At 64.6% G+C, this 109,933-nt stretch carries 109 protein-coding genes, 6 tRNA genes and 3 rRNA genes (1 of these 118 cut by a window edge); 66 read left to right on the forward strand and 52 right to left on the reverse strand.

Going from position 1 to position 109,933, the window contains the following annotated elements:
* Window positions 1-47: 47 nt before the first annotated feature.
* Both H0O22_RS12100 and H0O22_RS12105 read left to right on the forward strand, forming a co-directional pair.
* Window positions 48-1,232, forward strand: coding sequence for a GNAT family N-acetyltransferase (locus H0O22_RS12100; protein ID WP_185186882.1), 1,185 nt, complete (start codon window positions 48-50; stop codon window positions 1,230-1,232).
* Between the two features lie 9 nt (window positions 1,233-1,241).
* Entirely contained in the window at window positions 1,242-1,628 is a 387-nt protein-coding gene (locus H0O22_RS12105) for a DUF4346 domain-containing protein (protein ID WP_185186883.1), read from the forward strand.
* Here H0O22_RS12105 and H0O22_RS12110 read toward each other — a convergent pair.
* A complete protein-coding gene (locus tag H0O22_RS12110; protein WP_185186884.1) occupies window positions 1,625-3,220 on the reverse strand; it encodes a B12-binding domain-containing radical SAM protein in 1,596 nt (531 codons plus the stop codon). The two genes, H0O22_RS12105 and H0O22_RS12110, sit on opposite strands and share 4 nt — an antisense overlap.
* Before the next feature lie 142 nt (window positions 3,221-3,362).
* Here H0O22_RS12110 and H0O22_RS12115 point away from each other — a divergent pair, with 142 nt between their 5' ends.
* Entirely contained in the window at window positions 3,363-3,455 is a 93-nt protein-coding gene (locus tag H0O22_RS12115) for a cytochrome b6-f complex subunit 6 (protein ID WP_185186885.1), read from the forward strand.
* 4 nt (window positions 3,456-3,459) lie between these two features.
* Here H0O22_RS12115 and H0O22_RS12120 read toward each other — a convergent pair whose 3' ends face one another.
* Both H0O22_RS12120 and rimO read right to left on the reverse strand, forming a co-directional pair.
* The gene (locus tag H0O22_RS12120; protein ID WP_185186886.1) at window positions 3,460-4,698 is read right to left on the reverse strand and encodes an MFS transporter; all 1,239 of its coding nucleotides are present in this window, start codon (window positions 4,696-4,698) and stop codon (window positions 3,460-3,462) included.
* On the reverse strand, window positions 4,695-6,092 hold the full coding sequence (rimO, locus tag H0O22_RS12125; protein WP_185186887.1) for a 30S ribosomal protein S12 methylthiotransferase RimO: 1,398 nt from the start codon (window positions 6,090-6,092) through the stop codon (window positions 4,695-4,697). The genes H0O22_RS12120 and rimO overlap by 4 nt, the downstream gene beginning before the upstream one ends.
* A 96-nt stretch (window positions 6,093-6,188) precedes the next feature.
* On the opposite strand from rimO, the gene H0O22_RS12130 reads away from it, so the two are divergent.
* Window positions 6,189-7,130 carry a vitamin K epoxide reductase family protein gene (locus tag H0O22_RS12130; RefSeq protein WP_185186888.1) on the forward strand — a complete coding sequence of 314 codons (942 nt, stop codon included), beginning with the start codon at window positions 6,189-6,191 and terminating at the stop codon, window positions 7,128-7,130.
* Window positions 7,131-7,133: 3 nt separating this feature from the next.
* Here H0O22_RS12130 and nadB read toward each other — a convergent pair whose 3' ends face one another.
* From nadB to H0O22_RS12145, 3 genes are all read right to left on the reverse strand, one after another.
* Window positions 7,134-8,771, reverse strand: coding sequence for an L-aspartate oxidase (gene nadB, locus H0O22_RS12135; RefSeq protein ID WP_185186889.1), 1,638 nt, complete (start codon window positions 8,769-8,771; stop codon window positions 7,134-7,136).
* 106 nt (window positions 8,772-8,877) lie between these two features.
* Complete coding sequence (psbU, locus tag H0O22_RS12140; RefSeq protein WP_185186890.1) at window positions 8,878-9,255, reverse strand: photosystem II complex extrinsic protein PsbU; 378 nt, start codon at window positions 9,253-9,255, stop codon at window positions 8,878-8,880.
* A gap of 116 nt (window positions 9,256-9,371) precedes the next feature.
* Complete coding sequence (locus tag H0O22_RS12145; protein WP_185186891.1) at window positions 9,372-10,100, reverse strand: DUF3120 domain-containing protein; 729 nt, start codon at window positions 10,098-10,100, stop codon at window positions 9,372-9,374.
* A 97-nt stretch (window positions 10,101-10,197) separates the two neighbouring features.
* On the opposite strand from H0O22_RS12145, the gene H0O22_RS12150 reads away from it, so the two are divergent.
* The 10 genes from H0O22_RS12150 to rrf all read left to right on the forward strand — a co-directional run bounded on the left by H0O22_RS12150 (window position 10,198) and on the right by rrf (window position 22,497).
* A complete protein-coding gene (locus H0O22_RS12150; protein ID WP_185186892.1) occupies window positions 10,198-11,061 on the forward strand; it encodes an undecaprenyl-diphosphate phosphatase in 864 nt (287 codons plus the stop codon).
* Between the two features lie 44 nt (window positions 11,062-11,105).
* Window positions 11,106-12,497 (forward strand): TIGR03279 family radical SAM protein, encoded by a 1,392-nt coding sequence (locus H0O22_RS12155; RefSeq protein ID WP_185186893.1) that lies wholly within the window; start codon window positions 11,106-11,108, stop codon window positions 12,495-12,497.
* 32 nt (window positions 12,498-12,529) lie between these two features.
* The gene (locus H0O22_RS12160) at window positions 12,530-14,242 is read left to right on the forward strand and encodes a TolC family protein (RefSeq protein ID WP_185186894.1); all 1,713 of its coding nucleotides are present in this window, start codon (window positions 12,530-12,532) and stop codon (window positions 14,240-14,242) included.
* Window positions 14,243-14,328: 86 nt separating this feature from the next.
* Window positions 14,329-15,669: a BCD family MFS transporter gene (locus H0O22_RS12165; protein WP_370521450.1), complete on the forward strand. Its 1,341-nt coding sequence runs from the start codon at window positions 14,329-14,331 to the stop codon at window positions 15,667-15,669.
* A 2-nt stretch (window positions 15,670-15,671) separates the two neighbouring features.
* Window positions 15,672-16,475: an inositol monophosphatase family protein gene (locus tag H0O22_RS12170; protein WP_185186895.1), complete on the forward strand. Its 804-nt coding sequence runs from the start codon at window positions 15,672-15,674 to the stop codon at window positions 16,473-16,475.
* Window positions 16,476-17,088: 613 nt separating this feature from the next.
* A 16S ribosomal RNA gene (locus H0O22_RS12175) occupies window positions 17,089-18,573 on the forward strand.
* A 174-nt stretch (window positions 18,574-18,747) separates the two neighbouring features.
* A tRNA-Ile gene (locus H0O22_RS12180) sits at window positions 18,748-18,821 on the forward strand.
* A 26-nt stretch (window positions 18,822-18,847) separates the two neighbouring features.
* Window positions 18,848-18,920, forward strand: a tRNA-Ala gene (locus tag H0O22_RS12185).
* Window positions 18,921-19,357: 437 nt separating this feature from the next.
* Window positions 19,358-22,233: ribosomal RNA gene (locus H0O22_RS12190) — 23S ribosomal RNA — on the forward strand.
* Window positions 22,234-22,380: 147 nt separating this feature from the next.
* Window positions 22,381-22,497: ribosomal RNA gene (gene rrf, locus H0O22_RS12195) — 5S ribosomal RNA — on the forward strand.
* The 16S, 23S and 5S rRNA genes sit together here with 2 tRNA genes alongside, the layout of an rRNA operon.
* Before the next feature lie 306 nt (window positions 22,498-22,803).
* Here rrf and H0O22_RS12200 read toward each other — a convergent pair.
* From H0O22_RS12200 to H0O22_RS12220, 5 genes are all read right to left on the reverse strand, one after another.
* Window positions 22,804-23,199: a nuclear transport factor 2 family protein gene (locus tag H0O22_RS12200; RefSeq protein WP_185186896.1), complete on the reverse strand. Its 396-nt coding sequence runs from the start codon at window positions 23,197-23,199 to the stop codon at window positions 22,804-22,806.
* Complete coding sequence (gene mtnC / locus H0O22_RS12205) at window positions 23,189-23,932, reverse strand: acireductone synthase (RefSeq protein ID WP_185186897.1); 744 nt, start codon at window positions 23,930-23,932, stop codon at window positions 23,189-23,191. Before mtnC ends, H0O22_RS12200 begins: the two co-directional genes overlap by 11 nt.
* Window positions 23,933-23,935: 3 nt before the next feature.
* Entirely contained in the window at window positions 23,936-24,568 is a 633-nt protein-coding gene (mtnB, locus tag H0O22_RS12210; RefSeq protein ID WP_185188433.1) for a methylthioribulose 1-phosphate dehydratase, read from the reverse strand.
* A gap of 13 nt (window positions 24,569-24,581) precedes the next feature.
* Window positions 24,582-25,439, reverse strand: coding sequence for a DNA-formamidopyrimidine glycosylase (locus H0O22_RS12215; protein WP_185186898.1), 858 nt, complete (start codon window positions 25,437-25,439; stop codon window positions 24,582-24,584).
* Between the two features lie 110 nt (window positions 25,440-25,549).
* On the reverse strand, window positions 25,550-25,759 hold the full coding sequence (locus H0O22_RS12220) for a photosystem I reaction center subunit IV (RefSeq protein ID WP_010315087.1): 210 nt from the start codon (window positions 25,757-25,759) through the stop codon (window positions 25,550-25,552).
* Between the two features lie 110 nt (window positions 25,760-25,869).
* On the opposite strand from H0O22_RS12220, the gene H0O22_RS12225 reads away from it, so the two are divergent.
* Entirely contained in the window at window positions 25,870-26,913 is a 1,044-nt protein-coding gene (locus H0O22_RS12225; RefSeq protein ID WP_185186899.1) for a hypothetical protein, read from the forward strand.
* 10 nt (window positions 26,914-26,923) lie between these two features.
* Window positions 26,924-28,408 carry an ATP-dependent DNA helicase RecQ gene (locus H0O22_RS12230; RefSeq protein WP_185186900.1) on the forward strand — a complete coding sequence of 495 codons (1,485 nt, stop codon included), beginning with the start codon at window positions 26,924-26,926 and terminating at the stop codon, window positions 28,406-28,408.
* Here the strand turns inward: H0O22_RS12230 and H0O22_RS12235 are convergent, their stop codons facing one another.
* The 5 genes from H0O22_RS12235 to H0O22_RS12255 form a co-directional block, all read right to left on the reverse strand.
* Window positions 28,409-29,548 (reverse strand): LysM peptidoglycan-binding domain-containing protein, encoded by a 1,140-nt coding sequence (locus H0O22_RS12235; protein WP_185186901.1) that lies wholly within the window; start codon window positions 29,546-29,548, stop codon window positions 28,409-28,411. It lies immediately after the preceding gene.
* A gap of 85 nt (window positions 29,549-29,633) precedes the next feature.
* Entirely contained in the window at window positions 29,634-31,013 is a 1,380-nt protein-coding gene (locus tag H0O22_RS12240; protein WP_370521451.1) for an aldehyde dehydrogenase family protein, read from the reverse strand.
* 52 nt (window positions 31,014-31,065) lie between these two features.
* Entirely contained in the window at window positions 31,066-31,302 is a 237-nt protein-coding gene (locus H0O22_RS12245; RefSeq protein WP_185186902.1) for a hypothetical protein, read from the reverse strand.
* Between the two features lie 330 nt (window positions 31,303-31,632).
* Window positions 31,633-31,704: transfer RNA gene (locus H0O22_RS12250), tRNA-Thr, on the reverse strand.
* Between the two features lie 10 nt (window positions 31,705-31,714).
* Window positions 31,715-31,796 (reverse strand) — tRNA-Tyr (locus tag H0O22_RS12255).
* A 92-nt stretch (window positions 31,797-31,888) separates the two neighbouring features.
* On the opposite strand from H0O22_RS12255, the gene aroQ reads away from it, so the two are divergent.
* Both aroQ and H0O22_RS12265 read left to right on the forward strand, forming a co-directional pair.
* Window positions 31,889-32,329 carry a type II 3-dehydroquinate dehydratase gene (gene aroQ / locus H0O22_RS12260; protein ID WP_185186903.1) on the forward strand — a complete coding sequence of 147 codons (441 nt, stop codon included), beginning with the start codon at window positions 31,889-31,891 and terminating at the stop codon, window positions 32,327-32,329.
* On the forward strand, window positions 32,326-32,958 hold the full coding sequence (locus H0O22_RS12265; RefSeq protein ID WP_185186904.1) for a tRNA-(ms[2]io[6]A)-hydroxylase: 633 nt from the start codon (window positions 32,326-32,328) through the stop codon (window positions 32,956-32,958). Before aroQ ends, H0O22_RS12265 begins: the two co-directional genes overlap by 4 nt.
* On the opposite strand, the gene H0O22_RS12270 is transcribed toward H0O22_RS12265, so the two are convergent.
* Window positions 32,955-33,503, reverse strand: coding sequence for an acireductone dioxygenase (locus H0O22_RS12270; protein WP_185186905.1), 549 nt, complete (start codon window positions 33,501-33,503; stop codon window positions 32,955-32,957). The two genes, H0O22_RS12265 and H0O22_RS12270, sit on opposite strands and share 4 nt — an antisense overlap.
* Window positions 33,504-33,559: 56 nt before the next feature.
* On the opposite strand from H0O22_RS12270, the gene H0O22_RS12275 reads away from it, so the two are divergent.
* Window positions 33,560-34,318, forward strand: coding sequence for a precorrin-2 C(20)-methyltransferase (locus H0O22_RS12275; RefSeq protein WP_185186906.1), 759 nt, complete (start codon window positions 33,560-33,562; stop codon window positions 34,316-34,318).
* 5 nt (window positions 34,319-34,323) lie between these two features.
* On the forward strand, window positions 34,324-34,965 hold the full coding sequence (locus H0O22_RS12280) for a DUF4079 domain-containing protein (protein ID WP_185186907.1): 642 nt from the start codon (window positions 34,324-34,326) through the stop codon (window positions 34,963-34,965).
* Here the strand turns inward: H0O22_RS12280 and dusB are convergent.
* Window positions 34,962-35,969, reverse strand: coding sequence for a tRNA dihydrouridine synthase DusB (dusB, locus tag H0O22_RS12285; RefSeq protein WP_185186908.1), 1,008 nt, complete (start codon window positions 35,967-35,969; stop codon window positions 34,962-34,964). The two genes, H0O22_RS12280 and dusB, sit on opposite strands and share 4 nt — an antisense overlap.
* Window positions 35,970-35,997: 28 nt before the next feature.
* On the opposite strand from dusB, the gene H0O22_RS12290 reads away from it, so the two are divergent.
* Window positions 35,998-36,453 (forward strand): DUF1823 family protein, encoded by a 456-nt coding sequence (locus H0O22_RS12290; RefSeq protein WP_185186909.1) that lies wholly within the window; start codon window positions 35,998-36,000, stop codon window positions 36,451-36,453.
* A 102-nt stretch (window positions 36,454-36,555) separates the two neighbouring features.
* Here the strand turns inward: H0O22_RS12290 and H0O22_RS12295 are convergent, their stop codons facing one another.
* Window positions 36,556-36,939, reverse strand: coding sequence for a L,D-transpeptidase (locus H0O22_RS12295; protein ID WP_185186910.1), 384 nt, complete (start codon window positions 36,937-36,939; stop codon window positions 36,556-36,558).
* 140 nt (window positions 36,940-37,079) lie between these two features.
* Between H0O22_RS12295 and der the strand changes: the two genes are divergently transcribed.
* The 6 genes from der to proC all read left to right on the forward strand — a co-directional run bounded on the left by der (window position 37,080) and on the right by proC (window position 41,777).
* Window positions 37,080-38,444, forward strand: coding sequence for a ribosome biogenesis GTPase Der (der, locus tag H0O22_RS12300; RefSeq protein WP_185186911.1), 1,365 nt, complete (start codon window positions 37,080-37,082; stop codon window positions 38,442-38,444).
* 24 nt (window positions 38,445-38,468) lie between these two features.
* A complete protein-coding gene (locus tag H0O22_RS12305; protein WP_185186912.1) occupies window positions 38,469-39,377 on the forward strand; it encodes an energy-coupling factor transporter transmembrane protein EcfT in 909 nt (302 codons plus the stop codon).
* A 24-nt stretch (window positions 39,378-39,401) separates the two neighbouring features.
* Window positions 39,402-39,668 (forward strand): PipX family protein, encoded by a 267-nt coding sequence (locus tag H0O22_RS12310; RefSeq protein ID WP_185186913.1) that lies wholly within the window; start codon window positions 39,402-39,404, stop codon window positions 39,666-39,668.
* A gap of 3 nt (window positions 39,669-39,671) precedes the next feature.
* Entirely contained in the window at window positions 39,672-40,319 is a 648-nt protein-coding gene (locus H0O22_RS12315) for a YggS family pyridoxal phosphate-dependent enzyme (RefSeq protein WP_185186914.1), read from the forward strand.
* A 94-nt stretch (window positions 40,320-40,413) separates the two neighbouring features.
* Complete coding sequence (locus tag H0O22_RS12320; protein WP_185186915.1) at window positions 40,414-40,971, forward strand: cell division protein SepF; 558 nt, start codon at window positions 40,414-40,416, stop codon at window positions 40,969-40,971.
* Window positions 40,968-41,777 (forward strand): pyrroline-5-carboxylate reductase, encoded by an 810-nt coding sequence (gene proC / locus H0O22_RS12325; RefSeq protein WP_185186916.1) that lies wholly within the window; start codon window positions 40,968-40,970, stop codon window positions 41,775-41,777. The genes H0O22_RS12320 and proC overlap by 4 nt, the downstream gene beginning before the upstream one ends.
* On the opposite strand, the gene plsY is transcribed toward proC, so the two are convergent.
* The 5 genes from plsY to H0O22_RS12350 are packed head-to-tail and all read right to left on the reverse strand — an operon-like array spanning window position 41,774 to window position 45,849.
* The gene (gene plsY, locus H0O22_RS12330) at window positions 41,774-42,412 is read right to left on the reverse strand and encodes a glycerol-3-phosphate 1-O-acyltransferase PlsY (protein WP_185186917.1); all 639 of its coding nucleotides are present in this window, start codon (window positions 42,410-42,412) and stop codon (window positions 41,774-41,776) included. The two genes, proC and plsY, sit on opposite strands and share 4 nt — an antisense overlap.
* A gap of 11 nt (window positions 42,413-42,423) precedes the next feature.
* Window positions 42,424-43,329: a DUF3086 domain-containing protein gene (locus H0O22_RS12335; protein WP_185186918.1), complete on the reverse strand. Its 906-nt coding sequence runs from the start codon at window positions 43,327-43,329 to the stop codon at window positions 42,424-42,426.
* Entirely contained in the window at window positions 43,326-43,727 is a 402-nt protein-coding gene (locus H0O22_RS12340; protein ID WP_255439324.1) for a DUF3119 family protein, read from the reverse strand. Before H0O22_RS12340 ends, H0O22_RS12335 begins: the two co-directional genes overlap by 4 nt.
* Complete coding sequence (locus H0O22_RS12345; RefSeq protein WP_185186919.1) at window positions 43,724-44,497, reverse strand: ABC transporter permease; 774 nt, start codon at window positions 44,495-44,497, stop codon at window positions 43,724-43,726. The genes H0O22_RS12340 and H0O22_RS12345 overlap by 4 nt, the downstream gene beginning before the upstream one ends.
* 11 nt (window positions 44,498-44,508) lie before the next feature.
* On the reverse strand, window positions 44,509-45,849 hold the full coding sequence (locus H0O22_RS12350) for an MFS transporter (protein WP_185188436.1): 1,341 nt from the start codon (window positions 45,847-45,849) through the stop codon (window positions 44,509-44,511).
* Between the two features lie 159 nt (window positions 45,850-46,008).
* On the opposite strand from H0O22_RS12350, the gene H0O22_RS12355 reads away from it, so the two are divergent.
* Window positions 46,009-46,079 (forward strand) — tRNA-Gly (locus H0O22_RS12355).
* 4 nt (window positions 46,080-46,083) lie between these two features.
* Here H0O22_RS12355 and H0O22_RS12360 read toward each other — a convergent pair.
* A complete protein-coding gene (locus H0O22_RS12360) occupies window positions 46,084-48,141 on the reverse strand; it encodes a glycogen-debranching protein (RefSeq protein WP_185186920.1) in 2,058 nt (685 codons plus the stop codon).
* Window positions 48,142-48,197: 56 nt separating this feature from the next.
* Here H0O22_RS12360 and H0O22_RS12365 point away from each other — a divergent pair, with 56 nt between their 5' ends.
* From H0O22_RS12365 to gluQRS, 3 genes are all read left to right on the forward strand, one after another.
* Window positions 48,198-48,932: an MBL fold metallo-hydrolase gene (locus H0O22_RS12365; RefSeq protein WP_185186921.1), complete on the forward strand. Its 735-nt coding sequence runs from the start codon at window positions 48,198-48,200 to the stop codon at window positions 48,930-48,932.
* A gap of 195 nt (window positions 48,933-49,127) precedes the next feature.
* The gene (locus tag H0O22_RS12370) at window positions 49,128-49,403 is read left to right on the forward strand and encodes an HU family DNA-binding protein (protein ID WP_010315164.1); all 276 of its coding nucleotides are present in this window, start codon (window positions 49,128-49,130) and stop codon (window positions 49,401-49,403) included.
* A 73-nt stretch (window positions 49,404-49,476) separates the two neighbouring features.
* The gene (gene gluQRS / locus H0O22_RS12375) at window positions 49,477-50,445 is read left to right on the forward strand and encodes a tRNA glutamyl-Q(34) synthetase GluQRS (RefSeq protein ID WP_185186922.1); all 969 of its coding nucleotides are present in this window, start codon (window positions 49,477-49,479) and stop codon (window positions 50,443-50,445) included.
* A 211-nt stretch (window positions 50,446-50,656) separates the two neighbouring features.
* Here gluQRS and H0O22_RS12380 read toward each other — a convergent pair whose 3' ends face one another.
* Complete coding sequence (locus H0O22_RS12380) at window positions 50,657-50,794, reverse strand: hypothetical protein (protein WP_185188460.1); 138 nt, start codon at window positions 50,792-50,794, stop codon at window positions 50,657-50,659.
* Between the two features lie 40 nt (window positions 50,795-50,834).
* On the opposite strand from H0O22_RS12380, the gene H0O22_RS12385 reads away from it, so the two are divergent.
* From H0O22_RS12385 to H0O22_RS12400, 4 genes are all read left to right on the forward strand, one after another.
* Window positions 50,835-51,041 carry a hypothetical protein gene (locus tag H0O22_RS12385; RefSeq protein ID WP_370521452.1) on the forward strand — a complete coding sequence of 69 codons (207 nt, stop codon included), beginning with the start codon at window positions 50,835-50,837 and terminating at the stop codon, window positions 51,039-51,041.
* A gap of 102 nt (window positions 51,042-51,143) precedes the next feature.
* Window positions 51,144-52,145, forward strand: a complete 1,002-nt coding sequence (gene hemB, locus H0O22_RS12390; RefSeq protein ID WP_185186924.1) for a porphobilinogen synthase — start codon at window positions 51,144-51,146, stop codon at window positions 52,143-52,145.
* A gap of 63 nt (window positions 52,146-52,208) precedes the next feature.
* Complete coding sequence (locus tag H0O22_RS12395) at window positions 52,209-52,613, forward strand: VOC family protein (protein ID WP_185186925.1); 405 nt, start codon at window positions 52,209-52,211, stop codon at window positions 52,611-52,613.
* A complete protein-coding gene (locus tag H0O22_RS12400) occupies window positions 52,610-55,045 on the forward strand; it encodes an endonuclease MutS2 (protein ID WP_185186926.1) in 2,436 nt (811 codons plus the stop codon). The genes H0O22_RS12395 and H0O22_RS12400 overlap by 4 nt, the downstream gene beginning before the upstream one ends.
* Before the next feature lie 4 nt (window positions 55,046-55,049).
* Here the strand turns inward: H0O22_RS12400 and H0O22_RS12405 are convergent, their stop codons facing one another.
* Window positions 55,050-56,303 carry an ABC transporter ATP-binding protein gene (locus H0O22_RS12405; RefSeq protein WP_185186927.1) on the reverse strand — a complete coding sequence of 418 codons (1,254 nt, stop codon included), beginning with the start codon at window positions 56,301-56,303 and terminating at the stop codon, window positions 55,050-55,052.
* 39 nt (window positions 56,304-56,342) lie between these two features.
* Here H0O22_RS12405 and cgtA point away from each other — a divergent pair, with 39 nt between their 5' ends.
* Entirely contained in the window at window positions 56,343-57,332 is a 990-nt protein-coding gene (cgtA, locus tag H0O22_RS12410) for an Obg family GTPase CgtA (protein WP_185186928.1), read from the forward strand.
* A gap of 30 nt (window positions 57,333-57,362) precedes the next feature.
* Here cgtA and H0O22_RS12415 read toward each other — a convergent pair whose 3' ends face one another.
* On the reverse strand, window positions 57,363-57,581 hold the full coding sequence (locus H0O22_RS12415; protein WP_185186929.1) for a CP12 domain-containing protein: 219 nt from the start codon (window positions 57,579-57,581) through the stop codon (window positions 57,363-57,365).
* Between the two features lie 163 nt (window positions 57,582-57,744).
* Here H0O22_RS12415 and H0O22_RS12420 point away from each other — a divergent pair, with 163 nt between their 5' ends.
* Window positions 57,745-58,233, forward strand: a complete 489-nt coding sequence (locus H0O22_RS12420) for a hypothetical protein (RefSeq protein ID WP_185186930.1) — start codon at window positions 57,745-57,747, stop codon at window positions 58,231-58,233.
* On the opposite strand, the gene abc-f is transcribed toward H0O22_RS12420, so the two are convergent.
* Genes abc-f through H0O22_RS12435 form a run of 3 tightly spaced genes read right to left on the reverse strand, consistent with a single transcriptional unit; the run spans window position 58,214 to window position 61,751 of the window.
* Window positions 58,214-60,151, reverse strand: coding sequence for a ribosomal protection-like ABC-F family protein (gene abc-f, locus H0O22_RS12425; RefSeq protein ID WP_185186931.1), 1,938 nt, complete (start codon window positions 60,149-60,151; stop codon window positions 58,214-58,216). The two genes, H0O22_RS12420 and abc-f, sit on opposite strands and share 20 nt — an antisense overlap.
* Window positions 60,148-60,789: a DUF2301 domain-containing membrane protein gene (locus tag H0O22_RS12430; protein ID WP_185186932.1), complete on the reverse strand. Its 642-nt coding sequence runs from the start codon at window positions 60,787-60,789 to the stop codon at window positions 60,148-60,150. Before H0O22_RS12430 ends, abc-f begins: the two co-directional genes overlap by 4 nt.
* 2 nt (window positions 60,790-60,791) lie before the next feature.
* A complete protein-coding gene (locus H0O22_RS12435) occupies window positions 60,792-61,751 on the reverse strand; it encodes a glutathione S-transferase C-terminal domain-containing protein (RefSeq protein ID WP_185186933.1) in 960 nt (319 codons plus the stop codon).
* Between the two features lie 55 nt (window positions 61,752-61,806).
* Here H0O22_RS12435 and H0O22_RS12440 point away from each other — a divergent pair, with 55 nt between their 5' ends.
* Window positions 61,807-62,751: an aspartoacylase gene (locus tag H0O22_RS12440; RefSeq protein ID WP_185186934.1), complete on the forward strand. Its 945-nt coding sequence runs from the start codon at window positions 61,807-61,809 to the stop codon at window positions 62,749-62,751.
* On the opposite strand, the gene H0O22_RS12445 is transcribed toward H0O22_RS12440, so the two are convergent.
* Complete coding sequence (locus H0O22_RS12445; RefSeq protein ID WP_185186935.1) at window positions 62,748-63,062, reverse strand: hypothetical protein; 315 nt, start codon at window positions 63,060-63,062, stop codon at window positions 62,748-62,750. The genes H0O22_RS12440 and H0O22_RS12445 overlap by 4 nt on opposite strands.
* A 190-nt stretch (window positions 63,063-63,252) precedes the next feature.
* Between H0O22_RS12445 and psbA the strand changes: the two genes are divergently transcribed.
* The 3 genes from psbA (at window position 63,253) to budA (ending at window position 67,124) form a co-directional block, all read left to right on the forward strand.
* Window positions 63,253-64,332 carry a photosystem II q(b) protein gene (gene psbA, locus H0O22_RS12450; protein ID WP_185186296.1) on the forward strand — a complete coding sequence of 360 codons (1,080 nt, stop codon included), beginning with the start codon at window positions 63,253-63,255 and terminating at the stop codon, window positions 64,330-64,332.
* 175 nt (window positions 64,333-64,507) lie between these two features.
* Window positions 64,508-66,262 carry an acetolactate synthase AlsS gene (alsS, locus tag H0O22_RS12455; protein ID WP_255439328.1) on the forward strand — a complete coding sequence of 585 codons (1,755 nt, stop codon included), beginning with the start codon at window positions 64,508-64,510 and terminating at the stop codon, window positions 66,260-66,262.
* A 7-nt stretch (window positions 66,263-66,269) separates the two neighbouring features.
* Entirely contained in the window at window positions 66,270-67,124 is an 855-nt protein-coding gene (gene budA / locus H0O22_RS12460; RefSeq protein ID WP_185186936.1) for an acetolactate decarboxylase, read from the forward strand.
* Here budA and H0O22_RS12465 read toward each other — a convergent pair.
* Both H0O22_RS12465 and H0O22_RS12470 read right to left on the reverse strand, forming a co-directional pair.
* Complete coding sequence (locus H0O22_RS12465) at window positions 67,095-67,826, reverse strand: 16S rRNA (uracil(1498)-N(3))-methyltransferase (RefSeq protein WP_185186937.1); 732 nt, start codon at window positions 67,824-67,826, stop codon at window positions 67,095-67,097. The two genes, budA and H0O22_RS12465, sit on opposite strands and share 30 nt — an antisense overlap.
* A 6-nt stretch (window positions 67,827-67,832) precedes the next feature.
* Window positions 67,833-68,267 carry a nucleoside deaminase gene (locus tag H0O22_RS12470; RefSeq protein WP_185186938.1) on the reverse strand — a complete coding sequence of 145 codons (435 nt, stop codon included), beginning with the start codon at window positions 68,265-68,267 and terminating at the stop codon, window positions 67,833-67,835.
* Between the two features lie 72 nt (window positions 68,268-68,339).
* On the opposite strand from H0O22_RS12470, the gene H0O22_RS12475 reads away from it, so the two are divergent.
* Window positions 68,340-68,837 carry a cupin domain-containing protein gene (locus tag H0O22_RS12475; RefSeq protein WP_185186939.1) on the forward strand — a complete coding sequence of 166 codons (498 nt, stop codon included), beginning with the start codon at window positions 68,340-68,342 and terminating at the stop codon, window positions 68,835-68,837.
* Between the two features lie 99 nt (window positions 68,838-68,936).
* Here H0O22_RS12475 and H0O22_RS12480 read toward each other — a convergent pair.
* Window positions 68,937-69,008 (reverse strand) — tRNA-Thr (locus tag H0O22_RS12480).
* Window positions 69,009-69,054: 46 nt separating this feature from the next.
* On the opposite strand from H0O22_RS12480, the gene H0O22_RS12485 reads away from it, so the two are divergent.
* Window positions 69,055-69,315 (forward strand): DUF3493 domain-containing protein, encoded by a 261-nt coding sequence (locus H0O22_RS12485; RefSeq protein ID WP_255439331.1) that lies wholly within the window; start codon window positions 69,055-69,057, stop codon window positions 69,313-69,315.
* Here the strand turns inward: H0O22_RS12485 and H0O22_RS12490 are convergent.
* From H0O22_RS12490 to H0O22_RS12515, 6 genes are all read right to left on the reverse strand, one after another.
* Window positions 69,259-70,281: a low-complexity tail membrane protein gene (locus tag H0O22_RS12490; protein WP_185186940.1), complete on the reverse strand. Its 1,023-nt coding sequence runs from the start codon at window positions 70,279-70,281 to the stop codon at window positions 69,259-69,261. The two genes, H0O22_RS12485 and H0O22_RS12490, sit on opposite strands and share 57 nt — an antisense overlap.
* A gap of 2 nt (window positions 70,282-70,283) precedes the next feature.
* A complete protein-coding gene (gene infB / locus H0O22_RS12495; protein WP_185186941.1) occupies window positions 70,284-73,595 on the reverse strand; it encodes a translation initiation factor IF-2 in 3,312 nt (1,103 codons plus the stop codon).
* Between the two features lie 86 nt (window positions 73,596-73,681).
* Entirely contained in the window at window positions 73,682-73,939 is a 258-nt protein-coding gene (locus H0O22_RS12500; RefSeq protein ID WP_185186942.1) for a YlxR family protein, read from the reverse strand.
* Window positions 73,936-75,387, reverse strand: a complete 1,452-nt coding sequence (gene nusA, locus H0O22_RS12505; RefSeq protein WP_185186943.1) for a transcription termination factor NusA — start codon at window positions 75,385-75,387, stop codon at window positions 73,936-73,938. The genes H0O22_RS12500 and nusA overlap by 4 nt, the downstream gene beginning before the upstream one ends.
* 41 nt (window positions 75,388-75,428) lie before the next feature.
* A complete protein-coding gene (rimP, locus tag H0O22_RS12510) occupies window positions 75,429-75,902 on the reverse strand; it encodes a ribosome maturation factor RimP (RefSeq protein WP_185188439.1) in 474 nt (157 codons plus the stop codon).
* 151 nt (window positions 75,903-76,053) lie between these two features.
* Complete coding sequence (locus tag H0O22_RS12515) at window positions 76,054-76,323, reverse strand: hypothetical protein (RefSeq protein WP_185186944.1); 270 nt, start codon at window positions 76,321-76,323, stop codon at window positions 76,054-76,056.
* 52 nt (window positions 76,324-76,375) lie between these two features.
* On the opposite strand from H0O22_RS12515, the gene H0O22_RS12520 reads away from it, so the two are divergent.
* The 3 genes from H0O22_RS12520 to rpiA are packed head-to-tail and all read left to right on the forward strand — an operon-like array spanning window position 76,376 to window position 79,046.
* Window positions 76,376-77,167, forward strand: coding sequence for a metallophosphoesterase (locus tag H0O22_RS12520; RefSeq protein ID WP_255439333.1), 792 nt, complete (start codon window positions 76,376-76,378; stop codon window positions 77,165-77,167).
* Window positions 77,168-77,184: 17 nt separating this feature from the next.
* The gene (locus H0O22_RS12525) at window positions 77,185-78,294 is read left to right on the forward strand and encodes a trypsin-like peptidase domain-containing protein (protein ID WP_255439334.1); all 1,110 of its coding nucleotides are present in this window, start codon (window positions 77,185-77,187) and stop codon (window positions 78,292-78,294) included.
* 38 nt (window positions 78,295-78,332) lie between these two features.
* Entirely contained in the window at window positions 78,333-79,046 is a 714-nt protein-coding gene (gene rpiA / locus H0O22_RS12530) for a ribose-5-phosphate isomerase RpiA (protein WP_185186946.1), read from the forward strand.
* Here rpiA and H0O22_RS12535 read toward each other — a convergent pair.
* Together H0O22_RS12535 and hisD are read right to left on the reverse strand one after the other, a co-directional pair.
* Window positions 79,036-79,713 carry a type 1 glutamine amidotransferase gene (locus tag H0O22_RS12535; RefSeq protein WP_221625485.1) on the reverse strand — a complete coding sequence of 226 codons (678 nt, stop codon included), beginning with the start codon at window positions 79,711-79,713 and terminating at the stop codon, window positions 79,036-79,038. The two genes, rpiA and H0O22_RS12535, sit on opposite strands and share 11 nt — an antisense overlap.
* A 4-nt stretch (window positions 79,714-79,717) precedes the next feature.
* Entirely contained in the window at window positions 79,718-81,052 is a 1,335-nt protein-coding gene (hisD, locus tag H0O22_RS12540; protein WP_185186947.1) for a histidinol dehydrogenase, read from the reverse strand.
* A gap of 108 nt (window positions 81,053-81,160) precedes the next feature.
* On the opposite strand from hisD, the gene rpsT reads away from it, so the two are divergent.
* The 14 genes from rpsT (at window position 81,161) to H0O22_RS12605 (ending at window position 98,368) form a co-directional block, all read left to right on the forward strand.
* The gene (rpsT, locus tag H0O22_RS12545; protein ID WP_185186948.1) at window positions 81,161-81,463 is read left to right on the forward strand and encodes a 30S ribosomal protein S20; all 303 of its coding nucleotides are present in this window, start codon (window positions 81,161-81,163) and stop codon (window positions 81,461-81,463) included.
* Window positions 81,464-81,498: 35 nt separating this feature from the next.
* Window positions 81,499-82,320, forward strand: coding sequence for a TatD family hydrolase (locus H0O22_RS12550; protein ID WP_185186949.1), 822 nt, complete (start codon window positions 81,499-81,501; stop codon window positions 82,318-82,320).
* Between the two features lie 314 nt (window positions 82,321-82,634).
* Window positions 82,635-85,925 (forward strand): DNA-directed RNA polymerase subunit beta, encoded by a 3,291-nt coding sequence (gene rpoB, locus H0O22_RS12555; RefSeq protein WP_185186950.1) that lies wholly within the window; start codon window positions 82,635-82,637, stop codon window positions 85,923-85,925.
* A gap of 79 nt (window positions 85,926-86,004) precedes the next feature.
* Entirely contained in the window at window positions 86,005-87,909 is a 1,905-nt protein-coding gene (locus H0O22_RS12560) for a DNA-directed RNA polymerase subunit gamma (RefSeq protein ID WP_185186951.1), read from the forward strand.
* A gap of 47 nt (window positions 87,910-87,956) precedes the next feature.
* A complete protein-coding gene (locus tag H0O22_RS12565; RefSeq protein WP_185186952.1) occupies window positions 87,957-92,063 on the forward strand; it encodes a DNA-directed RNA polymerase subunit beta' in 4,107 nt (1,368 codons plus the stop codon).
* A complete protein-coding gene (locus tag H0O22_RS12570; RefSeq protein WP_185186953.1) occupies window positions 92,060-92,215 on the forward strand; it encodes a high light inducible protein in 156 nt (51 codons plus the stop codon). Before H0O22_RS12565 ends, H0O22_RS12570 begins: the two co-directional genes overlap by 4 nt.
* Window positions 92,215-93,312: a 23S rRNA (adenine(2503)-C(2))-methyltransferase RlmN gene (gene rlmN, locus H0O22_RS12575; protein ID WP_185186954.1), complete on the forward strand. Its 1,098-nt coding sequence runs from the start codon at window positions 92,215-92,217 to the stop codon at window positions 93,310-93,312. The genes H0O22_RS12570 and rlmN overlap by 1 nt, the downstream gene beginning before the upstream one ends.
* A 47-nt stretch (window positions 93,313-93,359) precedes the next feature.
* The gene (locus tag H0O22_RS12580; RefSeq protein ID WP_185186955.1) at window positions 93,360-95,102 is read left to right on the forward strand and encodes a sodium:solute symporter family protein; all 1,743 of its coding nucleotides are present in this window, start codon (window positions 93,360-93,362) and stop codon (window positions 95,100-95,102) included.
* A 24-nt stretch (window positions 95,103-95,126) separates the two neighbouring features.
* Window positions 95,127-95,252 (forward strand): hypothetical protein, encoded by a 126-nt coding sequence (locus H0O22_RS13370; RefSeq protein WP_010315253.1) that lies wholly within the window; start codon window positions 95,127-95,129, stop codon window positions 95,250-95,252.
* 38 nt (window positions 95,253-95,290) lie between these two features.
* The gene (locus tag H0O22_RS12585) at window positions 95,291-96,091 is read left to right on the forward strand and encodes a HEAT repeat domain-containing protein (RefSeq protein WP_185186956.1); all 801 of its coding nucleotides are present in this window, start codon (window positions 95,291-95,293) and stop codon (window positions 96,089-96,091) included.
* 64 nt (window positions 96,092-96,155) lie between these two features.
* Window positions 96,156-96,368: a DUF2997 domain-containing protein gene (locus H0O22_RS12590; protein ID WP_185186957.1), complete on the forward strand. Its 213-nt coding sequence runs from the start codon at window positions 96,156-96,158 to the stop codon at window positions 96,366-96,368.
* A complete protein-coding gene (locus H0O22_RS12595) occupies window positions 96,368-96,760 on the forward strand; it encodes a DUF1257 domain-containing protein (RefSeq protein ID WP_185186958.1) in 393 nt (130 codons plus the stop codon). Before H0O22_RS12590 ends, H0O22_RS12595 begins: the two co-directional genes overlap by 1 nt.
* Window positions 96,761-96,773: 13 nt before the next feature.
* Entirely contained in the window at window positions 96,774-97,169 is a 396-nt protein-coding gene (locus H0O22_RS12600; protein WP_185186959.1) for a ferredoxin, read from the forward strand.
* Complete coding sequence (locus tag H0O22_RS12605; protein WP_185186960.1) at window positions 97,169-98,368, forward strand: aldo/keto reductase; 1,200 nt, start codon at window positions 97,169-97,171, stop codon at window positions 98,366-98,368. Before H0O22_RS12600 ends, H0O22_RS12605 begins: the two co-directional genes overlap by 1 nt.
* On the opposite strand, the gene rsmG is transcribed toward H0O22_RS12605, so the two are convergent.
* A complete protein-coding gene (gene rsmG, locus H0O22_RS12610) occupies window positions 98,365-99,093 on the reverse strand; it encodes a 16S rRNA (guanine(527)-N(7))-methyltransferase RsmG (protein ID WP_185186961.1) in 729 nt (242 codons plus the stop codon). The genes H0O22_RS12605 and rsmG overlap by 4 nt on opposite strands.
* Before the next feature lie 55 nt (window positions 99,094-99,148).
* Here rsmG and H0O22_RS12615 point away from each other — a divergent pair, with 55 nt between their 5' ends.
* Both H0O22_RS12615 and H0O22_RS12620 read left to right on the forward strand, forming a co-directional pair.
* Window positions 99,149-99,673: a J domain-containing protein gene (locus H0O22_RS12615; protein WP_185186962.1), complete on the forward strand. Its 525-nt coding sequence runs from the start codon at window positions 99,149-99,151 to the stop codon at window positions 99,671-99,673.
* Window positions 99,600-99,866 (forward strand): DUF3143 domain-containing protein, encoded by a 267-nt coding sequence (locus H0O22_RS12620; RefSeq protein WP_185186963.1) that lies wholly within the window; start codon window positions 99,600-99,602, stop codon window positions 99,864-99,866. Before H0O22_RS12615 ends, H0O22_RS12620 begins: the two co-directional genes overlap by 74 nt.
* Here the strand turns inward: H0O22_RS12620 and H0O22_RS12625 are convergent.
* From H0O22_RS12625 to H0O22_RS12645, 5 genes are read right to left on the reverse strand one after another with little or no spacing between them, the layout of a single operon-like run.
* Window positions 99,863-100,027, reverse strand: coding sequence for a hypothetical protein (locus H0O22_RS12625; RefSeq protein WP_185186964.1), 165 nt, complete (start codon window positions 100,025-100,027; stop codon window positions 99,863-99,865). The genes H0O22_RS12620 and H0O22_RS12625 overlap by 4 nt on opposite strands.
* Window positions 100,024-100,701, reverse strand: a complete 678-nt coding sequence (bioD, locus tag H0O22_RS12630) for a dethiobiotin synthase (RefSeq protein ID WP_185186965.1) — start codon at window positions 100,699-100,701, stop codon at window positions 100,024-100,026. The genes H0O22_RS12625 and bioD overlap by 4 nt, the downstream gene beginning before the upstream one ends.
* Window positions 100,698-101,474 (reverse strand): SAM-dependent methyltransferase, encoded by a 777-nt coding sequence (locus tag H0O22_RS12635; RefSeq protein ID WP_185186966.1) that lies wholly within the window; start codon window positions 101,472-101,474, stop codon window positions 100,698-100,700. Before H0O22_RS12635 ends, bioD begins: the two co-directional genes overlap by 4 nt.
* Entirely contained in the window at window positions 101,461-102,156 is a 696-nt protein-coding gene (locus H0O22_RS12640) for an alpha/beta hydrolase (protein WP_185186967.1), read from the reverse strand. The genes H0O22_RS12635 and H0O22_RS12640 overlap by 14 nt, the downstream gene beginning before the upstream one ends.
* On the reverse strand, window positions 102,153-103,313 hold the full coding sequence (locus H0O22_RS12645) for an aminotransferase class I/II-fold pyridoxal phosphate-dependent enzyme (protein WP_185186968.1): 1,161 nt from the start codon (window positions 103,311-103,313) through the stop codon (window positions 102,153-102,155). Before H0O22_RS12645 ends, H0O22_RS12640 begins: the two co-directional genes overlap by 4 nt.
* A gap of 69 nt (window positions 103,314-103,382) precedes the next feature.
* Here H0O22_RS12645 and H0O22_RS12650 point away from each other — a divergent pair, with 69 nt between their 5' ends.
* Together H0O22_RS12650 and H0O22_RS12655 are read left to right on the forward strand one after the other, a co-directional pair.
* The gene (locus tag H0O22_RS12650; RefSeq protein ID WP_185186969.1) at window positions 103,383-106,178 is read left to right on the forward strand and encodes an RNA helicase; all 2,796 of its coding nucleotides are present in this window, start codon (window positions 103,383-103,385) and stop codon (window positions 106,176-106,178) included.
* A 121-nt stretch (window positions 106,179-106,299) separates the two neighbouring features.
* Window positions 106,300-106,734 carry a 23S rRNA (pseudouridine(1915)-N(3))-methyltransferase RlmH gene (locus H0O22_RS12655; RefSeq protein ID WP_010315285.1) on the forward strand — a complete coding sequence of 145 codons (435 nt, stop codon included), beginning with the start codon at window positions 106,300-106,302 and terminating at the stop codon, window positions 106,732-106,734.
* Between the two features lie 10 nt (window positions 106,735-106,744).
* Here H0O22_RS12655 and purB read toward each other — a convergent pair whose 3' ends face one another.
* Together purB and H0O22_RS12665 are read right to left on the reverse strand one after the other, a co-directional pair.
* Window positions 106,745-108,040: an adenylosuccinate lyase gene (gene purB, locus H0O22_RS12660; RefSeq protein WP_185186970.1), complete on the reverse strand. Its 1,296-nt coding sequence runs from the start codon at window positions 108,038-108,040 to the stop codon at window positions 106,745-106,747.
* Between the two features lie 52 nt (window positions 108,041-108,092).
* The gene (locus tag H0O22_RS12665; RefSeq protein WP_255439337.1) at window positions 108,093-108,299 is read right to left on the reverse strand and encodes a hypothetical protein; all 207 of its coding nucleotides are present in this window, start codon (window positions 108,297-108,299) and stop codon (window positions 108,093-108,095) included.
* A 139-nt stretch (window positions 108,300-108,438) separates the two neighbouring features.
* Here H0O22_RS12665 and H0O22_RS12670 point away from each other — a divergent pair, with 139 nt between their 5' ends.
* Window positions 108,439-109,272, forward strand: coding sequence for a TlyA family RNA methyltransferase (locus tag H0O22_RS12670; RefSeq protein ID WP_185188442.1), 834 nt, complete (start codon window positions 108,439-108,441; stop codon window positions 109,270-109,272).
* Between the two features lies 1 nt (window position 109,273).
* On the opposite strand, the gene H0O22_RS12675 is transcribed toward H0O22_RS12670, so the two are convergent.
* Window positions 109,274-109,612, reverse strand: coding sequence for a P-II family nitrogen regulator (locus H0O22_RS12675; RefSeq protein ID WP_010315293.1), 339 nt, complete (start codon window positions 109,610-109,612; stop codon window positions 109,274-109,276).
* A gap of 171 nt (window positions 109,613-109,783) precedes the next feature.
* Between H0O22_RS12675 and queF the strand changes: the two genes are divergently transcribed.
* Window positions 109,784-109,933, forward strand: partial view of a preQ(1) synthase gene (gene queF, locus H0O22_RS12680; protein WP_185186972.1) — the beginning only. The gene runs 255 nt beyond the window's last position; 150 of the gene's 405 nt are visible here — the first part of the coding sequence; the start codon lies at window positions 109,784-109,786; its stop codon lies beyond the right edge, outside the window.

The following is a 109,933-nucleotide window of genomic DNA, read 5'->3' on the forward strand; positions in this document are numbered from 1 at the left end:
GTAGCCGTTAGCGTTCTGCCCGCTGCCTGCCCCCTGGTCTTGAGCTGATGGCCGAGCTCACTGTTCGCTGGCACCGATCGATTGAAGAGATCCCCGAGGCGCATTGGCAGGCCCTCACGGAGGCGGCTGGGCTCCCCTTCTACTCCTGGCGTTGGCTGGCCGGCCTGGAGCGCTCTGGAAGTGTCGCCCCGCGGCAAGGCTGGCAGCCCTGTCACCTGAGCCTGTGGCGCGAAGACCAGCTCATTGCGGTGGCTCCGCTCTACCTGAAGGGCCACAGCTACGGCGAATTCGTTTTCGACCAGTCCTTTGCGCAATTGGCCGCCCAGCTGGGTCAGCGCTACTACCCGAAGCTGCTCGGGATGAGCCCCCTGAGCCCCGTGGTGGGCTACCGCTTTTTTACCGCGACCGGCGAAGACCCCCAGCAGGTCACGGCGCTGTTGATGCAGTGCATTGATCGCTTCTGCGCGGAGCATCAGATCTTCAGCTGCAACTTCCTCTACGCCGATCCTCAATGGCAGGCCCTGGCGGAGGCGTCGGGATGCGCCACCTGGCTGAACCAGCAGAGCCTGTGGAGCAACCAGAGCTATGGCTGTTTCGACGACTACCTCGCAAGCTTTAACGCCAACCAACGCCGCAACATCAAGCGCGAGCGCAAGTCCGTCGAGCGCGCGGGCATCACGGTGACACCCCTGGCGGGCCAGGACCTGCCGGCGGAGATGTTGGAGCGGATGCACCACTTCTATGCCCAGCACTGCGCCCGTTGGGGGCCCTGGGGCAGCAAGTACCTCACGGAAGCCTTCTTTGATGAGGCGGCGGCCGACTTGCGGGAGCACCTGGTGCTCTTCAGTGCTCACCGCGGCGATCCCTTGGATCCGGTGGCGATGTCGCTTTGCGTGCACGCTGGCGACGAACTCTGGGGCCGTTACTGGGGCAGTGACGAGGAGATCGACAACCTCCATTTCGAGGTCTGCTACTACGCCCCGATCCAGTGGGCGATTGAGCGAGGTATCCAGCGGTTTGACCCCGGTGCTGGCGGCAGCCACAAGCGCCGCCGCGGGTTTGTCGCCCGCTCCCACGCCTCCCTGCACCGTTGGTACTACGAGCCCTTTGATGCCATCGCCCGGCGTTGGTTGCCGGAGGCCAACAGCGAGCAGCTCAGTCAGATTGAGGCGGTCAATGCCGAGCTGCCCTTTACGGGGGCGACGCGATCCCTGACGGATTCAGCTGCGTAGCATCCGCCCATGAGCCCTTTCACCGCTGAGCAGCGCCGCAGCCTCGATGAGGGGCTCTCCCAGCGCTTCATTGCCCTCGATCCCGCTGGCTATTTCCTGATCAAGATCGACCGTGAAACCGGGGAGTTGATCGCGGAGCACTACAGCAATGCCATTGATGATCGGGGCCTCGCCACGGATCCTGATACCGGCGAGGTGATCAGCTGCAAAGGGGCTGGACCGCGCTCAGCTGTCGCGATCTACCGCGGGCGGAGCGCCAAGGAGCTGGGCATGGCCCTCACCGAAGGGGATGGTCCCCATCCGCTGAGTTGCTTGGATCACGCCCTCTACCTGGGCCGTGAACTGCAGAAGGCAGAGCAGGCCCTGGAGACCGGCTCTCCCTACATCCAGGACTAGACCGGCTGCAGTTCGCGGGCGGCCATCGGGGGCTCCGGGGGCAGGGCCGCGAGTTGTTCCTCGATCTCCTGGGTCACCACGGAGCGGTATTCCATGAAGTGCTCGTTGTGGGCGAGCACAACCAGGAATTGCTCCAGGACAGCGGGGTTCTTCCGCGCGACCTCCAACAGGGAGAGCCAGAAGCGAACACGGGTGTTGCGCTTGAAGCCCTGACGCCAGAGCACGATCAGCAGTGCACGCACATCGGTCCAGGCAGGTAGGGATGCCTTGCCGAAGGTCGCCGGCACGAACTCCTGCCAGCGGGGTTTGCCCATCTTCAGGTAGTAGTGCTTGACCCGATCGATGTAGGCGTTGGGTTCGTAGAGGCGACAGAAGGCGTCGACGTACTCGTTGGCGATGTCTTGAATCGGCCGGGTCGGCACGAAGTTGAGCAGGTTGGTCTGGTTGACCCCCTTCGCATCCGCCTTCTCTTGGATGAGGCGGCCTTCTTTCTCCAACCGGTGCCAGAGGCCCGTGTTCGGCAGCGCCTGGAGCATCCCCATCATCGCGGCGGGGATCCCGGTGCGGGTCACGAATTCGACGATGCGATCGCCCGCTCCCGTCTTTTCGCCATCGAAACCGATGATGAAGCCGGCCATCACCCGGAGCCCGTAGGAGTTGATCCGATCGACGGCTTCTTCGAGGGAGCTGCGGGTGTTCTGGTGCTTGCCGGCGACCGAAAGGCTGGCCTCGTCGGGGGTCTCAATGCCGAGGAAGACCGAATCAAAACGGCACTCGGCCATCATCTGCATCAGTTCCTCATCGGCGGCCAAGTCCACGGAGGCTTCCGTGGCGAAGCTGAAGGGATAACCCCTTTCGATCTGCCACTGCTTCAGGGCCGGCAGCAGCAATTTCGCGTTGCGCTTGTTGCCGATGAAGTTGTCATCCACCAGGAAGATCGAGCGCCGCCAGCCCAAGTCGTAGAGGTACTGGAGCTCGGCGATCAGCTGCTCAGGCGTCTTGGTCCTGGGCTTGCGGCCGTAGAGAACGATGATGTCGCAGAACTCGCACTGGAACGGGCAGCCCCTGGAGAACTGCACGCTCATGGAGTCGTAGGCGTCGAGCTTGAGTAGGTCAAAGCGGGGCACCGGTGTGGTGGTCACGTCAGGCTTCTCACCGTTGGAGCTGAAGCGACCGCCGTCCTCTCCCTTTTCGATCGCCTCGATGAACATCGGCAGGGTGATTTCACCCTCATCGAGCACCTTGAAGTCCGCCAGGCCCAATTCCGGGGCATCGGGGGTGGAACTGGCGAAGGGGCCGCCGACCGCCACGGGTAGACCGCGCTCTTTGGCCTTGGCGATCTGCACGGCCATGTCGGCCTTCTGCACGATCATCCCGGAGATGACGACCAGCTCAGCCCAGTCCCAATCGGCTTCGCTGACCTCTTCGACGTTGCGATCCACCAGCTTCATCGGCCAGTGCTGGGGCAGCAGCGCGGCCACGGTCACCATTCCCAAAGGGGGGAGGAGCACCTTGCGATTGACGAGCTCGAGAATTTTCTCGTAGCTCCAAAAGGTCTTCGGAAACTCGGGGTAGATGAACAGAGTGTTCATGCCGTTCGGTGGTCTCCAGTGAGATGCGTGGAACGGCTGTCCCGAGCAGGGACATCCGAGTTGATGGCGTCCAGCCTAGGCCGAGTGACCGGGGGGCGGGCTGGTTTCTGCTCTAATAGCGCTGAGTTTCAACCACCGAACCATGGGCCCCGTGATCTATCTCGCACTGGTCTGCGGTGGTTTGGTGGCCGCGGCTGCCATCTCCTTCGTTCTGCGCGGCATCAAGCTGATCTGAACGTCTAGCTGAGCCGCATCGTGCGGTGTCGCAAGAGTTCCCAGATCCCAAGGGCGGCCCCCAGGCTTCCCAGGACAGCCAAACAGCTCCAGAGACCCCCCGGCAGCGTTTCAGTCAGGAATGCTGCCGCGAGGCCACTGAGACCACCCCCGCCCAAGAAGGCGATCTGACCAAGGCCTGCCATTCGTCCCCGGAGCACCTGGGGTGCATGCACTTGGATGATCAGATTGGTGCCCGCCAACAGGCTGGCGGTGCCAGCTCCGATCAGAAAAGCCATGGCCAAGCTCCAGGCCAGTCCGGCTTGGCTGGATAACCCGAGTTGGGCGAGAGCGGTCAGCAGGGTCGTGCTGCCCAGTAGCCAGCCCGGGCGGCGGCTGACGGCCGCGGCGTTGCGCTGCAAGAGCACGCCACCGCAGATGCTGCCGCAGGCGAGAACACTCGTGAAGAGCCCGAGGGCCATCGGACTGGGGCCGAGGAGCTCCAGGGCCATCAGCGGGGCCAGCCCCGGGTGGAAGAAGCCCACGAGGCAGGCTGCGGCGGTGAAGCTGAGGACGTGCCGGAGCCGCTCGCCGCAGTCGCGCCACGCGGTGAAGAGGTTGGAGGCTTGCCCTTTCTCGCTGCGGCGCTCCCGCTCGCGATGGGGAGCCATCAGCCAGAGCAAGGTGAGGATCGGGAAGAGATAGGTGGTGGCATCCAAGCTGAGGGCCAGGGTTGGGCCGGTGGCCGCCAACAGGAGTCCCCCCAGGGGAGGTCCCACTAATTTGCCCACGTTGAAGATCACGGAGAAGCTGGCCAGATAGGGGCCGAGCTGCTCGGGCTCATCCACCAGCAGGGCGACGTATTTGTTGCGGGCCGTCAGTTCGTAGGTGCTGGCGACGCCGATGCCCAAGGTGCTGAGTAGCAGCAGGACGTCTTGCTGCGGTCCCACCGTCAAGGGAATGGCGATCGCCCCGAGCACGGCGGCCACCAGCAGGGCCCATTGGGCGCGAATGAGGACTCGCTCACTGCCCAGGCGATCGGTGAGCACCCCCGCCGGACCGCTGACGACCAGGGTCGGCAGGGTGAGCATGGCGAAGTTGAGCGCCAGCAGGAACGGGTTTTCGGCCCCCTCCATCAGCAGCCAGCCCTTGGCGGTCAGCCCGGCAAAGGATCCGGCGGTGCTCACCCCGGAGGCCAGAAGAAAGGTGGTGCGTTGATGACGCGTGAGGCGCCCCTGGAGGCGCTTCAGTCCCCGCTGGATCAAGAGGGGCCCCGGTGCGCGGAGAGGGCGTCACTGACCATGGCCTTGGCGCCCACCACCTCGCCAATCAGGTCGTAGGTGTCAGCGGCGGTGATGCGGACGGGCACCATCGTTCCGGGGGCCGCGCAGAGTCCGCCCTCGCCGGGCATGACCCGCACTTCGCCGTCCACCTCCGGGGCAAAGCGAGCGCAGCGGCCGATCATTTCGCCGCTGCTGGGGTTCTCCTGCTCGATGAGCACGTCCACGATGCGTCCCACCCAGGCGGCATTGCGCTCGGCGGCGATCGGTTGTTGCAGCGCCATTAGGCGGTCCTTGCGCTCCGCGGCGATCTCCGCGGGCACCTGGTTGGGCAGCTCAGCGGCGGGAGTCCCCTCCTCGGGCGAGAAGGTGAAGACTCCGACGTGGTCAAAGCGTTGCTCGGCGACGAAATCCAGAAGGTGCTGGAACTGCTCCTCGGTTTCGCCGGGATAACCCACGATGAAGGTCGTGCGCAGCACGGCCTCGGGGAGTTGCTCGCGAATGCGCGCCAGAACGCCGTTGGTGACATCGGCCTGCCAGGGGCGATTCATCGCCCGCAGGACGTCTGGGTGGCTGTGTTGGAGCGGGAGATCCAGATAGGGCAGCACGTTCGGCACGTCCCGGTAGGCCGCAAGGACATCCGGTGTCAGGCCCGTCGGGTAGGCGTAGTGGACGCGAATCCAGGGGATCTCGACCTCTCCGAGGGCCCGCAGCAGCTCCGCCAATTGAGGCTTGCCCGCCAGGTCAAGGCCGTAGTTGGTGGTGATCTGACTGATCAGGACCAGCTCTTGCACGCCCTGGGCCGCCAGCTGCTGTGCCTCGGCGACGATGCTCTCGATCGTGCGGGAACGTTGGTCCCCGCGCAGGTGGGGAATGATGCAGAACGCGCAGCGGTAATCGCAGCCCTCAGCGACCTTCAGGTAGGCGACGGCCTCGCTGGTGGTGCGGTAGCGGGGCAGGTTCTCGTCGCCGACAAAGGTGGGATTTGCGCTGACTTGGTTCACCCGCTCGCCGGCTTCGACGCGCTCGAGGACGCTGACGATGTGTTGATAGTCGCCCGTTCCAACAATCGCCTTGGCCTCCGGCAGGCTCTCCAGCAGTTCCTCTTGGAAGTGCTGGGCCAGGCAGCCGGCAATGATCAGCTCCTTGCCTTGCTCGGCCAGCTCCACCAGGGTGCGCACGGACTCTTCCCGGGCGTCCTGGATGAAGCTGCAGGTGTTGACCACGACGACAGTCGCGTCGGTTTCATCGGCGCTGACCCCATAGCCCGCCTCCGCGAGCAGCCCGAGCATGTGCTCGGTATCGACTCGGTTTTTTTCGCAGCCGAGATGCGCGAACGCCACGGTTTTGCCAGTGCTCTTGCGGGCGCTATCGGTCATGGATGAACTCAAGGGGTACGGCCGCGCGCTGGCCAATCCCTAACCCTACTAATCAGGATCCCTGCCACAATCCGTGCAGATTCAAGGACCTTTGCCGTGAGCTCATCACGCCTGAGTGAGCGTCTTGGAAGCCAGCGCCGAAGGGGCGATAGCGGTCGCCGCTGGGTGCGGGTGGTGATGGCCGTTTTGGCCACCATCGGCGTGATTGACACCGGCTCGATCACCCTGAGCAAGTGGGGCTGGATTGGGGACCTGAGCTGCAGCTCCACCGGTCTGTTCGGCTGCAATGGCTGCGAAAAAGTCCTCTCCAGCGCCTGGGGATCGCTGCTGGGGCAACCCCTGGCGCTGTTTGGCCTGCTGGGTTACGGCGCGGTGCTGTTGATGGCCGTCGTCCCTCTGGTGCTGCAGGGAGATCTGCGGGTCAGCCTCGGACAGAAGAGCTGGTGGGGCTTGTTTCTGCTCAGCACCGGCATGGCGGTCTTCAGCGGCGTGCTGCTGGGGGTGATGGCCTTTGGGATCCGCGATTGCTGCCCCTTCTGCATCCTCTCGGCGGGTCTGAGTACAGCTCTGTTTGTCCTCAGCCTGATTGGTGGCGATTGGGAGGATCGCGGACAGCTCATCTTCAGCGGAGTGATCACGGCCCTGTTGGTGGGAGTGATCGGTTTGGGCTGGGCCGCTTCCGTGGGCCGTCCTGTGGTCGACAGCGCTCCTGGCGTCGCCCCGCCTGTCCGCAGCCAGAGCAATGCCGGCCAGATCGCCCTGGCGGAGCACCTGACGGCCTCCGGCGCCAAGCTCTACACCGCCTATTGGTGCCCCCACTGCCACGACCAGAAGGAGCTGTTTGGTCGTCAGGCCACCGAGAAGCTGACGGTGATCGAATGCGCGCCCGATGGCCGCAACAGCCAGCGCGAGCTCTGTGAGGCCAAAAAGATCGAGGGCTATCCCAGCTGGGAGATCAAAGGACAGCTCGATTCCGGTGTGAAACCCCTGGCCAAGTTGGCCGAGGCCAGTGGCTACCAGGGCCCAGCCCTGAAGTAGCCCTTAGTCCGCCAGCGCCTCGGTACTGATGCTGAGGCCCTGGCGCTGAAGGCTGTGGCGCCTCCAGAAGGGTTGCTGGGCGGGGACGTCGACGCGGAAGTGACCGCCGCGGCTCTCGGCCCGGAACAGCGCTGACTCCATCAATAGGGCGGCCACCGTCGCCCGCTGTTGCAGGTCGTGGGCTCTGCCCAGCCAACGGGCCTGATCCTGGGGCAGCTTGACCGCCCGGACCTTGTCCAGCGATTGCAGCACCTGGAGCAGGGGCTGCCCGCTGAGTTCCCCCTCGAGCTGCCGGCAGGCGCGGTATCCGGCTAGCAGGGCATGACCATCCCGCTCGACGCCGGCGACCTGCCAGCAGAGTTGGCGCAGTTGCTCGGTTTGCCGCGCGATCGTCTCCAGGCTGCTGCTCGGCTCGGCGGCGCTCAACGCCGTAACCGTTGGTTCATCCCTGGTGGGCCCGGCCGGGGAAAGCTCGATCTCCCGCAATTGCCGCGCATAGACGAGGCACTCCATCAGGGAATTGCTCGCCAGGCGGTTGGCCCCATGGACGCCGCTGCTGGCGACCTCCCCGACGGCATACAGACCGGGGATGGTGGTGGCTGAGTGCCCATCGGTGCGGACGCCGCCCATGCAGTAGTGGGCGGCGGGTGCCACCGGGATGGGGGCTTGCGTGGGCTCGAGTCCCAGTTCGCGGCAGCGCCCCAGGATCGTGGGGAATTGCCGCTCGAGCTTGCTGCTGCCCACGGGCCTGAGGTCGAGCCAGAGATGGGGAATTTGGCGCTCCCGCATGCGCTGGACGAGGGCCCGACTGACGGCGTCACGGGGTGCCAGGTCAGCGCCGCTGAGCTGGCTGACGGGGCTGTCCCCTTGGTCATCGATCAGGCGGGCCCCTTCTCCGCGCACCGCTTCGGAGATCAGGAAGTGGGGGGCCCCCGGCAGCATCAAGGCCGTGGGGTGGAACTGGATGAACTCCAGGTCCCGCACCGCAGCACCGGCGCGATAGGCCATGGCGATGCCGTCACCGCTGGCCTGTTTCGGGTTGGTCGTGTTCGCAAACAGGTGGCCGGCGCCGCCGGTGGCCAGCACGACCGCCCGGGACTGGAGCCAACGCACCGTTCCGTCCAAGAGAACCTGGAGGCCGCGGCAGTGGCCGTCCTGCATCCAAAGCTGAAGGGCCAGACCCCCTTGGAGGCGCTGCAGGCCTGGACGTTGCAGCACCTTGCGCTCCAGGGCGTCGACCAGGGCTCCACCGGTGCGGTCCTGGGCGTGGAGAACACGGCGATGGCTGTGGGCGGCTTCCAGGGTGGTGCTGAGCCCGCCGTCTTGGCGGTCAAAGTCCATCCCCAGCTCCAGCAGCCGTTCGACGCAGGCCGGGGCCTCACGCACGAGCAACTCCACTGCGGGGCGATCGCAGAGATCGGCGCCGGCCTTGAGGGTGTCCTCGAGATGGCTCTCGAAACTGTCTTCCGGCCGGGTCACCGCCGCGATGCCGCCTTGGGCCCAGCGGCTGGCGGAGCGGGGTGCACGGTCTTTGCTCAGCAAGAGGACGCTGAGGCCCGCGGGTAGCTCGAGGGCGGCCATCAAGCCTGCGGCACCCCCGCCCACCACGATGACGTCCCAATTGGAGGGAATGGAGGGCATCAGGCCTGGGCTGACTGAGGCAACAAAAAAGCCGTCGGGATGGCCCGACGGCGGTCACCGGCTGCGGAATCTAGACCTCAGCTGTGCGCTTGAAGCGCTTGAGCAATCAACGGTATTGGCCGTCGTTGATGCGATCGAAGCCTTCGTTGAGGGCGATGGACGCGGGGGTCACGGTGAAGTTGCCCTTGAACTTCTCGACCAGCTCTTTCTGGCGATCGGTCAGATCGAGGTTGAAGAGGTCATCAACACTGTTGTAAGGACCACCCAGCACGATCTTGCCGGCCAGGGTGGGGTACATCCCAGGGAAGGCCTGGAAGCGACGGACAGAGCAGTTGTTGAGGTCGATCTTGTCGCCGCGCTCGCTGATCTTGTCGTCAGCGATGTTGCGCATGGAATCGGCCTGAGCTGCGGGCGCGATGATCAGGCTGAGGAGCAGGCCGGCCATCAGCACTCCACTCATGAGCCACGAAACCAGCCGTTTCATTGATAACTCCGTCTGAACGGGAACCACAGGGAGAGGGCTGCCTTGCAGCCAGCCCTGCAAACCTACAGGGAGCAGTCCTTGGGGCTGTTGGCTTTTAAAGAGGCTTTTGCAGTTCTTCAGATGAGGCCACTCCAGTGGGGTGACCAGAGGGCTGCGGCGAGAAAAAGTCCATCCACAGCCAGGGTTGTCGCCATGGCGGCTGCGGCGACTCTCCAGGCCCCATCGGGATGGTGCCAATAGCGCCGGCAGAGGTTCACGAGGACCGCTCCCGCCAACACGGTGACGCCGAGGGGAATGGGCTCCAGGACTCCGATCGCGGCTTGCTGCAGCAGGAGGGTGGCTTGATCGATGGGTGCGTTGAGCACCTCGGTCCAATGGCGCATCACGCCGGTGATGGCCATCACACCATCGGTGGCGGCGGTGCCTACAAGAGACGCCAGATAGAAGCTGGCTGCCAGGCGCCAGCGGGTGCGCAGACCGCAGAGCGCCAACGGCAGGGCAAAGGCCTCAATCGGCAAATGCCAGAGGGGGTGCAGGCGGCACCAACCCCAGAAGAGACAGCCGCCCAGCCAGCTGCCGCTGAAGCCGACCAGCAAGGTGCCGGTGGTGCTCCAGCGCTGCTGGGGGTGCTGAGAGAGGGCGATGCCCAGGAAAAGCAGGGGGGCGGTGAACAGGGCCGCACTAAAGGGGGCCAGACGCACCCAGGGGGCCTGCAGAAAGACCGGAAGGGCCACCAGCAGGCAGCCTGAGAGCCAGAGCCCCCACCCCTTGGACTCGGCGGCGCGGCTCTGCGGTGCTGCTGGGGTCAGCGTCCGGGTGGTGAGGCTGGGCTGCACCCCGAGCACAACGCCTGTAACGAAAGGTATCCAACCTTAAAGGGTGTGCGGCTTCTCAATCCCCACCCCTGCGCATAAGGTCTGGCCTGATCCTTGTTGCCCCGCCGTGACCACCCTTCCCCCCCCTGAGTCGCTGGGGGTCTTGGAGGCCTGCTGGCGCTTCTGCGTGTTGGGGGTGGTTCAGGGGCTGACCGAGTTCCTGCCCATCAGCAGCACGGCGCACCTCAAGGTGGTGCCCGTCCTGTTGGGCTGGGGAGATCCCGGAGTGGCGGTCACGGCGGTGATCCAGCTCGGCAGCATTGCCGCGGTGATTGGGTTTTTCCGCGAGGACCTCAAGCAGGTCATGGGTGCCTCGTGGCAGGCCTGGCGCAGCGGCCAGTGGACGACCCCTGAAGCGCGTCTCGGGCAGGCGATCCTCTGGGGCACCTTGCCGATCCTGGTGGCGGGCTTGGGCATCAAGCTGTTTGTGCCCAACTTCGATGAATCCCCCCTGCGCAGCCTGAGGTCGATCGGGGTGGTCTCCATCGTGATGGGCCTCCTGCTCGGGCTGGCTGAGCGCTGGGGCAGCCGGCGCCGGGTGCTCTCGGATGTGGTGGTGCGGGATGGCTGGCTGGTGGGCGTGGCGCAAACCCTGGCCTTGATCCCCGGGGTCTCCCGATCAGGCAGCACCCTGACGGCCGCCCTCTTCGATGGCTGGAAACGCTCGGAGGCGGCCCGCTTTTCGTTTCTCTTGGGGATCCCCGCCATCAGCCTGGCCGGCTTGGTGGAGCTGAAGGACGCGTTTTCGGCCCCAGCCGCCGGTGGCGCGTTGCCGTTGCTGGTCGGGATCGTCTCGTCGGCCCTGGTCTCCTGGCTGGCGATTGCCTGGCTACTGCGCTTTTTGCAGAACCACAGCACCTGGTGGTTTGTGGGGTACCGGGTCTTTTTTGGCTTGGGCGTGATTCTGTGGGCGGCCCGCAGCGTCGCTTGATCCGCCTGCGACGCAAACTGAAGACAGTGAAGCCGTAGCGGTCGGTGTGGAATGAGCCTTCGGCTGGGGTCGTCCTTGCCGATACAGAAGGAGAGGTCCGGTTGCCCGCACCGGCTGTCGTCGATCGGGTGGAAGCGGATTCGATCGGGGATGAGTTGGGCATTCAGCCGGGGGATCGCCTGCTGAGCGTCAATGGGGTGCGCCCGAGGGATCTGATCGACCTTCAGTTCTTGGTTGGGGAGGAGGAGCTCTGCCTGGAGGTCCAGGACCCCGATGGCACGGTGCATCAAGTGGAGCTGGAAAAAGATGCCGATGAAGGTCTTGGTCTGGCCTTCACCGAAGCGCTCTTCGATGGCCTGAAGCAGTGCAATAACCATTGCCCGTTCTGCTTTATCGATCAGCAGCCTCCGGGGCACCGCCGCAGCTTGTACGTCAAAGACGACGACTACCGCCTGAGTTTTTTGTATGGCTCCTATCTCACCCTGACCAACCTCTCGGCAGCGGACTGGGAGCGCATCGAGCAGCAGCGCCTCTCCCCTCTATTTGTCTCGGTCCATGCCACCAACCCGGATCTGCGCTCCCGGTTGTTGGTGAATCCCCGGGCGGCATTGCTGCTGGAGCAGTTGGCCTGGTTCCAGGAACGTCAGCTGCAGATTCATGCCCAGGTGGTGGTTTGCCCTGGCCTGAATGACGGTGAGGCCCTGGAGCAGACCCTGAAGGACCTCTCGGGGTTTGCTGGTGGGGACTGGCCTGCGGTGCTCTCCGCCGCGGTGGTGCCGGTGGGCTTGACCCGCTATCGCCCCGATGGGGATGGCTTGGTGCCGGTGGATCGGGCCTGCGCCCAGCGGGTGATTGCCCAGGTGGAGCCCTTGCAGGACGGCTTCCGCGAGCAGTTCGGCAGCCGTTTCGCTTGGCTCTCAGATGAGTGGTATCTGATGGCCGGCTATCCGCTGCCGGATCGGGCGGAGTACGAGGACCTGCCCCAGGAGGGCAATGGTGTGGGGAGTATCCGCTCCTTCCTGGAGGCGATGGATGAGGCCACCTCGGATCTCCCTGCTGCGCTGGCCACGCCTCGGCGGGTGAGTTGGGTCGTGGGGCTGTTGGTGGCGGAGGCCCTGCAGCCAGCGGTGGATCGCCTGAACCAGGTGGACGGCTTGGAGGTGCTGCTGCATGGTTTGCCCAGTCCCTATTGGGGGCAAGACCAGGTGGTGACCGGCCTGCTGACGGGCTCCGATCTGCTCGAAGGCTTGGCGGGCGCTGACTTGGGGGATGAATTGCTGCTGCCGGCGGTGATGTTGCGCCAGGGGGAACCGGTTTTCTTGGACGACCAACCCTTCGATGCCGTTGCAGCGCAACTGAAGGCTCCGGTGCGCCTCGTTCATGGGGCGGATGACATCGTGGCAGCGTGCTTGGGCGAATCAACATTCGGTCATTAAGGTTTGGTCAGCATTTATTCGTAGAGAGCTCGGTGGGTCGCCTCGTTCACGCAGTTGTTGCGGCCACTGGAGTTGCGCTGTCTGGTTTTCCGGCTGTCGTCGTTGCCGCGGAACCGCAAGCCGCGCCCAAACCCAAGCTCGAGCTGATTGATCCACCGCCGGTTCCGCTGCCGTCGGCCTTCAGCACCAAGGGCCAGCGCCCCAAGTCCAACCCCAAGGTGTTGCCTCCGGCCGCCACGAAGCTGGATCCGGCCCTGCAGCGCCTGGCAGCTCCGGCGACCTTGGCCCTGCCGGACAAGACCGACCAGATCAAGATCGTCGAATTCCGTCCGCTCTCCTTGCTGGACGTCGAGAACCTCGCTGAAGTCAATAACCCCAACCTCAAGGCGGTCGCCAGCCGGGTGGATCAGGCCCAGAGCAACTTGAGGGCCACGATTGCGGCTTGGTACCCGAGCTTTGATTTCACGACGGGCAATCAGTTCCCGTCTTGGACCTACGGCCGTCAGTACAACTATTTGAACTCCATCGGTTCAACGACGGAAGGCGGCAACACCCAGACCAACCGTTGGGCGGCGACAGCCAACCTCGGCTTCAACTGGGATCTGATCAATCCCCAGCGGGTCCCCCAGGTCAGCGCGGCCCGTGATGCCTTCGAGCAGGCCAAGAACACCTATCTGATCGCGCTGCGAGACCTGCGCCTGCAGGCCTCGCAGGCCTATTTCTCGCTCCAACTCAGCGATGACAATGTGCGCGTTGGTCAGACCTCTGTGCAGGCCTCGTTGGTCAGCCTGAGGGATGCCCGCGCCCGCTACCAGGCCGGTGTGGCCACCAAGCTGGAAGTCCTCGAGGCGGAGACCCAGCTCGCCCGTGACCAAAACATCCTGACGGAGGCCCTCGCCGAGCAGGCAAATGCAAGGCGGGATCTGGCCCGACTGCTGGATCTTCCCCAGAACATCACACCGACGGCCAAGCAGCCCTTGCGCCCCCTTGGCGTTTGGCTCCCTTCGCTTGAGGAGAGCATCTTGGGGGCCTATGCCTTTCGCGAAGAGCTGGACAACGCGCTGCTGGATATCTCGGTCTCCAACAGCAACGCCAATGCCTCCTTGGGTGCGGTTCAGCCGTTCTTGAGCATCATCAACAACTTCGTGACGGGCCGAACCTTTGGTTACGCCGGTCTGAATGCCAATACAGAGGCAGGCTTCGGCATTAGCTCCGGTCAAACCTGGGCGACGGACAACACGGTCGGCTTGAACCTGCGCTGGTCGATCTTTGATGGCGGCCGGGCCCGGGCGCAGTACCGCCAGTCCAAGCAGCAGGCTCAAGAGAACGCCTTCCGCTTTGCCGACACCCGTGATCAGGTGCGCTTCCAGGTGGAGCAGAGCTTCAACAACCTGCGGGCCGATACCCGCACGATCCAGACGACATCGCGGGAGGTGCTCTCCGCTCGTGAATCGCTTCGCCTGGCCCGCCTGCGTTTCCAGGCCGGTGTGACCACCCAGCGGGAAGTTGTGGACAACCAGCGGGACTTGACCCAGGCCCAGCTGCGCTACGCCCGAGCTCTTGCTGACTACAACAACGGTCTGTCGGAGTTGCGCCGCCGTACCGGTCTCGATCAGATCGCGGTCTGCGAGCCGCCGAAGATGACGGCTATTAAGCCCCTGCAGGACGAGAACTACAACGTGCCCGTTCCCCCGGAGCCCCTGCCTCCGGCCTGCAGTGCGCCCATTCCGTCCACGAAGAGCTAGGTCTCGAGTCCGACTAACGTCAGCGACCAGCTGAGCGACTGCAGCTGTCTCTTCCTCTTCCTCTTCCTCGTCTGATCCGTCTGGGGTTGTTCCAGGGGTGCCTGGGCTGTCTGGCGGTGATCTTTGTCGGGATGCTGAACCGGGTGATGCTCACGGAGTTGGGCTTCCCGGGTTTGCTCGTCGGTGGGGCCCTGGCCCTGGAACAAGTCGTGGCCCCGGCCCGGATCCTGTTCGGTCAAATATCCGATAGCCGTCCCTGGGTGGGGCGCCACCGGACGCCCTACATCTGGCTGGGCTCGGCCCTCTTTTGCAGCCTGGCGGTGCTTCTGATTCCGCTGATCTTCCGGCTGCATGCGGCCTTTGGCTCCGGAGACGCCGGCGCGATCACGGCCGGCATTGCCGCCATCTGTGGGGTGGTGGCTTGCTATGGCCTGGCGGTCTCCTTGGCCACGACCCCCTATTTGGCGCTGGTGATTGACCTGACCAGCGAGGAGGAGCGCCCCCGAGCGGTGGGCCTGATCTGGTGCTTGCTCACGGTCGGCATCGTGGTGGGGGCGATTGCCACCAGCATTTGCCTCAAGGGTCTGGACGGGGTGAGCGATCCAGCCCTGCTGGAGCCCGCGCTGTTCCAGTTCTTGGCGCGTGTGGCCGTGGTGGTTTTTGCCCTAACCGTTTTCGCCACGTGGGGCATCGAGCCCCACGCCAGCGAACGCGCCATTAGCCGCTCGGAGGACCGGGAAGACGCGATCACCCTTGGGGATGCCTGGCGCTTGATCACCTGCAGCCGTCAGGTGCTGGTGTTTTTCTGCTTCCTGCTGGCCTTCACCCTGGCGGTGTTCCTGCAGGACCCGATCCTGGAGAGTTACGGCGCCGAGGTCTTCGGCCTGCCGATTGCGGCGACGGCTTCGTTGAGCGCCGTTTGGGGGGTGGGAACCCTGCTCGGTCTTCTGGTTGCGGGCCTCTGGTTGGTTCCCAAGCTTGGGAAGTTCACGGCAGCACGCTTGGGCTGTCAGTTGATCCTGTTGTCCTTGCTGCTCTTGGCGGCGGTGGGGGTCTTGGCCGATCCCAATGCATTGCGGATCGTGCTGTTTCTGTTTGGACTGGCGACAGGGATCGGAACCAATGCCACCTTGGTTTTGATGCTGGACCTCACCCTTCCTGCCGTCGCTGGCACCTTCGTTGGTGTCTGGGGGCTCGCCCAGGCCTACTCAAGGGCGTTGGGCAAGGTCATGGGTGGTGGATTGCTGGATGCCGCGCGTTGGCTGCTGCCCGATGCGCCAGCCCATGCGGCCTATGGCCTGGTGTTGGTGTTTGAGGCGGCCATTGCGGTCCTGGCTCTGGTGCTCTTGACCCGGGTCAGCCTGAAGCAATTCCGGGCGGATACAGCCAGCAATCTCGATCGTGTTCTCGCCGCGGAGCTGGGGTGACGATGCTTTCTCTTGCAATGCCCGAAGGGTTGGAGCGGCTCGGTGCGCTGCTCGATGAGGTGGCCGAGCGGCAACGCCAGGACTTTGGTCAGCTCGATTCCGAGGCGAAGGCGGACGGCAGTTTGATTACCGCCTGTGACCGTTGGAGCGACGCCACCTTGGTCAAGGGGCTGGCTGAGCTCTACCCCGGAGAAGGGGTTTTGAGTGAAGAAGGCAGCCAGCGGGTTCCGACCACCGAGGCCTATTGGGTGGTGGATCCCCTGGATGGGACGACGAACTTCGCGGCGGGGATTCCCTATTGGGCGATTTCCCTGGCTCGCTTTGAGAATGGCGTGCCAGTGCTGGCGGTTTTAGATGTTCCGCCGTTGCGTCAACGGATCGTGGCCATCAGAGGCGGTGGTGCCTGGCGGAAGGACAAAAAATTGGGAGCTCCGTCGGCTCGCAACCAAGTGGCGGGCTGCGCGTCGCTCTGTAGTCGCTCGATCGGGGTGCTGCAGAAGCTTCCGAATCAGCGCTTCCCCGGAAAGATTCGTCTGCTGGGGGTGGCCAGCTTGAACCTGGTGAGTGTGGGGATGGGCCAGACCATCTCCGCTTTGGAGGCCACACCGAAGATTTGGGACTTGGCGGCGGCCTGGCTGGTGCTCCAGGAACTGAACTGCCCGATGGATTGGTTGGTGCGCGATCCGGGGCAGTTGGAGCCGGGTGAGGACCTCAGTGAGGCCAACTTCCCAGTGTTGGCAGCTCGCAACGAGGAGACCCTGGCGCGCTTTAAGCCCTGGGCGGACGCGTTGGTCGGCCGAGCTTGACCCCAGAGGGGCCGATGGTGTTATGGTTATGTGCTGCGAGCAAACCGAAAGGCGAGTGAGCAGCGAACTGGAACCCGAGGTGACTTGGTGATGTAGGTTCGATCGGCGGCAGCGATGCCGCTGGTGAACTGAAAGCCGAGGGAACTCGGTGATGTAAGTTCAACAAGCGGTCGCGAGGCCGCGGACCGAGAGCCCGAAAGACCTGAGAGGGTCGAGCTGAGAAGCGTGTGGCGATCGGAGCACCTGGACAACTGAACGTTTAGGAACTGACGCTTTCACTGCGTTAGTCGCGAGCTGAGGCTGAGAGGCTGAGGTGAGTGGTTAACGAAGATGCAGTGAGGGTGTGAGGTCCCGTCAAAAGTTTTTTAGTTGTGGAAGCTTGTTGCTTGCACGATCTGTCGACTCTCACGGTTGACGGTTGTGTCGGTGTGCAGCAAGTGGAGCAACGACCGGATCTGAGATCCTGGAAAGTCTGAACGAAAGAGATTTTGTTTTGCACTCTTTGAACGCTTCTGTCAGAGGAAGTGGCATCAACTGCGACCGTGCGCCAGCGCGAGTTGTGGGTGAGGCAAGTCAAATTGAGATCACGAAAGTGATCAATAGGATTTGATCTACAACGGAGAGTTTGATCCTGGCTCAGGATGAACGCTGGCGGCGTGCTTAACACATGCAAGTCGAACGAACCTTCGGGTTAGTGGCGGACGGGTGAGTAACGCGTGAGAATCTGCCCTCAGGAGGGGGATAACGGTTGGAAACGACCGCTAATACCCCATATGCCGAGAGGTGAAATGAATTTCGCCTGAGGATGAGCTCGCGTCTGATTAGTTAGTTGGTGGGGTAATGGCCTACCAAGACATCGATCAGTAGCTGGTCTGAGAGGATGATCAGCCACACTGGGACTGAGACACGGCCCAGACTCCTACGGGAGGCAGCAGTGGGGAATTTTCCGCAATGGGCGAAAGCCTGACGGAGCAACGCCGCGTGAGGGATGAAGGCCTCTGGGCTGTAAACCTCTTTTATCAAGGAAGAAGATCTGACGGTACTTGATGAATAAGCCACGGCTAATTCCGTGCCAGCAGCCGCGGTAATACGGGAGTGGCAAGCGTTATCCGGAATTATTGGGCGTAAAGCGTCCGCAGGCGGTCTGTCAAGTCTGCTGTTAAAGCGTGGAGCTTAACTCCATTTCGGCAGTGGAAACTGACAGACTAGAGTGTGGTAGGGGCAGAGGGAATTCCCGGTGTAGCGGTGAAATGCGTAGATATCGGGAAGAACACCAGTGGCGAAGGCGCTCTGCTGGGCCATAACTGACGCTCATGGACGAAAGCCAGGGGAGCGAAAGGGATTAGATACCCCTGTAGTCCTGGCCGTAAACGATGAACACTAGGTGTCGGGGGAATCGACCCCCTCGGTGTCGTAGCCAACGCGTTAAGTGTTCCGCCTGGGGAGTACGCACGCAAGTGTGAAACTCAAAGGAATTGACGGGGGCCCGCACAAGCGGTGGAGTATGTGGTTTAATTCGATGCAACGCGAAGAACCTTACCAGGGTTTGACATCCTGCGAATCTCTTGGAAACGAGAGAGTGCCTTCGGGAACGCAGTGACAGGTGGTGCATGGCTGTCGTCAGCTCGTGTCGTGAGATGTTGGGTTAAGTCCCGCAACGAGCGCAACCCACGTCGTTAGTTGCCAGCATTTAGTTGGGCACTCTAGCGAGACCGCCGGTGATAAACCGGAGGAAGGTGTGGATGACGTCAAGTCATCATGCCCCTTACATCCTGGGCTACACACGTACTACAATGCTACGGACAAAGGGCAGCAAACTCGCGAGAGCTAGCAAATCCCATAAACCGTGGCTCAGTTCAGATCGTAGGCTGCAACTCGCCTACGTGAAGGAGGAATCGCTAGTAATCGCAGGTCAGCATACTGCGGTGAATACGTTCCCGGGCCTTGTACACACCGCCCGTCACACCATGGAAGTTGGCCACGCCCGAAGCCGTTACTCCAACCCTTGTGGAGGAGGACGTCGAAGGTGGGGCTGATGACTGGGGTGAAGTCGTAACAAGGTAGCCGTACCGGAAGGTGCGGCTGGATCACCTCCTAACAGGGAGACAAACAACGATTTTGATGCCTGAGTACTTTTATTCTTAGGCCGAAATCCTGTCACCTTAGGTCGATCGGTACCTCAACTTCAATCCTGTGAGTCGTAAGGCTGCACAACGATTGATTTTTAGTTCCTAAACGTTGTCTAGGTCACCCCATAGAGGGTTCACTTCCTGGGCCATTAGCTCAGGTGGTTAGAGCGCACCCCTGATAAGGGTGAGGTCCCTGGTTCAAGTCCAGGATGGCCCATTCCAAAATCCAGTTTTGGATCATTTGGGGGTTTAGCTCAGTTGGTAGAGCGCCTGCTTTGCAAGCAGGATGTCAGCGGTTCGAGTCCGCTAACCTCCACTAACATATCTGAACTCCTAAGCCAGGAAGAGCTTCTGAGTTGGTGACTAGACGTTGTTCGCAGAGAATCCACTGGTTGAACCAGATGTATTCAGCCTCAGCTCATTGCTGATTCATGATTGAGTCAAGATTGAGCTGATGCTGAATTCACTCTCGAAAGAGAGAGGATTTAGCAGAACCTTGACAACTGCATAGGTGAGTCTGGAAAGACAAAAGCATCTCATAGAGATCAGAGCATTGTTCACCGCAAGGTGAATGGTGACCTGATAATTCTATTTTTGAGAGCCGAGACCTTCTAGCGTTCTTCCCAATCCGCCGAGGAGCGGGGAGTTTGATCCTTTTTTCTAACTGATCGAGAAGCAGAGCAATCTGATCTTTGGTTAAGAGAAAACTGAGAGAATGGGCCTCAACAGCCTGAAGCGTTAGGAGGATTAATTGGTCAAGCTACAAAGGGCTCACGGTGGATACCTTGGCACACAGAGGCGATGAAGGACGTGTTTACCTGCGATAAGTCTCGGGGAGCTGGAAAAACGCTTTGATCCGGGAATTTCCGAATGGGGCAACCCCTAGAACGGCCAGCTGAATCTATAGGCTGGCGCGAGCCAACCCAGCGAACTGAAACATCTTAGTAGCTGGAGGAAAGGAAAGTAAAAACGACTCCCTAAGTAGCGGCGAGCGAACGGGGAAGAGCCTAAACCGATAGTTTCGACTATCGGGGTTGTGGGACAGCAACGTGTATCAGGGAGGTTAGAAGAAGCGTTTGAATGGCGCGCCACAGAGGGTGAAAGCCCCGTATTCGAAAACTGAACTGAGCTAGCTGTATCCCGAGTAGCACGGAGCACGTGGAATTCCGTGTGAATCAGCGAGGACCACCTCGTAAGGCTAAGTACTCCTGTGTGACCGATAGCGCAACAGTACCGCGAGGGAAAGGTGAAAAGAACCCCGGGAGGGGAGTGAAATAGAACATGAAACCGTGAGCTTACAAGCAATGGGAGCCCTACTCATAGGGTGACCGTGTGCCTGTTGAAGAATGAGCCGGCGACTTATAGGCACTGGCAGGTTAAACCGGAAATGGTGGAGCCATAGCGAAAGCGAGTCTGAATAGGGCGATTGTCGGTGTTTATAGACCCGAACCCGGGTGATCTAACCATGGCCAGGATGAAGCTTGGGTGATACCAAGTGGAGGTCCGAACCGACTGATGTTGAAAAATCAGCGGATGAGCTGTGGTTAGGGGTGAAATGCCAATCGAACCCGGAGCTAGCTGGTTCTCCCCGAAATACGTTGAGGCGTAGCGTCTAGTGCTCCAGCAGGGGGGTAAAGCCACCGTTTCGGTGCGGGCTGCGAGAGCGGTACCAAATCGAGACGAACTCTGAATACCCTGTGTGTAACTAGGCAGTCAGACTGTGGGGGATAAGCTCCATGGTCGAAAGGGAAACAGCCCAGACCGCCAGCTAAGGTCCCCAAATCAACACTAAGTGATAAAGGAGGTGGGATTGCCGAGACAACCAGGAGGTTTGCCTAGAAGCAGCCATCCTCAAAGGAGTGCGTAATAGCTCACTGGTCGAGCGATCCTGCGCCGAAAATGAACGGGGCTAAGTGTTGTACCGAAGCTGCGGATTAAACTTGTTTAATGGTAGGGGAGCGTTCTATGTGGGGTGAAGCGTTAGCGTAAGCGGGCGTGGACTGCATAGAAGTGAGAATGTCGGCTTGAGTAGCGAAAAAATGGGTGAGAATCCCATTCCCCGAAACCCTAAGGGTTCCTCCGGCAGGCTCGTCCGCGGAGGGTTAGTCAGGACCTAAGGCGAGGCCGAAAGGCGTAGTCGATGGATAACAGGTCAACATTCCTGTACTGATCATGTTTTGGGAAGGAGGACGGAGAAGGCTAGCCAATCCGGATGTTGGTTACCGGTCCAAGCGTTCGAGGCGTTGAGAGCTGGCGAAAACAGCTTGAGCTGAGGCGTGAGTGCGAGCTGCTACGGCAGCGAAGTTGGTGACGTCAAGCTTCCAAGAAAAGCCCTATACCCGTTAAGGCATGATTACCTGTACCCGAAACCGACACAGGTGGGGTGGTAGAGAATACCGAGGGGCGCGAGGTAACTCTCTCTAAGGAACTCGGCAAAATGACCCCGTAACTTCGGGAGAAGGGGTGCCAGCGCGAGCTGGTCGCAGTGAATAGGCCCAGGCGACTGTTTACCAAAAACACAGGTCTCCGCTAAGTCGCAAGACGATGTATGGGGGCTGACGCCTGCCCAGTGCCGGAAGGTTAAAGAAGTTGGTCAGCGCAAGCGAAGCTAACGACTGAAGCCCCGGTGAACGGCGGCCGTAACTATAACGGTCCTAAGGTAGCGAAATTCCTTGTCGGGTAAGTTCCGACCCGCACGAAAGGCGTAACGATCTGGGCGCTGTCTCGGAGAGAGGCTCGGCGAAATAGAATTGTCTGTGAAGATGCGGACTACGTGCACCCGGACAGAAAGACCCTATGAAGCTTTACTGTAGCTTGGTATTGTGCTCGGGCTCGCAATGCGCAGGATAGGTGGGAGGCTTTGATCCATTGCTTGTGGGTGATGGTGAGCCACTGGTGAGATACCACTCTTTGCGAGCTAGGGTTCTAACGGTTACCCGTTATCCGGGAACCGGACAGTATCTGGTGGGCAGTTTGACTGGGGCGGTCGCCTCCTAAAAGGTAACGGAGGCGCGCAAAGGTTCCCTCAGGCTGGTTGGAAATCAGCCGACGAGTGCAAAAGCAGAAGGGAGCTTGACTGTGAGACCTACAAGTCGAACAGGTACGAAAGTAGGCTTTAGTGATCCGACGGTTCTGAGTGGAAGGGCCGTCGCTCAACGGATAAAAGTTACTCTAGGGATAACAGGCTGATCTCCCCCAAGAGTTCACATCGACGGGGAGGTTTGGCACCTCGATGTCGGCTCATCGCAACCTGGGGCTGAAGTCGGTCCCAAGGGTTGGGCTGTTCGCCCATTAAAGCGGTACGCGAGCTGGGTTCAGAACGTCGTGAGACAGTTCGGTCCATATCCGGTGCATGCGCAGGAATATTGAGAGGATTTCTCCCTAGTACGAGAGGACCGGGAGGAACGCACCTCTGGTGTACCAGTTATCGTGCCAACGGTAAACGCTGGGTAGCCATGTGCGGAGTGGATAACCGCTGAAAGCATCTAAGTGGGAAGCCCACCTCAAGATGAGTATTCCCATGGCTTAAGCCAGTAAGGTCACGGGCAGAACACCCGTTGATAGGCTCTATGTGGAAGCGCAGTAATGCGTGAAGCAGAGGAGTACTAATAGACCGAGGGCTTGACCAAATCTCATCTCTCAAAACACAATGATCGCAAGGTCAATGTGGAGAGCTTTTGAATTACAGAGCGACAACCTCAAGCAAGCGAAAGCAAGCATGAGAGTTGTTCGTAACCTATGCAGTTCTCAGGGTTCACCTGAGAGCGAATATCTATCCTGGTGTCCATGGCGCAGTGGAACCACTCCGATCCATCTCGAACTCGGCTGTGAAACGCTGTAGCGCCGACGATATTTGGGGGGTAGCCCCCTGAGAAAATAGGTCGATGCCAGGTAAAACATTCGCTCCACTAACTCAATCCATGCCGCTCTCTTCTGAAGATGAGAGCCATGGGTTGAGGCGAGAAAGCCACCCCTTAAGGGTGGCTTTTTTGTTGGCTTGAAATAACCAGGTGAGTATCCAAGCTGAGCCCCCTCGCCTCAAGACTTTGATCCCTTAGTGCTGCGGTTGTGCGGCTCGAGGAAGAGCCGCTCACCCCAAGATCTCAACCTCGGCGCATCCACCAAGAAAGAGAAAGCCGCTGGAGCACGGGACCCAGCGGCTTTTTGACTCCAATCAGGACATTCAGATTGCCGCGTAATCAGGAGCGATGCACGTGCACCTGCTTCCAGTTGCCATCCAGCTTTTGCCAGATGCGTGTTTCGCAGCAGCGGGCCGTCACGGGATCTCCGTTTACCAGCTTTTGCGTGAGGCGCGTATAGCTCACCACGACGGAATCGTCACTCAGCCAACGCAGGTGTGGACGCGCCATGGTCACGTTGACCGCAGGTGCCGGCTGGCTGGAGTCTCCGGGAAGTTCGAAGTAGTAGCGATGGAAGGGAAGACCTTCAACGAGGTGGCCTTCGCTCTCGGCTTCAAAGCAGCTGACATCGTGCGCGCAGACGGCCGAGTAGGCCTGCCAATCCCCGGAGGCCACGCTGCTGAGCATGGCCTGATTGAGTTTCAGGATCTCTAGATCGCGCTCGCTAAAAGCCATCTCGAGGATTCAGGCTGCTGTAATCGCTAATCTTCGCAAAGCGTCCGGCTTCGCGGGCTGGGTTGCCTTCTCGATCGCTGAACAGGGTCTTCATCCCGGCTATATCCGCCGCTTCCAGTTCCTGGAGGGAGTCACTGATGAAGAGCACATTCGCTGGAGTTGTCTGCATCTCCGTGGCGATCGTCAGATAACTCTCCTCTGCTTGTTTGGGGCCCGTCTTGGTGTCAAACCAGTGGGTAAAGAGCCCGGTTAAATCTCCCTCGTGGCAGTGGCCATATAGCAATTGCTGGGCTGGAACAGACCCTGATGAATACACCGCCAATGTGAATCCATCGTCACGCCACCGCCGTAGGGCTCTTGGAACATCGGTAAATAAGGGTGCGATTAATTCCCCTGAGGCGTAGCCGGATCGCCAAATGCGTCCTTGGAGATCTTTCAGGGGCGTCAACTTGATGTCCCGTCCAATCAGTTGCCTGAGGTAAGCGCTCAGAGCTTGCACGGAGAGCGTCGAAGCGGCGTCCTGTTGCTGCAGTAGTCCTTTCGCCTCTGGATGGGAGTCCTCTCGCCACGCGACCTCCACATCCCGCATCAGCTTCGCGATGTCGACGTTCCCCTGATGCGCTTCCAGGTAAGGCTCAAGCGATGCGCGCGCATAGGGGAAGAGCACCTCAGAGACAAAGCTCACCGGGCACGTTGTTCCCTCGATGTCCAGCAGGACGTGGGTAATGCTCATCGCTTATTTGGCCTGGATGGACTCCAGCAGAAGTTGGCGCCAGCGTTGCTCGAGGAGGAACTCCAGGATTTCCAGGTGACGCATCGCGCTGCCCAGGTTGCGGCCCCAGGCGTACAGGCCATGGCCGGCGATCAGCAGACCATGGGGAGCATCCCTCAAGAGCGGTCTGGCTTGGGCGGAGAGTTCTGCGAGGTTCTGGTTGTTGGCCAGAACGGGCACATTCACGGAGCAGTCGTGGGTCTTGATGCCGTCGAGGCCCTTCAACATCTCTAGGCCGCTCAACTCCAGGCCTCCCTGACGGCAGGCCCACTGGGATAACAGCGTCCCGGCCTGGGAATGGGTGTGCAGGACTGCGCCGGCTCCGCAGGTTTTCACGATTTCCAGGTGCAGGGCCGTCTCGGCGCTGGCCTTCCCGTTGCCCAAGACCACGTGGCCTTCCCGGTTCACCTGTATCAGGTCGATGGTGGCGACTGATCCCTTATGGACGCCGCTTGGGGCCATCAACAGCCGGATCGGGTCGGCCTCGAGAACGCAGCTGAAATTGCCTCCGGTCCCGTCACACCAGCCCCGGCGATGGATCTCCCCCATGGCCCCGCATAACGCCTTCGCGAGGGCCGTCGTGTTGGCATCGGGTATCGGCACGTCCAACTCAGGGGGTCTTCCCACCCTGGCAGGAGGGGCACCAGTGGCTGCTGCGGCCGCCCAACTTGTCACGTCGGATGGGTGTCCCGCAGATCCGGCAGGGGTCACCCGTGCGCCGGTAGACCCAGGCCGCATTGCCGTAGTTCCCGTTTGTGCCGGTCAAGTCCCGGAAATCACTGAAGGTGGTCCCGCCGGCACCGATGCTCGTCGTCAGCACCTCCACGAGGGCCTCATGGAGGCGCTCGAGTTGCTTTGGCTTCAGGGCTCCAGCCCGTTCTTCGGGAGCAATGCGGCTCATGAAGAGGGATTCATCCGCGTAGATGTTCCCCACGCCGGCCACCAGGGCTTGATCGAGCAGCGCCGTCTTGATCGCACGGCTCGATCCCTTGAGCTTCCCGTGCAGGTATTGGGGGGTGAACGCCGCGCTGAACGGTTCCGGTCCCAGGCGCTTCAGGCCGGTCATCACCGACTCCAGCGGTTCCCCGGGGGGGACCCACCACATCTCACCGAAGCTGCGCAGGTCGACAAAGCGCAGCTCCTGGCCCTGGGGATTCCAGAACCGCACCCGCGTGTGGCTGCAGGGATCCTTCGGGCTCTCCATCCAAAGGAATTGCCCGGTCATCCGCAGATGGACGCCCCAATGGCCGGCCTCTGCCCCGGATCGCGTCAGCCGGGCCATCAAATATTTGCCCCGGCGCATCCACTGCTCCACGCTGCAGCCCTCCAGGGCCGAGCAGAACTGCTCCGGGACGGGCGGTGAGGCAATGGCCCGAGCCCGCAAGACCTCAACCCGCTCGATTGTGAAGCCCTGGGTCTGGCGTTCCAGGCCCCGCCGCACCGTTTCCACTTCGGGGAGCTCTGGCACCCGTCGCCCCTGGAGAGATCAGGGCCACAGACTGCCATGGAGCCCGAGACAGCAAAAATCCCCGACCTGCTGCCAGGCCGGGGATCGCTTGGAGAACGTGATCCGTTGGATCAGGCCTTCTCGAGTTCGCTCTCGGCGAAGTTATTGGTGTTGATGCCGCCTTCGGAGCCGCTGACGCCGTTGTAGTTCACCTTCTCGAAGCGCACCACGACGGGGTAACGGATGCCGGAGGTGTCGATGGAGGCAACGGTGCCCACATCGTTGAACCAGTAGGACTCAGGACGCTTAATGCGCACCTTGTCACCGCGGGAGATGGCCATCGCTGCGCTGTAAAGGGGTGGCTGTCATTGGGAATTTACCCGTAGCGGGAGTCCTGGAAGCTGGCCCGTCACGAAACGTGGCACCATCGATCTCCATCGAGCGTTTCCCTATGGCCGAGGCCCCCTCCTTCAGCCTCGACTTGCCAGATCCCGAGAGCGAAAGCATCAGCTCGATGGAGTTCATGGCTCGGATCGAGGAGGCCTGGGCGGTCTGCGACCGGTTCGACCTGCAGACCGAGATCTGGCGCGGCCGGATCCTCGGCAGCGTCCGGGACCGCGAACGCCGCGGTGGCGATGCCCGCGGCGGCGGTTTCCTGCAGTGGTTGCGCGAGCAGGAGATCAGTAAGACCCGGGCCTATGCCCTGATCCAATTGGCGGAATCCGCTGATCAGATGCTTGGCGAGGGGGTTCTGGAGGAGACCAGCGTCAACAACTTCTCCAAGCGGGCCTTCATGGAGACAGCCCAGTCGGACCCCGAGGTGCAGCTCATGATCGGCGAGGCCGCCAATGACGGTCAGCAGATCACCCGCAAACAGGTTCGCCAGCTCACCGACGAGTTCACCGCCGCCACGAGTCCCCTTCTGCCGGAGGAGATTCGGCAACGCACCGCCGAGAACCTGCTGCCGCCGAAGGCCGTCGCGCCTCTCGTGAAGGAGCTCGCCAAGCTCCCCGACGAGCAGCAGGAGGATCTCCGCAAAGTCCTGCGGGATGAACCCGAGCTTGAGCGGGTCAAGGACGTCACCAGCACGGCCCGTTGGCTCAGCAAAGCCTCCGAAGCCGGTCTGGCCGTTCGCGCCTTCCAGCAGGGTGAGCTGGATCTGGACAAGGCCATGCAGGAGGCCCTCCGCCTGGACGCCTTGGGGCTGCTTTCAGATGCCGTCGGCCAAGCCCAAGCTTTGGAATCGGCCGTCCTCAAGCTCCATACCAGCTGGCGCCGACTCAATGGCTTGCAGGAGCGTCTCTGGGTGGAGAGCGGCAGCAGTACGCCCCACCTGCGGGAGCTACTGACGGCTCTGCAAACCCTCAGTGGCAACACCATGCGGGTCTCCCTCGGTGAGCTCGCAGGCGGCAAGCGGGTGCGGCTCCAGTTGGTTGAGGAAGCCCCCGATCAGCTCGATGCTCCGACCATTGCGGTGATGGCCCAGGCCGGCTGAGATCCGGTTGATGAGCGATCCCCTCGACTCCGCCCTGCAGGAGCACTTCGGTTGGTCGGCCTTTCGTCCCGGCCAACGTCCCGTCATCGAAGCGATGCTCGGTGGCCAGGACTGCCTCGCCGTGCTCCCGACGGGGGCGGGGAAATCGCTTTGCTATCAGCTGCCCGCCTTGGTCCGTGAGGGCCTCGTGCTGGTCATCTCACCGCTGGTGGCCTTGATGGAGGACCAGGTGCAGCACCTCCAGCGCCGCGGGATTCCGGCGGCCTGCCTGCACCGGGGCTTGGATGCCGAGCGCCGGCGGGACCTGCTGAAGCGAGTCCGCAGTAACCGGCTGCGCCTGCTCTACCTGGCCCCGGAGCGCCTCCAGGTCGAGGCCACCCGGCGCTTGCTCGAAGAGATCCACGAGGAGGGGAAGTTGGTCGGACTGGCCATCGACGAGGCCCATTGCATCAGCGCCTGGGGCCATGACTTCCGTCCGGACTACCGCCGCTTGGGGCAGTTGCGCCGTCTCTGTCCTGGGGTGCCCGTCGTGGCTCTCAGTGCCACAGCGGCGCCTCGGGTCCGCGCCGATCTGATCCGTCTCTTGGAGCTTCGGCGCCCGCTCATTCAGGTGCGCTCCGCCCGGCGGGACAACCTCTCCTATGTGATGCGCCGCCGTCCCAAGGACCCCTTGCCCCAGGTCCTCAAGGCGGTCGAGGAGGCCCGCGGGGCCGTCTTGATCTATGCCCGTACTCGGCGCTCCGTGGAGAGCTGGGCTAAGCGCTTGAGCGACAACGGGGTTGAGGCCATCGCTTATCACGCCGGCATGGATCCGGAGAGTCGTGCCTTGGCTCTGACCCATTTCCAGGAGCACGAGATGCCGGTCCTGGTGGCCACGGTGGCCTTTGGCATGGGGGTGGATCGACCCGATGTGGGTCTCGTCTTGCACCTCGATCTCCCCTCCAGCGCCGAGGGCTATCTCCAGGAGTCGGGCCGCGCTGGGCGGGATGGTCTCCCGGCCCGCTGCCTGGTCCTCTTCCATCCCGATGACCGCTCCAGCCTGGCTTGGGCCATCCGCTCCTCAGCCGAGGAATCCGGTGACCCCCAGGACCGCACACGGGCGGAACTCTCCCAGCAGCAGCTGCGGCGGATGGAGGCGGTTGCCGAGGGTGCCGGTTGCCGCGAGCAGGCCCTCTTGCTTTCTGTGGGTGAGCTCGTGTCCCCCTGCGGTCGTTGCGATCGCTGTAGCCAGAGCCCCCGCTGGACGGACTGGTCCGATCAAGCGTCCCAAGTGCTCGAACAGCTGGATCAGCGCAGTGGCGTTGACCTGCGCAGCTTGGGTGAGGACCTGGCCAAGGCGGAAGGGGATGAGGTGGACCAGTGGCGTTGGTTGGCGCGGCGTCTGGTGCAGGAGGACCTCATCAGCGAGAGCGATGACGGCAGTCAGCGCCTCTGGCTCAGACCCGCGGGCCGCCGTTTTCTGCGGCAGCCCTGGACGTTGAAGTTGGCGGCCTGATCAGCCGGGCTTGGCCCGGCAGAGATCGGTGATCAGCTTCTGCTCAAAGTCGCTCTGGGGGGCATCCCAGGTCTTCCAGGCCCCGGACTGGCCGGTGGCGTTCAGGCGCTTGGCGTTGCAGTTGATTGCCAGGTACAGGGGTTGCCCTTCGCTGTTCAGGCTCGGCGCCACGTAGCTGCCGCCCATGGACTGCCAATTGGCCCAATCCACCTGAAGGGGGCCATAGCTGCGCCAGTCCGGAGTGCTGCCGGCTGCGGTGTTGCTCGAGGGCTCCGCTTTCGCCACGACTGCCTTCGTGACGGCGGGCTTGGGATCCTCTCGCTTGGCGACTTCCGCCTTGGCGGGCTCAGGCTTCTTCTCAGGCTGGACAGTCGCGGTCGTGGAGGTCGTCGTTGCCGCGACCGTGGTGGCCACGGAGGGCTTGATGGCGACTTCGGTCTTCGTAATTGTGGGCTCCGCTTGTTTCACGGGAGTCGTGGCGGCCACCACGGCGGGCTTGGGCTTTGGCTTCGGTTTGGCCGCCACGGTCACCGCCGGCTTGGGCTTGGGCTTCGCCGCGACGGGTTGGGGCTTCGGCTTGGGCTTGCTGGTGCTGCGCAGGACCAGGGTGCTGCCGGCCATGACCTGGTTGGGGTTGCTGATGCCATTGATGGCAATCAGGCGCTGCATCGAAACGCCGTAGCGGTCGGAGATTGTCGAGAGGCTTTCACCCGGCTGGACCTGGTGGGTCTTGGCGTTCTTGTTCACGGCCACCCGTGGGCGGGCGCTGGCACCCGGCACTTGGATGCGGCTGCCGGCCCAGAGGTCATTGGCGTCCCGAAGGCCATTCAGGCGAACGAGGCGATCGACGCTCGTGCCATAGCGGTCCGCGATTTCCGAGAGGGTCTCACCCGCTTTGACGGTGTAGTTGCCCGAGCCGCTACCGCTGTAGACGTTGCCGGGCACCTTGATGCGGCTGCCCGCCAAGAGGTCATTGGCATCTCGCAGACCGTTCATCTCCATCAGCCGATTGACCGACGTCCCGTAGCGATCGGCGATTTCGGAGAGGGTCTCACCGCGCTTGACCACCACCTCGCCGGCAACCCCCGGAAGGGGGAGCAGAAGGGCCAGGGCTAAGGCAGCTGCAGTGCGGCGGCGCATTGGGTTAAACAACGGTCGACTGGGCGCACCATACGGGGCCTGGAGGCGGGCGCCAGTCCCTCTCCCATAAGGCATGGAAATAGCTTCAGCCCAGCAGTCGACGCATCAAGGGGAGACGTCCGGCGTAGGGGGGGTAGCGGAAGGGCAAATCCAGGGCAAAGGGGCGTCGCAGAACGCTGCGGCGGTGGGAAAAGGTTTCGAATCCCGCTTGGCCGTGATAAGCCCCCATGCCGCTGGCACCGACCCCTCCGAAGGGGAGTTCGGGAACCCCGACCTGCATCACGACATCGTTGAAGCAGACCCCACCGGAGCTGGTCTGCCGGAGCACGGTTTCCTGGTGCTGCATTGAGCGGCTGAAGAGATAGAGCGCGAGGGGTTTGGGACGTTGGTTGATCCACTGGATCGCCTGCTGCACGTCATCCACCTCCAGCACCGGCAGCAGCGGCCCGAAGAGCTCCTCCTGCATCAGTGGGTCCTCGGGATCACGGACCGCGATCACGGTCGGGGCGATGCGCCTCCGCTCTGGGTCGCAGCTTCCCCCCAGCAGGATCTGACCCCGCTCTCGGGCTTGCTCCAGGAGTCCACTGAGCCGCTGGTATTGGGCGGCATTGACGATGGAGGCCAGGTCGCTGGAGTGCAGAGGCTCCTCCCCAAAGCACGCCGTGATGCGCTCCCCCAGGGCCTGGACCAAGGCCGCGCGGATGCTGCGCTCCACCAGGAGATAGTCCGGGGCGATGCAGGTCTGACCGGCATTGAGGCACTTGCCCCAGACCAGTCGGCGGCTGGTGACCTCAAGGTCCGCATCGCTGAGGACCACCGCCGGGCTCTTGCCGCCGAGCTCCAGGGTCACCGGGGTCAGGTGCTGCGCGGCGGCAGCCATCACGACCTTGCCGATGCGCTCACCACCGGTGAAAAAGATGTGGTCAAACCGCTCAGCCAGCAGGGCTTGGGCGGTGTTCCCATCCCCTTGCACGACTTGGACGATCTCCGGCGGGAAGGCCTGCGTGATCAACGCGCTGATCAACGCGGCCGTAGCTAGGGCGTGCTCAGAGGGTTTGAGGATCGCGGTATTCCCGGCTGCCAGAGCGCTCACGAGGGGCTGAAGTGCCAGGTGGAACGGGTAATTCCAGGGGCCAATGATCAGGACACAGCCCAAGGGCTCGGCGATGACCTCAGCCCGTCCCGGCCGTTGGCTCACGGGCACGCTGACCGTCTTGGGGGCCATCCAGCGCCGCAGTCGCTTGCGGCAGAGGTTGATCTCCTGGCGCACCGCGACGACCTCGAAGTAGGCCTCCACATCGGGCTTGCCCAGGTCGCTGGCCAGGGCGGCTAGCACGGCATCACTGTTGGCGCTGAGGGCGGCTTCGAGCCGATCGAGCTGCTCCAGGCGCCATTGCAGGGGTCGGCTCGTGCCGTCGCTGATCAGCTGACGCATCGCGGCGATGGGGGCACTCAGCTGGAGCACGGGACAAGAGAAGCGCTTGGTCACCCTATGGACCGCAGCGGAACCCCCGTGGTCAGGACTTCTCCAGGAAGCCCTTGCTTGGGGTCTTCTCTGCGGTGGTTGTGGTCACCGGAGGGCCTGAAACCTTGGCTTCGATCCAGCGGGAGAAGACATAGATGCCGATGAACATCGGCACGTAAATCACGCCAGCGCTGCGCTGGTCCAAATCCAACTGGCTGACCACGGCGACGCCAGCGCTGCTCAGCGCGAAGTAGATCAAGACTCGGCGCAGAGCGAGCGACTTCAGCATCCGTTGGAGGGCTGTGGGGTCTTCAGCATTTCACGCGCGCGGATTGCTAGGGCTCCCCTGGTCCACAAAACCCGTGTGTTTTCTTCCCTGTGCTCCCTCTGATTGCAAGAGGATTTCACTCAATCAAGGCTTTGTGATTACTAGGCGCAAAAACTGCCGTCTTCTCGGGAAGACGGCAGGTGAGTCAACGGAGGACCAAGACGATTTGGGAGCCGGAAGATGTAGCCCTGAGCGATGAATCCATTTGTCCCCTTAACAGGCACAAAAAAACCGGCTCGAAAGCCGGTGGGATGACAAGTCTGGTGCCGCTTGACTTGTCGGTGTTTTGGAAGCCCTTGACGAGACTTGAACTCGTGACCTCTCCCTTACCAAGGGAGTGCTCTACCGCTGAGCTACAAGGGCATGTGGAAGGTGGGCCGGGTTGGATTTGAACCAACGTAGGCAGAGCCAGCGGATTTACAGTCCGCCCCCATTAACCACTCGGGCACCGACCCGAACCACACCTCAAGAACTTACCAGCCGGTGGGGCCCCTCTAGGCACTCTCCCTACGATCGCCGCAGTGGACCTTGACCTTGGCCGGCTCCGATGCACCTGCTGTTGCTGAACGGCCCCAACCTCAACCTGTTGGGGCAGCGCGAGCCGGGGCTCTACGGCGCCGACACCTTGGAGGCCATCGAGCAGCGCCTGAGCGCTGAAGCCGGCGATCTGGGCGTTGCGCTCACCTGCTTCCAGAGCAACCACGAAGGGGCCCTTGTCGACCGGATCCATCAGGCCCGCGGCCAGGTGGATGGAATCTTGATCAACGCCGGGGCCTTCACCCACACCTCCGTTGCCCTGCGGGACGCTCTGCTGGGGGTCGCGATTCCCTATGTGGAGCTTCACCTGAGCAACGTCCATGCCCGCGAGGCCTTCCGGCATCACTCCTATCTGGCGGATCAGGCGCTAGGGGTGATCAGCGGCTTTGGTCCCGCCAGCTACTCCTTGGCGCTGCAGGGTTTGGTGACCAAGTTGCGGACCGTGTCATGACGGTGGTCCTTCAGAGCCAGACGGCACGGGTGAAATGGTTGGCGGCCCCGAGTTCCCAGGCTTGGTTGGAGCAGGCCGTGGCACGCCCGGATTTGGTCTTGATCGATCACGCCCACTGCGAGCGCAAGGCGGCCGGGGTGGCCGTGCAGTTGATGTTTCGCTACCCCTCCGATGAGCAATTGGGGGAGCAGCTCAGCGCCCTGGCCCGCGAAGAGTTGGAGCACTTTGAGCAGGTCCTGGCCCTGTTGCAGCGCCGCGGCATTCCCTTGAAGACGCTGCCGGCCCCCGCCTATGGCTCCAGCCTGATGGCGCAGGTCCGCAAGGCCGAACCGCAACGGATGCTCGACACCTTCTTGGTGGCGGGCTTGATCGAGGCCCGCAGCCATGAGCGCATGGCCCTGTTGGCGGCCCAGAGCCCGGACCCCGAACTTCAGGCGCTGTACGGCGAGCTGCTCGCCAGTGAGGCGCGGCACTTCGGCCTGTATTGGGTGCTGTGCGAGCAGCGTTTCGGTCGCGAGGTCACCGTGGAGCGGCTTCAGGAGTTGGCGGCTGTCGAAGCCGAGGCCCTGAGTGGCAGCTTGGAGCGTCCCGACCTGGTGCGGATGCACTCGGTGGGAATCGGGATCTAGCTCAGGCGGGGGAAGCGATCCGCGATTGGGTCGCCGCTGAATTGCGCGACCCAACCTTCGGGGTTGTCGAAGAAGCGAATGGCGCAGAAGGAGGGTTCGGCGCCCATGTCGAACCAGTGCTTGGTGCCGGCGGGAACGCTGATCCAGTCATCGGCTTCGCAGAGCACCTGCAGGACTTCCTCGCCGAGATGCAGGCAGAACAGCCCGCGACCTTCGACGAAAAAGCGCACCTCGTCTTCGGCGTGGGTGTGCTCTGAGAGGAACTTCTGGCGGAGTGCTTCGCGATCGGGGTGATCCGGGGTCATCCGGATGGCATCGACGGTGGGATAGCTGCCGCGCGCTTGCACCGCCTGGATCTCTTGGGCATAGGCGGCGAGGACCGCATCGGGGCCGGCTCCGGCGGGGATCTCGGCGCGGGCTGGCCAGCGCTCAAAGCCGATGCCGCGTTCGGCGAGTTCAGCGGCAATGACGGTTGGATCGTTGGTGGTCAGCTTGGGCAGCTGCGCGGCCTCGCCCGTGGCGTCGAACACCTGCAGGTCGCTCATCGCTCATCCCGCTGAGTGGCATCAGCCTAGAAAGGGGCCGACTGAGCCCCCTGTCCATGCGCCCCAGCCCTGCCGCGGCAGTCACCCTGGTGGGGGTTGGTCCCGGTGCCCCCAACCTGTTGACCCTGGCGGCGGTTCAGGCCATCGAGTCCGCGGACGTTGTCGCCTATCCGGTCGCGCGCGCCGACGCCGAGGGCATGGCGGCGCAGATTGCCGCGCCGTGGATCACGGCGGAACAGCGGCGTCTGCCCCTGCTCTTCCCAATGGTGGCTGAGGCCGAGCCGCGGCAGCAGGCCTGGCGTGAGGCCGCCGATGCCCTGGCGGCCGAGGCGGAGCGGGGGCTGGCGGTGGTCTTGCTCTGCGAGGGGGATGCCTCCCTGTTCGCGAGCTGCTCCTACGCCCTGTTGGCCTTGGCCGATCGCCATCCCTCGGTTCCGGTGGCCGTCATTCCAGGCATCACGGCCGCGGCTGCGGCCGCGGCGGCCGCTTCCGGTCAGGGCCTGCCCTGGCCCCTGGCCCTGCAGCAGGAGGGGCTGTTGATTCGACCCACTCCCGAGACCCCCGCTGAGCTCGAGGCTTTGCTGGATTGGGCCGCTGCTCAACAGGCGGTGTTGGCGTTGCTGAAGTTGGGCCGCCGCTGGCGCTGGGTGCAGCCGCAGCTGGAGCGGCGCGGACTGCTTGGCAGCAGCCTGTTCGCCCAACGGGTGGGCTGGCCCGATCAGCTCTTGGCCCGCGCGGATGCGATCACGGCCGATGAGCAGCCTTACTTTTCACTCCTGCTGATCCGTCAGGGTTGGCCTGAGGTTCTGCCCTGAATGCCATGAGCACCATCGACTGGTTCGCCCTGCTGCACCCGGTGCTGGTGATCCTCTTCGTCTATCCCTTGATGGGGGCGACGGTGCGCCTGGGGTTGCTCGTGCGCGAGAAGCGCCTGGGGATCACCAAACAGCCCGAGCCGGTGCCCCAGGAGCACGCGGACCATGGCCTCTGGCTGACGGTGGGCGTGATCGTTGCCGTGCTGATTGCCCTGGTCTATTCCTTCAGCAAGGCCTACCTGGAGGCCGGCGCGGACTTCAGCGGCGGCGTCAGTCGTTTGGCGCTGTTGCTGTTGGTCTCGGCCGGGTCCTTGGTGGCCCTGGCGGCGCTCCTGCGGGTGCGTCGCGCCCTGTGGCGAGCCATCTTTGCGCTGCTCTGCTGGGCCGGCGTTCTGGGTTTGGGCAGTCAGCCTGAGATCTGGCGGCTCTCGGACAACCCCTTCAGCGCTGGCTTCTGGAGCTCCCACTATTGGGCCGGGGTGCTCCTGAGCGGCCTGATGCTGTTCACCCTCTCGGCGCGGCCTGAGATCAAGCGCATCCCTCGGCTGCGGCAGCTGCACATCAGCGCCAACGTGCTGATCCTCCTGTTGTTTGCCGTCCAAGGGGTGAGCGGCACCCGCGACTTCTTGCAGATCGGCGGCCACTAGGCCGAGAGAGCCGCGGCGGTGCGATCCAGCAGCGCCACCGCTTCGGCAGGGGTCGGTGCGCGCATCAGGGCGTGACGCAGCTGGGGTGCTCCGGTGAAGCCGTTGCAGGTCCAGCCCATGTGTTTGCGGGCAATGAGGAGTCCGTGGTCGCCTTTGGCTGCCACGAGGGCTTCCAGCTGTTCTTTGGCCAGCAGCACCCGCTCGAGTGGTGTGGGCTCCTCGGGGATCGACCGGCCGCTGAGGGCCGCATCGATCTGGCCCACCAGCCAAGGGGCCCCCATGCTGCCCCGGCCCACCATCACCCCATCGGCTCCCGTTTGCTCCAGGCAGCGCAGGGCATCGGCGGCGGAATTGACATCGCCATTGGCGATGACCGGGATCGCGAGGGCCCGTTTGACCGCGGCGATGGCCTCCCAATCCGCGCTTCCTTTAAAGGCCTGCTCGCGGGTGCGCCCATGGAGGGTGAGCAATTGGGCCCCGGCGTTCTCGAGCTGCCGGCACCAGGCCACCGGGTTCAGGTCGCTGCCGCACCAGCCCAGCCGGGTCTTCACGGTGACCGGGATCGAGACCGCCGCTGCGACCGTCTCCACAATCCGGCTGGCCAGGTCGGGCTCGCGGATCAGTCCGCTGCCACCACCTTTTTTGGCGATCTTTTTGACCGGGCAGCCCATGTTGATGTCGATCAGGAAAGCCCCGGCGGCTTCCGCCCTGCGGGCGGCATCGGCCATGGATTGCGGCCGGTAATCAAACAGCTGCACCCCGATCGGACCCTGTTCGAGGGCGAGCTCCTCTACCTTTTGCAGGCCATGGCCCAGCTCCAGGCTGGTGGCGTTGACCATCTCGGTGAACAGCAGGGCATCGGGGGCCCAGCGGCGCACCAGACCCCGGAAGATCCGATCACTCACCCCGGCGAGCGGCGACTGCAGGGCGCGGCAGCGCAGCTCCCGCGCTGCCCCACGGCCGGGGAGTTGGAGCGGAGCGCTGGAGAGGGTGGGCGTGATCATGGTGATCCGATTCTCGGACTCCAGGTCGATGCCCGTTCCCTACCCCCTCAGTCGCGAGCTCTTGGAGGCGGTCCTGGAGGACCGCACCAGCGACCGTTTCGTCTGCGAATTGATCTGGCCGCGCCTGGGATACGAGCCCGATGGCGCGGGGATCTGGAGCGCCGGCCCAGAGACGGAGGCCAGCTGGCTGGAGTCCTTCCCCACTGAGCCGCAGTTCATTGCCGAGCGTCCAGCCAGCGTGGCCTTAACCCGATCGGTCCCTAAGCCCTTCAAGCAATTGCTGAAGGAGCAGCTGGGTTTCGGGGGCTACAAGATCGGCGGCCTCTATCCCCGCCGGACCCGCCGGGCGACCGCCGTGAATTGGCTGTTGGCCCACTTGGCGCAGCGGGGCGAGCCCCTGCCCGTCAGCGGGCCGATGCCTTCGCTGTTGGATCAACCGGCCGATCCAGTCCAGGGGCATCCGGGCGATCTGCCGATTGCCTGATCCCCAGCTGGTGGGCAGGCAGCGCCAAGACCCACAGGCCGACGATCAACAGCTCCAAGCTCAGGAGCTGCAGGATCCGGCTGGGACTCCCCTCCCGCATGGTCAGGCCTGGATGCTGACGGGCGTTCCTTTGGGTGTGTTCTCAAACAACCAGCGGGCATGGGGGCTGGGAATGCGGATGCAGCCATGGCTGCGGGGCACGCCAAAGGCTTCGTTGGCCTGCTCCTGCCAAGGAGCCCCATGCATGCAGATCATTCCGTTCTGGGTGATGCACATGGCCCAGGGCACATTCGGGGCGACATAGCCCCGGCCGCGCATGGTCACGCTCCGGTACTTGTCGTAGACCTGGCCCACTCCCATCGGTGTGGGTGTGGCGCCTTTGCCACTGCTCACCAGCACCGTGCGAACGAGCTCTTGTTGTTGGTTGTAGACGTAGAGCTTCTGGTCGGAGAGATCGACCACGATCGAGGCAATCAGTTCCACCATCGCGGGAGACCGCCGTCGGGCGGGGGACAGAACACCCTCCCTCTAGCGAGACTCGCCTGGTCTCGTTTTGAGACTAGCGGAAAGATTTTCGCTTCTGCCGGCCTGTAGGGTCGGAATACGGCAGTTGTTGCGATAACTCTTTGGCGTTGCCCGTCGTTGCCATTATTGGCCGCCCCAACGTGGGCAAATCCACGCTTGTGAACCGCCTTTGCCGCAGTCGCGAGGCCATCGTTCACGACGAACCGGGGGTCACCCGCGACCGCACCTATCAACAGGGCTATTGGCGCGACCGCCATTTCAAGGTGGTCGACACCGGCGGCCTGGTGTTCGACGACGACAGTGAATTTCTGCCGGAGATTCGCGAGCAGGCCAACTTGGCCCTCTCGGAAGCCTCCGTCGCGGTCGTCATCGCCGATGGTCAGCAGGGCTTAACCGCGGCCGACGAGTCCATCGCCGAGTGGCTTCGGGGACACAACGTTCCGGTGCTGCTCGCGGTCAACAAATGCGAGTCGCCCGAGGCGGGTCTTGCCATGGCGGCGGAGTTCTGGAGCCTGGGCCTTGGGGAGCCTTACCCGATTTCCGCGATCCACGGTGCGGGGACCGGCGATCTGCTCGACCGGATGGTGGACCACCTGCCCGCCGCCGAGGAGCTGGAGGGGGAAGAGCCGATCCAAATGGCCATCGTTGGCCGCCCCAACGTGGGTAAGTCCAGCCTGCTCAATGCGGTCTGCGGCGAGAAGCGGGCCATCGTCAGCCCGATTCGGGGCACCACCCGGGACACGATCGACACCTCGATCGAGCGGGAAGGGAAGCCCTGGAAATTGCTGGATACCGCCGGCATTCGCCGTCGCCGTTCCGTCAACTACGGGCCGGAGTACTTCGGTATCAACCGCAGCTTCAAAGCGATAGAGCGCGCCGATGTCTGTGTGCTGGTGATCGATGCCCTCGATGGCGTCACCGAGCAGGATCAGCGCCTGGCGGGCCGCATTGAAGAAGAGGGCCGGGCCTGCGTCGTGGTGGTGAACAAGTGGGACGCCATCGAAAAGGACAGCCACACCATGCCGGCCATGGAAAAGGAGCTGCGGGCCAAGCTCTATTTCCTCGATTGGGCGCCCATGCTCTTCACCTCCGCGCTGACCGGTCAGCGGGTGGAAAGCATCTTTGCGATTGCGGCCGTGGCGGTCGAGCAGCACCGCCGCCGGGTCAGCACGTCCGTGGTCAACGAGGTGCTCCGGGAAGCCGTCAGTTGGCGCTCTCCCCCCACCAGCCGCGGCGGTCGCCAAGGCCGGATCTACTACGGCACCCAGGTGGCTGTGCGGCCTCCGAGCTTCACCCTGTTCGTGAACGACCCGAAGTTGTTTGGGGACACTTACCGTCGCTACGTCGAACGGCAAATCCGTGAGGGTCTGGGCTTTGAGGGGTCGCCGCTCAAGTTGTTCTGGCGCGGCAAGCAGCAGCGCGACGCGGAGCGGGATCTGGCTCGGCAGCAGGCCCGGGGACGCTGATCACCTGATCCCGCGTCAGCCCTGATGGATTGGTTGCGGCAGATCCCCATTGGTCAGTACGTCGATGGGACGAGCAGTTGGCTGCGGCTTCTCGATGCCCGCTTGAAGCTGAGCTGGACGGTGGCCTTTTTGCTTACCCCGATCCTGGCCGGCCCCTGGTGGCGCCTGGCCCTGGTCGGCTTGCTGCTGGTGTTCACGGCGTTCAGTGGTCTGCCCTGGCGCCTCTGGCGCCGCACTCTGCCACTGTTGCTCGTGCTCTCGCTCTTGGTGGGGGGCCTGGCCACCACCCTGCCGACGGGATCACTGGCGCCAGCCTCCTTGAACCGGCCGCCCCAGGAGCTGGAGCTCGGGGCGGAACACCAGGGGATGCGTTGGGAGTTGGTGAGGTTGGGGCCGGTTCAACTGGGCCCGCTGCCCTTGGGGCCATTGGTGGTGACCCGCCGCTCAGCGGAGCTGGGGGTCAACAGCGCCACGCTGCTCTTCACGGTGATTCACAGCGCCAACCTGCTGCTGCTGACGACTCCGCCGGAGGAGTTGGTGTGGGGTTTGAGCTGGTGCATGGCTCCCCTGGCTCGCTTGGGGGTCCCCGTGGAGCGCCTCGGCTTCACCTTGCTGCTGGCTCTCCGGTTCCTGCCGCTGGTGCAGGAGGAGTTTCAGAACCTGCTGCGCTCCCTGGCCACCCGTTCGGTCAACCTGCGGCGCTTGGGCTTTCAGGCGTCGGTCGGGCTGGTGTTGGCCCTGGGCGAGCGCCTGCTGGCCAACGTGTTGTTAAGGGCAGAACAGGGTGCGGAAGCCCTTTTGGCTCGGGGTGGTCAGTGGGTCGCGCCCTCGCAGCTGCTGCGGTCTCGCCTGCGGGCGCCCCTGCTTCAGGCCCTGGGCTGGCTCGGGCTGCTGGCGGTGTTGGCGCTGCGCTGGCGCTTCGGTGCGCTTTGATAGACGGTTGGCCGTCCTAGGCGTGTGAGCAACGAGCGCTACCTCAATCACCCCACCTTTGGTCTGCTGTATCGCGTGGCCGAGGCCGGTGAAGGGCGCGAGCTGTACGCCACCCTCTACGCCCAGCGGATGTTTTTCCTGGTGACCGTGCAGGGCCGCAGCGTCGAATTCGAAGTCATTCCCTTGATGGATGCGCGCCATCTCGCCGAGCAAAACCTCAACCGCGCCCGCCGCGAAGGCCCCGAAGTGCATGCGGGCTGGCGAGAATTATTCGATAAGACCTTCATCTAACGATTGGGCCCCTCCCCTGCTGCAGCCCGTCTTCAGGCCCTGAACGAGCAGTTGCCCGTCCACACCCGCCTGCTGGCGGTGAGCAAGGGGCATCCAGCAAGCAGCATCCGCGCCTTGGCTGAAGCCGGGCAGCGCAGTTTTGGTGAGAGCCGCCTGCAAGAGGCGACGGCCAAGCAGCAGGAGCTGGCCGATCTCGACGGGTTGGATTGGCATTTCATTGGTCGTCTTCAGGCCAACAAGGTGCGGCCAGTCCTCAAGCAATTCAGCGTGGTTCACTCCGTGGATTCCCTGGCCTTGGCCGAGCGGGTCTCACGGATTGCCGGTGAGGAGGGGCTCCGTCCCGCGGTCTTTCTGCAGGTGAAATTGCGCCCAGATCCGAACAAAGGGGGGCTCTCCGCTGATGCATTGGAGCAGGAATGGCCGCGGCTTCAGCAGCTCCCCAACCTGCGGATTGTGGGTCTGATGACCATGGCGCCCCTGGGGTTGGAGGCGCCTCAACGGCAGGTCCTTTTTGCGGAGTGTTCGGCTCTCGCGCAGCGTTTAGGGCTGCCGGAATTGTCGATGGGAATGAGTGGCGATTGGCCCGAGGCGGCTGCCGCCGGGAGCACCTGGGTGCGGGTGGGCTCAGCCCTGTTTGGTCCGAAGCCTTGAAACCAGCAAAAAAGCCAACAATGATTCGCTGAAACCCTTGTCAGCACACGCGTGGGACGCTATCTAAGTCAAAAGCCCAATCCGAGGTTTCACGGTGTCGTTGTTCTCCCGCCTGCGTGCAGTTGTCTCTGGAGACGATTACCTCGACGGTTACGACGATGAGGATCTGGATTACGACCAGGGCGACATGCCTGAAACCAGCGGTTCGACCCCCTCTGGTGCACTCGCGCTGACCAGCGATTTCGATGCCGTTGATCCCTTCGCGGGCAGCAACGTGATCGGCATGCCTGGGATCTCCACCTCGGCGGCGGAAGTCACCTTGATGGAGCCCCGCAGCTTCGACGAGATGCCCCGCGCGATTCAGGCCCTGCGCGAGCGCAAGACCGTGATCCTCAATCTCACGATGATGGAGCCCGACCAGGCTCAGCGTGCGGTGGACTTCGTGGCGGGCGGCACCTTCGCCATCGATGGCCATCAAGAGCGCGTCGGCGAAAGCATCTTCCTGTTCGCCCCCAGCTGCGTCACCGTGACCAGCGCCGGTAGCGAGGAAGCTTCGGCTCCCACCGTCGTCTCCCGCGAGAGCGTTGACGAGCCCCAGGACATCGCCCCCACCCCCGCTTGGGGCCGTGAGTACGGCGCGAACGTCGGTTGAGCACCACCTCCCCCACCACCTTTGGGGTGATTGGCCTGGGCCGTATGGCCCAGGCTTTGCTGTTTCCATGGCTCGAGAGCGGTCTGGTGCAACGCACGGCCGTCCGTGCCGTGGTCGCGTCTGAGGCTTCGGCCCAGCGGCTCCAGGGCGAGAACCTGCGGGTGAGTGTCGATGGCCAAGAGGCCTGGGCCGCTCCCGTGGTTCTGCTGGCGGTCAAACCGCAACAGCTCGACGCCGTGGCGTCCGCAGCACCCGCTCCCGCGCCGGGGACGTTGCCCCTCTTGGTTTCTGTGTTGGCGGGGGTGAAGCTCGAGCGCCTGCAGCGGCTCTTCCCCGGCTGGCGGGTGGTGCGCTCGGTGCCCAACACCCCCTGCTTGGTCCGCGCTGGCCTGACGGCATTGGCCTGGGGCGAGGGTGTGGATGCGCAGCAGAAGCGCTGGTTGCTGGAGCTGTTCGCCCAGGTCGGCGAGGTGCTCGAGCTGCCGGAAACCCAGTTGGATGCCTTTTTGGCGCTGACCTCCTCCGGACCGGCCTTTGTGGCTCTGGTGGCTGAAGCGATGGCCGATGGTGCCGTGGCGTCCGGCCTGCCTCGGGCGCAGGCCCTGCATTTGGCCCATCGCACATTGGCGGGCACGGCGGCGCTGTTGCACGAGCAGCAGCTGCACCCTGGCCAGCTCAAGGACATGGTGACCAGCCCGGGAGGCACCACCATTGCCGGGGTCCGCGCCCTTGAGCGCGCGGGTCTGCGGTCGGCCTTGATCGAGGCTGTTGTTGCGGCCGCTGAGCGCAGCCGCGCCCTGGGCTAGGCCTCTTTTTTCTTGTCCCCCAGGCGGGGCTCGGTGCCCGCAGTGATCCGGCTCAGGTTGCTGCGGTGGCGCCAGATCACCAGCACGGCGCTGACGATCGAGAGGCTGAGGTAGGCCGGACGGACAGCTTCGCCGAGGGAGGCGAAGCGCGCCAGCATCAGCAGCGGCAGGCTCAGGGCGGCGAGCACGCTCGAGAGGGAGACGATGCGGCTGACGCTGATCACCGTCAGGAAGACCCCGAAGCAGGCCAGGCCGACGGGCCAGGTCAGGCCCAGCAGCATCCCCAATCCGGTCGCCACGGCCTTGCCCCCACGCCAGCCCAGCCAGATGGGCCAGATGTGGCCGGCCAATGCTGCCAAACCTGCGGCGACCACCCACCAATCACTCAGGGCGTTGTAGCCATCGGGTTGGAGTAGGGCTTTGGCCAGAAGCACCGCGGCGGTGCCCTTCAGCACATCGATCAGGAACACCACCAAAGCGGGGCCCTTGCCGATTTGGCGCAGGACGTTCGTGGCTCCGGTGGAGCCGGAGCCCAGGGTGCGGATGTCGACGTCTTTGAGCCAACGCCCCGCCAGGTAGCCGCTGGGGAAGGACCCGAGGAGATAGGCCAGCACCAGGGTGAAGAGTGGCGCCATCAAAAAGTCGGTCACAGCAGGTCATCCTCTAGGGCGAGTTCGGTGGGGCTGCCGGCAAAGGCCAGCCAGACTGGGAATTGCAGGATCGGCACTTCGACGGCGGGCTCGGCCGCATCGACGACGATGAAGGGGAGTTCGCCGCGCTCCTCGAGGCGATCGGCCCGCTCAATGAGGGCATCGGCGCGCTCAAAGAGGACGATGCCGCTGCTGGGTCCGAAGTCTTCGCGGTTCAGGCCCAGGCAATCCTGCAGGCCGCGGCGCCATTCCCCGAGTCGCTCCGGCATGCCCGCCAGCACCAAGGTTTGGAAGCGCTCGCCGTAGAGCTCGCCCAGGATCGAGATGGCGGCGGCGGTGGTCAGGGCATTGCGGTTGCGGCTGCCGCAGCTGGGCTGGGCGCCCCGGCCGCCTTGGCCGAGGAACCAGTCCTCGAGGAGGGCCGCGCCGCCGGGCTCCAGGCTCCGGCGCAGCTTCCAGGGATCCGCATAGAAATCGGCCTGCCCTTGGAAGCTCTCGAGGCGATCGCGAATCAGGACTTCGTCATTGCTGAAGAGCCCCGCGGGTGCCTGTGCCGGGGCTTCCACCACGGCGGCGGCTTGCGCTTCGGCGGCGGCCGCTTGATCGAGGGGGGAGGGCTGAACCACAAGCGGTTGCACCACTAGCTCCATCTGTTCGGCGGACACCGCCAGCTCCTGGAGTGCTCCGACCAGATAGTCCTGGAACCCCTTCACCCGCCGGGCGATGGAGTCGGATTGGCCGGCAAAGCTGCTGTTGATTTCCTCCTGGAGGGCATCGCGGCGGCTCGTGAGCTCGCTGATCTCCTGTTGGAGCGCCTCGCGCTGCTGACGCAGTTCGCTGGTGGCGAGCTCCTTCCAGTCGTCGGGCTGGGGTGCTGTGGAGTTGGTGGCGTCTTCGCTCATGGCTGGGCGCTCACGTGACGGTTGAGCTGCTCGCGCAGGCTTGTGGCATCAAACAACACCGGCAGGAAGTGAATGCTCTGCTGTTCACGGAAATAGAACAGCACGGGGACGGGCCCCCAGAACACCGTCCAAGTCAGCCATTCGCTGTAGGGGAAACGGCGCAGGACGGTGTCGCCGCGCCAGACGATCAGGGCATCGCCGCAGAACTGCAAACGCAGGATCTGGCTCTGGATCAGCAGGAAGAGCCCAAAGACGCTCACCAGGGCAGCGGCCCAGAGATTGATCAGTAGGCAGGCCAGGCCCAAGGCGAGGACGCCGATGGGCACCCAGACCCTTGGCGCCAGGATCGCGCCCTGCTCTGGGTTGGGGCCCGCGCCGGTCACGGTTGAAGGGCTCATGAGCCGAAGAGCAATTGGGTCAAGACGACGTCCATCAGGGAGACGGTCACCAAGATCATGACCACTGCACCGGTGGTGCTGGTGCCCACTTCCTTGGGGCCCCCCCGGGTGGTTAAGCCCCAGCCGCAGGCGATGACGGCAATTTGCAGGCCGAAGACCCCGGCCTTCAGCAGCATCGCCGGAAGATCAGAGGGCTGCATCCAGCCCCGCACCGAGGTCCAGAAGACGTCCGGCGGGATGTTGTAGAGGATGGCGCTGCTGACCTGACCCGACCAGATCGCCACCCCGAAGAAGGCCAGGCATTGGACCGGGGTCATCACGACCATCGCCAGCAGGCGCGGAACTACGAGGTACTGGACCGGGTCGGTGCGCAGCATCGTGATCGCATCGATCTGTTCGGTGACTTTCATCGTCCCCAGCTGCGCGGCGTAGGCCGTGGCGACCTTCCCGGTCACCAGGGTGGCGGTGAGGATCGGCGCAATTTCCCGGGCCAATCCCAGGGCAAGAATCCCGCCCACGGTGGATCCGGCCCCTTGTTTGACCAGTTCCGAGGCGGCTTGGATGTTGAACACCGTGCCGGCCGCCAGGCCGGTGATCAGGATGATCAGGAAGCTGCCGGGGCCGGCCTCCATCAATTCCACGATCAGGTCGTTGGGGTTGATCTGGCCCTTGGCCAGGGCCGAGACCGCTTGGCCTCCAATCAGCAAACTCTCGCCCAGGCGAGTGAGCCAGCGGGGGCGAAGCCAGGCGGGGAGGCGACGGGCGGGCATGGAACGTTGAGCTAGCTGGCGGGGGACTGACCTTGAAGGTGGAGGCCCCTCTCCGGCCAGCGGCGCGTCACCACCAAGCCAAGAACCACCAACACTGCGGGAATGATGCCCATGCACAGCCGGATCGCCACCAGGGCACTGGTGGGTTGGGCGGTATTCGCCAGGGCTTCGTCGTAGCCGCTGGCGCTCAGAACCATGCCCAACAGGGCGATCACGGCACTGATGCAGACCTTCTGGGCCAGGACCATCCAGGCGGTGTATTGGCCGGCCGGCTTCTCCGGATCGGCGTCAATGGCATCCGGCAAGAGGGACCAGGGGATCAGATAGGCGGTGGAGGCTCCCACCCCGGCCAGAACGATGGAAAGCAGCAACAGGATCAGCTTGAACAGATTGCTGGCGGCCAGGACTGGCAGGGCCGGGTTCAGTGGCTGCAGCACCATCACCAGCAGGCAGCCGGCAATCCAAAGCAGCCCGCCTTGGCGCAGGGCTTGAAGGCGTCCAGCCCGGTGGGAGACGGTGTTCCAGAGCCAGAGACCCCCGAGGGAGCTGAGCAGGAAGGGCAGCAGGATCAGCTTGCTGAGCCCTTCGGGGACCTGGAGCACCACCGGCAGGAAGAAGAGGGAGACCGCTTGCATCAGCTGCAGGGAGCACCACAGCAGGAGGTAGAGGCCCAACACCATCAGGAAGCGGCCGTTCTGGGCCACCCGCCGGAGCAGCTTGCGGGTTGTGCCTGGGGTGGGTTCTGGCCGTTGGCAGTTGCGCGCAGAAGGCAGCAGGCCCCAGCCGCAGAGCAGGCCGGAGGCGCTGATGATCACGCCGGAGACCAGGCCGACGGGTAAGTACGAGGAGGGGTCACCCAGGTTCCCGACGAGCACCCCAGCGAGCAGGGCCGCGGTGATCGTGGCCAGGATCGAACCGGTGAAGCGCGAGGTGTTGAGCCGGGTGCGCAGGCCGACGTCGGTCGTCAGTTCGGCGGCGAGGGCTGTATAGGGCAGGTTGACGCAGGTGTAGAGGCTGTTGGCGACGACCGAGACCACCAGGAACACCCAGAACTTGGTCCAGACGCTCTCCCAGGGGGGAAGCCACCACATCAGAGCCATCGAGGCCCCCAGGGGAACGGCGCTCCAGAGGATCCAGGGGAGACGGGGGCCGAGCTTGGCGTTGACGGTCTTGTCGCTCAACCAGCCGACGATCGGATCATTGACGGCATCCCAGAGCCGTCCAAGTCCATAGGCCAGACCCGCCAGCCAGGGGGGGAGTCCCGCTGCGACGTAAAAGCGCAGCAGATAGAAACCGATGAGGGAGGCGCCCATGCCGGTGCCCACGTCTCCGAGTCCATAGGCCCAAAGCAAACGCTGCCGAGGGCGGCCGCGCAGATCGGCGGCATCGCTAGGGGCTTGAGGCGTGGCGGCCAAGGACGCTGTCCCGAACGCAGGTCATAATGCTCTAGTCAGCGCGAAAGCCGTTCCGCTGACGCTCAGCACCAGACGCCCTAGTGCGTTTGTACTGCTGCGGGCTTAGTTTAGTGGTAAAACCTCAGCCTTCCAAGCTGATGATGCGGGTTCGATTCCCGCAGCCCGCTTCGTTTAGAAGCAGCTCTGCTCCACCAAGAGCACCAGGCTGCGGCTCTTCAGGACCTGTGCTGGACCGCTCCAGGGCTGAGGTTCTGCCGGCGCAGCATCGGCCTCTCCGGTGTTGACGACCTGGAGCCAACCGCGACCCGCCTTGGGCACTTCGAAGCGCAGGTCCTCGGAGTAGGCGTTCATGCCGCACCAGACCAGGGGGCCGCGTTGGCGATCATTCAGGCTCCAGGCCAGGGTGTGGGACCAGCTGGCCCAGTCCGGTTGCCCGAGTTTGGGGCCATGCCACTGGCGAATCAGGTGTCCTGGTTGATCGAAGCGGGGTGACTTGGCTTCCGCGTGGGGCACCTCCGGGTTGAACAAATCCGCCCAGTGGTGGCGAATTTGAACGAGGCGTTGCAGGAACTGCTTGAGGGCGAGATCGTCAGCATCCGGCGCCCAATGCATCCAGCCGAGGATGTTGTTTTGGCACCAGGTGTTGTTGTTGCCGCCTTGGCTGCGGCGCACCTCATCGCCCATCAGCAGCATCGGCACCCCTGGGGCCAGCAGCAGTGAGGCCAACAGGTTGCGCAGTTGCCGGTTCCGCAGCGCCTGGATTGCGGGGTCACTGCAGGGGCCCTCTGCGCCGTGATTCCAGTTGTTGTTGTGGTTATCCCCGTCGCGGTTGTCCTCGCCGTTGGCCAGGTTGTGTTTGCCGCCGTAGCTGACGAGATCGCTCAGGGTGTAGCCGTCATGGGCGGTGAGGAAGGTGACGCTGCGGCCGAGCGCCGCCGGTTGCCCCCCGAAGAGATCCGGACTGCCGCTCAGCCTTTGTCCCATCGCCCAGCAGCTCTTGTCATCCCCTTTCCAGAAGCGGCGGACGTCATCGCGGAAGCGTCCGTTCCAGCTGCCAATCCGCTTGGCGGGGAAATCAGCGAGTCGGTAGAGCCCGCCGCAGTCCCAGGGCTCACTCACCAACTTCAGATCGGAGAGTTCCGGATCGGCTTCGATCTCTTCAAACAGTGGTGGTTTGTCCAGGGGGGCCAGTTCTTCGCCGCGGCTGAGGGCGATGCCGAGGTCGAAGCGGAAGCCGTCGACACCGAGCTCGAGGGCCCAGCAGCGCATGGATTCGAGGATCAGGCGCCGCACCAGGGGGCGGTTGGCGGCGATGGAGTTGCCGCAGCCGCTGACATCGAGGTAATCCCCCTTGGCGTTCTGGTGGTAGTAGAGGCGGTCGTCGATGCCGCGCCAGCTCAGGGTTGGGCCGGCTTGGTTGCCCTCGCAGGTGTGGTTGTAGACCACATCCACCAGGACCTCAAGACCGGCTTGATGGCAGGCGGTCACCAGTTGGCGCACCTGATGGCGGATCTGCAGGGGATCGTCTCCCTGCTGGTAGCCGTGGTGGGGTGCAAGCCAACTCAAGGGGCTGTAGCCCCAGTAGTTCATCCGCCCTTCCGGCGCGTCATGGGGGTCGAAGGCCATCACGGGCAGCAGTTCGACCGTGGTGATGCCGAGCTCCTTGAGATAAGGAATCAGTTCGATCAGCCCCAGGTAGGTGCCCTGGGCCTCCGGGCTGACGGGGCTGCCCTGTCCGCGGCTGAAGCCCCCCACATGCAGTTCGTAGATGAGGGTCCGCTGCCAGCTGTGGCGCGGCCGCGGTGCAGCGCTGAAATCAAAGCGATCCCGCTCGGTCACCACCCCCTTGAGGCACTTCGCCGTGTTCGGCATGCCTCCGAGGGCATCGGTGCGCTGGTAGACGTCCCACCCCGTGATGGCGCGGGCGCAGGGGTCCAGCAGCAACTTGGAGGGGTTGTAGCCGTGTTGCCCCGGTTGGAGGGGGCCGAAGACCCGGTAGGCGTAGCAGCAGCCAATGCCGACGCCTTCCACCTCGACGTGCCAGATGTCCCCGGAGCGGTGGTGCTGGCTGCTCAGCTCAACGGTGTGCTCGGGTTCGCTGGCGTTCCCATCGCGGAACAGCAACAGCTCGATCCGGCTGGCGCTAGGGGCGGCCAGGGAGAAGTTCACCCCCCTGGAGGTGGCTTGCGCCCCCAGGGGCCAGGGCTGTCCGAGGTGGATCGAAGCCAACGGATCCTGCGGGCTGCTGCCACAAACTAAAGGTGGTCGAGCGGATGCGCCCTGTCATGAGTGAGCAGAAATCCCAGCCGGCTGCATCCGGTTTGGTCTTTGCAGAGCCTTTGCCGGATGGGCGCCCGCCCCGCCAGGTCCTGGAGGATCTCTGGTTGTTTGCCCCCAACCGCGAAACGCTGGGCGGTTCGGCCTGGTGGCTGGAGACCCCGGATTTGGAGGGCTGTTCTGGCCTCCTGATCGATTGTCCGGGTCTGAGCGAGGCGAACTTGGACTTCCTCAAGCAGCGCGGCCCAGGTCGCCTGGTCTTGACCAGCCGGGATGGCCACGGGCGCACGCGTCGCTTCCAAGACGCGTTGGGCTGGCCGGTGTCCCTGCAGGAGCAGGAGGCCTACCTCCTCCCCAACGTGGCGGGACTTGAACCGTTCGGCTCTGAGCACTCCCTCGGCCCCGGTTACCACCTGCGTTGGACCCCTGGCCCCACGCCCGGCAGCGCTGTTCTTCTCGCCGATCGGGCCTTGAACGGCGCGCCCTTGCTGTTCTGCGGGCGGCTTCTCAGCCCTGTGGCTGAAGGTCAAGCCCGTCCCTTGCGTACCCGCCGCTCGTTCCATTGGGGGCGCTGGCTGCGCAGTCTTGAGGCCCTGAAGGACTGGTTGCCGAGCTCCGCTCCGGTCGCTTTGGCGAGCGGGGCTGGCCTCGGGGCCCTGCGCGGCGAGGCCCTCATCGCCGACGCTCAGAAGCAGTTGGAGGCCTTGGATTGGGCGGCTTTAGAGGGCCAGGACCCCCTCTAGAAGACGGCTCGTCCGGGCACAAATGGGCGCAAAAGCGCTGATTTCGGCAGCAAATGTGGCAAAAACGGCATGGGAAAAGGGCTTTTGAGGTTGCCGCTCCTTGCCAACCCCCATACCATTGGCGCGCTGAAACCAGTGGTGGCGGGGCTTTCTCACTCCGCCCTGCTGCTACTGAGCCCAGAGGCTTCCATTCCGATGAACAAAGCTGACCTCGTCAATCTCGTGGCTGCTCGCACCGAGTTGACCAAGACCGACGTGGCCCAGGTGGTCGACGCGGCTATCGACACCATCATCGATTCGGTTGTCGAAGGCAAAAAGGTGTCGATCCTCGGCTTCGGCTCCTTCGAGCCCCGCGAGCGCTCCGCCCGTCAAGGCCTGAACCCCAAGACCGGCCAAAAGATCAAGATCCCCGCGAAGCGCGTGCCTGCTTTCACCGCCGGCAAGCTGTTCAAGGATCGCGTTCAGGGCTGATCACGCCTCATCCACTCGCGATGTAGACCAGAGGGCGGCCTTCGGGCCGCCCTTTTGCATGTCAGGGTTCACGATGACTGACCTGCTTCCGCATCACCTCCGGTCCCTGCAGGCCGAGGTTGCTGATCTGCGGGCATCGTCTCGCCGTGGTCGCTATGCCCCCTCTCCGACGGGGCGGCTGCATCTGGGCAATCTGCGCACGGCCCTGCTGTCCTGGCTGATCACGCGGCTCCAGGGTGGGGAGTGGTTGCTGCGCATCGACGATCTCGATACGCCGCGCAACCGCCCCGGCGCGGAAGCCAGCATCCAAGAGGACCTGCGTTGGCTGGGGTTGCTTTGGGACGGGCCAGTGCTGCGCCAGAGCGAACGCCGTGGTCTCTACGCGACGGTCCTTTCGGCGCTGCGTCGCAGTGGTCAGCTTTACCCCTGCCGCTGCAGCCGCCGGATGTTGGCGGATGTCTCGGCCCCCCATGGCCGATCGGGGGTCTACCCCGGTTTCTGCAGATCCCTGGCTCCCCGTTGGGGCCTGGAGGATGAACGCCTGCCGAGTTGGCGGCTTCGCCTTGAGCCGGGCCGGCTCCGCTGGCAGGAAGAGCTGGGTCCTGAGGGTTGCTTAGACGGCCCTCAGGAGGTGGGCGACGTGGTCTTGCGCCGGGCGGATGGCTTCTTGGCCTATCACCTGGCGACCGCGGTCGATGAGTGGGCTCTCGGCATCGCTGATGTTGTGCGCGGCCTCGATCTCTGGCCGGCCACCGGACCGCAGGTCGCTGTTCTCGAGCGCCTGGGCCTTGAGCCGCCCCGCTATTGGCACCTGCCCCTCTGGATGGACGGCCAGGGCCAGCGCCTCTCCAAGCGCGATGGCGGCCAGGGTCTTGCCGACTGGCAGGCCGAGGGACTGGGGCCCAATGCCGTGATTGGTCGCCTGGCCGCTTCCCTGGATCTGGTTCCAGAGGGCGCTGAGCTCAGTGCTCAGGAGCTTCTGCAGCAGTGCCAGTTGGAGCCCTTACGGCAGCGCTTGATCCAGCCCAGGGCGGAGTCTTAAGGATCCCTTTGGGATCGAATTCACTTGTTGCGACCAGAGTGAGTCCATCACCAGGAGCGGCCCATGGCCAGGTCCGAGGAGCGGGGAAACAAAACCGGGAAACAGGGCGCTCAGCCCTGTTCCTGTTGTGGCGGCAGCGGGATTCAGCGCAGCCAAACCGCCGGGTATCGCACGTGTTTGCAGTGCGTTGGTCAGGGCACAGTCCTGGTGATCAACGCTTCGTCTTCTGCCGCCAGATGAAGAACGCCGTCGTGGCCACAACCGCCAACAAGGGGGTGGCGGTCAGCAGGAGCAGAGCGAGGGAGGTCCAGTCGGTGTACATCGCGGCCAAGGCGCAAGCGGCGCCCATCCTCTCAGGCGCTCTGTTCGTTTTGAACTGTTGCTTGGCCTTGGCTTCTGCCCAGGCTGGTGTGGTCTTTGACGACTGTCAGCCAACGCCAGATGGGGGGGTGACCTGCAACACCCGGCCGACCGGAAACACGCTGCTGGATGACGAGGCGGCCCGCTACGGCCTGTTCAACGAAGCCAGTCCCGGCTGGGCTGAATACGACCCGTATCAGGGCTACGACGACATGTTCGGCGGCAACGAGACCTGATCAGTCCCAGCTCGGCAGCTGACGAAACCGTTCAAGGTTTGGCTGGATCAAGAGGGGCTCCGTAGGATCCGCCCCACCTCGAGTTCGCTGAGCCAGCCCCCGATGGAGCTCACCTACCGCCCCCGCCGCCTGCGCCGTTCTCCTGCCCTGCGGGCCATGGTTCGGGAGAACTCCCTCAGCCCGGCTGACTTCATCTATCCCCTCTTTGTCCACGAGGGGGCCAGCAATGAGCCGATCGGGGCCATGCCGGGTTGCCAGCGCTGGAGCCTCGACGGGCTGGTGCAGGAAGTCGGTCGCGCCTGGGACCTCGGGATCCGCTGCGTGGTCCTCTTCCCCAAGGTGGCCGATGGACTGAAGACCGAGGACGGCGCTGAGTGCTTCAACGAGGGGGGCCTGATTCCTCGCGCGATCCGCCGCCTGAAGGAAGTCCATCCCGAGATGGCGATCATGACCGACGTCGCCCTGGATCCCTATTCCTGCGATGGCCATGACGGGATCGTCAGCGGCGAAGGGGTCGTGCTCAACGACGAAACCGTGGCCCTGCTCTGCAAGCAGGCCGTGGCTCAGGCCCGAGCCGGTGCCGATCTGATCGGTCCCAGCGACATGATGGACGGGCGGGTCGGCGCCATCCGCGAAGCCCTCGATGAGGAAGGCTTCGAGCATGTCGGCATCATTAGCTATACGGCGAAATACGCCTCGGCGTATTACGGCCCCTTCCGCGAAGCCCTGGATTCCGCCCCCCGTGCGGTGGCCAGTAAGCCCATCCCGAAGGACAAGTCCACCTACCAGATGGATCCGGCCAACGCCCGCGAGGCCATCACCGAGGCCCAGCTCGATGAGCAAGAGGGCGCCGACATCATGATGGTCAAGCCAGGCCTGGCTTATCTCGACATTATTCACCGTCTCCGCGAGGAGAGTGAGTTGCCGATCGCGGCCTACAACGTCAGTGGCGAGTACGCCATGGTCAAGGCGGCCGCTGAGAAGGGTTGGATCGATGAGCGCGCGGTGGTGCTCGAAACCCTGCTCTGCTTCAAGCGCGCCGGCGCGGACCTGATCCTCACGTATCACGCCTGTGATGCGGCTGAGTGGATGCGCCAGGGCTGAAGAGCCCCCCATCAACGGTTGAGAGTGCGGCCAGCTCACAATGGGTTGGTCGACCCGTATCCCATGTCCTGTAACCATCGCCTTGGCCATGTCGCCCTGCGGGTGCAGGACATGGAGCGGGCCAAGCGCTTTTATCTCGACTTGGGTCTGCGGCTGACCTGGGAAGCCGACGACTGGTGCTACGTCCAGTGGTCGACCGGTGAGGGCATTGCGCTGCTCAGCCCCGACTACAAGGCGGCTGGCCCCCACTTCGCCTTTCACGTCCAGAACCGCTCCGAAGTGGACCAGGTGCGCGAGCAGCTGCTGGCCAAGGGGCACACCTGTGGTCCGGTCCATGACCACCGCGATGGCACGGCTTCCTTCTATATGCAGGATCCCGAGGGCAATTGGCTGGAGATGCTCTACGAGCCCGCGGGTGGGCTGCCCTCCAATATCGGAGCTGAGCCGATTCCTTTGACCTACTCGTGACGGCTGAGCTGCACGCGCCAATCCAACAGGAGGCCCTGGAGCTGCTGGAGTGGCCGCGGCTGGCTCAACACGTCTCCAGCTTCGCCAGCACCGCTGCGGGCCTTGGCGTGGCGGCCCGGCTGCCCTTGGCCTCGACCCGTCAGCAGAGCGTGGGCTGGCTGGCCGAGACGACCGAACTGCTGGCGCTCGACGGCCTGGTTGAAGGCGGCCTGAGCTTTCAGGGTGCCGCGGACCTGGATCACACCCTGCAGCTCTGCGCCAAGGGGGGCGTGGCCAGTGGTGATGATCTCTTGGCTGTGGCGACCACCCTGGCGGCGGCCCGGCGCCTACGCCGTCAGATCGATGACCCCGAGCTCCGGCCGGTGACGACGGCCCTGGTGGAGCCCCTGCGGACCCTGCCGGAGCTGGAGCAGCGCCTGCGCTTTTGCATTGAGGATGGGGGGCGTGTGGCGGATCGTGCCAGTCCGCCCCTCTCTGGCTTGCGCCGTCAATTGGCGTCGGTGCGGATGGAACGCCGCGATCGCCTCAATGAGCTGATTCGCCGCTATGCCGCGCTGCTCCAGGACACCGTGGTGGCCGAGCGCAATGGCCGGCCGGTCCTGGCGGTGAAGGCCGGTGCCGGCAGTCAGTTGCCCGGTCTGGTGCACGACAGCTCCGCCTCCGGGAACACCGTCTTCATTGAGCCCCAGGCGGTGATTCCCCTGGGCAACCGCATTCGCCAACTCGAAGGTGAGCAGCGCGAGGCCGAGCGGGCGGTGCTCCAGGACCTCAGCGGCCTGGTGGGCGACGAACAGCCGGCGCTCGAGCACCTTCAGCAGGTCCTGATCCAGTTGGATCTCGCCCTGGCCCGGGCCCGCTACGGCGCCTGGCTGGGGGCGGTGCGTCCCGAGCTGGAGGCGGACCCCCTGGCGCCTCTCCAGCTGGAGGGACTGCGCCATCCCCTCCTGCTCTGGCAGGAGCGTCGCCAAGGCGGACAGGCGGTGGTTCCCGTCAGCGTTCGCGTGGAGAGCAGCCTGCGGGTCGTGGCAATCACCGGTCCCAACACCGGCGGCAAGACCGTGACCCTCAAGAGCGTGGGCTTGGCGGTCTTGATGGCTCGGGCCGGCCTCTTTGTGCCCTGCAAGGGGTCACCGCGGCTGCCCTGGTGCCAGCAGGTTCTCGCGGACATCGGCGATGAGCAGTCCCTGCAGCAGAACCTCTCCACCTTCAGTGGCCATGTGCGGCGGATCGCCCGGATCCTTGAGGCGCTGCCCGCCGCTGGCAGTGATCTGGCCACCCAGGCCGGTGCCCAACTGGTGCTCCTTGATGAGGTGGGGGCTGGCACCGATCCCACCGAGGGCACGGCGCTGGCCATCGCCCTGCTCAAGCAGTTGGCCGATCGGGCGCGGTTGACCATCGCTACGACCCACTTCGGGGAGCTCAAGGCGCTTAAGTACGACGACCCGCGCTTCGAGAACGCCTCCGTCGCCTTCGACGTTGAGAGCCTCTCGCCGACCTACCACCTGCAATGGGGAATCCCGGGGCGCAGCAATGCCTTGGCCATTGCCACGCGACTGGGGTTGGACGGCAGCGTCCTCAAGGACGCCCAGGCCCTGCTCGCTCCCCGTGGTGAGGGGGAGCTGAATCAAGTGATTGCCGGATTGGAGAGCCAACGGCAACGGCAGCAGGATGCGGCGGAAGAGGCGGCCTCTCTGCTGGCCCGCACGGAGCTGTTGCACGAGGAGCTGCTGCAGCGCTGGCAGCAGCAGAAGGAGCAGAGCGCCGAGCTGCAGGAGCAACGCCGTCAGCAACTGGAGCGCTCGATCCGCGATGGCCAAAAGGAGGTGCGCCGCATCATTCGCCGTCTGCGCCATGGCCGCGGCAGCGACACCGGCGAACTGGGCGAATCCGCCCGCCGCGCCGGCCAGCAGCTCAAGCAGCTGGAGCAGCAGCATCGCCCGATGCCCGAGCGCCGGGACCACAAGGGTTGGCTCCCCAAGGTTGGCGATCGCGTTCGCGTCCTCTCCCTGGGCAAGGCCGCTGAGGTTCTCTCCCTCAGTGAAGACGGCCGGGAGCTCAGCGTCCGCTGCGGGGTGATGCGCCTCAACCTGGAGCTGTCCGCCATTGAGGGGCTGCAGGGCGAGAAGCCCGCGCCACCGGAGACCCAGGTGGCGATCCGCAGTCGCCGCAATCCCGCCAGCCGGGGCCCGGAGGTCCGGACCGAGCGCAACACCATTGATGTGCGGGGCATGCGGGTGCACGAAGCCGAGGCCGCCGTGGAGGAACACCTGCGCGGCGCCAATGGGCCGGTGTGGGTGATCCACGGCATCGGGACCGGCAAGCTCAAGCGCGGGCTGCGGGAGTGGCTCTCCAGCGTTCCCTATGTGGAGCGGGTTAGCGACGCCGCCCAGGGCGATGGCGGCCAGGGCTGCAGTGTGATCTGGGTGAAGTGACGCCCTAGCCCAGGGACGGCAGCACGGGCTCGGGGCCCGAGCTGGGTTCGGCGATCGGCTCGGGCGCCATTGGGATCGCCTCGCCGTTCGCGTCAAAGAAGCGCCAGCCCTTGGGATCGATCTCCAGGTGAACCGTTTCCCCTGGGGTGAGCTGCTCGCCCGGATCGGCCCGCAGCTGGACCAGGTGGCTTCCCTCCTCGAGGCGGCAGGTGAGCAGTTGCTCATTGCCGAGCCCCTCCACATGGCAGACCTCGGCGGGCAGGTTGCGGTTGGTGGCCGGGGCTAAGCGCAGGTGTTCCGCCCGCAGGCCGCCGGTGAGGGTCTCAATCCCCCCAGCCTCCTGCCAGTGCATCAGGGCATCTCCGCTGGGGCCCTCCGGGAGGAAACGCCGGCTGCCGAGCTGCAGCTGACCTTTGCCGGCAACGGTGATGGGCAACAGGTTCATCGCTGGGCTGCCGATGAATTGGGCCACAAACAAGTTGCTCGGCCACTGGTAGAGCTCCGCCGGGGTCCCGAGCTGTTGCAGGGAGCCGCGGTTCAAGACGGCGATCCGGTGGCCCATGGTCATGGCCTCCACCTGGTCATGGGTCACATAGACCGTCGTGGTTCCCAGTCGGCGCTGCAGTTCGACGATCTGGGCCCGGGTCCCCGTCCGTAATTTGGCGTCCAGGTTGCTCAGGGGTTCATCCATCAGAAAGACGGACGGCTGGCGGGCGATGGCGCGCCCGAGGGCAACCCGTTGTTTTTGGCCGCCGGAGAGTTCCTTGGGCATCCGGTCCAGCAGATGCTCGAGCTCCAGCGTGCTGGCGACCTCCTGGATGCGCGCTTCGATCCGTTGCTCCCGGCTGGAGGGAACCCGGAGGGCCTCGGGCAGGGCCCGTCCGGCACGGTGCAGGCTGTCCTGGAGCTGTTGGACGCTCGTGCGCTGCCGCTGCCGCCGCAGGCCAAAGCCAATGTTGTCCGCCACGCTCAAGTGGGGATAGAGGGCGTAGCTCTGGAAGACCATCGCCACATCCCGTTGGGACGGGCGCAGATGGGTCACCCGGCGTCCACCAACGATGATCTCGCCGCCGCTGGGGCTCTCGAGGCCTGCTAACAGCCGCAGCAGGGTGCTCTTGCCGCAGCCGGAGGGTCCCACCAGGACCAAGAACTCGCCATCACGGATCGAGAGATCCAGCTGGCGCAGGACCTCAACCGCTGCACTGCCTCGCCGTGGGGGGTAGGTCTTGCTGACCTGCTGGAAGCGAACCTCTGCCAAGAACCGGCCTCACGGCGGCCCGATCTTAGGGTTGGTCAAATGCAATTCATTGATCAGGCCCGGATCTCACTGCAGGCAGGACGCGGCGGCGATGGAATAGCCGCTTTTCGCCGTGAGAAATACGTTCCCGCCGGCGGCCCTTCCGGAGGTGACGGTGGCCGGGGTGGGGATGTCTGGCTAGAGGCCGACTCCAACCTCCAAACCCTGCTGGATTTCAAGTACAAGCGCCTCTTTGCCGCTGACGATGGTCGGCGTGGAGGGCCCAACAAGGCCACCGGCGCCAGTGGGTCCCCCCTGGTGATCAAGGTCCCCTGTGGCACGGAGGTCCGTGATTCAAGAACCCACATCCTCTTGGGGGATCTCACTGAGAAGGGCGAGCGTCTGTTGGTTGCCGTCGGCGGCCGCGGCGGATTGGGCAATGCCCACTACCTGAGTAACCGCAACCGCGCTCCGGAGAAATTCACCGAGGGACGCGATGGGGAGGAGTGGCTGCTCCAGCTCGAGCTGAAGTTGTTGGCCGAGGTGGGAATCATTGGCCTGCCCAATGCCGGCAAGAGCACCTTGATCTCTGTGCTCTCCTCGGCGCGGCCCAAGATTGCCGATTACCCCTTCACCACCCTGGTTCCCAACCTCGGGGTCGTGCGTCGCCCCAGCGGAGATGGCACGGTCTTTGCGGATATTCCTGGGTTGATTGCCGGGGCCGCCCAGGGTGCGGGCCTCGGCCATGACTTCCTGCGTCACATCCAGCGCACCCGCCTGCTGATCCACCTGGTGGATGCCAGCTCAGAGGATGTCCTGAACGACTTCAAGGTGGTGCAGCAGGAGCTGGCCGCCTATGGCAATGGCCTTGATGAGCGGCCCTGCCTGGTGGCGCTCAACAAAACCGAATTGCTCTTGGATGAGGAGTTGGAGGAGCGGATTCAGCTGATCAGCGACCACTGCGGCCAATCGGTGCTGGATGTCTCCGCTGCTACCTCGAAAAACTTGGATCAGCTCTTGTCCAGAGTCTGGAAAGAGCTGGGGGTGTGAGCCAGGCAGAGCTGGCTCACGGCTGAGGGTTCAGTCGTCGTAGACGAGGCACTCAGGGGCGTCGGGGTTCAGGTCGCAGAACACTTCCAGGGGAGAGGGGTCTTTCTGCTCGCCGGGATGGTGGGTCTTGTATTCCTCGAGGTCCTTCACTTCGTCCTGAAGGTGGCGGACCTTGGGTTGATCACCAGCAGCTTTAGCCGCTTCGATCTCAGTTTTGTCCTTAGCGATGTGCTCGTCGATCGTGTTCATGCAATGAGGCCGGAGAGATCAGGCTGCTCGACGTCGGCCACACCATACGGGCTATGTGGCGGATGCGGAGCCATTTGTGATGGCCTTCTGATTCGTCTTTCGCTTTTTTTCGCGGCCAGAGGGGAGGGCTGTGGCTAGCAGAGGGCTAGTTAGGGAATTCGAGATGGCGCGGATCACGCAGCGACACGATCGTCACTTCATGGATGAGGCCGGTCGTCTCTTCTGGATCAATGGACCTGACCATCACTGCTATCTCTCGGAGCAGAGGCAGTGGCGTGAGGGCCTGAGCTTTGAGGACACCCTCGAGTGGAAGCAGTGCTCCCCAACCGGTTTGGTGAGCCAGCGCTTTCATTCCTTGCAGGCGGCCTGTGAGGCCTTTGAACACAACCAGATCCAGTGGACCTTGGATCTCTATCTGCGGCATATGGGCGATGAAATGGCCCTGCAGCGCAGCCTCAGTGACTACAAGCCCACGTCCATGAAAGAGGCCGAGGCGCGCTCGGGTCGTTGCCGCCAGCAACCCTGGTTGGGTCAAGGTGCCCCACGGATGCAGTGCGAGCTGAGTGCCAAGCCAGGACGCAGTGCTGCGGAGCTGCCGCCCCACGCCCATCGCCGTCGCCGCAGCAGCGCGACTACCCCGGCATCTCACTGAGTTCGAGCCAGCGTTCTTCCCCCGTGGCAATGGTCTGGAGGAGGCTCGAGAGCTCCTCGCTCAGGAGTTCGAGGGCGGCGTAATCACTGCCGCCTGTTGCCAGCAGGCTTTCCAGTTCGTCCTTGCGGGCTTCCCAGAGGGGCAGGTTCGTATCGAGCTGCTCGAGTTCCCGGTTTTCCTTGAAGCTGCGGCGTCTGGCCTTGGCCGGTTTCGCCTTCGGTTCAGGGTCTGGCTTGCTGGGCGCCGGTTCCGGTGTGGCGGCTGCTGGTCGGTTGCTGGATTGCCGCTCGAGGTAACTGCTGTAGTTCCCCTCAAAGCGCTCCAGCTGGCCGTCCTCGAAGCTGAAGAGTCGATCGACGGTCCGATCGAGGAAGTAGCGGTCGTGGGAGACCACGACGACACAGCCGCGGAAGTCCTCCAGGAAATCCTCGAGCACGGTCAGGGTCTGGACGTCGAGGTCGTTGGTGGGTTCGTCCAGCAGCAGGACATTGGGGGCCTCGATCAGCAGGCGACAGAGGTGCAACCGCCGCCGTTCGCCGCCGGAGAGCTTGCTCACCGGTTGGTGTTGCTGGGCCGGAGGAAAGAGGAAGCGCTCGAGCAGCTGGGACGCACTCAAGGTGGAGCCGTCGACTTCGACGGTGCTCGCGGCCTCCTTGACGACGTCAATCACCTTGCGCTCCCGGCCGGCCGCATCGATCTGATCGAGCACGGTGTGGCTGTGCTGGTCGAAGTAGGCCAGCTTCACGGTGGAGCCCAGTTCGACGCGCCCCCCTTGGGGTTCCCGCCGACCGGCAATCAGGTCCAGCAGTGTCGACTTGCCGGAGCCATTGGGCCCGATGATCCCGATCCGATCCTCCGGGCTGAAGTCGTAGCTGAAGTCACGTAAGAGCGGCGTTTGGCCTGCGCTTTGGGCCTCCGCGCTGGCCCAGACCAGCACGTCTTCGGCTTCGATCGCCCGCTTCCCCAGCCGCCGTTGGTTGCTGGTCAGGCTCAGGTCCCCCTTGGTCTGGCGCTTGGGGGCCTCCTGCATCGCTTCGATCCGTTGGATCCGTGCTTTCTGTTTGGTGCTGCGCGCCTTCGGTCCGCGCTTGAGCCACTCCAGCTCGCGCCGCAGAACACCCTTGAATTTCGCTTCAGTCGCGGCGGTCGCTGCTTCCTCCTCGGCCTTGCGGGCCAGGTAGTAGGCGTAGTTGCCGCTGTAGTTGCGGGCCTCGCCGCGATCCACCTCGACGATCCGGTTGGTCACCTGATCGAGGACGTAGCGGTCGTGGGTGATCAGCACCAGAGAGCCGCTGAAGCGCTGCAGGTAGCCCTGGAGCCACTGGATGCAGTCGGCATCGAGATGGTTGGTGGGCTCGTCCAGCAGCAAGACATCCGGGTCAGCCACCAGGGCGGCGGCTAGGGCAAGGCGTTTGCGGTACCCACCGGAGAGGTCGCCGACCCGGCATTGGGTGTCGCCGATGCCGAGCCGTTGCAGCACTTCGCGGATTTGCTGCTCCAAGCCCCAGGCTTGGCTTTGGTCCATCCGTCCGTTGAGTTGGCCCAGTTCGGCCAGGAGGGGCCCATCGTCCTCGCCCCGTTCGTGGGCGCTGGCGAGGGCCTCACTGACCTCGGTGTAGCGCCGCAGCAGTTGCATCTTCTCGCCGCTGTCGGCGAAGACCTGCTCGAGCACGGTTCGCTCCGGATCCATCTCCGGCTCTTGGCTCACCAGGACGATGCGCGCTTGGGGGAGCACCCGGCGGCTGCCTCTGCCCGTGGGCTCAAGACCGGCCAGGACGCGCATCAGGGTGGACTTCCCGGCGCCGTTGGGGCCAATCAGGCCCAGGCGTTCCCGTTCGCCGATGTGGAGGGTCAGCCCGTCGAAGAGGGTGCGGATGCCGAAGTCCTTGCGGACATCCACCAGGCTGATCAGGCTCACAGGTTGGGGGAGTGCCGCTGCGCTTCCAGATAAGCAAACACGCTCTTGTCGCCCACATCGGCCGCGGCATCCATCGGGAATTTCCGCAGGGTCAGCACCAGCAGCAGGGCGGCTTCGATCGCCAGCAACGTGGCCGTGACTTCGATGCTCAGCAGGCCGCTCAGTCGCCCCAGCAGAGCGATCGGCAGGAGCAGCGTGACGCCGATCGCCTCAGGGCGACGGAAGCAGAAGAATTCCTTGAAGCCGATGCCTGCGAGGGCCGCGAAGAAGGGGCCCACCGCCCAGATCCAGCGGCCGTCGCTGGTCAGCGCCGTGGCCATGCCCTGGGGGCCGGCGCTGATCAGCAGGCCCAGAAAGCCAACACAGCCCAGCAGCCAGAACAGTTGCAAGGCGCGGTGCAGCGGACGCAGATAGATGTGAATCCAGCGCAGGGCCAGACCGACCCCCGCCGCCAGGGGGAGGAGCCAGGGCCAGATCCAGGTGCCCCCCAGCTGCTGCCACTGGAGCAAGAGCGCCGCTTGGGCCAGTGCCGCCGTGAAGAGGGCGAGGCGGTAGCCGAGCACTTCGCGGCGGTCCGTCGCCGTAATGCTGTAGGGGCCATAGACCCCTTTAAAGACCCGATCGGCGGTGGCGCTCATGCTCAGGCGGCTCCTTGAACCAGTGTGCTCAGGGCGGGCCCCGCGGGCACGATCCCCGAGGGATTGAGGGGGAACAAGGCACCGAAGTAGTCCTCGCGCCAGGCCTGCTCGCAGCAGGTCTCGGCCACCCCCGCGAGGGCGAAGAAGCGTTGCCGCCAGCGCCAGAGCCCGGGGAAGTGCCAGAGCGGCTGGCGGCTGACCCCAAAGAGGGGGGCGTAGACCAACTCCAGGCGAATCAAGGTGGGAAACAGCTGGACATCCGCCAGGGATGGGGCCCTGCCGCACAGCCAGGGGGATGCATCTGGCCTCGAGAGCAGGGCTTCCGCCTCGGCCAGGGTTTCAAAGAGGGCGGCTTCAGCACGGTCGTAGGCCCCCTGGTTGCGGGCAAAGCCGCAGCGGTAGACCCCGTCATTGATGTTGTGCTGGAAGCGCTCACGCCACTCCCCGATGGCCTGGGCCTGGCTCTCGGGCGCCAGGTCCAGCACGCCAGGGGGCGCGGGCCACTCGTTCAGCAGTTCCATCAGCCGGGCGCTTTCGCCAACGACGACCGCTCCAGAGCCGCTGTCCACCAGGACGGGCACGGTGGCCCGTTGGTTGGGATCGGCGCCGGCGGCGCGGTAGAGCTCCTGCAGGGTCTCGCAGCCCCGAAAGGGGGTGCTGAAGCGCCAGCGCCCCGCCTTGGGATCGGGCTCGACCACCAGCAGATCAATGCTCTGCTGCAGCTGACGGAGCTGCCAGACGAGCCAGGCGCGGTGGGCCCAAGGGCAGCTGCGGCCGACGATCAGCACGTGGGCGCCTGGCGTTCCGGCCGAGCGGGGCAGCTCGGGTTTGAGCACAAACGCCCCGGCTGGTCGTCTGTAGTTCCCCTCGGGATCGGCGGGTCCGAGGCCGCCCATGAGTTGCAGCCACTGCCAATGCCAGCCGGTTCGGGCCGCCGCCACCACGGCAGGGGGGATGGCCATGGACGTTCAGAACACTTCTGCCAGGCTGGCGCAGCTGCGCGCTGGAGAACAGAGGATGGGGCGGGCTCAGGTCTTGGTGGTGGCGGGCACCCATGGCAACGAGCGCAATGCTCCGGCCTTGCTGAAGCGTTGGCGGAGCGAGCCCCAGGCCCTACATCGCTCGGAGCTTCCCGTGGCCTTGGTGCTGGGGAATCCGGCGGCCCATCAGGCGAATCGCCGCTACATCGACCGCGATCTCAACCGTTGCTTCGCGCCGGATCTGCTGGCCAATCCATCGCTCCAGCCGTTGGAGCTGCAGCGGGCTCGGGAGTTGCTGGCGGAGTTATCGCCGCAAGGCTCTAACCCCTGTGCGGTGGCCATCGACCTGCACAGCACCACGAGCGGCATGGGGAATTCATTGGTGCTCTACGGACGTCGCCCTGCCGATTTGGCCTTGGCGGCAGGGATCCAAGCGAGGCTCGGTCTGCCGATCTACCTGCATGAAGCGGATGCCGCACAGACCGGCTTCTTGGTGGAGCGTTGGCCCTGTGGTCTCGTGATCGAAGTGGGGCCCGTGGCCCAGGGGCTGCTCAGCGCCCCGATCCAGCAGCAAACCCAATTGGCTCTGGAGGCCACCTTGGCGGTGTTGGCCGAGGCCGCCTCGGGGACGCTGCGGCTCCCCGCAGGACTGCAGGTGTACCGCCATTGCGGCAGCGTTGATCTGCCCCGGGATGGCACGGGAGAGGCCATCGCCTGCGTCCATCCGGCCTTGGAGCGGCGTGACTGGAGGCCGCTTCAGCTGGGGCAACCTCTGTTTTGGCAACCCGGCGATCAGCCCTGTCCAGAGGCCTGGCGCTTCGATCCGGAGGCCATGGGCTTTGCGGCCGAGGCCTGTTGGCCTGTCTTTATTAATGAGGCGGCCTATGGGGAGAAGGGCATCGCCTTCAGCCTTTGCCGCCGCGAGCGCTGGGCTACCGAGGGGTCTTGGTTACCGGCCCTGCAGGCGTTGATGGCGGCTTAGCCGCAGGCCCAGGTGCCCTGCTCTTTGGTGCAGGGCAGGTCGCTGGTGCTGCCGTCAGCCCAGTAGATCCGCAACCGGTCATCAGCGCTGTCGGTCCGGAAGGTCAGGGATTTGACCGGTCCAGCCGGTGCTTTGCCAGTGGGATCGCTGGTGTCCACCCCGCCTGGGGAGGCTTGCCGTTGCTCGAGCTGCTGAACCCGCAGCTCGAGGCGATTGAGCCGATCGGTATCCGCGGCGTTGTTGCGCTGTTCTCCCCCCTGGCAGCCCGCCAGCAACAGACCGGCAGCAAGCAGCAGCAGGGGAAGGCGCATGGCGCTGAGGGCGTGACAGGCGACTCCTAGCAGCGGTTTTGGGGCTTGGCTACCCGCCTGGATGAGGACGCTGCGCAAAATCGCTTTACAAAGCGCGCAAACTTCCTTTACATTTGCTCGGGCAGCCCGCTTGGGCCGCCCTAACTACCGCTCTGACGGCTAGTCCGTTGAGCCTTTCTTTCCCGTACTCATGACGACCACCATCCAGCAGCGCCAAGGCGCTTCTGCGTGGAACCAGTTCTGCGAGTGGGTCACCAGCACCGACAACCGCCTCTATGTGGGTTGGTTCGGCGTTCTGATGATTCCCTGCCTGCTGGCCGCCACCATCTGCTTCATCGTTGCGTTCATCGCAGCACCCCCCGTCGACATCGACGGCATCCGTGAGCCTGTTGCTGGCTCCCTGATCTACGGAAACAACATCATCTCTGGTGCTGTTATCCCCTCCAGCAACGCCATCGGCCTGCACTTCTATCCCATCTGGGAAGCCGCCAGCCTCGACGAGTGGCTGTACAACGGCGGTCCTTTCCAGCTGGTTGTTTTCCACTTCCTCATCGGCATCTACGCCTACATGGGTCGTGAGTGGGAACTCTCCTACCGCCTCGGCATGCGCCCCTGGATCTGCGTTGCTTACAGCGCACCCGTGGCTGCTGCTTCCGCAGTGTTCCTGGTGTATCCCTTCGGTCAGGGCTCCTTCTCGGACGCCATGCCCCTGGGCATCTCCGGCACCTTCAACTACATGCTGGTGTTCCAGGCTGAGCACAACATCCTGATGCACCCCTTCCACATGCTTGGTGTGGCTGGTGTGTTCGGTGGTTCCCTGTTCTCCGCCATGCACGGCTCCCTGGTGACCTCCTCCCTGGTGCGTGAAACCACCGAGAGCGAGTCCCAGAACTACGGCTACAAGTTCGGCCAAGAGGAAGAGACCTACAACATCGTGGCTGCCCACGGTTACTTCGGTCGCCTGATCTTCCAATACGCCTCCTTCAACAACAGCCGCAGCCTGCACTTCTTCCTGGCTGCCTGGCCTGTGGTTGGTATCTGGTTCACCGCCCTGGGCGTTAGCACCATGGCGTTCAACCTGAACGGCTTCAACTTCAACCAGTCGATCCTGGATTCCCAGGGTCGTGTGCTGAACACCTGGGCTGACGTGCTGAACCGCGCCAACCTCGGTATGGAAGTGATGCACGAGCGCAACGCTCACAACTTCCCCCTCGACCTGGCTGCTGCTGAGTCCACCCCCGTGGCTCTGACTGCTCCCGCCATCGGCTGAGGCTGAACCCCAAGATTCAGCTTCTTCTCGAACTTCGAGGAGTGTTGAATCAAAAGCCCCCGCTTTCGCGGGGGCTTTTTGTTGTTTGGGCGCAGATTCCCCAAAAAAACAGAACGAGGACGCTGCGGATCCAAAGCGTGGTCATGGTGAGCGAACCTCAGCTGCCCGTTCGCGGATGACGACCTCAGCCCGCCAGACCCACAGCCGCGCTCCCCAGAACCCGAACAGCCGCAGTCCGGGACGCCTGGCCGCAGCGGATGCCAAGCGCCCGCTCTCTTCCACCATGACGGGTGCGGAATTTCTGGTGAAGGCCCTCGAGGCCCATGGTGTGACCCATGTCTTCGGTATTCCGGGCGCCAAGGTCGACAGCGTCTTCACGGCCCTGCTGGATTCGCCCATCGAGTTGGTGCTCTGCCGCCATGAGCAGAACGCGGCCTTCATGGCCCAAGCCTTCGGGCGGCTGACCGGCCGCATCGGGGTCTGCCTGGCCACCTCAGGTCCCGGGGTGACCAATCTGGTGACGGGGTTGGCGACCGCGACCACGGAAGGGGACCCGGTGTTAGCGATCGGAGGCGAAGTGCCCCTCGACGATCGCTTTAAGCAGACCCATCAGTCCCTGGATGCCATCAGCCTGATGGCCCCGGTGACGCGCTTTGCCCAGTCGGCCCTCTCCATTCACGACTTGCCGGAGGTCCTCGGGAATGCGATTCGGGCGGCCGAGCAGGGGCGGCCCGGTGCGGCCTTCCTGGGGCTTCCCAAGGATGTGGGCCTGGCTGAGATCGATGCCGATCCAGCGGCAGGTTGGGGACAGCCAACCCTCCAGGGCCCCTGTCATCCCCGGGCGCTGAGCCGGGCCGCTGAGCTCTTGCAGCGACTGCAACGCCCCCTGCTCCTGCTGGGAATGCAGGCCTCAGCCCCCCCGCTGAGTGAGGCACTGAAGGCCTATGTCCGCCGGAGCGGTCTCTCCTATTGCGCCACCTTCCAAGGTCCCGGAGGCTGGGTGGCCCCTGGGCAGTACGTGGGGCGGGTGGGCCTCTTTCGTAACCAGCCGGCAGATGCCCTGCTAAATGCGGCTGATGGGGTGATCTGCATCGGCTTTGACCCTGTCGAATACGACCCGAGCCTCTGGAACACCGCTCAGCGGCGCGTCATCGTCAACGTCGATGTGCAAGCCGCGGATCAGGACCGGGCCTTCTTGCCCCAGGTGGAACTGATTGGGGATCTGCAGGAGACCTTGACCGCCTTGGCCAGCTTGCCGTCGCCGACGGTGGCCTCGGACTTCCGCCAACTGCAGGAAGCCTCTGCCGCCGAGGTCCAGGCGACAGCCGCAGAAGGCCTCTCCATGGGTGGAGCGGCACCGGTGCATCCCCTGCGTTTGGTCCATGAGATCAGTGCGGTGGTCACGCCGGAGACCACGCTCTGCCTGGATGTGGGATCCCACTACATCTGGATGAACCGCTACGCCCAGGCGGAGCGGGCACGCCAGGTGCTGGTCAGCAATGGTCAGCAGACCCTCGGTGTGGCCCTGCCTTGGGCGATGGCCGCCGGCATGGTGCGACCGGGGTCCCCGGTGATCTCGGTGTCAGGGGATGGGGGCTTCCTCTTTACCGCGACCGAACTGGAGACGGCGGTGCGGATGGGGAGCCGCTTTGTGCACGTGATCTGGAACAGTCACTCGTACAACATGGTTGAGTTCCAGGAGCAGGCGCACTACGGCCGCGTCTCGGGAATTCAGCTGGGCGACTACGACGTGGTCAAGTTCGCCGAGGCCTTTGGAGCTAAGGGCTACGCGATCGCGAACGCAGATGAGTTGGGCCCCGTTCTGCGGGAGGCGCTTCAACAGCCCGTGCCGGTCCTGATCAACGTGCCGGTGGATTACTCGGAGAACCTGCGGCTGATGCAGGAAGTCCATCAGCAATTCATTCACTGAGCCGGCGATGAGTACGCAGCATGCGAGCGGTCATCACCTGAACGTCTCCCTCGGGGATGGCCTCTGGGACGCTCTGCACGTTCTGGCAGACCGCACCGGTGAGAGCGTCAGCCACATCGTCCGCCGCTCCCTCGCGGACACCCTGGACTTGGATCACCACACAATCTATCAGGTCTCCACATCCGGAGCCCTGGTCCAGGGGGTCTATCAGGGGTGTGTCCGGGTGGCTGATATCAAGCGCCACGGGGATTTCGGGCTCGGCACCTTCGATGGTCTCGACGGCGAAGGGATCATGCTCGACGGCACCTGCTGGCAGGCCCGCAGTGACGGATCGGTGCGGGTCGCTCCTGAGGAAGCCTTGGCTCCCTTTTGGGCGACGACGTTTTTCGCAGCGGACCGCACCGCCACGTTGCCGTCGGTGGCCAGTTGGGAGGATCTCACCGCGCAATTGGATGCGCTGCGCCGCAGTGACAACCTCTTCTGCGCGATTCGGGTGGAGGGCACGTTTGAGCGGATCCACTACCGCGTGGCCTGCAAGAGCGCCCATGGCACGGATCTGGTGACGGCCACCAGCCACCAGGCGGAGTTCAGTCAGCAGGGCATCCGCGGAAGTCTGGTGGGGTTCTGGACCCCCAGCTATGCCCGCACGATCAATGTGCCTGGCTATCACCTCCATCTCCTGAGCGCTGACCACCAATACGGTGGTCACATCCTCGATTTAGAGGCCAAGGAGCTGACCGTGCAGCTGCATATGGACAACCACGTCCATCTGGCCTTGCCGGAAACACCGGCTTTTTTGGAGGCTGACCTGAAGGGGGATCCCGCCGAGGCCCTAGCCAGGGCGGAGAGCAAACACAGCTGACCCCTGGGCCAGGGTCGCGCTGAGGGCCGTGTCCACACTCAAGGTCCGCTCCCCCAGATGGACGGGGCGGGCACCGTTGGCTTGGGCGAGCTCCAGCTCGAAGGGGACAAAGCCCCCCTCCGGCCCGACCATGACCAGTGCGGGTGTGCCCGCGAACGCTCCGAGGGGCTGTTGGGCGGCCATGTCGGTGATCAGGCAGGGGCGTTCCCCGGCCAGTCCCGGCAGCTCGTCTTCGATGAAGGGTCTGAAGCGTGGGTGGAGGTGCACCTGCGGGGCGATGGTGTCCCGTGCGCGCTCCATGCCGGCGAGCAGTGCGTCCTCCACCTTGCGGGCCTGGAGCAGGGGGCTCTGCCAGTAGCTCTTCTCGACCCGCGCGCTGTTGATCAGGTGGAGGTGGCTGATCCCGAATTCAGCGCATTGGCGCAGGATGCGGCGCAGCATCTTGGGCCTGGGCAGAGCCAACACCAAATCGAAAGGGTGGCGTCGGGGTGGGGCTTCGGTGAGGACCGTGCTCAGCACCACGCCATGGGCGTCGAGGGATTCGATCAGGCCCTGACCGCAGGCACCTCCAAGGCGGCCCACTCGAAGGGTGTCCCCTGCACTGGCGCGAAGCACCTTGCGGATGTGGGTGGCCCGCTGGTCTTTGAGCAGCACGCGCTGCTCGTCGATCCAGTCCTCCGGTTTCAGCAGGACGATGTTCATGGCCGATCAGCAGCCGATGTCTTCGGCCCAGAGCTCAGGCTTCTGCTCTTGCATGGTGCGCATCAACTGCTCGCAGCCTGGATCATCGAGGCAGTTCACCTCGATGCCGGCCTGTTCGAGCCAGGCCTCAGCCCCTTGAAAGGTCGTGCGTTCGCCGATGACGATCCGCCGAAAGCCCAGCAAAACGGCGGTGCCCGCGCACATCGGACAGGGCGAGAGGGTGGTGACCAGGGTCAGCTCACGCCAGTCCCGGCGACGGCCGGCGTTGCGGATGCACTGGGTTTCGCCGTGGCTCGTGGGATCACCGTTTTGGACCCGTTGGTTGTGCCCCCGGGCCACGATCGTTCCATCCTCTTGGGCCAGGACGGCGCCAATCGGAATGCCCCCTTCACTCCAGCCCCGTTCGGCTTCGGTGCGGGCCGCATCGACAAGACGTTGCATCGTGCTGCGATCGATCACATCTCCGTGCCGTTGGCTCAAGCATGGCGACGGGATCGCGCTTTGGCTGTTGGCATGACGCAGGACAACCTCACCCAGTGGGATCCGGCCAGCCACGGCGTGGCTGAGATCGTTGCGGCCCTGGATCTGCAACCCCACCCGGAAGGGGGGTGGTATCGCGAGACCTTCCGCAGTGCCCTGAAGGTGCGCCGCGCTGATGGTGCTCAGCGTGATGCCTTTACCCAGATTCTTTTCCTACTGGGGCCAGGGGAGATCAGTCGCTGGCATCGGGTCCACCATGCCGATGAGAGTTGGTGCTGCCTTGTTGGCGATCCCTTGGCGCTTCTGATGCTGGGGTCTGGGCCGGAGGGGCTCCAGGAGTGGCGCCTGCAGCCAGGGTCAGCCCAGAGCCTCGTCGTCCCGGCGGGTGTCTGGCAGGCGGCGCGGGCGTTGGGGCGTTGGAGTCTGATGACCTGCGCGGTGGCCCCTGGTTTTGACTTCGCTGACTTTCAACTCCTCAGCGAACTTTCAGTCGCTGAACATCCACCAGCTGCGCTGCCTGAGTATCGGTAGGGCACAGCAGACTGGTTGTCGATCACGCACAGTCAGCGACCAAGAGGTCTTTCTGTGACTGCTTTTTTGCCTCTCGTTTGAGAGTTCCAGGGGCTGCAAAGCCGGAGATCGGACTTGAACCGACGACCTACTGATTACGAATCAGTTGCTCTACCACTGAGCTACACCGGCAGACCAGTGAAATTAGCATTCTGGCCTCGATGCAAGCGCTGTCCGGATGCCCCCTGAATCCCGTCCCCCCTTGGATCCGGCCATGAAGGCTCGGCTGCTTCAGGAGGCCCGCACTCCATGGCGTGGCTTGCGCCGGGGGCTCTGGCTGGCCTTCACCGCTTCCGCTGGGGTGGGCCTGGCCACGATGGCGATGCGCTCAGCCGGTGGAGAGGTGGTCCAGGCCTCTGACCTCTTGATTCAGGTTTCGGCCCTAGCCCTCTTCGGGCTTCTCCTCTGGCGCGACCGCTCCCCCAGCGTCGACGACTGACGCGTCTTCGCTCTCGTCCTGAGGTGCTTCGGCCGTGGTCTCGTCCGGGGCTGAGTCGTCTTGGGCGATCACCTCGGAACTGACCTCTTCAGCCTCGGGCTCTGCGTCGGCTTCTGGTTCTGGGTCAGAGACTTCGGCTTCCTCTGGCGATGCCTCGACGTCGTCTGAGACAACGGCTTCGGCGCTGGCCGCGTGGGCTTCGTTTTCCTCAACGGCTTCAGGCTTAGCCTGCAGAGGCTCGGCAGCGGGTTCAGGAGATTCCTCGGCGACGGTCTCCGTCTCAGCCGGGGAGGCGGTCTGCTCCGGTTCTGAGGCAACAGTCTCGGGTTGCTGCTGTTCCTCTTGCGGTGCTGGAGCGACGGGCGCCGAGGGTTCCGCAAAGGCCAGCGGGGCCAGCAGCAAGAGCGGAAGCCCAGCGTTGAGGCGTTGCTCGGCTGCCTGGACTTGGGTCAGGGGCAGGGTTTGATCCACCAGAGCGGCGGGCCGGGTGAGCATCCAGATCGCCTGGATCACCTGGGCCCATTGCCACTGGATCAGTACTAAGACGGGGATGCAGAGCAGGAGCACCACCAACCGTGGACTGCTCGAGAGGGGAGACCAGGCCCAGGCCATCCCGGCATGGCTGTCGGCCCACCAGGTCAAAGGCAGAAGTAGTGCAGCACCCAGGGCAATGAGAACCTTCAGGGGCAGTGCGGTCTGCAGTGCGCTCAGACGAAACTGCTCCGGACGTCGACCGCGCAGGGGTACCTGCAGGATCAGCAAGGACCAGAGGTCAGGCGGCAGTCTCCAGAACAAAACGGCACTGCCCAGGGCGCCGATCGCCCAGGTGAGGAGGCGTTCGAAACCCGGGAAGGGGCCAGGGTCTGCTCCTGCAAAGAGCAGGAACAACAGCAGGATCTCCAGCGGCAAGGCCGCGAGCCCGAGTAGCTGGAGCCACAGGAGGGGTTCGCGTCTTGCCGGATTCACGATCAGTTGCTGAGGGTGCGTCGCTGAGTGACCAGTTTGAACGCTTCCACCCGATCGCCTTCCGCCCAGTTGGCAAAACGATCACAGCCGATGCCGCATTCGAAGCCGGTGGCGACTTCCTTGACATCGTCCTTGGCGCGGCGCAGGGAGTCGAGGTCGCCCTCGAACACCTTCTCCTTGCCACGCCAGACCCGCACCTTGCAGTTGCGCTGCAGTTTGCCGTTGGTGACGTAGCAGCCGGCCACGGCGCTCTTGCCGATCGTGAAGATCGCGCGCACTTCGGCTTCGCCGAGGGGCTCTTCCACCAGCTCGGGCTCCAGCAGGCCTTCCATGGCCATCTGAATGTCCTCAAGCAGTTTGTAGATGACGTCGTAATCGCGCACATCCACGCCGGTGGCATCGGCGGCACGCTTCGCGCCAGGCGCCATTGAGGTGTTGAAGCCGACGATCACAGCACCGGAAGCGGCGGCCAGGTCGACGTCGGTCTCGGTGACTTCGCCCGGTGCGGAGAGCAGAACACGGACCTGAACCTCTTCTTGAGGCAGTTGTTCCAAGGAGCCGAGGATGGCCTCGACGGAACCTTGAACGTCGGCCTTGAGGATGAGGTTGAGTTCCTTGAGTTCGCCTTCGCTGGCCTGGCCAGACATGGAGGCCAGGGACACCCGGCGGGAGGCCATTTGTTGGGCCAGGCGGGTCGCACGGGCTTCGGTGGCGCGGTCGCCGACGACAGCACGGGCTGTTTTTTCGTCGGTGTAGACCTCGAACTCATCACCGGCCGTGGGTACTTCGCTGAAGCCCAGGGCTTCCACGGCGTAGGAGGGGCCGGCCTCTTTGACGCGCTTGCCGTTGTCATCGACCATGGCGCGAACCTTGCCCAGGATCGGGCCAGCGGCCAGCACGTCGCCGGTGCGCAGGGTTCCGTTCTGGATCAACAGGGTCGCCACAGGGCCCTTCGCCTTGTCGAGGTGAGCCTCGATCACGGTGCCGCGGGCCATGCGATCGGGGTTGGCCTGCAGGTCTTCCACTTCGGTGACCAGCAGGATCATCTCCAGCAGCTTGTCGATGTTCTCGCCCTTGATGGCGCTCACCGGAACCATCACGGTGTTGCCACCCCAGTCCTCGGCGACGAGCTCGTGGGAAGAGAGCTCCTGCTTGACGCGATCGGGAGAGGCGCCTTCCTTGTCGATCTTGTTGATCGCCACCACGATCGGCACCTTGGCCGCCCGGGCGTGGCTGATGGCTTCCAGGGTTTGGGGACGGACGCCGTCATCGGCGGCAACCACCAGCACGGCCACGTCGGTCACCTTGGTGCCGCGGGCCCGCATGGCAGTGAATGCCTCGTGGCCGGGAGTGTCGAGGAAGGTGATCTTCCGCTGTTCCCCGGCGTGGGGCACTTCGACCTGATAAGCACCAATGTGCTGGGTGATGCCACCGGCTTCGCCGGCGGTGACCCGGGTTTTGCGGATCGAGTCCAGCAGGCTGGTTTTGCCGTGGTCGACGTGGCCCATGACGGTGACCACGGGTGGGCGACGGATCAGGTGAGCCAGGTCGCTCTCTTCGATCATCTCGACCGTTTTCGCGGCCGCTTCCTCGACGTCGTCTTCGAGCACCGGCACGCCGAATTCCTTGGACACCGTCTCGATCGCGGGGAGATCGAGGGTCTGGGTCACCGTGGCGATGATGCCCTTGAAGAAGAGGCTCTTGATGATCTCGGAGCTCTCGACGCCCAGCTTGTCCGCGAGCTCCTGCACCGTGAGGTTGCCTTCCGGCACCACGAGCATTTCGGGCCGCTGTTGCTTGGCTTCCCGTGCGGCGCGCAGCTCCATGGCGCGGCGGCGCTGACGCTGACGGGCGGTTTCCTTGCGGCGCTTGCGAGCGACAACGGTCGGCTTGGGTTGAGCCGAGCCGGCGCTGCGGGGCTTCGCCGGACGCGCCAGGGAAGCCTGCAGCACCACCGCATCGGTGTCGCCGGCGTAGCCACCGGTTTGTGCCGCCAGGGAATCGTCGTTTTCGCCAATGATGTGAACGCGCTGGCGCTGCTTCTGGGGCGAGCGGCTGCGCAGTGCATCCAGGCGGGCGCTGTCGTCCCAGTCGGGGCGGCGAGGGCGTCCACCACCCGGGGGCATCGGGGCGCGGAAATTGGGGCGACGGGGCGCCGAGGGGGGTGTTGCTGAAGGACGGTTGGCGTCACCGGCGCCCGCACCCGGGGCACCGGCGGGGGCACCGGGACGGCGCGGGGGCGGCGCGCTGGGACGGGCACCAGGCTTATGGAGCTGCATGAGCTCGCCAGGGGCCACCGGCTTGCGCATCCCGGGCATGCCAGGACGGGTCGGGGGGGCAGGACGGTTCCCGCCGCCGGCGGGGCCGCCAACATCGCGACGAATGGGCTTGCCGACTAGCTCCACCTGAGGACGGGTGGGCTTCGCGGGCTTGCCGCCTTGTCCCATGCGGGTCGGGGCGGGTGCGCCAGGGCGCGTCGGCATCCCGGGGCGTTGGCTCAGGGCCGGACGGCCGGAGGGTGTGGCGGGACGGGCACCACCTTGACCACCTTGGGGTCGGCTGACCAATTGGGGACGTCCACCGCCTGCGGGGCGCGTGGGCGCGCCGGGACGCTGGGGGCTACCTGCTGCAGGGCGAGAGACAGGCGGAGCGGGCTTGCGGGCCGGTGGTGCGCCTGCGGGGGTCTTGGAGACGATCGCCGGTGCCGGGCGGCTGGGTGCCGGAGCAGCGGGACGGCTTGGTGGCGCACTGGCCGCTGGTTTGGCCACAGGCTTCGCCGCGGCGGGCCTGGCCGGAGGGGCAGAGGGGGCGGCAGGGCGGCTCGGGGGTGCACTGGCTGCCGGTTTCGCAGCGGGCTTGGCCGCGGGTTGAGTGGCGGGCTTGGCCGCAGCAGCAGGTTTGGCAGCCTGAGCGGCGGCAGGACGGCTCGGGGGGGCGCTGGGCGAAGCCGGACGAGCTGGGGCAGCGGGCTTGGCGGCCTGGGGCTGGGGCCGAGGAGCGGGGGCCGCAGCAGCAGGTTTCGCTGGAGCCGGGCTTGCCGCGGCGGGCTTCCCAGGAGCGGCCGGCGCTGCGGGGGCGGCTTTCTTCACCGAAAGGATGGCTTTTTTGGGTTCGGCCGCTGCCGGAGCAGGTTTGCTGCCGTTCCCGCCACCTTTGATCAGGCTGCGAATCTGCGCTGCCTCGTCATCGCTGATGGAGCTGCTGTGGCTCTTCGCTGCGATCGACAGTTTCTCGGCGGCATCGAGCACGTCCTTGTTCTCAAGGCCCAAGTCCTTGGACAGCTCGTAAATCCTGACTTTGCCGCTGCTGGTCATTCAGTGCTCCAAGTGGTCGGGGGCAACACGTGCCACCGGGCCATCACCCACAGTGAGGCCACTATTTATCTTGCCTCAGCGCCTGATTAAGAGGTGGCATTCAGGCGCTGTTCCAAGGCCGCGTAGATGGAATCTGACACTTGGCACCGGAGTGCCTTCTGCAGACGTTTGCGGCGTTTGGCTTCCTCAAAACAGCTCTCGGTCGGACAGAGGTAGGCCGATCGGCCCATGCCCTCGTCCAGAGCCATTCCGCCCTCGGCCAGGCGGATGACCCGCAGCAGTTGCTGGCGATCCAGCAGCGCTCGGCAGGTCACACAACGCCTGAGGACGGGCTGCTGCTTCACCGGGCTCCTTCCTCGTCGCTGCCCTCTTCAACAGCCTCTTCGACGGCTTCTTCAGCGACGTCGGCGTTGGCTTCTTCGGTGGCCTCGGCTTCTGCGACGGGCTCTTGCTCGTAGGCCGCCTCGTCGTAGTTGGCCTGCTCGCCGTACTCCTCCTCGTCCTCGGGCAGGGGATAGAGCTCGCGCAGACGGGCATCTTCCTCAGCGCGCAGGGCGTGCTCCGCCTCCATCCGGGCTTCGGCTTCGGCCTGGAGCGCTTCCTCTTCTTGGCGCATCGCGATCAGCTCAGCGACCTTCTCGTCCTCGGACGTCTGGTCGTACTCGGTGCTGTTTTTGATGTCGATCTTCCAGCCGGTCAAGCGAGCGGCAAGGCGCACGTTTTGACCTTCGCGGCCGATGGCCAGGCTGAGTTGATCGGGCGGAACCAGCACGTGGGCGTGCTGCCCCTCCGGATCCACGAGCCGCACCGCTTCAACACGGGCAGGGCTGAGGGAGTTGGCGATGTACTGACCGGGGTCGTGGGACCAGCGGATGACGTCGATTTTTTCGCCCCGCAGCTCGTTGACGACCTGCTGAATGCGGGAGCCGCGGGCACCGATGCAGGCGCCCACCGGGTCCACCTCACGCTCGACGCTGTCGACGGCCACCTTGGTGCGGGGACCCACCGAGCGCGACGGCGGGTTAGCTTCACGGGCGACGGCAACGATGCGGACTGACCCCTCCTGGATCTCGGGGACCTCGTTTTCGAAGAGGTAGACCACCAGACCGGCGTTGGAGCGGCTGACAAACAGCTGGGGACCGCGGCGGGGGATTTCGCTGACTTCCTTCAGGAAGACCTTGAAGGTGGCGTTGGCCCGGTAGTTGTCATTGGGCAGTTGGTCGCGGCGGGGGAGTTCGGCCTCCACCTCGGGGCGGCCGAGGCCGCTGCTCACGGCCATGATCACGCTCTGACGCTCGAAGCGGATCACGCGAGCGGTCAGGACGGGATCCTCGAGGTCGGCAAATTCCTCCTGGATCATGCGCCGCTGTTGGTCCCGCAGCTTCTGGGCGAGAACCTGCTTGGTCGTGGCGGCTGCCATCCGACCGAAGTCTTCTTTTTCAGGGGTGACGTCCAGCACCACCGTGTCGCCGGCCTGGGCGTCTTCAGCCACCTGCATCACCTCGGCCAGGGCGATCTGGTGGTCTTCGCTCTCGACTTCCTCCACGATGATCTTGGAGGCCAGCACCCGATAGCCCTCCTCATCGAGATCCAGGGCGACATCGAAGTTGGAGAAGTAGTCCTCCTCGAAGGGGTCTTCGCTGATCCCCAGGTAGAGGGTGCGCCGATAACGCTCGTAACCCTTCAGCAGGGCTTCACGCAGAGCCGCTTCCACCACCGCAGGGGGCAGCTTTTTCTCTTCGCTGATGTCCTCGATCAGGTTGGAGAGACCGGGGAGCAGGACCAGTGCCATGGCAGGTGGTTGGGTGCGGGATGGAGAGGGGGGGAAAGGGCTTAGCCCTCTTTGGGAGTGACGAGCTTCACGCTGATCACGTCGGAGCGCGGGATGCGAACAGTGCGTCCGCGGACATTGAGGAGAACGTTCTCCCCATCGCGTTCGAGCAGGAGGCCCTCACGCTCGCTGTCGCCCCCCGATTTGGCGTCGCGGTAGCGGATGGAGACCGGGAAGCCGCGGAAACTGCGGAAGTCACGGTCCTCGCTCAGCTCCTCGCTGACACCCGGACTGCTGATTTCAAGGACATAGGCGTCCTCGAGCAGACCGCTGTTCTCGATGGCGTCGCCCAGCACTCCGCTGAAGGTGGCGCAGTTGTCCAGGCTGACGTCTCCGCCATCGGCAAGACGCAGCTGGACCAGCAGCGTCATCGGGATCCGATGGGTCAGCAGTTCAAGGCCGCAGACCTGGAATCCAGCAGCTTCCGCGACCTGGCAAGCCAGGCTTTGGAGGTCAGGGAGCAGGGGATGCGGCAAAGCCTGGAGAGGGAACAGGGGAACGGGCAACCCGTCCGGCACCTGCAGTGATCTGCTGTCTGGCTGATCAGTGGCTCCCATGGAGTCATCACTGTTCAGTCAGAGGTGCCCGCCGGGCACATCAAAAGATTACGCGATCGTCCTCGGGGCGTCAGGCACCCGTACGGCCAAGGTCTGCCACTGGGGGTTCCATGTAGGCATCGCCCGGTTGGGTTTCTCCACGCAGGCTGGGGTCCTGGTTCAGACACTGACGCTTTTGTTCGTCGGTGCGGAGGTACTGGCAAACGCGGGCGTAGAGCTTGGAGCGGGTGGAGGGTTGCCCCTGGCTGAAGTGCACCTGCTCGAGCCCACCCACGAGCCCTTGAATCTCCACCTGGCAGAGGGCGCAGCGTTGACGGGTGCCCGGTGGAACGGAGGCCATGCCAGCTCTATCAAGAAGGGGCAACTTAGGGCGAACGAACCGCTCGGTTGGTGTGCCTGGCCTCCTTCAGTTCAGTGATCCCCACCTCTTGGCGGATCCCGATGGCCTCTGCCGGGGTCGCCCCTCGATGGCCACCCTCGTCTATGGCCTTCGGCAGGCCCTGACGCAGATCAATCGGCGACCGGATCTCCTCTTGATCACCGGTGACCTCTGCCAGGACGAGAGCTGGGGTGGCTACCGGCGTCTGCTGGACGCGCTGGATCAGGTGGAGGCGCTTCGGCAAGTCCCCCTGGCCTTGACCCCCGGCAACCATGACCACCAAGCCTTGCTGCGTGCGGCCTTGGGGCGGCGGGCGGTGATTGCTCCGGCGGCCCTGGATGTTGGTGGGTGGACCCTGCTCGTGCTCTCCAGTCACCGCAGCGGTTGTGTTGCGGGTTTCCTCGATCCGCGGCAGTTGGATTGGCTCGAAGGGCAGCTGCGGGCGGCCCGTCAGCCCGTGGTTGTGGCCCTTCACCACCCCCCTCTGGCCATCGGTGACCCCGGCTTGGATCCCATCGCCCTGCAGGAGCCAGACCCCTTTCTGGGATGCCTGCGGCGCAGCCCAGCGCTGAAGGCCGTTCTGTTCGGCCACGTCCATCAGCACTGGCAGGGCGAGCTGCAGCGCACCGGTGGAGGCCCCCCGATCTCTCTCTGGGCCTGCCCCTCCTCGTTGGCCGCGTTCGCGGCGGTTCAGCCCTGCCCCCTTGAGCACTCGGATTGGCCCGGAGCCCGTTGGCTCGACCTGCAGGAGTCCGGAGCGGTGGTCTCCACCCTGCTGCGCTGGTCCCCCCTGGAATCTGCCTAGCCTTGGCGGACTTGGGGTTGACGCGGATCGTGGTGCGCTTGCTGCTGGCCCTGGCGCTCGTTCTTTTGGCGTGGCTGCCGGCGGCTCCGGTCCGGGCTGAGTTCGGCGGGACCTCGAACCACAGCTTCGTCTCGGCGGCCGTGAAGCGGGTGGGTCCTGCGGTCGTGCGGATCGATACCGAGAGAACCGTTCCCCGCCTTGGGCTGGATCCCTCCTTTAGTGACCCCCTGCTGCGGGAAATGTTTGGTGATCAGATCCCGAATAGCCGCGAACGCGGCCAGGGCTCCGGGATCGTGATCGATGGCCAGGGCATGGTCCTGACCAATGCCCACGTGGTCGATGGTGCCGAACGGGTTGAGGTGACCCTGGCCAGCGGAGAAGAACTCGAGGGCTCGGTGCTGGGCATTGACCCCGTGACCGATCTGGCGGTGGTCCGGATCGCGAAGACTCCTGGCCTGAAGGCGGCTCCCCTCGGCGATTCCAGTGCGCTGGACGTCGGGGATTGGGCGATCGCCTTGGGGACGCCCTACGGCCTCGAGCGGACCGTCACCCTGGGCATCGTCAGCAGCCTGCACCGCAACATCACCAGCCTGGGCTTTTCCGATAAACGCCTGGAGTTGATTCAGACCGATGCGGCGATTAACCCGGGCAATTCTGGAGGGCCCCTCATCAATGCCAGCGGCGAGGTCATTGGCATCAACACCCTGGTGCGTTCAGGCCCTGGGGCCGGACTGGGCTTTGCAATCCCGATCAACTTGGCGAAGGGCGTCGCGGCCCAACTGAGCCAAGGGGACTCCGTGGTGCATCCCTACTTGGGCCTGCAGCTGGTTCCCTTGAACCCGCGCTTAGCCCGCGACAACAACGCGGACCCGAATGCGTTGTTGCAGCTTCCTGAGCGAGATGGGGCGCTGGTGCAACGGGTGATTCCTGATAGTCCCGCTGACAGGGCCGGCCTACGGCGCGGAGACCTGCTGGTTCAGGCGGCGGAACAACAGGTCAGTGACCCTGGGGAGCTCTTGCGCCTGGTGGAGGCCTCCAAGATTGGTGATGACCTGCCGATCCGTGTGTTGCGGGGTGACGAACAGATTGATCTCGCGATCCGTCCTGAGGCGCTGCCGCATTCCTGAGGCCTGAGCTACGGTCTCGGCTCAGAGAAAACGGCGTGATGGCGGATCTGCAGGATCAAATGAAACAGGCGGTGGCGGCGGCTGCCACCGAGCAGATCCAGTGCGGAATGGTGGTGGGCCTGGGTTCGGGCTCAACGGCAGCCCTGATGATTCAGGCCCTCGGCGCCAAGCTCAAGAGCGGTGAGCTGCGGGACATCGTTGGCGTCACGACCTCCTTCCAAGGCGAGGTGCTGGCGGCCGAGTTGGGCATCCCGCTGCAGAGCCTGAATGCGGTCGATCGCATCGATTTGGCGATCGATGGCGCCGATGAGGTTGATCCCTTCTTCCAGCTGATCAAGGGCGGTGGCGCCTGCCACGTTCAGGAAAAGCTGGTGGCGGTTCGTGCCAAGCGCTTCGTGGTGGTTGTGGACTCCACCAAGCTTGTGGACACCCTCAACCTGGGTTTCCTGCTGCCGGTTGAGGTGATGCCCGGTGCCTGGCGTCAGGTGCAAGGTCAGCTGCGGGAGATGGGTGGTGATGCCCAGCTCCGCATGGCGGTCAAGAAGGCCGGTCCGGTGGTCACCGACCAGGGCAACCTGGTGCTGGACGTCAAGTTCAGCGGCGGCATTGGCGATCCCGTCAGCCTGGAGAAGGAGATCAACAACCTCCCCGGCGTGCTCGAGAACGGTCTGTTCGTGAACATCACCGACCAGGTGCTGGTGGGTGAGATCAACGACGGCGTCGCTGGCGTTCGCGACCTGGTTAAGCGCTGATCCAGGCTTCCAAGACCTCGGCCAATTGGCGATTGAGTTGATCGCAGCGCTTCCTCAGGTTGGCGCGGATGGCTTCCGGGGCTTGCACCCATGGCCCTGGCGACGTCAGATCGCTTTGGCCGTGGCGGATGAGAGCGTCGACCCCTTCGGGGGTTGTTTCCAGATGAAATTGCAGCCCGAGCGCTCGTCCGCGTCGGAAGGCTTGATGGGGGCAGGGTTCTGTACGGGCCAAGCTCTCGCAGTGCTCCGGCAGGTCGAAGCGATCCCCATGCCAGTGAAAGACCTCGCTTCCGGACTGGATGGGTAAAGCCCCAGCCTCGACCTCCAGGGGCCACCAGCCAATCTCACGGCTCGGGCCAGGGCGCACTTCGGCTCCAAGGGCCGAGGCCATGAGCTGGGCCCCCAGGCAGATCCCCAGCAGGGGCAGGTCTTTGTTCATGACCTGCTGCAGTAGCTCGCGCTCAGGGCCGAGCCACGGGTAGGACCGGGTGTCATGAACGCCCATCGGACCGCCCATCACCACCAGCGCTTCGAATTCTCTCAGGGACGGGAGGGGTTGCCCTTCAAACAAGGCGCAGGTTTCGACGCTGTGTCCATGGGCGCTGAGCCATGGGGCAATGGCTCCAGGTCCCTCGAAGGGGACGTGCTGCAGGACTGTGACGCGCACAGCCTCAACCCAGTCTCCGGCGGACCGACTCCGCGTGGCTGTGGAGTCCCTCGCTGTCAGCCAGGGTGCCAACGGCAGCGCCGGTGGCCTCAAGGGCCTGCCGGTTGAATTGAATCAAGCTCGTGTGGCGCATGAAGGTCTCCACGCAGAGCGCTCCAGCAAACCGAGCCGTGCCCGACGTCGGCAGGGTGTGGTTCGGGCCGGCGAGGTAGTCGCCCACGGCCTCCGGGGTCCAGGCCCCCATGAAGATCGCTCCGGCCTGTTGGATCTGTTCGGCCAGGGGCTCAGGCTGCTCCACCTGCAGTTCCAGGTGCTCGGGGGCAAAGCGGTCGCTGAGCTTCGCGGCCTCGTCCAGGTCGCCGCAGACCACGATCAAACCCCAGTCGTTGAGGGCCTGGCGGGTGATGGCGGCGCGGGGATGTCCCTGCAGCTGCTGCTCAATCGCGCCGGGAATGGCCTGCGCGAGCTCCTCGCTGGTGGTCAGCAGGATGGCCGCCGCCAGGGGGTCGTGCTCCGCTTGAGCCAGGAGATCGGCCGCGACATGCTCGGGGTTGGCGCTGGCATCGGCAATCACCAGCACTTCGCTGGGGCCCGCCAGGGAATCGATCGCGACCCGCCCATAGACCGCTTTTTTGGCCAAGGTCACATAGAGATTGCCCGGACCACTAATGACGTCCACCCGCGGGATGGATTCCGTGCCGTAGGCCAGCGCTCCGATGGCTTGGGCGCCACCGACCCGATAGATCTCGTCGATGCCCGCAAGGTGCGCGGCGGCCAGGACGGTGGTGTTGATGCGTCCGTCGGGACCGGGCGGGGTGACCATGACCACCCGCGGCACTCCAGCCACCTTCGCGGGAACGGCGTTCATCAGCACCGTGCTCGGGTAGCTGGCACGGCCTCCGGGCACGTACAGACCGGCACGCTCCACCGGCCGCCAGCGCCGGCCTAGGCGTTCGCCATGCTCGCCCGTGATGGCAAGGTCGTTGGGGCGTTGACGTTCGTGGAAGTCCAGGATCCGGCGGTGGGCCAGGGCCAGGGCCTCCTGCAGGTCTGGGGGCGTGGCAACCCAAGCCGCCTCGATCTCCTCTTGAGGGATGCGAAGGGGATCGGGGCGCACCCCGTCAAACCGCTCAGTCAGTTCAAAGAGCGCGGCATCGCCCTGCGAATGCACCTGCTCCAGGATCGCCTCAACCCGCTGGGCGACCTCGCGGCTTTGACCGCTTCCGGTGCGCTCGGCGATGGCCTCCAGCCGTTGCCCGGCCTGATGGGCGTCCCGCAGCAGCTCAATCTGCAGTTGCGGGACGGACTCGGCACGGCTTGGAGGGGAGCTGGCGGTCACGAAACCGTGGTGCGGCGGTGACTCTTCAAGCTAGTTGCTCGGCCCTTGGGAAGTGGTCCCCGGCCAGGGGGTAAGCTTGTCGACTGCTGAATCAGCGCCTTACCGTCTGTGGCCAATAACAAGTCGTCGAAGAAACGCATTGAGATTGCTGAGCGCAATCGCCTGCACAACCGCACCTACAAGTCTGCGGTGCGCACCCTGGTGAAGCGTTGCTTCGCCGCTTGCACCGCCTACAGCCAGGAGCCCGGCGATGCCGCCAAGCAAGCTGTTCAGTCGAGCATGAGTGCTGCTTTCAGCAAGATCGACAAGGCCGTCAAGGTCGGTGTGCTCCACCGCAACAACGGTGCACACCAGAAATCTCGCTTGAGCGCCGCTGTCAAGAGCGCCATCGAGCCCGCAGCGAAGGCCTGATTTTTTAGGTTGGATCCAAGGTCACCCTTGGATCCATGGCAGTTGCCGTCGCTCTTGAGAGCCTCCCGGCTCCTCTGATTGATAGTCACTGCCACATCGTCTTTCGAAATTTCGACGAAGACTTGGAGGAGGTTGCTCAGCGCTGGCGGGATGTCGGCGTCGGGCGCCTCCTTCATGCATGTGTGGAGCCTTCGGAGATCCCAGCGATCCGAGCGCTCGCCGATCGCTTCCCGGAGCTGCGTTACTCCGTCGGTGTTCACCCGCTTGACCCAGAGCATTGGGCGGCCGACACACAGCAGGTGTTGCGCGAGGCGGCTCAGGCGGACCCCCGGGTTGTGGCGATTGGTGAGCTCGGTCTCGATCTTTTCCGCGACAAAAATCTCGACCAGCAGCTGGCGATGCTGCGTCCCCAGCTCGACCTGGCGGTGGAGCTGGATCTCCCGGTGATCATTCACTGCCGCGATGCCGCCGAGCCGATGCTCAGCGAGTTGCGCGACCGCGCTGAACGGGGTGCCTGTCCCAAGGGCGTGATGCATTGCTGGAGTGGAACTCCGGAGGAGATGCAGGGCTTTCTGGAACTGGGCCTCTACATCAGCTTCAGCGGCAACGTGACCTTTCCGAAGGCCACCGATACCCACGCCTGTGCCCAAGCGGTCCCCGCCGACCGCTTCCTGGTCGAGACCGACTGCCCATTCTTGGCCCCCGTGCCGCGACGGGGGAAGCGAAACGAGCCGTCCTATGTGATGGCCGTAGCAGAGCGGGTCGCGGAGCTCCGTCAGGAGCCGCTCCAAACGGTCGCCTTACAGACCACCCACAACGCCTGTGCGCTGTTTGGACCCGCTCTTCACAATGTATGATGTTTCATTGGCCTGGCAGCGAGTCGTGATTTATCCGTGCTCGTTGCAGCCCGAAAGCGCTCACCGGGGATCTGGTGAGTTAGCCCATGACCAGTGGTGCGTTGTCTTTCCGGTGCGAGTTGTCGTTCCCTGCGGTTTTCAAGCGATCTGAATAGGCGCCTCAGCTGGCCAGTCGTCCCGTTTGGGGCGGCTGGCTCTGTCGTCTGTGTGGTGGTGTCGCGCTGACATCCCCCTTTCGTCTCGATCACTGCTTGGTTTCGAAACCGCTCTCCAGGCCCTCCGTTCCGTTTCACCCGTTCCTGCAGGTTCACCGCATGAGCAGCGCGATTCAGGTCGCCAAGACCGCCACTTACCTCCCCGATCTGGTGGAGGTGCAGCGCGCGAGCTTCAAATGGTTTCTGGAGAAGGGCCTGATCGAGGAGCTGGAGAGCTTCTCCCCGATCACCGACTACACCGGCAAGCTTGAGCTGCACTTCATCGGTAGCGAGTACCGCCTGAAGCGCCCTCGCCACGATGTGGAAGAGGCGAAGCGCCGTGACGCGACCTTCGCGTCTCAGATGTACGTGACCTGCCGCCTGGTCAACAAGGAGACCGGCGAGATCAAGGAGCAGGAAGTGTTCATCGGGGAACTGCCCCTGATGACCGAGCGCGGCACCTTCATCATCAATGGCGCCGAGCGCGTGATCGTCAACCAGATCGTGCGTTCCCCCGGCGTCTATTTCAAGGACGAGCAGGACAAGAACGGCCGCAAGACCTTTAACGCCAGCCTGATCCCCAACCGCGGTGCATGGCTGAAGTTTGAAACCGACAAGAACGATCTGCTGCACGTTCGTGTCGACAAAACCCGCAAGATCAACGCCCATGTGTTGATGCGGGCCATCGGCCTGTCCGATAACGACGTTCTCGACAAGCTGCGTCACCCCGAGTACTACCAGAAGTCCATCGAGGCCGCGAACGACGAAGGCATTGCCTCGGAAGACCAGGCCCTGCTGGAGCTCTACAAAAAGTTGCGTCCGGGTGAACCCCCCTCTGTGAGCGGTGGTCAAACCTTGCTGCACAGCCGCTTCTTCGACCCCAAGCGCTACGACCTGGGTCGGGTTGGTCGCTACAAGATCAACAAGAAGCTGCGCCTGGCCATCCCTGATGCGACGCGCACCCTCACCCCTGAGGACGTGCTCAGCGCGATCGACTACCTGATCAACCTTGAGCTCGACGTGGGTGGCGCCACCCTCGATGACATCGACCACCTCGGTAATCGCCGCGTTCGCTCCGTGGGCGAATTGCTGCAGAACCAGGTGCGCGTTGGTCTGAACCGCCTCGAGCGGATCATCAAAGAGCGCATGACCGTTGGTGAGACCGAGAGTCTGACCCCCGCGCAGCTGGTGAACCCCAAGCCCCTGGTGGCTGCAATCAAGGAGTTCTTTGGCTCCAGCCAGCTGAGCCAGTTCATGGACCAGACGAACCCTCTGGCTGAGCTGACCCACAAGCGCCGTATCAGCGCCCTCGGCCCAGGTGGTCTGACCCGTGAGCGCGCCGGCTTTGCCGTTCGCGACATCCACCCCTCCCACTACGGCCGGATCTGCCCGATCGAGACCCCTGAAGGCCCGAACGCTGGTCTAATTGGCTCCCTGGCCACCCACGCCCGCGTCAACGAGTACGGCTTCATCGAGACCCCGTTCTGGAAGGTCGAAGACGGCATCGTTCTGAAGCAGGGTGACCCCCTCTACCTCTCGGCTGATCTCGAAGACGAGTGCCGCGTTGCCCCGGGTGACGTCGCCACCGACGCCGATGGCCGGATCAAGGCCGATCTGGTCCCTGTGCGTTACCGCCAGGACTTTGAGACCGTGCCCCCCGAGCAGGTCGACTACGTGCAGCTCTCACCGGTTCAGGTGATCTCCGTGGCGACCTCGCTGATCCCCTTCCTTGAGCACGACGACGCCAACCGGGCCCTGATGGGTTCGAACATGCAGCGTCAGGCCGTGCCTCTGCTGCGCCCTGAGCGTCCCCTGGTCGGCACCGGCCTGGAGACCCAGGTTGCCCGCGACTCGGGCATGGTGCCCATCACCACCGTCAACGGCACGGTGACCTTCGTCGATGCCACCGCGATCGTCATCCGTGACGAAGAGGGCAACGACCACACCCACTACCTGCAGAAGTACCAGCGTTCCAACCAGGACACCTGCCTGAACCACCGCCCGATCGTCAAGCTCGGCGACCAGGTCATCGCCGGTCAGGTCCTGGCTAATGGCTCGGCTTGTGAGGGTGGCGAAATCGCCCTGGGTCAGAACGTTCTGATCGCCTACATGCCCTGGGAGGGCTACAACTACGAGGACGCGATCCTGGTGTCCGAGCGCCTGGTGCGCGACGACCTCTACACCTCGGTGCACATCGAGAAGTACGAGATCGAAGCCCGTCAGACCAAGCTGGGTCCTGAGGAGATCACCCGCGAGATCCCGAACGTTGCCGAGGAGAGCCTGGGCAACCTCGACGAGATGGGCATCATCCGCATCGGCGCCTACGTCGAAAGCGGCGACATCCTGGTGGGCAAGGTGACCCCGAAGGGTGAGTCGGATCAGCCCCCTGAAGAGAAGCTGCTGCGCGCGATTTTCGGTGAGAAGGCCCGCGATGTTCGCGACAACTCCCTGCGCGTTCCCAGCACCGAGCGTGGCCGGGTGGTCGACGTTCGGATCTATACCCGCGAGCAGGGCGATGAGCTGCCGCCCGGCGCAAACATGGTCGTCCGGGTCTATGTGGCCCAGCGCCGCAAGATCCAGGTCGGCGACAAGATGGCCGGCCGCCACGGCAACAAGGGCATCATCAGCCGCATTCTTCCCCTGGAGGATATGCCCTACCTGCCCGACGGCACACCGATCGACATCGTTCTGAACCCCCTGGGCGTGCCCAGCCGGATGAACGTCGGACAGGTGTTCGAGTGCTTGATGGGTTGGGCGGCATCCCACCTGGACTGCCGGGTCAAGGTGGTGCCCTTCGACGAAATGCACGGCCCTGAGACCTCGAAGAACACCGTTCAGGCCTACCTCGAGGCGGCCAAGTCCCAGCCCGGTAAGGACTGGGTCTACAACCCCGATAACCCCGGCAAGATCCAGTTGATCGACGGCCGGACCGGCGAGGCCTTCGACCAGCCCGTGACCGTGGGTTATGCCCACATCCTCAAGCTGGTTCACCTGGTGGACGACAAGATCCACGCCCGCTCCACTGGCCCCTACTCCCTCGTTACCCAGCAGCCCCTGGGTGGTAAGGCGCAGCAGGGCGGTCAGCGTCTGGGTGAGATGGAGGTGTGGGCCCTCGAGGCCTATGGCGCCGCCTACACCCTGCAGGAACTGCTCACCGTCAAGTCCGACGACATGCAGGGCCGCAACGAGGCGCTCAACGCCATCGTCAAGGGCAAGCCGATCCCCCGCCCGGGTACCCCCGAGTCCTTCAAGGTGCTCATGCGCGAGCTCCAGTCCCTGGGTCTCGACATCGCGGTGTACACCGATGCCGGCGAGGAAGTCGACCTGATGCAGGACGTCAATCCCCGCCGCAGCACCCCCAACCGGCCCACCTACGAATCCCTCGGCGTCGCGGATTACGACGACGACTGATTGCTGATCAACCCGGCCCACCCAACTGGGTGACCGTCAGATCCCTTCGTTCCTTCAGATCTCCGCGCGCTCTTAGGTCATGACCAACAGCAATCTCCGCACCGAAAACCACTTCGATTACGTCAAGATCACGCTCGCTTCCCCCGAGCGGGTCATGCAGTGGGGGCAGCGCACGCTGCCCAACGGTCAGGTGGTGGGCGAGGTCACCAAGCCCGAAACCATCAACTACCGCACCCTGAAGCCCGAGATGGACGGGCTTTTCTGCGAGAAGATTTTTGGCCCCTCCAAAGACTGGGAATGCCACTGCGGTAAGTACAAGCGGGTGCGCCACCGCGGCATCGTCTGCGAGCGCTGCGGTGTGGAGGTCACGGAAAGCCGGGTGCGTCGTCACCGGATGGGCTTCATCAAGCTCGCCGCTCCGGTGTCCCACGTCTGGTACCTGAAGGGCATCCCCAGCTACGTGGCCATCCTGCTGGACATGCCCCTGCGGGATGTCGAGCAGATTGTTTACTTCAACTGCTACGTGGTGCTCGACCAGGGCGACCACAAGGACCTGACCTACAAGCAGCTGCTCACTGAAGACGAGTGGCTGGAGATCGAAGACGAGATCTACGCCGAAGACTCCGAGATCGAGAACGAGCCCACCGTGGGTATTGGCGCTGAGGCGCTCAAGCAACTGCTCGAGGACCTCGATCTCCCCGTGGTGGCCGAACAGCTCCGCGAAGAGATCGCCGGTTCCAAGGGTCAGAAGCGCGCCAAGTTGATCAAGCGCCTGCGCGTGATCGACAACTTCATCGCCACCGGTGCCCGTCCCGAGTGGATGGTCCTGGATGTCATCCCGGTCATCCCCCCCGACCTGCGCCCGATGGTGCAGCTCGACGGCGGTCGCTTTGCCACCTCCGACCTCAACGACCTCTACCGCCGTGTGATCAACCGGAACAACCGGTTGGCCCGTCTGCAAGAGATCCTCGCCCCCGAAATCATCGTCCGTAACGAGAAGCGGATGCTCCAGGAGGCCGTTGATGCCCTGATCGACAACGGGCGCCGTGGTCGCACCGTGGTGGGTGCCAACAACCGTCCGCTCAAGTCACTGAGCGACATCATTGAGGGTAAGCAGGGTCGCTTCCGTCAGAACCTCCTCGGTAAGCGCGTCGACTACTCCGGTCGTTCCGTGATCGTGGTGGGTCCGAAGCTGAAGATGCACCAGTGCGGTCTGCCCAAGGAGATGGCGATCGAGCTGTTCCAGCCGTTCGTGATCCATCGCCTGATTCGTCAGAACATCGTCAACAACATCAAGGCCGCGAAGAAGCTGATTCAGCGCGCCGACGATGAGGTGATGCAGGTGCTGCAGGAGGTGATCGATGGTCACCCGATCATGCTGAACCGTGCACCAACCCTGCACCGTCTCGGCATTCAGGCCTTCGAACCCAAGCTGGTGGATGGCCGCGCCATTCAGTTGCACCCCCTGGTCTGCCCCGCCTTCAACGCTGACTTTGACGGTGACCAGATGGCCGTCCACGTCCCGCTGGCGATTGAGGCCCAGACCGAGGCCCGCATGTTGATGCTGGCGAGCAACAACATCCTGTCCCCTGCAACGGGTGATCCGATCATCACGCCTTCTCAGGACATGGTGTTGGGTGCCTATTACCTGACCGCCGAGCAGCCGGCGAGCAATAAGCCTGAATTTGGCGACCGCAGCCGTACCTTCGCGGGCCTGCGTGACGTGCTGAATGCCTTCGAGGACAAGCACCTGACCATGCACGACTGGGTGTGGGTGCGCTTCAACGGTGAGGTCGATACCGAAGGTGAGGCCAAGGAGCCTGTGCAGCAGGAGACCCTCAGCGATGGCACTCGGATTGAACAGTGGAGGTTCCGTCGTGATCGCCTCGATGAGGACGGTGCTCTGATCAGCCGTTATCTGTTGACCACCGTTGGACGCGTGGTGATGAACAGCACGATCATCGACGCGGTGGCAGCCGCCTGAGATCCCGGACGTTTTCAACCCCTAACTCCCTTTCTTCGCGCGCAGCCATGACCGCCACCCCCTCCAAAAAGACCAGCAAGAAGTCCAGCAAGAAGGCCGCAAAGGCTGAGGCTCCAGCACCCGCAAACGCTCCCTTGAGCAAAGCGGCTCCGACGTTCCGTAACCGGACGATCGACAAGAAGCAGCTGCGGAACTTGATGGCTTGGGCCTACAAGAACCACGGCACCGCCGCCACCGCTTCCCTGGCGGACGAGCTCAAGGATCTCGGCTTCCACTACGCCACCCAGGCCGCCGTCTCCATCTCCGTGGATGACCTGCGCATCCCTGGCGAAAAGGCTCGTTTGCTCGAAGAAGCCGAGCAACAAATCACGGATACCGAGGAGCGCTATCGCCTGGGTGAGATCACCGAGGTGGAACGTCACACCAAGGTGATCGACACCTGGACGGAAACCAACGAGCGTTTGGTCGAAGAAGTCAAAAAGAACTTCAACGAGAACGACCCGCTCAACTCGGTCTGGATGATGGCCAACTCTGGGGCCCGGGGAAACATGTCCCAGGTGCGTCAGCTGGTCGGTATGCGCGGTCTGATGGCGAACCCGCAAGGGGAAATCATTGACCTTCCGATTCGCACCAACTTCCGCGAAGGCCTGACGGTTACCGAGTACGTCATCTCCTCCTACGGCGCCCGTAAGGGTCTGGTGGACACCGCACTGCGTACGGCGGACTCCGGCTACCTGACCCGTCGTCTGGTGGACGTCGCCCAAGACGTCATCGTGCGTGAGGACGACTGCGGCACCACCCGCGGCATCCCCATCAACGCCGATGACAAAGGCCGCTATGCCGCCAAGCTTGTCGGCCGCCTGGCTGCCGAGCCCGTTCTCGATGGCGAAGGCAACCTGATCGTCGACCGTGACGGTGAAATCGATGCGGTGATCACCGGCCAAATCGAAGCCGCCGGTGTGCAGACCGTTGTGGTCCGTTCACCCCTGACCTGCGAAGCCGCCCGTTCGGTCTGCCGGAAGTGCTACGGCTGGGCCCTGGCCCACAACCAGCTGGTGGACCTGGGTGAAGCCGTCGGCATCGTCGCGGCCCAGTCCATCGGTGAGCCTGGTACCCAGCTCACCATGCGGACCTTCCACACCGGTGGTGTGTCCACCGCCGAAACGGGTGTGGTCCGCTCCCAGGTCGCCGGCACGGTTGAGTTCGGCGCCAAGGCTCGCGTTCGCCCCTTCCGCACCCCCCACGGTGTGGAGGCCCAGATCGCTGAGACCGACTTCCCGCTGACCCTGAAGCCCAGCGGCAGCGGCAAGACCCAGAAGCTCTCCATCACCGCCGGCTCTCTGCTGTTCGTTGCCGACGCAGCCGAGGTGGCCGCCGACACGATGCTGGCCCAGATCTCTTCCGGCGCGGCCGTGAAGAAGAGCGTGGAGAAGGCCACCAAGGACGTCATCTGCGACCTGGCTGGCCAGGTTCGCTACGAGGACGCGATTCAGCCCAAGGAGGTCACTGACCGCCAAGGCAACAGCACTTTCAAGGCCCAGCGTCTCGGCCGAATGTGGGTGTACAGCGGCGACGTCTACAACCTGCCGCCCAACGCCCAGCCGGTGGTCGCGGGCAACACCAAGGTCACCACCGGTGAAGTGCTGGCCGAAAGCCGCCTCGTGAGCGAATACGGCGGTGCCGTTCGCCTGCGTGAGAGCGCTGGCGACTCCCGCGAGGTCCAGATCGTCACCACGAGCCTGACCCTGAAGGACTGCAAGCTGCTGGGTGAATCCACCCATGCCGGTGAGCTCTGGCACCTCGAGGGCAAGGACAACATTCGTTATCGCCTCAACACCCACCCCGGCACCAAGATCGGTAACGGTGAGGTGATTGCTGAACTCGCCGACGACCGCTTCCGCACTCAGACCGGCGGCATCGTCAAGTTCGCCCCTGGCCTGGCCATCAAGAAGGCCCGTAGCGCCAAGAACGGCTACGAGGTCAACAAGGGCGGCACCCTGCTCTGGATCCCCCAGGAGACCCACGAAATCAACAAGGACATCTCCCTGTTGATGATCGAAGACGGTCAGTGGATCGAGGCCGGCACCGAGGTCGTGAAGGACATCTTCAGCCAGACCGCGGGCATCGTCTCCGTGACCCAGAAGAACGACATTCTCCGCGAGATCATCGTTCGCTCGGGTCAGCTTCACCACGTCTCTGACGCCAAGACCGTTGCCCGCTACAGCGACGGCAAGATGGTCAACCCCGGCGAGGAAATCGCCAAGGGTCTGAAGGCTGAGGCCATGGTCTTCGTTGAGGCCGTGGAGACCTCCGACGGCGGCGCGCTTCTGCTGCGTCCGGTGGAGGAGTACCGCATTCCCGACGAGGCCCACCTGCCGGATCTCGGCAGTGTCACTCAGAAGAACGGTCCCAGCCTAGGCCTGAAGGCCACCCAACGTCTGGCCTTCAAGGACGGCGAACTGATCAAGAGTGTGGAGGGTGTGGAGCTGCTGCGTACACAGCTGATCCTCGAAACCTTCGACACCACCCCCCAAATGACGGTGGACGTCGAGGCGGTCCCCGACAAGCGCGCTAAGACCATTGAGCGCCTCCAGCTAGTCATCCTCGAGAGCCTGCTGGTCCGCCGCGACACCCTCTCCGACGCCAGCCATGGCTCCACCCACACCGAGCTCTCCGTCAATGACGGTGACAGCGTGAAGGCTGGTGATGTGGTCGCCACCACCCAGATCCTTTGTAAGGAAGACGGTCTGGTGCAGGTCCCCGCCGTGATTGAAGGCGAGCCGGTCCGTCGTCTGATCGTCGAGCGCGAGAGCGACACCCGCACCATCGACCTGGGTTCGGCCAAGGCTCAGGTCAAGGCCGGTCAACGCCTCGTTGACGGCGACCAACTGGCGAAGGGTCTGCCCGCACCCTGCTGCGGTCAGGTGGAAAGCGTGGATGGCAGCACCGTCACCATCCGTCTGGGTCGTCCCTACATGGTGTCCCCGGACTCTGTCCTCCACGTTCGCGATGGCGAGCTGGTGCAGCGTGGTGACTCCCTGGCTCTGCTGGTGTTCGAGCGCCAGAAGACCGGTGACATCGTTCAGGGTCTGCCCCGTATTGAGGAACTGCTCGAAGCCCGTCGTCCCCGTGAATCCGCTGTGCTCTGCCGTAAGGCCGGCACCGTCGAGATCAAGCAGGGCGATGATGACGACTCCGTCAACGTGACGGTGATCGAAGGTGATGACTCCATCGGTGAGTACCCGATCCTTCTGGGCCGCACCGTGATGGTCAGCGATGGCCAGCAGGTCACCGCCGGCGAACTGCTGACCGACGGTCCGATCAACCCCCACGAGCTGCTGGAGTGCTTCTTCGAAGACCTGCGCAGCCGCAAGCCGACCCTGGAAGCGGCGATGGAGGCGATCTCCAGGCTCCAGTTCCGCCTGGTGCAGGAAGTTCAGAACGTCTACAAGTCCCAGGGCGTGACCATCGACGACAAGCACATCGAAGTGATTGTTCGTCAGATGACCAGCAAGGTCCGGATCGAGGACGCTGGCGACACCACCCTGCTGCCCGGTGAGTTGATCGAGCTTCGCCAGGTGGAGCAGGTCAACAGCGCCATGGCCATCACCGGTGGTGCCCCCTCTGAGTTCACCCCGGTGCTGCTGGGCATCACCAAGGCGTCCCTCAACACCGACAGCTTCATCTCCGCGGCCTCTTTCCAGGAGACCACCCGCGTGCTGACCGAAGCCGCCATCGAGGGCAAGAGCGACTGGCTCCGCGGCCTCAAGGAGAACGTGATCATCGGTCGCCTGATCCCTGCAGGCACCGGCTTCAGCGGCTTCGAAGAGGAGCTGCGCGCCGAGGCGGGTCCCCACCCGGACATCCTCGACGAGGACGCGATGAACTATCGCCGTCTGCAGAACCTGCGCCCCGACTACACCGTCGACATGCCGGCTGCCCCCAAGGCAGCTGATGCCGGCGCGATCCTCGACGATCCCTCCGAGGCCGATCTCGATGCCACCCGCAGCCGCCACGGCATCGAGGCCAGCACCAGCACCACCGCCGCCTTCACCCGCCCCACGGTGGAAGAAGGCCTGGAAGAGGAGCTGATCGCTGACCCGGAGGCCGTTCAGGGCCTGCAGAATGAGGGTCTGCTCGCCGACGAGTCATGATCCAGCCCAAGCTCGTCCCCCAGCGCCGGCTGCCGCGCTACGGCTTCCACACCCACACCGAACGACTGAACGGTCGTGTCGCGATGCTCGGCTTCTTTGCCCTGCTCGCCGTGGAGTACAAGCTGGGGCATGCGCTGCTGGCTTGGGGTTGATGCCCCAGGCCGCGACGCCACCGGAAGAGGCCCGTCCCCTCCTGGGGATGGGCCTCTCTGCTTTGGAGCAGTGGGCTAAGCAGCATGGTCAGGCCGCCTTCCGTGGCCGCCAGCTGCATGACTGGCTCTACGCCAAGGGGGCGCGCTCCCTTGACCAGGTGTCGGTCTTGCCTAAGGCCTTCCGCGATGCCTTGAGTGCGCAACCGCCGTCGGGCGCCTTCGATTGGATGGGGCGTTCGCGGGAGATCCACCGCAGCATCGCCAGCGATGGCACCACCAAGTTGCTGCTGGGCACCCACGACCATCTGAGCATCGAGACCGTCGGCATTCCCGCCGAGGGTCGCCTGACCGTCTGCGTCAGCAGTCAGGTGGGCTGTCCCATGGCCTGTCGCTTCTGCGCCACTGGCAAAGGGGGCCTGCAACGCTCCTTGGCCGTCCACGAAATCGTGGATCAGGTGCTGAGCGTGCGGGAGGTCATGGACCAGCGCCCGAGCCACGTGGTGTTCATGGGCATGGGTGAACCCCTGCTCAATGTGGAGTCGGTTCTCGACGCGATTGATTGCCTCTGCACGGACCTGGGCATGGCCCAGCGGCAGATCACGGTGAGCACGGTCGGTGTTCCCCGCACGTTGCCGCGGTTGGCGGAGTTGGCCCTGGAACGCCTCGGCCGCGCCCAGTTCACCCTGGCCGTGAGCCTGCATGCGCCGGATCAGCGGTTACGAGAAGAGCTGATCCCCACGGCCCATGCCTATCCGATCGAGGCCTTGCTGGAGGACTGCCGCCGCTACGTCGAGATCACCGGCCGGCGGGTCAGTTTTGAGTACATCCTCCTTGGCGGTCTCAACGATCAACCGCGCCATGCGGCGGCCCTGGCCCAGCTGCTGCGCGGCTTCCAGAGCCATGTGAACTTGATTCCCTACAACCCAATCCAGGAAGAAGAGTTCCAGCGCCCCACGCCCCAAGCCGTGGAAGCCTTCCGCCGGGCCCTGATGGACCGACATGTGGCCGTCAGCGTGCGCGCCAGCCGCGGTTTGGATGCCGATGCCGCCTGCGGCCAGCTGCGGCGGCGCCTCGAAGGAAGCCTCGAGCCTGCGTAGCCGTTGCCGAACAACTGAGGGAGACTGCCCTGCAGTGAAGGGCGGCCATGAGCAACGTCGATTGGGCGATCGTCATCGGTTATCTGGTGGCGAGCCTGTTCGTTGGCCTCTGGCTGGCCCGCCGCAACACCAGTGAGGCGGACTACTTCGTCGCGGGCCGTCAACTGAAGGGTTGGTTGGCGGGGGCCTCGATGGCGGCCACGACCTTCTCGATCGATACGCCTCTGTATGTGGCCGGTCTGGTGGGAGTACGCGGTCTCGCCGGCAACTGGGAGTGGTGGAGTTTCGGTGTGGCCCATGTCGCCATGGCCGTCGTCTTCGCTCCCCTCTGGAGACGCAGTGGGGTTCTGACCGACGCGGCCCTGACGGAATTGCGCTACGGCGGCCCCACCGCCGCCTGGTTGCGGGGCATCAAGGCGTTTTTGTTCGCCCTGCCGATCAACTGCATCGGCCTGGGCTATGCCTTTTTGGCCATGGCCAAGGTCAGTGAGGCCCTGGGTCTGGCCCCGACCCCCCAGGCGAAGGTGACCCTCCTGGCCATCGTCGCCCTGCTGGTCTTGATCTACACGGCGGCCGGCGGACTCTGGGCCGTGGTCGTCACGGACATGCTGCAGCTGGTTCTGGCGTTGCTCGGTGCGATCGCCGTCGCGGTGGCAGCGGTCCATGCGGCCGGCGGTATGGATGCCCTGCTCGAGAGCATCCGCGGTCTGGCCCGGCCGGAGCTGTTGTCTCTGGTGCCCTGGCAGGTCGAGGGGGGACGGCTGCAGTGGCTCGACGGGGCTGGGATTTCGATCGCCACCTTCAGTTCCTACTTGGCCTTGCAGTGGTGGAGCTTCCGCCGCAGTGATGGCGGCGGTGAATTCATTCAGCGTTTGCTCGCCACCCGCGATGAGCGGGAAGCCCGCACCGCCGGCTGGGTCTTTCTGGCCGTGAACTACGTCCTGCGCAGCTGGCCCTGGATCGTGGTGGCGCTTGCCGCGGTGGTGCTGCTGCCCGATCAGACCGACTGGGAGCAGAGCTATCCGCTGCTCGCGGTTCAGCTCTTGCCTCCGGTGGCCTTGGGCCTGGTCGTGGTCTCCCTGGTGGCGGCCTTCATGAGCACGGTGAGCACCTCGGTGAATTGGGGTGCCAGCTACCTCACCCATGACCTCTATCAGCGTTTTGTTCGCCCCCAGGCCAGCGAGAAGGAGTTGCTCCTGGTCGGTCAGCTGGCCTCGGTGCTGCTCGTGATCTTCGGGGTGCTCACCGCCCTGATCAGCAGCAGCATCGGCACGGTCTTCCGGCTGGTGATCGCCATGGGCACCGGCCCCGGCGTGGTCCTGGTGCTGCGCTGGTTCTGGTGGCGCGTCAATGCCGCCGCTGAATTGGCCGCCTTGCTCGGGGGCTTCTTGATCGGCTTCTCCACCTCCGTGGTGCCTGTCTTGCGCATCGAGGACTACGGCGTGCGCCTCCTGGTCACCACGCTGCTCACGGCCGGGCTCTGGCTGATCGCGATGTTGGCGACCCCGCCGGAATCGCCGGAGGTGCTCGAGCGCTTTGTGCGGCAGGTTCGCCCCCCCGGTCCGGGTTGGACCCAGTGGCGTCGTCGCACGGGTGTCATCGCTGATGAAACCCTGCCGGGTCTGATGCTCCTGCTGGTCGCTGGTTGTGCCCTGTTGTTTGGTGCCCTGCTCGGCATTGGCGGCTTCCTGCTGAAGCTGCAGCTCTGGGGGTGGAGCGGTTTGATCTTGGCGGTGGTGGGGGTATTGCTGCTTCGCCGGGGCAGCGGTCGCGTGCCGGCGGAGGGATGATGGCTGGACCGCTCAGCCCACGCCGTGCAATTTCTTCGCTCCACCCTGCTGCCAGCTGCGATTGTCCTGCTGTTTGGTTTGGCCCTCTTCGCGGTGAGTGCCCGCATCTGGCTCCCCGGCGATATGGCAGCCCCGGCGCCGGTTGGTTGATCGACTGAGCTGGGAACAGGGGCCACTACGATTGGCCCATGGCAGCCTCCCCTCTCGAGTCTCCTAAAGGCTCGTCAGACCTGGATTTCGACTCCGAGTTGCTGGAGCGGGAACTCGCTGAAGAGGATCTTGGCGACCCTCTCGATGAGCTGGATTCCGGAGAAGCCTCACCAGCTGCTGCAGCGGCCGAATGCGACCTGGGGTTGCGTCTGCTGGAGGGTGGCCACGATGAGCAGATGCAGGGGCTCCGAATTTTCTGCGAGCACAGAGATCCTCGAGCCCCTGAGAAGCTTCTGCCGCTGCTTGATGCCAGTTGTCCGATTCTTCGGATGAGCGTCGTTTACGCCCTCGGGCGGAACCCCGCGGTGCAGGCGCTGACGCCTCTGCTGCAGCTGCTTCAAAACGACAGCAATGGCTACGTGCGCAAGGCCGTGGCCTGGAGCCTGAGTAGCTATCCAGACGCTCCAATCATGAATCCGCTGATTAAGGCGCTGGAGACCGATATCTCTGCCGTTCGGCTTTGGGCGGCCAGCTCCTTGGCCGATGCGGGCTCCACCGGCTTGGCGAAGGCTGACCAGGCTGCCGGCCAGCTCCTGTTGGCTCTCAAAATTGATAGCGAGCCGGTGGTTCGTAGCAACAGCGCCTGGTCCCTGGGGCGTCTGTATGCCGACTTGGTGGAGCCCCGCCAGAAAGAGGTGGTGGAGGCGCTCTTGAACGCCATGCTCAATGACGCTGATTTGGCCGTCCGTGACGAGGCCCGAATGGCCCTCGAACAGCTTGAGGACCCGCTGGTCCTGGAGCGCTTGCAAACCCTCGTGGATGAGGGACTGCTGGCATAAGCGGCCGGCCCAGTCACTAGCCTGCTCCCGCGGCTAGCATCACCGGACCTGCCCGAGACTCGGGATGGCCCAGCAGACGATTCGTTTTCGCATTCGGCCCGACGGCCGCGTCGAAGAGGTCGTTGAGGGCATCGCTGGTCACGGCTGTGAGCAGCTCACCGAGCGGATTGAGGAGAAGTTGGGCGTTGTTCAACAGCGCCAGCCCACCTCCGAAGCCTTCCAGGGCCAAACCACTGCCGTCCAGCCCGAGCAGACCCTTTCGTCCCAGTTCTCCTGATGTCGCACTTCAGCACCGTCAAAACAGAACTGCGCGATCGCTCCGCTCTGATTGATGCCCTGAAAGATCTCGGCCATACCCCCACCGAGGGTGAGTGCCAGGTTCGTGGCTACCGCGGCCAGACCGTGACCGCTGAGCTGTCCGTCCCCACCGAGGGTGCCGGCGACCTGGGCTTCCGTTGGAACGCGGCCTCCGGGAGCTACGAGCTCGTGACCGACCTCGATCTCTGGAGTCAGCCGATTCCCGTTGAGCGGTTCCTCTCGAAACTGACCCAGCGCTACGCCCTGCGCAGCATCCTGGCCGCCTCGGCGCAAGAGGGTTTCCAAGTGGCGGAAGAGCGCCAAGAGCAAGACGGCACGATTGAGCTCGTCGTCACCCGCTGGGACGGCTGAACGTCACGCCAGCGTGGGGATCGATCCCTCCATTGCCTTTTCGGCCGCGGCGGCACCGGCCCTTGAGCGCAGCGGCCATGAGCCGGTGCTCGGTGGAGCCCTGCGTCAACAGGCGGTCTGGGTCGACGAAGCCGTCTGTATTGGCTGCCGCTACTGCGCCCATGTGGCTGGCAACACCTTTGTGGTGGAAGCCGAGTGGGGCCGCTCCCGGGCCATCCGCCAGGACGGTGACAGCACGGAGACGATCCAAGAGGCCATCGACACCTGTCCGGTCGATTGCATCCATTGGGTGAGTTACGAGGAGCTGCCTGAGCTGCAGCACCAGACCCTGCAGCAGGAACTGCAACCCCTGGGCTTGCCGACACCGGTCCGCAGCCGGCGCACCTTCCCCAGGCGGGAGCCCCATTGATGCTTCCGACCCGGCGGTTTGGTCGCAGCGAACTGGCGATGCCTGTGTTGTCCCTTGGCGGGATGCGCTTTCAGCAGAGCTGGTCCGATTTGGCCCCGGATCAGATCACGGCCGCGAGCCAGGCCAACCTGCGGGCCACCCTCTCGGCGGCCGTGGCCCACGGGTTTCACCATGTCGAGACGGCCCGCCATTACGGCAGCTCAGAACGGCAGCTTGGCTGGTTGTTGCCCCAGGTCCCCGATGCCGAGCGGATCCTGCAGACCAAGGTCCCGCCCCAGGACGATCCGGCGGCCTTTGAAGCGGAGCTGGCGCTGAGCTTTGAGCGCCTCGCCGTGGATCGGGTGGATTGCTTGGCGATCCATGGCATCAACCTTTCCGAGCACCTGCAGGCCACCCTCAAACCGGGGGGCTGCTTGGCCGTGGCGCGGCGCTGGCAGCGGGATGGGCGCGTCGGCTGCATCGGCTTCTCCACCCACGGCCCCCTTGCCTTGATCGAAGAGGCCATCGCCAGTGATGCCTTCGACTACGTCAATCTCCATTGGTATTTCATTCGCCAGGACAACGCCCCGGCCATTGCGGCGGCCCAAGCCCATGACATGGGGGTTTTTGTGATCAGTCCTACCGACAAGGGTGGGCACCTCCACAGCCCCTCCGAGCGTCTGCTGGAGCTCTGCGCACCGCTGCACCCGATCGTCTTCAACGACCTGTTCTGCCTGAGCCAGCCCGGGGTTCACACCATCAGCGTTGGTGCCGCCCGGCCGGAGGATTTGGCCTTGCATCTGGAGGCGGTGCAGCTGCTCCCTGAGGCCGCGGCGCTGTTGCCTCCGATTGTGAGTTGTTTGGAGGAGGCACGTCGCACCGCCCTCGGCGAGGCCTGGCTGAGCAGCTGGCAGCAGGGGTTACCCCGTTGGCAGGACACGCCGGGGCAGATCAATCTCCCCACCCTGCTGTGGCTGCACAACCTGTTGGAGGCCTGGGATCTCCAGAGCTATGCCAAAGCCCGTTACGGCCTACTGGGGGCCGCGAGCCACTGGTTCCCCGGGGCCAATGCCGATGCCCTGGATCAGGGCGTCAGCGAGGCGGAACTGACGGCGGTGCTCCAGGCCAGCCCCTGGCGCGACCAGATTCCCGGCATCCTGCGCAGCCTGCGGGAGCGGGTGGGCGGCAGCCCCACCAAGCGCCTGATGCAGAACGACTAGCCCCCCAGGGGGAACTTGCTGGGGATCCCCACCGCCCGGGGGTAGGTCTTGGGGCAGGCCTCGTTCGGGCTCAGCACGATTGCTGTGCGCTGGCCGCGCTCCGCGGGGAGCTCCTGCTGGCGGCAGGAGAGCACACGCGCCTTCAGCTGAGCGGTCGCCTTCTCGAGTTGGCGCTGGTCCTCCGGGCTCCACTGCCCGCGATAGAGCAGGGCTTGTCCGCCCGAGGCCACCAGGGGCACGAGGTATTCCGCCACCACCGGGGCGGCGGCCACGGCGCGGGCCATGGCCAGGTCGAATTGGCCGCGGCAGCGTTTTTGGCGCCCGGTCAGCTCAATCCGCTCGCAGCGCAGCTCCACCCGCTCCCCCAAGCCAAGGCTCTGGGCCATCGCTTCGACGGCCTGGGTTTTGCGCCCGACGGAATCCACCAGGGTGAGTTGCGCCTGGGGGAAGGCAATCGCCACGGCCAGGCCAGGGAAGCCGCCGCCCGTGCCCACATCAATGCAGCGCAGTGGGGCCTCGGGGTTCTGCTGCAACTGGGGCACCAGGGGCCAGAGGCTGTCAAAGATCTGGGCGACCCAGAAGTCATCGCCCTCCACCAAGCGCGTCAGGTTGACCCGGCTATTCCAGTCGCGCAGGACGTCCTGGAGTTGGACGAAGCGCTGCAGCTGCTCGTCGCTGGGTCTCCAGTGCAAGGCCTCCCATAGTGCGTCTGCTGGAGCTGGCATCCCCTGGGCTGATCTCGTCACACTCTCTAGGATCCTCCCCAACCGGTGTCCTGCGTTGGCGGCTGCCAATCATTACGAGCTGCTGGAGGTGCCCAGCGAGGCGTCCACCCAGGAGTTGCGGCAGGCCTTTCGCAGCCTGAGCAAGCGCTACCACCCGGACACCACGGCCCTGCCCGAGGACGAGGCCCGGGAGGCCTTCCGCCGGCTCCAGCAGGCCTACCTCACCCTCAGTGATCCTGAGCGTCGTCGCAGTTACGACGCCACCCTGCGGGCCACCTCACGGGTGGCGGTGACTCCGCCGTCCCTGCGGACCGCGCCGAAGCCCGTTCCCGTTCGCCGCGCCCTCTCCGGTGGCGAGTGGTTCGCCTTGTTGCTCTTGGCTCTGGCGGTGGCCTTCAGCCTGGTGCTTGGTGTCGGCTTGGCCTGGTCCCGCGGGGCCGAGTTCCTCAAGCCCCCCAGCTGGGTCGCCGCTGGTGGGCAAACTGAAGCCTCAACTCTGCTTGTGGATGGTGGATCTGCCGTCGCCCCAGACCCCGCTGTACAACCATCCACTGCCGGTGCTGGAGCGTTGGCTGGCTGAGCTCGGCGGACGGCAGCGCGGTCACCATTCCTGTGAATGGGATCTCACCACCGTCGCCTGGAGTGCCGAGCTGGTTTTGGGTTCGGAGGAACTCACCGTGCGCTGGGGGCAGGCGGCGGCGGCCGTGGAGCGTCACTTTCCCTATGGCCTCACCCGCGCGGATGTCGAGGCGGCGATCTTGGCGGGCCCCTAGAGCTGCCGCTTGCAGATCTCGCTTTGCTCTTCGCTGAGGGTTGAGAAGGGGCCGCAGTTCACCCAGCGCACGAACGACAGCTCGATGTCGGTGAAGAGCACCAGGATCCCGGCGCAGAGGGCGGCAACGGCCGTGATGACCGCGAGCGAGGAGGGTTTCATGGGCGGCGCCTGACCCCCTTGAGCTTATGGACGAGATCCAGGGCCTGCCACTGCCCTTGCAGGGTCGTGGCATCGAGCTGGGCCAGGCGCGGCAGGCAGCCCAGTACAGGGATTCCCGAGATGGCCTCAAGGGTGGCGGCGTTGTTTGGATGGGGCTCCCCGTTCAGCAGGATCCCCAGCAGCGGCAGGTCCCGGCGCCGGAGGGCCTCAATCGAGAGCAGCGTGTGGTTCAAGGTGCCCAGGCCTGAGCGGGCCACCAACAGCACGGGCAGGTTCCAGCGTTGCAACTGCTCGATCTGAAGCCAATCCAGCCGCAGGGGCACCAGGAGGCCACCGGCGGTCTCGACCACCAACGGCCCCTCCACGGCGGGGAGAGCGAGCTCTTCGCTGGCAATGGGCGGGCTGCCCCCGGGTTCCAGCTCAGCGGCCCAATGGGGGGAGACCGGAGCCTGGAAGCGGTAGGCCTCCGGCAGGACCCGGGCTTCGGGGAGCTCCAGCCAGCGCTGCACCCGTTCCCGATCGCCCTCGCCGTTCTCCAGGCCGCACTGCACGGGCTTCCAATAAGTCGCGTTCAGGCCCTGCACGACGAGGGCGCTGACCACGGTCTTGCCGACATCGGTGTCGGTGCCGCAGATCACTAACCGCTGCTGCGGGCCGAGGGGAGCTTGGGTCATCGCTTCTGTCCCAATAGCAGCAGTACTTCCCAAACGATGGCCTGCTCGGGGCCCGGCCAGGCGCGCAGCAGGCGCCGCAGTTGGCCTGGATTGAGTTGGGGACTGCGGCTGGCCTGGGCGCCAATCGCTTTGATCTGCTGCAGGAACCAGAGCCCGCCGCGGTTGGGGCGGCTGAAGCGCAACACCTGGGCTTCGTTGAGTTCCAGCCGTTCCTGGGCACAGGCGATCAAGCCGGCCGCGCGGGGCAGCTCCAGGGCCGTGCAGGGCACCCCCGCCCGCTCTGCCGCCTGGTGCCAGAGGGGAAAGCTGCCCGAGGTGGGCAGCCCCAGGATGAGCCAGCCCCCGGCCTGCAGTTGGTCACACCACTGGCCGAGCTGGCGCTCCGGTTGGTCGAGCCATTGCAGGGCAAAGCTCGAGGCCAGGCCTGCGGGCTGCTCCAGACCGGGAGGCAGCCCTTGATTCAGGTCCCACTGGATCTGGGGGGCGTGGTCGCCCGCCCCCTGCTCGAGCAGGGCGGAGCAGGCGTCCACCCGCAGCCACGGTCCCTGGTCGAGGCTGGCGGCGAGGGAGCGGCTCAACAACCCCGTTCCGGCGCCCAAATCCGCGAGGGGACCCTGGGGAAAGTGCAGTCGATGGCGGGCGCTCAGGTTGGCCAGGCGTTGGGCGACCGCGGCCTGCAGCCTGGCCCGGCTGGGGTAGCGCTGCGCCCCTTCGCTGAAGCAGCCCCGGACCGCCTCGCTGAACCCCGGTGCCGGCGAATCAGGCCTGGGCATCGGCAATCCAGTCGAGGACGGCGTCCGGCAGGGCGGGATCGATCAGGGAATGGCCCAGGGCGCTGCGGCTCCAGACCGTGGCCTCGGGGAGGGCCTGCTTGAGCTCCTCCCGGCTGCTGGCGCTGACGATCTGGTCTTGGCCGCCCTCGACGATCAGGACGGGGATGCCGCTGGGGAAGCCAGCCGGTAGGCCGCTCGTGGAACCCAGCTGCTCGAGGTCCTCCAGCAGGCGCTTGCGGCCGTCGGGGCTGACGCCCTGCCCGAGGGGGCCCTCCGGTAGCAGCGCTCGGGACTGGGGGTTGGCCGCCTGCTGCAGGAAATCCCGCAGTTGTTCTTGCTCTTCACCGGCCCTGATGCGCCGGCCCATGGCCCGAAGGGCGGCGTTGACGGCTCGCCCCTCCCGGCCCTCGGGGACAAAGCGCGTGAAGCTCGCCAACAGGACGGCGCCGGTCGCCTCACGCCAGAGGGCCTCCCCCAGGAGATGGGGACCAAAGGAATGACCAATCACCACCCGCCGCTCGCTGCCGGAGTCCCAGCTGGGCTGCTGGGGGGCTTCCTGGCCGTAGCCCCGTTCGCCGCAGCAGAAGGACCAGCCCCGGTCAGCCGCCGCCCTGCTCCAGGGGGCCCAGCCGCGATGATCCCCCGCCCAGCCGTGCATGCCGATCAGTTGGATGCCGCTCATGGTGTCCCCAGGGCCTGGATCAGCCGAGACAAGGTGCCGGTGGGGCAATCGTGGCGAAGCACGAGCCGCAGCCGCGCTGTCCCATCCGGAACGGTGGGCGGGCGGATGGCCACGCTCAACAGCCCGGCTTGCTCGAGTTGCGCTTGGAGGGTCAAGGCGCGTTGATCGTCCCCCACCATCAGCGGCAGGATCGGCCCGCGCCCCCCCGGCCTCGGCCAGCCAGCGGCCTCCAGTGCGTTGCGCCAGCGTTCTGCGCGCTTCAACAGCGCCCGCCGTTCCGGCTCCCGTTCCTGAATGGCCCGGAGACCTGCAGCGGCGGCAGCCACAAGCGGCGGGGCCAGGGCCGTGCTGTAGCGGAAGGGCCCGGAATGCTGCAGCAGCCAGTCCCCCACCGTGGCGTTGCCCGCCAGGAAGGCACCGCCGCTGCCGAAGGCCTTCCCGAAGGTGCCGCTGATCAGGCTGATCTCCGCAATCCCGTAGCCCAGGCCCCGGCCCCCGTCGCCGAGGACCCCCAGGCTGTGGGCTTCATCCAGCAGCAGCGCGGCCCCATGGTTGGCGCAGAGCTCGGCCATGGCGGCCACATCGGGGGAGCTGCCCTCCATGGAGAACAGGCTTTCGCTGAGCACGAGCAGCCTGCGCTGGGGTGCGTCGCGCCGAGCCCGCACGAGCAGCGCCTCCAGGTCCGCCAGGTCGTTGTGCTGGAAGCGCCGCAATTTGGCGCCGCTGGCCTGGATGCCTACCAGGAGCGAGTGGTGAATCAGCCGATCGGCGAGGACCCAGGTGTGGCGGTCCGCCAGGGCCTGGACGGCGGCGATGTTGGCCTGAAATCCACTCGGATAGAGCAGCACCCGCTCGCGTCCGAGCCAGTCGCCGAGGGCTTGCTCCAGCTCCGCGTGGATCGGCCGTGTGCCACTGATGAGGCGGGAGGCCCCGGCTCCTACGCCGACGGCTTCGATGGCGGCGCTGGCGGCCCGTTGCAGGGCGGGATCGCGGCTCAGCCCCAGGTAGTCGTTGCTGGCCAGATCCAGCAGGGGACGCTCCTCTCCCGCAAAGGCGGCCTGGCCCGCAGGTGCCAGGCTGCGCAGACGGCGGCGGCGGGCGGCGGGCAGCGCCTGCAGGTCAGCGGCCAGGGGTGCCAATGGATCGGCTGCGTCCATCGCCCCAGCTCGGCCCTCGGGTGAATGTCCTCAGTTTGCCCGTTTGGCTGGAGCCCATAGGATCTGCTAATGCCCAGCAGCAGCCCAACGGCCCAGTCTTCAGAGGTGCCGCCCCTCGAGCAGCTGTTCCCCTTCAGCCTCGATGACTTTCAGCTGGAGGCGATTGAGGCCCTGAATCAGGGCCACTCGGTGGTGGTGAGTGCTCCCACCGGCTCGGGCAAGACCTTGATTGGTGAGTACGCCATTCACCGCGCCCTGGCCCACGGTCAGAAGGTCTTCTACACAACGCCGCTCAAGGCCCTCTCGAACCAGAAGCTGCGGGACTTCCGCGAGCAGTTCGGGGCGGAACGCGTCGGTCTGATGACCGGGGACCTCACCGTGAATCGGGAGGCCTCCATCGTCGTGATGACCACGGAGATCTTCCGGAACATGCTCTACGCCGAGGCTGAGGCGGGCGATGACCCCTTGGCCGACGTGGAGGCCGTGGTGCTCGACGAGTGCCACTACATGAACGACTCCCAGCGCGGGACGGTCTGGGAGGAATCGATCATTCATTGCCCGCCGGTTGTGCAGCTGGTGGCCCTCTCGGCGACGGTGGCCAATGCCGGGCAGCTGACCGATTGGATCGAGGCGGTCCACGGGCCGACCCGGCTCGTCATGAGCGACTTCCGGCCGGTGCCGCTGCAGTTCAGCTTCTGCAGCGCCAAGGGCCTCCATCCCCTGCTCAACGACGAGGGAACAGGGCTTCACCCGAACTGCAAGGTCTGGCGCGCCCCCAAAGGCCGCAACCGCCGCGGACCGAAAACCCCGAGACCCCCGCAACCCGAGGCCCCACCGTTGGGCTTCGTGGTCGCGCAGATGGCGGAGCGGGAGATGCTCCCGGCCATCTATTTCATCTTCAGCAGACGCGGCTGCGACAAGGCCGTGCGCGATCTGGGCAAGGTCTGCCTCGTGACCCCCCAGGAGCAAGCCCGGATTCAAGAGCGCCTGGATGCCTTCGTGGCGGCCACTCCGGAGGCGGTGCGGGATGGGGGCCATGACGATGCCCTGTTGCGCGGCATCGCGGCCCACCACGCCGGAGTGTTGCCGGCCTGGAAGGAGTTGATCGAGGAGCTCTTCCAGCAGGGTCTCGTGAAGGTGGTCTTCGCGACTGAGACCCTGGCGGCCGGCATCAACATGCCCGCGCGCAGCACCGTGATCTCCGCGCTCTCCAAGCGAACGGAGCGGGGGCACCGTCCCTTGATGGGCAGCGAGTTCCTGCAGATGGCCGGCCGGGCGGGTCGCCGCGGTCTCGACTCCCAGGGCTATGTCGTCACCGTCCAGAGCCGTTTTGAGGGTGTTCGCGAGGCCGGCCAGCTCGCCACGAGCCCAGCGGACCCCCTGGTCAGCCAGTTCACCCCCAGCTACGGCATGGTGTTGAACCTGCTGCAGCGCTACGAGCTCGCCAAGGCCAAGGAGCTGGTGGAGCGCAGCTTTGGCCGCTACCTGGCCACCCTGGATCTCAGCGAGGACGAGGCCCGCATCAGCGAGCTTCGTGAGCAGCTCGGCGACCTCAGCGACAACGTCGAGAACGTCGATTGGGAGGACTTCGAGGACTACGAGAAGCAGCGCGGTCGCCTGCGGGAGGAGCGCCGTCTGCTGCGGATCCTGCAGCAGCAGGCTGAGGAAACCCTGGCCCATGAATTGACCCTGGCCCTCCGCTTTGCCAGCGAGGGAACCCTGGTCAGCCTTAAGGCCCCGGTACTGCGCGGCCGAGTCACCCCCGCGGTGATCGTGGAGAAGCAGCAGGGTTCAGGTCAGTTCCCGCTGCTCTGTTGCCTCACCGACGAGAACGTCTGGGTGCTCGTCCCCTGCAGTGCGGTGGTCAGCCTGCACGCCGAGCTCACCTGCCTGCAGGTCAAGGATGTCGCTGTGCCTGAGCTGCATCGGGCGGGGGAGCTGCGCCATGGCGACCAGGCCAGCGGCGGTCTGGCTCTGGCCGTCGGGCACATGGCCCGGCGCCACGACATGGTCACGCCCCAGTACGACCTGGCCGGCGAGGTGCAGGCCCAGGCGCATCTGGTGCGTGAGTTGGAGCTGGCCCTGGAGCTGCATCCCGCCCATGGCGCCGGCGATCGCAAAAAGCTGCGCAAGCAGCGCTTCCGCATGGAGGAGTTGGAGGCGGAGATCGCGGAGCGGCAGCGCGTCCTGCATTTCCGCGCCAATCGCCATTGGGAGACCTTCCTGGCCCTGATCGACATCCTGCGCTTCTTCGGTTGCCTTGATGGCGACGAGGGTTTGGATCCAAGCGAGGTGGGCCGGACCGTGGCGGCCCTGCGCGGCGACAACGAGCTCTGGTTGGGCTTGGCGCTGATGAGCGGCCACCTCGATGAACTCGAGCCCGCCGACCTGGCCGCCTTGCTCGAGGCGATCTCCACGGAGGTCAACCGCCCGGATCTCTGGAGTGGCTACCCGCCGCCGCCGGCTGCCGATGAAGCCATGCACGACCTGCGCGGGATTCGCCGTGAACTGCAGCGGCAACAGGAGGCCGGCAAGGTCGTGATGCCGGTCTGGTTTGAAGGGGAACTGATGGGCCTGGTCCATGCCTGGGCCAAGGGCGTGAGTTGGAGCGACCTGATCGCCAACACCTCCCTCGATGAGGGTGATGTGGTGCGGATCATGCGCCGCACCGTGGACCTCCTGGCCCAGATTCCCTACTGCGAGGCCATCAGCGAACAGCTGCGCACCAATGCCCGGGCCGCCCTGAAAGCAATCAACCGCTTCCCGGTGCGCGAACCGATTGATGGGGGCATGGCCGATGGCGAAGGGGCGAACCCCGCCATCGCCCGCCAAGGCGAAGCAGCGGCGCTTAATTCCGCGGCCTGAGCACCAGCCACACGATCAGAAGAAGCCCGGCGGTGCTGCCCACCGTGTACAGCCAGTCGGCGTAGGGCGTCCAGAACAGGGCGAAAGCTGCAGTCATGGGCGTGGGTAGCGTGGCCGCGTGATGAATCCGTCCCGCATCCGCATCCTGGCGGTGGGCAAGTTGCGCAAGAGCTGGGTGCTCGAGGGGGCGTCCACCTTCCTCAAACGGCTGCCGGGATTGCAGGTCCTGGAGCTCCGGGATGCCGGGATGGCCAAGGAGGCTGAGGCCATCCTGGCGGCCTTGAAGCCCGACGAGCGCTTGGTGATCCTCACTGAAGAGGGCCAAACGTTGGATTCGGTGGCGTTGGCCCAGCGCTTAGAGGGATCCGGCTCGGAGCGCCTGGCCTTTGTGATCGGCGGCGCCGAAGGCATTGACCCGGCCCTCAAAGCCCGCGCCAGTTGGCGCCTGAGCCTCTCGCCCATGACCTTCCCGCACGAACTCGCCCGGTTACTCCTGCTGGAGCAGCTCTACCGGGCGATGACGATTCAGCAGGGCGGGCCGTATCACAAGCCCTAGGGGAGGCGGATCAGATCCCGAGGCGCTTCCAGATCACATCCAGGTTGGCCTGGTGCAGATCGGTGGAGAAGCAGTCCGCCAGTTGTTCGGCATTGAGGCGCGAGGTCACCTCGGCGTCCGCCTCCAGGTTGGCCCGGAAGTTACCGCCGTCGGTGTTCCAGGCGGTGTGGGCGTTGCGCTGCACGATCCGGTAGGCGTCTTCGCGGCTGATGCCGGCTTCCACCAGGGCCAGCAGTACACGCTGGCTGAAGACCACCCCGCCGTAGACGTTCATGTTGCGGGCCATGTTGCCGGGGTAGACCCCGAGGCCCTTCACGACCGAAGTCATCTCACGCAGCATGAAGTGCAGGGTGACCGAGCAGTCGGGCAGCATCATCCGCTCGACGGAGCTGTGGCTGATGTCCCGCTCGTGCCAGAGGGCACAGTTCTCGAGGGCCGCCACGACGTAGCTGCGCAGCACACGGGCGAGACCGCTGATCCGCTCGCTGCGAATCGGGTTGCGCTTGTGGGGCATGGCGGAGCTGCCCTTCTGCCCCTTGGCGAAGTTCTCCTCGACCTCGAGGACATCGGTGCGCTGCAGGTTGCGGATCTCCGTGGAGAAGCGCTCCAGGGCGGCGCCCACCAGGGCGAGGGTCTGGATGTATTCCGCGTGGCGATCGCGAGAGATCACCTGAGTGCTGGCGGTGTCGGGCACCAGGCCGAGCTTGGCGCAGGCGATCTCCTCCACCCGGGGGTCGGTGTTGGCGTAGGTGCCCATGGCACCGGAGATTTGGCCGACGCTGACCGCGGTTTCCAGGTGCTCCAGGCGCTCCTGGTTGCGCACCACTTCGGCCAACCAGCCCGCGACCTTGAAGCCAAAGGTGATCGGTTCACCATGGATGGCGTGGGAGCGGCCGATCATCACCGTGGCCTTGTGCTCCCGAGCCAGCAACCGCAGGGCGTCGGCCAACAGATCGAGTTCCTGGCGCAGCAGCTTGACCGAGGCCTTCATCTGTAGGGCCACACCGGTGTCGAGGACATCGGAGCTGGTCATCCCCACGTGGATGTGGCGACCGGCGTCACCCACGTGTTCGTTGACGTTGGTGAGGAAGGCGATCACGTCATGGCGTACCTCGGCCTCGATCTCGAGGATCCGCTCGACGCTGAAGCTGGCTTTCTCTTTAATCGTGGCGACGGCCTCTGCCGGGACGCGGCCCAGTTCGCAGTTGGCTTCGGTGGCGGCAATTTCCACGTCCAGCCAGCTTTGGAATTTCGCCTGCTCGCTCCAGATGGCGCCCATCTCGGGCAGGGTGTAACGCTCGATCAAGGCCGCGCCTGGCTCACATCAAGACCAATGTATGGAATGGCCTTTCGGGGCCCTAGGCGACGCTGGTTAGCTTGTGGTGCTCGACCTCCCACTGCACGAGGGGCCCCCAGGCCTGTTGCTGGACCCAGCAGCGCCCTCCGCGGCAGCGCAGCAGCTGGAACGGAGGCAGATCGGAGGGCTGATTGCGCACTTTCACAAAGCTGCCCGGTTGCAGCAGCTCGACCACCTTCGGCTGATGGGAGTTGGGTGTACGGGCCACGGCGGTCCCCCGCGTTTGAGACATCCTCACGAGTGTTCCCAGGGAACCTTGATCAGCACCGGTTTTTATTCGGTTTCGCTTTGAGCTTTGTGATCAAACGGGCGTGCGGCACGATGCAGAGGTGCTGGGCCGCTGCCCGATGGGTCGAAAGCGACGCTTGGATTTGCAGTTGGTGGAGTTGGGGCTGGTGGCCTCCCGCCAGCAGGCGCAGCAGCTGATCCGCGCCGGCAAGGTCCGCAGTGGTGATCGAATCCTCGATAAGCCTGGTCTGGAGGTCCTGCCGGAGTTAGAGCTCCAGGTGGAGCAGCCCCAGCGCTTTGTCTCCCGGGGCGGTGAAAAGTTGTTGGCGGCCGTGGAGGCCTTCCCATTGGCCCTCGATCAGCGGGTCTGCCTCGATGGCGGGATCTCAACGGGTGGATTCACCGATTGCTTGCTCCAGCACGGGGCGGCCCGGGTCTACGGCGTGGACGTGGGCTACGGCCAAACCGCCTGGAGCCTGCGCACCGATGAGCGCTTGGTGCTGAAGGAGCGCACGAACCTGCGCCACCTCCAACCGGAGGACCTTTATGGGGAGGGGGATGTCTGGCCTGATCTGGCCGTGGCGGACGTGTCCTTTATCCGATTGGCCCTGGTGCTTCCAGCCTTGGGTCGCTTGCTGCAGAGCGAGCGCCGCGAAGCGGTCCTCTTGGTGAAGCCCCAATTTGAGGTGGGGAAAGAGCGTGTCGGCAAAGGCGGTGTGGTGCGGGACCCCCTGGCCCACGCCGATGCCATTGCTGGGGTGATCGAGGCCGCCGAAGCCGAGGGTTGGCGCGGCTGTGGGGTGGTCGCCTCACCCATCACCGGGCCCGCCGGGAATCATGAGTACCTGCTCTGGCTGCGGGCCGGAGCCTGGGAGGCGCAAGAGAAAACCTCCGAAGCGACGCCCGACGGGGAGGGCATTCGGAGGTTGGTTGAGCTGACGTTGGCGAGCTAGCTCAAATGGCGCTGTTGTCCTTGTCGCCGGTGCGGATCCGCACCACGGACTCCACGGGGCTGATGAAGATCTTGCCGTCGCCGATTTCGCCAGTGCGGGCGGCGTCCTGGATGGCGTTCACCACGGTGTCGACGCGGGCGTCATCCACCACGATCTCGAGCTTGAGTTTCTGCAGAAACTCAACGGTGAATTCAGAGCCGCGGTAGCGCTCGACTTGGCCCTTCTGGCGACCAAAGCCGCGCACTTCGCTCACGGTCATGCCAACGATGCCGGCGTTCACCAGGGCCAGCTTCACGTCTTCGAGCTTGAAGGGGCGAATGATGGCCTCGATTTTTTTCATGGCTCTGGGCTGGATTGGGTGAATTCTCTCAGGAAAATTCGATGAGCGAGGTTTTTTGAGGACCCTCTGAAGCCATTACGGCGCAGCTCCCAGGCGGTTGATGTGACCGTTGCTACAGCCGTGGTCGAAGGGCTGCGATGCGTAGCATCCAAAATCAGGACGAGCGCTTGGATGACTGCGACCGCAACAACCCGTACCCCCCTCTACGGCGAGCGCGCCATTGCTGAGGCAGAGTTGATCTGCTTCGACAACCCCCGGCCGGAGCGGCCCTACGAGGTCTCCATCACCCTGCCGGAATTCACCTGCAAGTGCCCGTTCTCG

Source organism: Synechococcus sp. LTW-R, from assembly GCF_014217875.1.
In the GTDB taxonomy this organism is placed as follows: Bacteria; Cyanobacteriota; Cyanobacteriia; order PCC-6307; family Cyanobiaceae; genus Vulcanococcus.

What these genes read in the sequence shown, in the direction of transcription:
- H0O22_RS12100 (WP_185186882.1), top strand. Translation starts at nt 48, where the DNA reads ATGGCCGAGCTCACTGTTCGCTGGCACCGATCGATTGAAGAGATCCCC.
- H0O22_RS12105 (WP_185186883.1), top strand. Translation starts at nt 1,242, where the DNA reads ATGAGCCCTTTCACCGCTGAGCAGCGCCGCAGCCTCGATGAGGGGCTC.
- H0O22_RS12110 (WP_185186884.1), bottom strand. Translation starts at nt 3,220, where the DNA reads ATGAACACTCTGTTCATCTACCCCGAGTTTCCGAAGACCTTTTGGAGC.
- H0O22_RS12115 (WP_185186885.1), top strand. Translation starts at nt 3,363, where the DNA reads ATGGGCCCCGTGATCTATCTCGCACTGGTCTGCGGTGGTTTGGTGGCC.
- rimO (WP_185186887.1), bottom strand. Translation starts at nt 6,092, where the DNA reads ATGACCGATAGCGCCCGCAAGAGCACTGGCAAAACCGTGGCGTTCGCG.
- nadB (WP_185186889.1), bottom strand. Translation starts at nt 8,771, where the DNA reads ATGCCCTCCATTCCCTCCAATTGGGACGTCATCGTGGTGGGCGGGGGT.
- psbU (WP_185186890.1), bottom strand. Translation starts at nt 9,255, where the DNA reads ATGAAACGGCTGGTTTCGTGGCTCATGAGTGGAGTGCTGATGGCCGGC.
- H0O22_RS12170 (WP_185186895.1), top strand. Translation starts at nt 15,672, where the DNA reads ATGCTTTCTCTTGCAATGCCCGAAGGGTTGGAGCGGCTCGGTGCGCTG.
- H0O22_RS12200 (WP_185186896.1), bottom strand. Translation starts at nt 23,199, where the DNA reads ATGGCTTTTAGCGAGCGCGATCTAGAGATCCTGAAACTCAATCAGGCC.
- mtnC (WP_185186897.1), bottom strand. Translation starts at nt 23,932, where the DNA reads ATGAGCATTACCCACGTCCTGCTGGACATCGAGGGAACAACGTGCCCG.
- H0O22_RS12220 (WP_010315087.1), bottom strand. Translation starts at nt 25,759, where the DNA reads ATGGCCATCTCCCGCGGTGACAAGGTGCGCATTAAGCGTCCTGAGTCC.
- H0O22_RS12225 (WP_185186899.1), top strand. Translation starts at nt 25,870, where the DNA reads ATGGCCGAGGCCCCCTCCTTCAGCCTCGACTTGCCAGATCCCGAGAGC.
- H0O22_RS12230 (WP_185186900.1), top strand. Translation starts at nt 26,924, where the DNA reads ATGAGCGATCCCCTCGACTCCGCCCTGCAGGAGCACTTCGGTTGGTCG.
- H0O22_RS12235 (WP_185186901.1), bottom strand. Translation starts at nt 29,548, where the DNA reads ATGCGCCGCCGCACTGCAGCTGCCTTAGCCCTGGCCCTTCTGCTCCCC.
- H0O22_RS12245 (WP_185186902.1), bottom strand. Translation starts at nt 31,302, where the DNA reads ATGCTGAAGTCGCTCGCTCTGCGCCGAGTCTTGATCTACTTCGCGCTG.
- aroQ (WP_185186903.1), top strand. Translation starts at nt 31,889, where the DNA reads ATGCACCTGCTGTTGCTGAACGGCCCCAACCTCAACCTGTTGGGGCAG.
- H0O22_RS12265 (WP_185186904.1), top strand. Translation starts at nt 32,326, where the DNA reads ATGACGGTGGTCCTTCAGAGCCAGACGGCACGGGTGAAATGGTTGGCG.
- H0O22_RS12270 (WP_185186905.1), bottom strand. Translation starts at nt 33,503, where the DNA reads ATGAGCGACCTGCAGGTGTTCGACGCCACGGGCGAGGCCGCGCAGCTG.
- H0O22_RS12275 (WP_185186906.1), top strand. Translation starts at nt 33,560, where the DNA reads ATGCGCCCCAGCCCTGCCGCGGCAGTCACCCTGGTGGGGGTTGGTCCC.
- H0O22_RS12280 (WP_185186907.1), top strand. Translation starts at nt 34,324, where the DNA reads ATGAGCACCATCGACTGGTTCGCCCTGCTGCACCCGGTGCTGGTGATC.
- dusB (WP_185186908.1), bottom strand. Translation starts at nt 35,969, where the DNA reads ATGATCACGCCCACCCTCTCCAGCGCTCCGCTCCAACTCCCCGGCCGT.
- H0O22_RS12290 (WP_185186909.1), top strand. Translation starts at nt 35,998, where the DNA reads ATGCCCGTTCCCTACCCCCTCAGTCGCGAGCTCTTGGAGGCGGTCCTG.
- H0O22_RS12295 (WP_185186910.1), bottom strand. Translation starts at nt 36,939, where the DNA reads ATGGTGGAACTGATTGCCTCGATCGTGGTCGATCTCTCCGACCAGAAG.
- H0O22_RS12305 (WP_185186912.1), top strand. Translation starts at nt 38,469, where the DNA reads ATGGATTGGTTGCGGCAGATCCCCATTGGTCAGTACGTCGATGGGACG.
- plsY (WP_185186917.1), bottom strand. Translation starts at nt 42,412, where the DNA reads ATGGCGCCACTCTTCACCCTGGTGCTGGCCTATCTCCTCGGGTCCTTC.
- H0O22_RS12335 (WP_185186918.1), bottom strand. Translation starts at nt 43,329, where the DNA reads ATGAGCGAAGACGCCACCAACTCCACAGCACCCCAGCCCGACGACTGG.
- H0O22_RS12340 (WP_255439324.1), bottom strand. Translation starts at nt 43,727, where the DNA reads ATGAGCCCTTCAACCGTGACCGGCGCGGGCCCCAACCCAGAGCAGGGC.
- H0O22_RS12345 (WP_185186919.1), bottom strand. Translation starts at nt 44,497, where the DNA reads ATGCCCGCCCGTCGCCTCCCCGCCTGGCTTCGCCCCCGCTGGCTCACT.
- H0O22_RS12365 (WP_185186921.1), top strand. Translation starts at nt 48,198, where the DNA reads ATGAGTGAGCAGAAATCCCAGCCGGCTGCATCCGGTTTGGTCTTTGCA.
- H0O22_RS12370 (WP_010315164.1), top strand. Translation starts at nt 49,128, where the DNA reads ATGAACAAAGCTGACCTCGTCAATCTCGTGGCTGCTCGCACCGAGTTG.
- gluQRS (WP_185186922.1), top strand. Translation starts at nt 49,477, where the DNA reads ATGACTGACCTGCTTCCGCATCACCTCCGGTCCCTGCAGGCCGAGGTT.
- H0O22_RS12380 (WP_185188460.1), bottom strand. Translation starts at nt 50,794, where the DNA reads ATGGGCGCCGCTTGCGCCTTGGCCGCGATGTACACCGACTGGACCTCC.
- hemB (WP_185186924.1), top strand. Translation starts at nt 51,144, where the DNA reads ATGGAGCTCACCTACCGCCCCCGCCGCCTGCGCCGTTCTCCTGCCCTG.
- H0O22_RS12395 (WP_185186925.1), top strand. Translation starts at nt 52,209, where the DNA reads ATGTCCTGTAACCATCGCCTTGGCCATGTCGCCCTGCGGGTGCAGGAC.
- cgtA (WP_185186928.1), top strand. Translation starts at nt 56,343, where the DNA reads ATGCAATTCATTGATCAGGCCCGGATCTCACTGCAGGCAGGACGCGGC.
- H0O22_RS12415 (WP_185186929.1), bottom strand. Translation starts at nt 57,581, where the DNA reads ATGAACACGATCGACGAGCACATCGCTAAGGACAAAACTGAGATCGAA.
- H0O22_RS12420 (WP_185186930.1), top strand. Translation starts at nt 57,745, where the DNA reads ATGGCGCGGATCACGCAGCGACACGATCGTCACTTCATGGATGAGGCC.
- H0O22_RS12430 (WP_185186932.1), bottom strand. Translation starts at nt 60,789, where the DNA reads ATGAGCGCCACCGCCGATCGGGTCTTTAAAGGGGTCTATGGCCCCTAC.
- H0O22_RS12435 (WP_185186933.1), bottom strand. Translation starts at nt 61,751, where the DNA reads ATGGCCATCCCCCCTGCCGTGGTGGCGGCGGCCCGAACCGGCTGGCAT.
- H0O22_RS12440 (WP_185186934.1), top strand. Translation starts at nt 61,807, where the DNA reads ATGGGGCGGGCTCAGGTCTTGGTGGTGGCGGGCACCCATGGCAACGAG.
- H0O22_RS12445 (WP_185186935.1), bottom strand. Translation starts at nt 63,062, where the DNA reads ATGCGCCTTCCCCTGCTGCTGCTTGCTGCCGGTCTGTTGCTGGCGGGC.
- psbA (WP_185186296.1), top strand. Translation starts at nt 63,253, where the DNA reads ATGACGACCACCATCCAGCAGCGCCAAGGCGCTTCTGCGTGGAACCAG.
- alsS (WP_255439328.1), top strand. Translation starts at nt 64,508, where the DNA reads ATGACGACCTCAGCCCGCCAGACCCACAGCCGCGCTCCCCAGAACCCG.
- budA (WP_185186936.1), top strand. Translation starts at nt 66,270, where the DNA reads ATGAGTACGCAGCATGCGAGCGGTCATCACCTGAACGTCTCCCTCGGG.
- H0O22_RS12465 (WP_185186937.1), bottom strand. Translation starts at nt 67,826, where the DNA reads ATGAACATCGTCCTGCTGAAACCGGAGGACTGGATCGACGAGCAGCGC.
- H0O22_RS12470 (WP_185186938.1), bottom strand. Translation starts at nt 68,267, where the DNA reads ATGCAACGTCTTGTCGATGCGGCCCGCACCGAAGCCGAACGGGGCTGG.
- H0O22_RS12475 (WP_185186939.1), top strand. Translation starts at nt 68,340, where the DNA reads ATGACGCAGGACAACCTCACCCAGTGGGATCCGGCCAGCCACGGCGTG.
- H0O22_RS12485 (WP_255439331.1), top strand. Translation starts at nt 69,055, where the DNA reads ATGCCCCCTGAATCCCGTCCCCCCTTGGATCCGGCCATGAAGGCTCGG.
- infB (WP_185186941.1), bottom strand. Translation starts at nt 73,595, where the DNA reads ATGACCAGCAGCGGCAAAGTCAGGATTTACGAGCTGTCCAAGGACTTG.
- nusA (WP_185186943.1), bottom strand. Translation starts at nt 75,387, where the DNA reads ATGGCACTGGTCCTGCTCCCCGGTCTCTCCAACCTGATCGAGGACATC.
- H0O22_RS12515 (WP_185186944.1), bottom strand. Translation starts at nt 76,323, where the DNA reads ATGGCCTCCGTTCCACCGGGCACCCGTCAACGCTGCGCCCTCTGCCAG.
- rpiA (WP_185186946.1), top strand. Translation starts at nt 78,333, where the DNA reads ATGGCGGATCTGCAGGATCAAATGAAACAGGCGGTGGCGGCGGCTGCC.
- H0O22_RS12550 (WP_185186949.1), top strand. Translation starts at nt 81,499, where the DNA reads ATGGCAGTTGCCGTCGCTCTTGAGAGCCTCCCGGCTCCTCTGATTGAT.
- rpoB (WP_185186950.1), top strand. Translation starts at nt 82,635, where the DNA reads ATGAGCAGCGCGATTCAGGTCGCCAAGACCGCCACTTACCTCCCCGAT.
- H0O22_RS12560 (WP_185186951.1), top strand. Translation starts at nt 86,005, where the DNA reads ATGACCAACAGCAATCTCCGCACCGAAAACCACTTCGATTACGTCAAG.
- H0O22_RS12565 (WP_185186952.1), top strand. Translation starts at nt 87,957, where the DNA reads ATGACCGCCACCCCCTCCAAAAAGACCAGCAAGAAGTCCAGCAAGAAG.
- H0O22_RS12570 (WP_185186953.1), top strand. Translation starts at nt 92,060, where the DNA reads ATGATCCAGCCCAAGCTCGTCCCCCAGCGCCGGCTGCCGCGCTACGGC.
- rlmN (WP_185186954.1), top strand. Translation starts at nt 92,215, where the DNA reads ATGCCCCAGGCCGCGACGCCACCGGAAGAGGCCCGTCCCCTCCTGGGG.
- H0O22_RS12580 (WP_185186955.1), top strand. Translation starts at nt 93,360, where the DNA reads ATGAGCAACGTCGATTGGGCGATCGTCATCGGTTATCTGGTGGCGAGC.
- H0O22_RS12585 (WP_185186956.1), top strand. Translation starts at nt 95,291, where the DNA reads ATGGCAGCCTCCCCTCTCGAGTCTCCTAAAGGCTCGTCAGACCTGGAT.
- H0O22_RS12590 (WP_185186957.1), top strand. Translation starts at nt 96,156, where the DNA reads ATGGCCCAGCAGACGATTCGTTTTCGCATTCGGCCCGACGGCCGCGTC.
- H0O22_RS12595 (WP_185186958.1), top strand. Translation starts at nt 96,368, where the DNA reads ATGTCGCACTTCAGCACCGTCAAAACAGAACTGCGCGATCGCTCCGCT.
- H0O22_RS12605 (WP_185186960.1), top strand. Translation starts at nt 97,169, where the DNA reads ATGCTTCCGACCCGGCGGTTTGGTCGCAGCGAACTGGCGATGCCTGTG.
- rsmG (WP_185186961.1), bottom strand. Translation starts at nt 99,093, where the DNA reads ATGCCAGCTCCAGCAGACGCACTATGGGAGGCCTTGCACTGGAGACCC.
- H0O22_RS12620 (WP_185186963.1), top strand. Translation starts at nt 99,600, where the DNA reads ATGGTGGATCTGCCGTCGCCCCAGACCCCGCTGTACAACCATCCACTG.
- H0O22_RS12625 (WP_185186964.1), bottom strand. Translation starts at nt 100,027, where the DNA reads ATGAAACCCTCCTCGCTCGCGGTCATCACGGCCGTTGCCGCCCTCTGC.
- bioD (WP_185186965.1), bottom strand. Translation starts at nt 100,701, where the DNA reads ATGACCCAAGCTCCCCTCGGCCCGCAGCAGCGGTTAGTGATCTGCGGC.
- H0O22_RS12635 (WP_185186966.1), bottom strand. Translation starts at nt 101,474, where the DNA reads ATGCCCAGGCCTGATTCGCCGGCACCGGGGTTCAGCGAGGCGGTCCGG.
- H0O22_RS12640 (WP_185186967.1), bottom strand. Translation starts at nt 102,156, where the DNA reads ATGAGCGGCATCCAACTGATCGGCATGCACGGCTGGGCGGGGGATCAT.
- H0O22_RS12645 (WP_185186968.1), bottom strand. Translation starts at nt 103,313, where the DNA reads ATGGACGCAGCCGATCCATTGGCACCCCTGGCCGCTGACCTGCAGGCG.
- H0O22_RS12650 (WP_185186969.1), top strand. Translation starts at nt 103,383, where the DNA reads ATGCCCAGCAGCAGCCCAACGGCCCAGTCTTCAGAGGTGCCGCCCCTC.
- H0O22_RS12655 (WP_010315285.1), top strand. Translation starts at nt 106,300, where the DNA reads ATGAATCCGTCCCGCATCCGCATCCTGGCGGTGGGCAAGTTGCGCAAG.
- H0O22_RS12670 (WP_185188442.1), top strand. Translation starts at nt 108,439, where the DNA reads ATGGGTCGAAAGCGACGCTTGGATTTGCAGTTGGTGGAGTTGGGGCTG.
- H0O22_RS12675 (WP_010315293.1), bottom strand. Translation starts at nt 109,612, where the DNA reads ATGAAAAAAATCGAGGCCATCATTCGCCCCTTCAAGCTCGAAGACGTG.